The 115,343-nt window shown below is 31.6% G+C and carries 105 protein-coding genes (1 of these 105 running past the window's edge); 48 read left to right on the forward strand and 57 right to left on the reverse strand.

All coding sequences use genetic code 11. The features are described 5' to 3' along the window. Both J8H85_RS01115 and J8H85_RS01120 read left to right on the forward strand, forming a co-directional pair. Nucleotides 1-928: T9SS type A sorting domain-containing protein (locus tag J8H85_RS01115; RefSeq protein ID WP_209651806.1), on the forward strand; the 928-nt coding region annotated here is incomplete at its 5' end. A gap of 391 nt (nucleotides 929-1,319) precedes the next feature. Next, entirely contained in the window at nucleotides 1,320-4,442 is a 3,123-nt protein-coding gene (locus J8H85_RS01120) for a beta strand repeat-containing protein (protein WP_209651808.1), read from the forward strand. A 105-nt stretch (nucleotides 4,443-4,547) separates the two neighbouring features. Here the strand turns inward: J8H85_RS01120 and J8H85_RS01125 are convergent, their stop codons facing one another. Beyond that, nucleotides 4,548-4,961 carry an Hsp20/alpha crystallin family protein gene (locus tag J8H85_RS01125; protein WP_209651810.1) on the reverse strand — a complete coding sequence of 138 codons (414 nt, stop codon included), beginning with the start codon at nucleotides 4,959-4,961 and terminating at the stop codon, nucleotides 4,548-4,550. A gap of 518 nt (nucleotides 4,962-5,479) precedes the next feature. Between J8H85_RS01125 and J8H85_RS01130 the strand changes: the two genes are divergently transcribed. Further along, entirely contained in the window at nucleotides 5,480-7,777 is a 2,298-nt protein-coding gene (locus tag J8H85_RS01130) for a hypothetical protein (protein WP_209651811.1), read from the forward strand. Nucleotides 7,778-7,993: 216 nt separating this feature from the next. On the opposite strand, the gene leuB is transcribed toward J8H85_RS01130, so the two are convergent. From leuB to J8H85_RS01160, 6 genes are all read right to left on the reverse strand, one after another. Then, the gene (gene leuB / locus J8H85_RS01135; protein WP_209651813.1) at nucleotides 7,994-9,052 is read right to left on the reverse strand and encodes a 3-isopropylmalate dehydrogenase; all 1,059 of its coding nucleotides are present in this window, start codon (nucleotides 9,050-9,052) and stop codon (nucleotides 7,994-7,996) included. 285 nt (nucleotides 9,053-9,337) lie between these two features. Then, nucleotides 9,338-10,861, reverse strand: a complete 1,524-nt coding sequence (locus J8H85_RS01140) for an alpha-isopropylmalate synthase regulatory domain-containing protein (protein ID WP_209651815.1) — start codon at nucleotides 10,859-10,861, stop codon at nucleotides 9,338-9,340. Then, nucleotides 10,862-11,458: a 3-isopropylmalate dehydratase small subunit gene (gene leuD / locus J8H85_RS01145; protein ID WP_209651817.1), complete on the reverse strand. Its 597-nt coding sequence runs from the start codon at nucleotides 11,456-11,458 to the stop codon at nucleotides 10,862-10,864. It abuts the gene before it with no gap. A gap of 94 nt (nucleotides 11,459-11,552) precedes the next feature. Next, nucleotides 11,553-12,947, reverse strand: coding sequence for a 3-isopropylmalate dehydratase large subunit (leuC, locus tag J8H85_RS01150; RefSeq protein WP_209651819.1), 1,395 nt, complete (start codon nucleotides 12,945-12,947; stop codon nucleotides 11,553-11,555). A gap of 231 nt (nucleotides 12,948-13,178) precedes the next feature. After that, nucleotides 13,179-13,565, reverse strand: coding sequence for an acyl-CoA thioesterase (locus tag J8H85_RS01155; protein WP_209651820.1), 387 nt, complete (start codon nucleotides 13,563-13,565; stop codon nucleotides 13,179-13,181). An 81-nt stretch (nucleotides 13,566-13,646) separates the two neighbouring features. Beyond that, nucleotides 13,647-14,540, reverse strand: a complete 894-nt coding sequence (locus tag J8H85_RS01160; protein ID WP_209651822.1) for a DUF72 domain-containing protein — start codon at nucleotides 14,538-14,540, stop codon at nucleotides 13,647-13,649. 120 nt (nucleotides 14,541-14,660) lie between these two features. Here J8H85_RS01160 and J8H85_RS01165 point away from each other — a divergent pair, with 120 nt between their 5' ends. Together J8H85_RS01165 and J8H85_RS01170 are read left to right on the forward strand one after the other, a co-directional pair. Beyond that, nucleotides 14,661-15,077, forward strand: coding sequence for a glyoxalase (locus tag J8H85_RS01165; protein ID WP_209651824.1), 417 nt, complete (start codon nucleotides 14,661-14,663; stop codon nucleotides 15,075-15,077). An 8-nt stretch (nucleotides 15,078-15,085) separates the two neighbouring features. Continuing rightward, nucleotides 15,086-15,532: a hypothetical protein gene (locus J8H85_RS01170; protein ID WP_209651826.1), complete on the forward strand. Its 447-nt coding sequence runs from the start codon at nucleotides 15,086-15,088 to the stop codon at nucleotides 15,530-15,532. Here the strand turns inward: J8H85_RS01170 and J8H85_RS01175 are convergent. The 4 genes from J8H85_RS01175 to J8H85_RS01190 all read right to left on the reverse strand — a co-directional run bounded on the left by J8H85_RS01175 (nucleotide 15,525) and on the right by J8H85_RS01190 (nucleotide 17,957). Next, nucleotides 15,525-16,202, reverse strand: coding sequence for a DUF2461 domain-containing protein (locus J8H85_RS01175; RefSeq protein ID WP_209651827.1), 678 nt, complete (start codon nucleotides 16,200-16,202; stop codon nucleotides 15,525-15,527). The genes J8H85_RS01170 and J8H85_RS01175 overlap by 8 nt on opposite strands. A gap of 79 nt (nucleotides 16,203-16,281) precedes the next feature. Continuing rightward, nucleotides 16,282-16,794 (reverse strand): hypothetical protein, encoded by a 513-nt coding sequence (locus J8H85_RS01180; protein ID WP_209651829.1) that lies wholly within the window; start codon nucleotides 16,792-16,794, stop codon nucleotides 16,282-16,284. A gap of 43 nt (nucleotides 16,795-16,837) precedes the next feature. Further along, nucleotides 16,838-17,002 (reverse strand): DUF1328 domain-containing protein, encoded by a 165-nt coding sequence (locus tag J8H85_RS01185; protein WP_209651831.1) that lies wholly within the window; start codon nucleotides 17,000-17,002, stop codon nucleotides 16,838-16,840. A 178-nt stretch (nucleotides 17,003-17,180) separates the two neighbouring features. After that, nucleotides 17,181-17,957: a tRNA pseudouridine synthase A gene (locus tag J8H85_RS01190; RefSeq protein WP_209651833.1), complete on the reverse strand. Its 777-nt coding sequence runs from the start codon at nucleotides 17,955-17,957 to the stop codon at nucleotides 17,181-17,183. A 99-nt stretch (nucleotides 17,958-18,056) separates the two neighbouring features. On the opposite strand from J8H85_RS01190, the gene J8H85_RS01195 reads away from it, so the two are divergent. Then, nucleotides 18,057-18,473 (forward strand): hypothetical protein, encoded by a 417-nt coding sequence (locus J8H85_RS01195; protein ID WP_209651835.1) that lies wholly within the window; start codon nucleotides 18,057-18,059, stop codon nucleotides 18,471-18,473. Nucleotides 18,474-18,525: 52 nt separating this feature from the next. On the opposite strand, the gene hisIE is transcribed toward J8H85_RS01195, so the two are convergent. From hisIE to J8H85_RS01295, 20 genes are all read right to left on the reverse strand, one after another. Further along, nucleotides 18,526-19,119 carry a bifunctional phosphoribosyl-AMP cyclohydrolase/phosphoribosyl-ATP diphosphatase HisIE gene (hisIE, locus tag J8H85_RS01200; protein ID WP_209651836.1) on the reverse strand — a complete coding sequence of 198 codons (594 nt, stop codon included), beginning with the start codon at nucleotides 19,117-19,119 and terminating at the stop codon, nucleotides 18,526-18,528. 82 nt (nucleotides 19,120-19,201) lie between these two features. Further along, complete coding sequence (gene hisF, locus J8H85_RS01205) at nucleotides 19,202-19,957, reverse strand: imidazole glycerol phosphate synthase subunit HisF (RefSeq protein ID WP_209651838.1); 756 nt, start codon at nucleotides 19,955-19,957, stop codon at nucleotides 19,202-19,204. A gap of 83 nt (nucleotides 19,958-20,040) precedes the next feature. Continuing rightward, a complete protein-coding gene (gene hisA, locus J8H85_RS01210) occupies nucleotides 20,041-20,775 on the reverse strand; it encodes a 1-(5-phosphoribosyl)-5-[(5-phosphoribosylamino)methylideneamino]imidazole-4-carboxamide isomerase (RefSeq protein ID WP_209651840.1) in 735 nt (244 codons plus the stop codon). Nucleotides 20,776-20,930: 155 nt separating this feature from the next. Then, on the reverse strand, nucleotides 20,931-21,206 hold the full coding sequence (locus J8H85_RS01215; RefSeq protein WP_245243704.1) for a four helix bundle protein: 276 nt from the start codon (nucleotides 21,204-21,206) through the stop codon (nucleotides 20,931-20,933). A 17-nt stretch (nucleotides 21,207-21,223) separates the two neighbouring features. Then, nucleotides 21,224-21,817, reverse strand: a complete 594-nt coding sequence (gene hisH, locus J8H85_RS01220; protein ID WP_209651841.1) for an imidazole glycerol phosphate synthase subunit HisH — start codon at nucleotides 21,815-21,817, stop codon at nucleotides 21,224-21,226. 85 nt (nucleotides 21,818-21,902) lie between these two features. After that, the gene (hisB, locus tag J8H85_RS01225; RefSeq protein WP_209651843.1) at nucleotides 21,903-23,039 is read right to left on the reverse strand and encodes a bifunctional histidinol-phosphatase/imidazoleglycerol-phosphate dehydratase HisB; all 1,137 of its coding nucleotides are present in this window, start codon (nucleotides 23,037-23,039) and stop codon (nucleotides 21,903-21,905) included. 16 nt (nucleotides 23,040-23,055) lie between these two features. Further along, a complete protein-coding gene (gene hisC, locus J8H85_RS01230) occupies nucleotides 23,056-24,099 on the reverse strand; it encodes a histidinol-phosphate transaminase (protein ID WP_209651845.1) in 1,044 nt (347 codons plus the stop codon). A 57-nt stretch (nucleotides 24,100-24,156) separates the two neighbouring features. Further along, on the reverse strand, nucleotides 24,157-25,443 hold the full coding sequence (gene hisD / locus J8H85_RS01235; RefSeq protein WP_209651847.1) for a histidinol dehydrogenase: 1,287 nt from the start codon (nucleotides 25,441-25,443) through the stop codon (nucleotides 24,157-24,159). Nucleotides 25,444-25,528: 85 nt separating this feature from the next. Further along, nucleotides 25,529-26,386, reverse strand: coding sequence for an ATP phosphoribosyltransferase (gene hisG, locus J8H85_RS01240; RefSeq protein ID WP_209651849.1), 858 nt, complete (start codon nucleotides 26,384-26,386; stop codon nucleotides 25,529-25,531). A 327-nt stretch (nucleotides 26,387-26,713) separates the two neighbouring features. After that, nucleotides 26,714-27,529, reverse strand: coding sequence for a prohibitin family protein (locus J8H85_RS01245; protein ID WP_209651851.1), 816 nt, complete (start codon nucleotides 27,527-27,529; stop codon nucleotides 26,714-26,716). Between the two features lie 12 nt (nucleotides 27,530-27,541). Then, nucleotides 27,542-29,575, reverse strand: coding sequence for a VWA domain-containing protein (locus J8H85_RS01250; protein ID WP_209651853.1), 2,034 nt, complete (start codon nucleotides 29,573-29,575; stop codon nucleotides 27,542-27,544). A gap of 66 nt (nucleotides 29,576-29,641) precedes the next feature. Beyond that, a complete protein-coding gene (gene fabG / locus J8H85_RS01255; RefSeq protein ID WP_209651855.1) occupies nucleotides 29,642-30,388 on the reverse strand; it encodes a 3-oxoacyl-[acyl-carrier-protein] reductase in 747 nt (248 codons plus the stop codon). A 109-nt stretch (nucleotides 30,389-30,497) separates the two neighbouring features. Then, the gene (locus J8H85_RS01260) at nucleotides 30,498-31,076 is read right to left on the reverse strand and encodes a DUF4082 domain-containing protein (protein ID WP_209651857.1); all 579 of its coding nucleotides are present in this window, start codon (nucleotides 31,074-31,076) and stop codon (nucleotides 30,498-30,500) included. Between the two features lie 127 nt (nucleotides 31,077-31,203). After that, a complete protein-coding gene (gene sucD, locus J8H85_RS01265) occupies nucleotides 31,204-32,076 on the reverse strand; it encodes a succinate--CoA ligase subunit alpha (protein WP_209651859.1) in 873 nt (290 codons plus the stop codon). Nucleotides 32,077-32,147: 71 nt separating this feature from the next. After that, entirely contained in the window at nucleotides 32,148-33,086 is a 939-nt protein-coding gene (locus J8H85_RS01270) for a UDP-3-O-(3-hydroxymyristoyl)glucosamine N-acyltransferase (protein ID WP_209651861.1), read from the reverse strand. Between the two features lie 76 nt (nucleotides 33,087-33,162). Beyond that, nucleotides 33,163-33,729 (reverse strand): elongation factor P, encoded by a 567-nt coding sequence (efp, locus tag J8H85_RS01275; protein WP_209651863.1) that lies wholly within the window; start codon nucleotides 33,727-33,729, stop codon nucleotides 33,163-33,165. A gap of 118 nt (nucleotides 33,730-33,847) precedes the next feature. Next, nucleotides 33,848-34,633, reverse strand: a complete 786-nt coding sequence (lpxA, locus tag J8H85_RS01280; RefSeq protein ID WP_209651865.1) for an acyl-ACP--UDP-N-acetylglucosamine O-acyltransferase — start codon at nucleotides 34,631-34,633, stop codon at nucleotides 33,848-33,850. 102 nt (nucleotides 34,634-34,735) lie between these two features. After that, a complete protein-coding gene (locus tag J8H85_RS01285) occupies nucleotides 34,736-36,142 on the reverse strand; it encodes a bifunctional UDP-3-O-[3-hydroxymyristoyl] N-acetylglucosamine deacetylase/3-hydroxyacyl-ACP dehydratase (protein WP_209651866.1) in 1,407 nt (468 codons plus the stop codon). Then, nucleotides 36,133-37,155, reverse strand: coding sequence for a UDP-3-O-(3-hydroxymyristoyl)glucosamine N-acyltransferase (gene lpxD, locus J8H85_RS01290; RefSeq protein WP_209651868.1), 1,023 nt, complete (start codon nucleotides 37,153-37,155; stop codon nucleotides 36,133-36,135). The genes J8H85_RS01285 and lpxD overlap by 10 nt, the downstream gene beginning before the upstream one ends. Nucleotides 37,156-37,291: 136 nt before the next feature. Beyond that, nucleotides 37,292-38,518, reverse strand: coding sequence for an HD domain-containing protein (locus J8H85_RS01295; RefSeq protein ID WP_209651870.1), 1,227 nt, complete (start codon nucleotides 38,516-38,518; stop codon nucleotides 37,292-37,294). Between the two features lie 94 nt (nucleotides 38,519-38,612). On the opposite strand from J8H85_RS01295, the gene porX reads away from it, so the two are divergent. The 4 genes from porX to J8H85_RS01315 all read left to right on the forward strand — a co-directional run bounded on the left by porX (nucleotide 38,613) and on the right by J8H85_RS01315 (nucleotide 41,475). Beyond that, the gene (porX, locus tag J8H85_RS01300; protein ID WP_209651872.1) at nucleotides 38,613-40,166 is read left to right on the forward strand and encodes a T9SS response regulator signal transducer PorX; all 1,554 of its coding nucleotides are present in this window, start codon (nucleotides 38,613-38,615) and stop codon (nucleotides 40,164-40,166) included. Nucleotides 40,167-40,257: 91 nt separating this feature from the next. Then, complete coding sequence (gene tsaE, locus J8H85_RS01305) at nucleotides 40,258-40,671, forward strand: tRNA (adenosine(37)-N6)-threonylcarbamoyltransferase complex ATPase subunit type 1 TsaE (protein ID WP_209651873.1); 414 nt, start codon at nucleotides 40,258-40,260, stop codon at nucleotides 40,669-40,671. 176 nt (nucleotides 40,672-40,847) lie between these two features. After that, entirely contained in the window at nucleotides 40,848-40,991 is a 144-nt protein-coding gene (locus J8H85_RS01310; protein ID WP_209651875.1) for a hypothetical protein, read from the forward strand. Further along, nucleotides 40,954-41,475 (forward strand): hypothetical protein, encoded by a 522-nt coding sequence (locus J8H85_RS01315; RefSeq protein ID WP_245243705.1) that lies wholly within the window; start codon nucleotides 40,954-40,956, stop codon nucleotides 41,473-41,475. The genes J8H85_RS01310 and J8H85_RS01315 overlap by 38 nt, the downstream gene beginning before the upstream one ends. Here the strand turns inward: J8H85_RS01315 and J8H85_RS01320 are convergent, their stop codons facing one another. Continuing rightward, a complete protein-coding gene (locus J8H85_RS01320) occupies nucleotides 41,476-43,905 on the reverse strand; it encodes an outer membrane beta-barrel family protein (protein ID WP_209651879.1) in 2,430 nt (809 codons plus the stop codon). 186 nt (nucleotides 43,906-44,091) lie between these two features. On the opposite strand from J8H85_RS01320, the gene J8H85_RS01325 reads away from it, so the two are divergent. From J8H85_RS01325 to J8H85_RS01340, 4 genes are all read left to right on the forward strand, one after another. After that, the gene (locus J8H85_RS01325; protein WP_209651881.1) at nucleotides 44,092-45,291 is read left to right on the forward strand and encodes an alanine dehydrogenase; all 1,200 of its coding nucleotides are present in this window, start codon (nucleotides 44,092-44,094) and stop codon (nucleotides 45,289-45,291) included. Between the two features lie 37 nt (nucleotides 45,292-45,328). Further along, nucleotides 45,329-45,703: a hypothetical protein gene (locus tag J8H85_RS01330; protein ID WP_209651883.1), complete on the forward strand. Its 375-nt coding sequence runs from the start codon at nucleotides 45,329-45,331 to the stop codon at nucleotides 45,701-45,703. Next, nucleotides 45,703-46,299 carry a sugar transferase gene (locus J8H85_RS01335; RefSeq protein ID WP_245243706.1) on the forward strand — a complete coding sequence of 199 codons (597 nt, stop codon included), beginning with the start codon at nucleotides 45,703-45,705 and terminating at the stop codon, nucleotides 46,297-46,299. Before J8H85_RS01330 ends, J8H85_RS01335 begins: the two co-directional genes overlap by 1 nt. Before the next feature lie 98 nt (nucleotides 46,300-46,397). Then, the gene (locus J8H85_RS01340; protein WP_209651885.1) at nucleotides 46,398-47,465 is read left to right on the forward strand and encodes a polysaccharide biosynthesis protein; all 1,068 of its coding nucleotides are present in this window, start codon (nucleotides 46,398-46,400) and stop codon (nucleotides 47,463-47,465) included. Nucleotides 47,466-47,471: 6 nt separating this feature from the next. Here the strand turns inward: J8H85_RS01340 and J8H85_RS01345 are convergent, their stop codons facing one another. Further along, nucleotides 47,472-48,647 (reverse strand): proline dehydrogenase family protein, encoded by a 1,176-nt coding sequence (locus J8H85_RS01345; protein WP_209651887.1) that lies wholly within the window; start codon nucleotides 48,645-48,647, stop codon nucleotides 47,472-47,474. A gap of 95 nt (nucleotides 48,648-48,742) precedes the next feature. Between J8H85_RS01345 and aroB the strand changes: the two genes are divergently transcribed. Both aroB and J8H85_RS01355 read left to right on the forward strand, forming a co-directional pair. Further along, entirely contained in the window at nucleotides 48,743-49,810 is a 1,068-nt protein-coding gene (aroB, locus tag J8H85_RS01350) for a 3-dehydroquinate synthase (protein WP_209651888.1), read from the forward strand. Between the two features lie 34 nt (nucleotides 49,811-49,844). Continuing rightward, nucleotides 49,845-50,591 carry a tyrosine-protein phosphatase gene (locus J8H85_RS01355; protein ID WP_209651890.1) on the forward strand — a complete coding sequence of 249 codons (747 nt, stop codon included), beginning with the start codon at nucleotides 49,845-49,847 and terminating at the stop codon, nucleotides 50,589-50,591. On the opposite strand, the gene J8H85_RS01360 is transcribed toward J8H85_RS01355, so the two are convergent. From J8H85_RS01360 to J8H85_RS01375, 4 genes are read right to left on the reverse strand one after another with little or no spacing between them, the layout of a single operon-like run. Beyond that, a complete protein-coding gene (locus tag J8H85_RS01360; protein WP_209651892.1) occupies nucleotides 50,584-52,977 on the reverse strand; it encodes a GumC family protein in 2,394 nt (797 codons plus the stop codon). The genes J8H85_RS01355 and J8H85_RS01360 overlap by 8 nt on opposite strands. 6 nt (nucleotides 52,978-52,983) lie before the next feature. Then, nucleotides 52,984-53,751 (reverse strand): polysaccharide biosynthesis/export family protein, encoded by a 768-nt coding sequence (locus tag J8H85_RS01365; RefSeq protein ID WP_209651894.1) that lies wholly within the window; start codon nucleotides 53,749-53,751, stop codon nucleotides 52,984-52,986. 46 nt (nucleotides 53,752-53,797) lie between these two features. After that, nucleotides 53,798-55,738, reverse strand: a complete 1,941-nt coding sequence (locus J8H85_RS01370) for a polysaccharide biosynthesis protein (RefSeq protein ID WP_209651896.1) — start codon at nucleotides 55,736-55,738, stop codon at nucleotides 53,798-53,800. Beyond that, on the reverse strand, nucleotides 55,735-56,865 hold the full coding sequence (locus J8H85_RS01375; protein ID WP_209651898.1) for an aminotransferase class I/II-fold pyridoxal phosphate-dependent enzyme: 1,131 nt from the start codon (nucleotides 56,863-56,865) through the stop codon (nucleotides 55,735-55,737). The genes J8H85_RS01370 and J8H85_RS01375 overlap by 4 nt, the downstream gene beginning before the upstream one ends. A gap of 585 nt (nucleotides 56,866-57,450) precedes the next feature. On the opposite strand from J8H85_RS01375, the gene J8H85_RS01380 reads away from it, so the two are divergent. The 13 genes from J8H85_RS01380 to asnB all read left to right on the forward strand — a co-directional run bounded on the left by J8H85_RS01380 (nucleotide 57,451) and on the right by asnB (nucleotide 73,330). Further along, nucleotides 57,451-58,449 carry an SDR family oxidoreductase gene (locus J8H85_RS01380; protein WP_209651900.1) on the forward strand — a complete coding sequence of 333 codons (999 nt, stop codon included), beginning with the start codon at nucleotides 57,451-57,453 and terminating at the stop codon, nucleotides 58,447-58,449. 24 nt (nucleotides 58,450-58,473) lie between these two features. Beyond that, on the forward strand, nucleotides 58,474-59,754 hold the full coding sequence (locus J8H85_RS01385; RefSeq protein ID WP_209651902.1) for a nucleotide sugar dehydrogenase: 1,281 nt from the start codon (nucleotides 58,474-58,476) through the stop codon (nucleotides 59,752-59,754). Between the two features lie 186 nt (nucleotides 59,755-59,940). Further along, nucleotides 59,941-61,380, forward strand: coding sequence for a lipopolysaccharide biosynthesis protein (locus J8H85_RS01390; protein ID WP_209651904.1), 1,440 nt, complete (start codon nucleotides 59,941-59,943; stop codon nucleotides 61,378-61,380). Continuing rightward, complete coding sequence (locus tag J8H85_RS01395) at nucleotides 61,377-62,570, forward strand: glycosyltransferase (protein WP_209651906.1); 1,194 nt, start codon at nucleotides 61,377-61,379, stop codon at nucleotides 62,568-62,570. The genes J8H85_RS01390 and J8H85_RS01395 overlap by 4 nt, the downstream gene beginning before the upstream one ends. Then, nucleotides 62,560-63,207, forward strand: a complete 648-nt coding sequence (locus J8H85_RS01400) for a CatB-related O-acetyltransferase (protein WP_209651908.1) — start codon at nucleotides 62,560-62,562, stop codon at nucleotides 63,205-63,207. Before J8H85_RS01395 ends, J8H85_RS01400 begins: the two co-directional genes overlap by 11 nt. Further along, entirely contained in the window at nucleotides 63,201-64,364 is a 1,164-nt protein-coding gene (locus J8H85_RS01405) for a glycosyltransferase (RefSeq protein ID WP_209651910.1), read from the forward strand. Before J8H85_RS01400 ends, J8H85_RS01405 begins: the two co-directional genes overlap by 7 nt. Nucleotide 64,365: 1 nt before the next feature. Next, a complete protein-coding gene (locus J8H85_RS01410) occupies nucleotides 64,366-65,478 on the forward strand; it encodes a polysaccharide pyruvyl transferase family protein (protein WP_209651912.1) in 1,113 nt (370 codons plus the stop codon). Nucleotides 65,479-65,544: 66 nt separating this feature from the next. Beyond that, nucleotides 65,545-66,651, forward strand: coding sequence for a glycosyltransferase family 4 protein (locus tag J8H85_RS01415; protein ID WP_209651914.1), 1,107 nt, complete (start codon nucleotides 65,545-65,547; stop codon nucleotides 66,649-66,651). Continuing rightward, on the forward strand, nucleotides 66,648-67,793 hold the full coding sequence (locus J8H85_RS01420; protein ID WP_209651917.1) for a glycosyltransferase family 4 protein: 1,146 nt from the start codon (nucleotides 66,648-66,650) through the stop codon (nucleotides 67,791-67,793). Before J8H85_RS01415 ends, J8H85_RS01420 begins: the two co-directional genes overlap by 4 nt. Nucleotides 67,794-67,946: 153 nt before the next feature. Further along, nucleotides 67,947-69,272: a glucosamine inositolphosphorylceramide transferase family protein gene (locus tag J8H85_RS01425; protein WP_209651919.1), complete on the forward strand. Its 1,326-nt coding sequence runs from the start codon at nucleotides 67,947-67,949 to the stop codon at nucleotides 69,270-69,272. Nucleotides 69,273-69,296: 24 nt separating this feature from the next. After that, nucleotides 69,297-70,400 carry an EpsG family protein gene (locus J8H85_RS01430; protein WP_209651921.1) on the forward strand — a complete coding sequence of 368 codons (1,104 nt, stop codon included), beginning with the start codon at nucleotides 69,297-69,299 and terminating at the stop codon, nucleotides 70,398-70,400. Next, a complete protein-coding gene (locus J8H85_RS01435) occupies nucleotides 70,401-71,396 on the forward strand; it encodes a glycosyltransferase family 2 protein (protein ID WP_209651924.1) in 996 nt (331 codons plus the stop codon). Nucleotides 71,397-71,434: 38 nt separating this feature from the next. Then, on the forward strand, nucleotides 71,435-73,330 hold the full coding sequence (gene asnB, locus J8H85_RS01440; RefSeq protein ID WP_209651926.1) for an asparagine synthase (glutamine-hydrolyzing): 1,896 nt from the start codon (nucleotides 71,435-71,437) through the stop codon (nucleotides 73,328-73,330). A gap of 65 nt (nucleotides 73,331-73,395) precedes the next feature. Here asnB and J8H85_RS01445 read toward each other — a convergent pair whose 3' ends face one another. Then, nucleotides 73,396-75,438 (reverse strand): right-handed parallel beta-helix repeat-containing protein, encoded by a 2,043-nt coding sequence (locus J8H85_RS01445; protein WP_209651928.1) that lies wholly within the window; start codon nucleotides 75,436-75,438, stop codon nucleotides 73,396-73,398. A 580-nt stretch (nucleotides 75,439-76,018) separates the two neighbouring features. Between J8H85_RS01445 and J8H85_RS01450 the strand changes: the two genes are divergently transcribed. Further along, complete coding sequence (locus J8H85_RS01450; RefSeq protein WP_209651930.1) at nucleotides 76,019-77,170, forward strand: glycosyltransferase family 4 protein; 1,152 nt, start codon at nucleotides 76,019-76,021, stop codon at nucleotides 77,168-77,170. A gap of 32 nt (nucleotides 77,171-77,202) precedes the next feature. Here J8H85_RS01450 and J8H85_RS01455 read toward each other — a convergent pair whose 3' ends face one another. Further along, entirely contained in the window at nucleotides 77,203-77,913 is a 711-nt protein-coding gene (locus J8H85_RS01455) for a class I SAM-dependent methyltransferase (RefSeq protein WP_209651931.1), read from the reverse strand. Between the two features lie 208 nt (nucleotides 77,914-78,121). Here J8H85_RS01455 and J8H85_RS01460 point away from each other — a divergent pair, with 208 nt between their 5' ends. The 8 genes from J8H85_RS01460 (at nucleotide 78,122) to J8H85_RS01495 (ending at nucleotide 85,520) form a co-directional block, all read left to right on the forward strand. Then, a complete protein-coding gene (locus J8H85_RS01460; RefSeq protein ID WP_209651933.1) occupies nucleotides 78,122-78,748 on the forward strand; it encodes a sugar transferase in 627 nt (208 codons plus the stop codon). 70 nt (nucleotides 78,749-78,818) lie between these two features. Further along, complete coding sequence (locus tag J8H85_RS01465; protein WP_209651935.1) at nucleotides 78,819-79,988, forward strand: type III PLP-dependent enzyme domain-containing protein; 1,170 nt, start codon at nucleotides 78,819-78,821, stop codon at nucleotides 79,986-79,988. Between the two features lie 2 nt (nucleotides 79,989-79,990). Beyond that, nucleotides 79,991-80,617 (forward strand): sugar transferase, encoded by a 627-nt coding sequence (locus J8H85_RS01470; protein WP_209651937.1) that lies wholly within the window; start codon nucleotides 79,991-79,993, stop codon nucleotides 80,615-80,617. 10 nt (nucleotides 80,618-80,627) lie between these two features. Next, nucleotides 80,628-81,503 (forward strand): 1-aminocyclopropane-1-carboxylate deaminase/D-cysteine desulfhydrase, encoded by an 876-nt coding sequence (locus tag J8H85_RS01475; protein WP_209651939.1) that lies wholly within the window; start codon nucleotides 80,628-80,630, stop codon nucleotides 81,501-81,503. Further along, nucleotides 81,500-82,525, forward strand: coding sequence for a hypothetical protein (locus tag J8H85_RS01480; RefSeq protein WP_209651941.1), 1,026 nt, complete (start codon nucleotides 81,500-81,502; stop codon nucleotides 82,523-82,525). The genes J8H85_RS01475 and J8H85_RS01480 overlap by 4 nt, the downstream gene beginning before the upstream one ends. 11 nt (nucleotides 82,526-82,536) lie before the next feature. After that, nucleotides 82,537-83,553, forward strand: a complete 1,017-nt coding sequence (locus tag J8H85_RS01485; protein ID WP_209651943.1) for an ATP-grasp domain-containing protein — start codon at nucleotides 82,537-82,539, stop codon at nucleotides 83,551-83,553. Between the two features lie 24 nt (nucleotides 83,554-83,577). Continuing rightward, nucleotides 83,578-84,882 (forward strand): phenylacetate--CoA ligase family protein, encoded by a 1,305-nt coding sequence (locus tag J8H85_RS01490; RefSeq protein WP_209651945.1) that lies wholly within the window; start codon nucleotides 83,578-83,580, stop codon nucleotides 84,880-84,882. A 26-nt stretch (nucleotides 84,883-84,908) separates the two neighbouring features. After that, a complete protein-coding gene (locus J8H85_RS01495) occupies nucleotides 84,909-85,520 on the forward strand; it encodes a methyltransferase domain-containing protein (protein WP_209651947.1) in 612 nt (203 codons plus the stop codon). On the opposite strand, the gene J8H85_RS01500 is transcribed toward J8H85_RS01495, so the two are convergent. The 4 genes from J8H85_RS01500 to J8H85_RS01515 form a co-directional block, all read right to left on the reverse strand. Further along, the gene (locus J8H85_RS01500; RefSeq protein WP_209651949.1) at nucleotides 85,517-86,464 is read right to left on the reverse strand and encodes a hypothetical protein; all 948 of its coding nucleotides are present in this window, start codon (nucleotides 86,462-86,464) and stop codon (nucleotides 85,517-85,519) included. The genes J8H85_RS01495 and J8H85_RS01500 overlap by 4 nt on opposite strands. Nucleotides 86,465-86,469: 5 nt before the next feature. Then, nucleotides 86,470-87,921, reverse strand: coding sequence for an MBOAT family O-acyltransferase (locus tag J8H85_RS01505; RefSeq protein ID WP_209651951.1), 1,452 nt, complete (start codon nucleotides 87,919-87,921; stop codon nucleotides 86,470-86,472). Between the two features lie 180 nt (nucleotides 87,922-88,101). Further along, nucleotides 88,102-88,581, reverse strand: coding sequence for an Lrp/AsnC family transcriptional regulator (locus J8H85_RS01510; protein ID WP_209651953.1), 480 nt, complete (start codon nucleotides 88,579-88,581; stop codon nucleotides 88,102-88,104). A gap of 70 nt (nucleotides 88,582-88,651) precedes the next feature. Continuing rightward, nucleotides 88,652-89,797, reverse strand: coding sequence for a M14 family metallopeptidase (locus J8H85_RS01515; RefSeq protein ID WP_209651955.1), 1,146 nt, complete (start codon nucleotides 89,795-89,797; stop codon nucleotides 88,652-88,654). Between the two features lie 291 nt (nucleotides 89,798-90,088). Between J8H85_RS01515 and J8H85_RS01520 the strand changes: the two genes are divergently transcribed. Beyond that, the gene (locus tag J8H85_RS01520; protein WP_209651957.1) at nucleotides 90,089-90,475 is read left to right on the forward strand and encodes a helix-turn-helix domain-containing protein; all 387 of its coding nucleotides are present in this window, start codon (nucleotides 90,089-90,091) and stop codon (nucleotides 90,473-90,475) included. Nucleotides 90,476-90,516: 41 nt separating this feature from the next. Next, nucleotides 90,517-90,891, forward strand: a complete 375-nt coding sequence (locus J8H85_RS01525) for a DNA topoisomerase IV (RefSeq protein WP_209651959.1) — start codon at nucleotides 90,517-90,519, stop codon at nucleotides 90,889-90,891. On the opposite strand, the gene J8H85_RS01530 is transcribed toward J8H85_RS01525, so the two are convergent. Both J8H85_RS01530 and J8H85_RS01535 read right to left on the reverse strand, forming a co-directional pair. Then, nucleotides 90,884-91,384: a hydrolase gene (locus J8H85_RS01530; protein ID WP_209651961.1), complete on the reverse strand. Its 501-nt coding sequence runs from the start codon at nucleotides 91,382-91,384 to the stop codon at nucleotides 90,884-90,886. The genes J8H85_RS01525 and J8H85_RS01530 overlap by 8 nt on opposite strands. 91 nt (nucleotides 91,385-91,475) lie before the next feature. Continuing rightward, the gene (locus J8H85_RS01535) at nucleotides 91,476-92,237 is read right to left on the reverse strand and encodes an MBL fold metallo-hydrolase (RefSeq protein WP_209651963.1); all 762 of its coding nucleotides are present in this window, start codon (nucleotides 92,235-92,237) and stop codon (nucleotides 91,476-91,478) included. Nucleotides 92,238-92,491: 254 nt separating this feature from the next. On the opposite strand from J8H85_RS01535, the gene J8H85_RS01540 reads away from it, so the two are divergent. Further along, entirely contained in the window at nucleotides 92,492-93,964 is a 1,473-nt protein-coding gene (locus tag J8H85_RS01540; RefSeq protein WP_209651965.1) for a TonB-dependent receptor, read from the forward strand. 140 nt (nucleotides 93,965-94,104) lie between these two features. Here the strand turns inward: J8H85_RS01540 and bcp are convergent, their stop codons facing one another. After that, the gene (gene bcp / locus J8H85_RS01545; protein WP_209651967.1) at nucleotides 94,105-94,557 is read right to left on the reverse strand and encodes a thioredoxin-dependent thiol peroxidase; all 453 of its coding nucleotides are present in this window, start codon (nucleotides 94,555-94,557) and stop codon (nucleotides 94,105-94,107) included. 32 nt (nucleotides 94,558-94,589) lie between these two features. On the opposite strand from bcp, the gene J8H85_RS01550 reads away from it, so the two are divergent. Further along, complete coding sequence (locus tag J8H85_RS01550) at nucleotides 94,590-95,255, forward strand: endonuclease III domain-containing protein (RefSeq protein WP_209651969.1); 666 nt, start codon at nucleotides 94,590-94,592, stop codon at nucleotides 95,253-95,255. 229 nt (nucleotides 95,256-95,484) lie between these two features. Here the strand turns inward: J8H85_RS01550 and J8H85_RS01555 are convergent, their stop codons facing one another. After that, the gene (locus tag J8H85_RS01555) at nucleotides 95,485-96,069 is read right to left on the reverse strand and encodes an RNA polymerase sigma factor (protein ID WP_209651971.1); all 585 of its coding nucleotides are present in this window, start codon (nucleotides 96,067-96,069) and stop codon (nucleotides 95,485-95,487) included. Nucleotides 96,070-96,349: 280 nt separating this feature from the next. Here J8H85_RS01555 and uvrA point away from each other — a divergent pair, with 280 nt between their 5' ends. Together uvrA and J8H85_RS01565 are read left to right on the forward strand one after the other, a co-directional pair. Continuing rightward, nucleotides 96,350-99,133 (forward strand): excinuclease ABC subunit UvrA, encoded by a 2,784-nt coding sequence (gene uvrA, locus J8H85_RS01560; protein ID WP_209651973.1) that lies wholly within the window; start codon nucleotides 96,350-96,352, stop codon nucleotides 99,131-99,133. Between the two features lie 233 nt (nucleotides 99,134-99,366). Next, nucleotides 99,367-99,813: a hypothetical protein gene (locus J8H85_RS01565; protein WP_209651975.1), complete on the forward strand. Its 447-nt coding sequence runs from the start codon at nucleotides 99,367-99,369 to the stop codon at nucleotides 99,811-99,813. A gap of 73 nt (nucleotides 99,814-99,886) precedes the next feature. On the opposite strand, the gene J8H85_RS01570 is transcribed toward J8H85_RS01565, so the two are convergent. Genes J8H85_RS01570 through J8H85_RS01580 form a run of 3 tightly spaced genes read right to left on the reverse strand, consistent with a single transcriptional unit; the run spans nucleotide 99,887 to nucleotide 102,087 of the window. Beyond that, nucleotides 99,887-100,702 (reverse strand): DUF6503 family protein, encoded by an 816-nt coding sequence (locus tag J8H85_RS01570; RefSeq protein WP_209651977.1) that lies wholly within the window; start codon nucleotides 100,700-100,702, stop codon nucleotides 99,887-99,889. A gap of 23 nt (nucleotides 100,703-100,725) precedes the next feature. Next, on the reverse strand, nucleotides 100,726-101,460 hold the full coding sequence (locus tag J8H85_RS01575) for an SDR family oxidoreductase (RefSeq protein WP_209651979.1): 735 nt from the start codon (nucleotides 101,458-101,460) through the stop codon (nucleotides 100,726-100,728). Nucleotides 101,461-101,478: 18 nt separating this feature from the next. Continuing rightward, a complete protein-coding gene (locus J8H85_RS01580; protein ID WP_209651980.1) occupies nucleotides 101,479-102,087 on the reverse strand; it encodes a TetR/AcrR family transcriptional regulator in 609 nt (202 codons plus the stop codon). Between the two features lie 197 nt (nucleotides 102,088-102,284). On the opposite strand from J8H85_RS01580, the gene J8H85_RS01585 reads away from it, so the two are divergent. Together J8H85_RS01585 and J8H85_RS01590 are read left to right on the forward strand one after the other, a co-directional pair. Next, the gene (locus J8H85_RS01585) at nucleotides 102,285-102,914 is read left to right on the forward strand and encodes a hypothetical protein (RefSeq protein WP_209651999.1); all 630 of its coding nucleotides are present in this window, start codon (nucleotides 102,285-102,287) and stop codon (nucleotides 102,912-102,914) included. Nucleotides 102,915-103,177: 263 nt separating this feature from the next. Beyond that, nucleotides 103,178-104,362, forward strand: a complete 1,185-nt coding sequence (locus tag J8H85_RS01590) for a hypothetical protein (RefSeq protein WP_209652001.1) — start codon at nucleotides 103,178-103,180, stop codon at nucleotides 104,360-104,362. 101 nt (nucleotides 104,363-104,463) lie between these two features. Here the strand turns inward: J8H85_RS01590 and J8H85_RS01595 are convergent, their stop codons facing one another. From J8H85_RS01595 to J8H85_RS01610, 4 genes are all read right to left on the reverse strand, one after another. Continuing rightward, the gene (locus J8H85_RS01595; protein ID WP_209652003.1) at nucleotides 104,464-105,924 is read right to left on the reverse strand and encodes an oligosaccharide flippase family protein; all 1,461 of its coding nucleotides are present in this window, start codon (nucleotides 105,922-105,924) and stop codon (nucleotides 104,464-104,466) included. Further along, complete coding sequence (locus tag J8H85_RS01600) at nucleotides 105,925-107,205, reverse strand: glycosyltransferase family protein (RefSeq protein ID WP_209652005.1); 1,281 nt, start codon at nucleotides 107,203-107,205, stop codon at nucleotides 105,925-105,927. A gap of 81 nt (nucleotides 107,206-107,286) precedes the next feature. Then, nucleotides 107,287-109,728: a YfhO family protein gene (locus J8H85_RS01605; RefSeq protein ID WP_209652008.1), complete on the reverse strand. Its 2,442-nt coding sequence runs from the start codon at nucleotides 109,726-109,728 to the stop codon at nucleotides 107,287-107,289. 29 nt (nucleotides 109,729-109,757) lie between these two features. Further along, nucleotides 109,758-110,033, reverse strand: a complete 276-nt coding sequence (locus J8H85_RS01610) for a DUF4834 family protein (RefSeq protein WP_209652010.1) — start codon at nucleotides 110,031-110,033, stop codon at nucleotides 109,758-109,760. Between the two features lie 156 nt (nucleotides 110,034-110,189). Here J8H85_RS01610 and J8H85_RS01615 point away from each other — a divergent pair, with 156 nt between their 5' ends. After that, the gene (locus tag J8H85_RS01615; protein WP_209652012.1) at nucleotides 110,190-111,188 is read left to right on the forward strand and encodes a transporter; all 999 of its coding nucleotides are present in this window, start codon (nucleotides 110,190-110,192) and stop codon (nucleotides 111,186-111,188) included. Between the two features lie 20 nt (nucleotides 111,189-111,208). Next, nucleotides 111,209-112,327: a GNAT family N-acetyltransferase gene (locus J8H85_RS01620; protein WP_209652014.1), complete on the forward strand. Its 1,119-nt coding sequence runs from the start codon at nucleotides 111,209-111,211 to the stop codon at nucleotides 112,325-112,327. Nucleotides 112,328-112,385: 58 nt separating this feature from the next. Here J8H85_RS01620 and J8H85_RS01625 read toward each other — a convergent pair whose 3' ends face one another. The 3 genes from J8H85_RS01625 to J8H85_RS01635 all read right to left on the reverse strand — a co-directional run. Continuing rightward, on the reverse strand, nucleotides 112,386-113,645 hold the full coding sequence (locus J8H85_RS01625; RefSeq protein WP_209652016.1) for an aminotransferase class I/II-fold pyridoxal phosphate-dependent enzyme: 1,260 nt from the start codon (nucleotides 113,643-113,645) through the stop codon (nucleotides 112,386-112,388). A gap of 256 nt (nucleotides 113,646-113,901) precedes the next feature. Continuing rightward, on the reverse strand, nucleotides 113,902-114,942 hold the full coding sequence (locus tag J8H85_RS01630; RefSeq protein WP_209652018.1) for a PLP-dependent cysteine synthase family protein: 1,041 nt from the start codon (nucleotides 114,940-114,942) through the stop codon (nucleotides 113,902-113,904). A gap of 80 nt (nucleotides 114,943-115,022) precedes the next feature. Then, nucleotides 115,023-115,343 carry the 3' end of a S9 family peptidase gene (locus J8H85_RS01635; protein WP_209652020.1) on the reverse strand. It continues 1,746 nt past the right edge of the window, so only the last 321 of its 2,067 coding nucleotides appear in the window; the start codon falls outside the window, past its right edge; its stop codon occupies nucleotides 115,023-115,025.

The following is a 115,343-nucleotide window of genomic DNA, read 5'->3' on the forward strand; positions in this document are numbered from 1 at the left end:
TTCTTTTAGTTATAGCGCAGCAGCGTTTTGTGTGAATGCTACAGATCCAACACCAACTATTACTGGTTTAGCTGGTGGAACTTTCTCAAGTGTGCCTGCTGGGTTATCAATAAATGCTGTAACAGGAGTTATTGATGTTTCGGCTTCAACACCTAATACTTATACGGTTACATATACTACCGCAGGTTCTTGCCCGAATAGTTCAAATGTTTCTGTAACCATTAATGCTTTAGATGATGCTTCTTTTAGTTATAGCGCAGCAGCGTTTTGTGTGAATGCTACAGATCCAACACCAACTATTACTGGTTTAGCTGGTGGAACTTTCTCAAGTGTGCCTGCTGGGTTATCAATAAATGCTGTAACAGGAGTTATTGATGTTTCGGCTTCAACACCTAATACTTATACGGTTACATATACTACCGCAGGTTCTTGCCCGAATAGTTCAAATGTTTCTGTAACTTTAGAAGCATTCGATAATAGTGTAACGCAAAATGCCAATGTTTTAATAGCTAATCAAGTTGGAGCTAGTTATCAATGGTATACTTGTGCCGATGTATTATTAACAGATGAAACAAATCAAACTTTTACAGCAACTACACTTGGAGATTATAAAGTGGTAATTACTAATGGAGTTTGTTCAATAGAATCTGCATGTGTTACCGTGTCTTCATTAAGTACTGATGCATTTGAAAACAAATCAAAATTCGCTATGTACCCTAACCCTAGTAAAAGAAATGTAAATATTAAATCTAGTTTAGGTGGCGACTTTCAAATTATTAACCAATTAGGTCAAACAGTAAAAACATTTAAAGTAAATGGTAATATGGAAACGACAGTTTATGTTGGCGATTTAAGTGAAGGCGTGTATTTTGTAAAAGCTACCAACAACACAAAAGTGTTTTCTAAAAAATTAGTAATTAAAAAATAAGTATAAATACTTTATAAAATAGAGACTTTATACTCTATAAAAAGCGTGGATTCCATATTAGAATTCACGCTTTTGTTTTTTTATCAAGCATTGGGAAACTATGAATTTATTATATCCTATACTTCAATCATTTACTGGTATTACATACTTATTTTATTCAGAGGTGTTTAAGTTACTTAGTAGCGGGCATTTTATTCACTAAAATTAGTTTATATATTGCTTTCTTTCATTTTTAAATCTATATATAGTTAGTGTTGAAATTAGATTAAATGATTTATTTATTCGTTTAAAATCATAAATTATAAGAAAAAATTTCTTTTTATGTTTTTTATGTCAGAAAAATATATAATTTTGGAGATGAATAATTAAACCTATAAAAACCCAAATTTAAATGAAAAAACAATTACTTTTTTTAATGTTGATTCTCTTAGGAGGATTCACAGCTAAGGCACAACTTATCACTTTTGATGATCAAGGGCACGTTGACAATGGAGCCTATGGCAATCCTTACACCATTACTAATAATGGTGAAACATTCATCTTTACGGTAAGCGGTGTTACTGGCGGACCTACAACACACAGGTATCGAACGGTTGATGTATTCGGCTGTGGTAATACTGGATTCAACCATTTAAATGCGGGAACCTTTCAGGCAACAACTTGGACTATTGAAACCCAAAGTGGTAACGAGGTAGATCTGGGCACTATCCGTTTTGATAACTTTTTTGAATGTTTTTCTTTTGCATACAGTTTATCAATTGAAGGTTTTAAAAATGGGATTTCTACTGGAAGCCAAGCGCTCAGTGTACCTGGAATGAATACTACTTTTGCATCTAATGCTAGCTTTAACGATGTTGATAAGATTGTAATAACATGTGCAGATTTAGGAAACTTAGGTATTGATAATATCAATTGGGCTCCAGTTGTTCCTCCATGTACGAATCCTACAGTGCCTACTATTACCTCTACATCAGTTTGTTCAGGTAATACAGCAACTTTGAATATTTCAGGAACACTTAACGATGCAACACAATGGGCTATCTATACAGGTTCTTGTGGAGGCACCCTAGTTGGTACTACAACAACTTCAAGTTTTACAACAGCTGCACTTAACTCAAATACAACGTATTATGTTAGAGGTGAAGGTGGTTGTGTTACTCCAGGAAGTTGTGGTACTGTTACAGTAAATGTTAGTAATATTTCATTAACAGCAGCTTCACAAACTAATATAGCCTGTAATGGCGGAGCAACAGGTGCTGCATCTGTGAATGCTGCAACAGGAGGCACTGCTGGATATACCTATAACTGGACACCTGGCAACCCAACAGGTGATGGAACGACTTCTGTTTCAGGTTTAACAGCCGGAACTTGGACGTGTACAGTTACTGATGCTAATGGATGTACTAAATCAACAAGCTTTACTATAACACAACCCACTACACTTAACTTAACAGCTGCTTCTCAAACAAATGTTTCTTGTTTTGGTGGCTCTAATGGTGCTGCGTCTGTGAATGCTGCAACTGGAGGTGCTGGAGGATATACTTACAACTGGACACCTGGTAATCCTGTAGGCGATGGAACAACTTCTGTTTCAGGTTTAACAGCAGGAACTTGGTGGTGTACAGTTACTGATGCTAATGGATGTGTAGCTGTTAGTACTTTTACCGTTACTCAACCGGCATCTACAGTAAGCGGAACTACTGTTGTAACCAATGTTTCTTGTAATGGGGGTACTAACGGAACCATTAATCTAACTCCAACAGGTGGTACAGCACCATACACTTTTAATTGGGGAGGTGGTGTTACTACCGAAGACAGAACAGGGCTAGCAGCGGGAAGTTATTCCGTAACTATTACCGATGCTAATGGGTGTACTGGAACGGTATCTGGAATTACAGTGACACAACCGCCAGCATTAGTATCAACAGGTTCGCAAACCAATATTTCATGTAATGGTGGTTCTAACGGTTCTGCTACTGTAAATGCTACAGGCGGAACACCAGGGTACACTTATTCTTGGTCGCCTTCTGGAGGAACAGCCGCAACAGCTACTGGTCTAACAGCAGGAACTTATACAGTAGTAGTAACAGATGCAAATGGATGTACTGCAACTAGAAATTTTACTCTTACACAGCCTACAGCTTTATCAGCTTCAATTACTGCTCAAACCAATGTGGCTTGTAATGGTGGTTCTAATGGAGCTTCTACAGTAGCTGCAACCGGCGGGACTGCTCCTTATACTTATACATGGAGTAATGGTGCTACTACTGCTTCAGTTGTTGGTATTGCTGCAGGAACTTACAATGTAACAGTTACCGATGCGAATGGATGTACAAGTGCTGCTTCAGTTACAATTACTGAACCAACAACTTTATCAGCTTCAATTACTGCTCAAACCAATGTGGCTTGTAATGGTGGCTCTAATGGAGCTTCTACAGTAGCTGCAACCGGCGGGACTGCTCCTTATACTTATACATGGAGTAATGGTGCTACAACTGCTTCAGTTGTTGGCATTGCTGCAGGAACTTACAATGTAACAGTTACCGATGCGAATGGATGTACAAGTGCTGCTTCAGTTACAATTACTGAACCAACAACTTTATCAGCTTCAATTACTGCTCAAACCAATGTGTCTTGTAATGGTGGCTCTAATGGAGCTTCTACAGTAGCTGCAACCGGCGGAACTGCTCCTTATACTTATACATGGAGTAATGGTGCTACAACTGCTTCAGTTGTTGGCATTGCTGCAGGAACTTACAATGCAACAGTTACCGATGCGAATGGATGTACAAGTGCTGCTTCAGTTACAATTACTGAACCAACAACTTTATCAGCTTCAATTACTGCTCAAACCAATGTGTCTTGTAATGGTGGTTCTAATGGAGCTTCAACAGTGACTGCAACTGGCGGAACAGCTTCTTATACTTACCTGTGGAGTAATGGTGCCACTACTGCTTCAGTTGTTGGTATAGCTGCAGGAACTTATAATGTAACAGTTACCGATGCGAATGGATGTACAAGTGCTACTTCAGTTACAATTACTGAACCAACACCTATAATTAATACTGTAACTCAAAATGCAGCGGTATTAACAGCAGATCAGACAGGAGCATCTTACCAATGGTATGCATGTCCTAATACATTATTAGATGGAGAAACAAGTCAAAACTTTACTGCGACTACTAATGGTGACTATAAGGTTGTTATTACTAATGGAAGTTGTTCTGTTGAATCAGCATGTGTTACTGTCTCTTCATTAAGTTCAGATACTTTTGAAAACAAATCAAAGTTCACAATGTACCCTAACCCTACTAATAGAAATGTTAACATAAAATCTAGTTTAGGTGGAGATTTCCAAATTATTAATCAATTAGGTCAAACCGTTAAAACATTTAAAGCCAATGCTAATAATGAAATTGCTGTTTATGTGGGAGATTTAAGTGACGGCCTATACTTTGTTAAGTCAACACAAAATCCGAATGTATCTTCTAAAAAATTAGTAATAAAAAAATAAATTTAAAACTTTAATATAATCATAAAAAAGCGTGAATTCTAATATGGAACTCACGCTTTTATTTTTTGTAAAGAATTTAAAGGTTCAAACAACAGAAATACTTATCTAAAGTGTCTGTACATTTGGTTTAAATAAATCAATGCTTAAAATATGATCTTTATAATCAAAAGCTATTTTGTTTTTTACCACATCAAATGGCAAACGAAATACTTTTTTAAAGAACGCAGATGCATAACAATAATTGTGTTTGGTACTGCTGCTATCACTGCTTTTTAATTGATTGTTTTCTTTGATTTTACCTGTTGTCAAAACCAAATCATTATCATTGTTAAAATAAAAATTAAAGTCGTCTTTAATATAGCCTCTTATTTCCAATTCCAGATGATAACCTTCTTTAGATTCAGTTAAACGCACATCAGATAAATGGGTGTCTTTCCTTAAATTGGAATTATAAATGCCATATTTATTAGATTCTGAAGCTGATGTAAAATGCTGATTTTTATTAATGTGAGGGTACATAATATTATTAGTTTTAAAGTGATGTTAAATAACTGTTATGGCAAAATATAAACCTAAAGCAAAACTTTAGTTAGAGATCTTTTTTTTTCTGGAAGGTTAGCATTCAAAAACCTAATAGGCCATTAAGTAATTGATTATCTTAAAGATACGAATTTATAACAATATAAATGTTAAGCTAACTATAAATTATTATATTTTTTTAATATAAAAAAAACCCCTATAAATAGGGATTGATTGGTATGCTATATATTCAATATATTTATTTGCAAAATGGGCATATTGATTCATATTCTTTTCGAATCAATAAACCAATAGCCTTTTTACACTTACAGAACTGATTATTTAGCAAAAATAGAACGGAGTTCCTCAATATAATTTGGAATCTCATTGGCGTATTAGTTCAATCAAACCTCTCTCATATAAATAAAACATAGTTTTTCAAAGTTTGTAAATCTATCTGATTCCTCCTGAAATCCAGTTCTTAATAGCATAGAATGGAAAATCTAAATAAATAAGCCATGGAAGAAAGTGAGAAAAATCGAAATTTGATGCTCAAAATCCAATTGAGTTATGAGCAAGAACCACAGTCAGAATTAAACCTTATCGGGTTTCTTTTTAACTGTAAAGGAATTTTACTACAAAGACAGTTCGTTAAAAACAATGAATTAGAGTTTAACCTTAAGACATTACAAAACTCAAAATATATACGAAACAACTTAGAAATCGATCAGCTTAGGTTATTTGTGGCACCAACAACCGATAAGCGAATTTTGAGTGTAACCAATTTGCAGGAAATGGCAAATTATAAAGCCTATGAGCCTATTATGGCTATGAACAATGAGGGCATGGTATCTGTAATGCCTATACCCGATGTGCTTTCCAGATACTGGTTTACTTGTAAATGTCGTGTTACCGGAAAAGTATCCAAATGGTTTAACGGCGGCAATGTATGGGAAGACAAGGCTGTTTGTAGAGCACGGGTTCACATTTGCGAAATAGACCGGATAACATACTGGATTCACAAGATACCGGATTATATTATTGCAAAGATTCCTGATGCCATTTTAAGGCCTGAGAGAGTAAAAAGAATACCAATTCCTATACCCGATCCCCCACCGTTCGAACGGTTTAATCCATCTGTTTTAGCTTTGCAGCAACAACCTGTTAATATGTTTAAAACTAATTCGTTAGAAGAAAAACGTCAACAGATAAGTTCAAAGTTACCAGATTTGGGGAATGAAATTAAACAACAATTGGCAACCGGAAACCTTAATATTATTCGAGATGCCATTGTGAATAACTATGCGTTATTCCATCCATGGTTTTGTTTGTGGCCTTGGTGGTGGCCGTATTTTTATCGTTGTAAAGAATTAGCGGTAGTTAAAACAAATGCGCAGGGTAGGTTTGACACCACGATTACCTATCCATGTTTTGGTGATAAACCCGATATTTACATTTGGGTAGAATATTTTATTAACGGCGAATGGACCACGGTTTATAAACCACCTATTCCCTGCAATACGCATTGGAACTACACCTGTGGCACCGACATAAATATCCATATTACCGATCCGCGTGTACCTGGAGATTGCTGTTGCGACTGCCCAATTGGTGGTGAGTTGGTATTTATAAGAACCATTAGTGCCAGAACCAGCGTTCATCACATTAAGCAGACCAGTGAATTGCTGCCACCTACCGGTCAAACGGTGCCTTATGATCGCATTGGTTTAACCGATGCTAATGCCAGTGGGGATGTTGGTATTATGACGGCTACTGTAGGCGATTATAAACGCCCATTTGGAGGAAGCCCTTCATTCTATATGGGGTTTGGTAGCGATCTGCCCAATAGTAATATTTATTATTACAGATGGAGCTATCGCCAAGTAGCCAATGCCGATTTAACCTCTGTTGGAGATTCATTCAAGCCTGTTGAACCCATTGGAGGAGAAATGAGAAAAGGATATGATTTTGAGTATCAAGACACAAATAATGATACCCAAATTGGTGCGAATAGTGTAAAACTTGGTCCGTTTACCATAGGGCCTAATAATGATTTATACAGAATTCCCCCACAAAACCCCAGTCAGCCACCATTTAATGTACCTGAAACAAAACCACTTTGGCATGAGCAAACATATAATATGAATACCATGCGTTTTGACTCTACCAAATTTACAGGTGGTGATGGATTGTATGAATTCAAATTGGAATTGTTTGATCAAGCTGGAAATTTACTAAGCAATATCCCAAGATCCACATTTAAAGTACCTCAGTATGATAATGCAGCATTGAGTGAGAATGCACCAAATATTTTATTGGAAGATCCTACAGGAGGTCCAATTACAGGTGGTACTGCTGATGCCTTTAAAATTCTTATGAGGTTTGACAATGAAAGTTGCGACGCCGATATTTTTACCATAAACGTAAACGGTGCACCAGCATCTTTAGACTGCTGTGGATTTGTAAGCTACAAACCAGGAGGTGTAGAAGCTGATATCGAAATTACTTTCGAAGCAACCCATCCTAATAATTTTGCGGTATTCAGCTTTGGTGTTGTAAAAGGCACTTGTGGTAGTGTTCCAATTGCCAATGCACATGGAATGGTTATTGATGATGCCTTTGGAGGCTATACTTTGAGTGGAGGCATTTATAGCAAACACTTTACACCTTCAGAGCTACTTGGTGAATGCTATAACAATGGCGAAGGTAAAGCAGCATTTGGCCAAAGCTTAAGGATTTACACTATGGCAACTGACGGTTATTCGAGGGTAAATCGTGATGCTGGTAAAAATGCAGCATTTGCCTTGGAACCATAAACGCAAGTATTTTTGAGACAATGAGTTAAATAATCATTAACGACTTATAGTTAACAAAAAAAGAGGCTGTCTGAAAAGTGTATTAAGTTTTATTTGTCAGGTTGAGCTTGTCGAAACCGATATTTATTTTCGGTAAGTTGAAATATTTCGACAAGCTCAATATGACATAGAACTACACTTTTAAGAAAGCCTCTTTTAAAAATATAATTATGCTATTTAGATATTAGCTGCTAACCAATCCCCTACTTCTTTAGTACCATAAGCTTTTCCGCCATTGGCTAAATCTTCAGTTACAATACCTTCAGCCAAAGCTTTGTTTACAGCATCTCTAATCGATTTTCCTTCTTCAGGTAAATTAAAAGCAATTTCAAACATCATAGCTGCAGATAAAACCATAGCCATTGGGTTTGCAATATTCAACCCAGTTGCTTGAGGATAAGACCCATGAATAGGTTCGAACAACGCAATATCAGATCCCATAGATGCCGATGGCATTAACCCCATAGATCCTGAAATAACCGATGCTTCATCCGTTAAGATATCACCAAATAAGTTTTCAGTAATTAAAACATCATAGCTATTTGGCCATTGTACCAAACGCATCGCTACGGCGTCTACCAATTCATAAGAAACAGTCACTTCTGGATAGTCTTTTTCCATAGCCTGAACGGTTTCTCTCCATAAACGAGACGTTTCCATAACGTTAGCTTTGTCAACACAACACAATCTTTTAGAGCGTGTCATTGCTAATTCAAATCCTTTTTTAGCTAAACGTTGTACTTCAGCACGTGTGTAAACACAGTTATCAAAAGCGGTTTCACCACCATCTCTTCTACCTTTTTCACCAAAATAGATACCACCTGTTAACTCACGTAAAAATACTAAATCGGTTCCTTCAATACGTTCTTGTTTTAAAGGCGATTTATCTAACAAGGAAGGAAACGTAAAAGTTGGTCGTAAATTAGCAAATAAGCCAAGTTGTTTACGCATTTGAAGCAACCCATTTTCTGGACGTACTTTTGCAGATGGATCATTGTCAAAACGCGGTAGACCAATAGCACCAAATAAAACGGCATCAGAAGCTAAACAAACCTGATGTGTTGAATCTGGATAAGGTTCTCCAACAGCATCAATAGCTGCAGCTCCTGTTAATGCTGGTTTCCAAGTAATTTCATGTCCAAATTTTTTAGCAACCGCTTCACTAACTTTTTGTGCTTGCTCCATGACTTCAGGTCCAATACCGTCACCTGCTAAAACTGCTATATTAAATTTCATAGTAATTTATTTCTATTATTTATTGTTATTTTTTATTAATTCTAAATTCGTAATTCGTAATTCAAAATATGGGCGTTACCTAAAGGTCGGGCTTTCCGCTATATCTTTTTTACGTTATTACAAAGAAAATTTCTAATCTTCAGTGGCAATCTCTTAATTTCGAGAGATTACTTCGTCGTACCTCCTCGTAATGACGGCCATTTGCTTAGGTAAAAAAGGATGCCGCTACAATCCCTAACGCAATACAGAACTAAATTCTAATTCTGAACTCATAACTTATAACTCCTAACTAGTTATAATATTCAACATTTTCTCCGTGGCTTTAATAGCAGAAACCGTTTGATCGGAATCCAAACCACGAGTTTTAAATTCTTTTTCGGTGCTTTTCCAAGTAATTATGGTTTCACACAAGGCATCCGAATGGCTACCAGGTGGTATTCTAACCGCATAATCTATCAAATCTGGCAATACCTTTTTCTTGGTAATATAAATACTTCTAAGAGCATTCATAAAAGCATCAAATTGTCCATCACCTTGAGAAATCTCTTCATAAGTTTCACCGTTTATAGATATAGAAACCGTTGTTGAAGGTTTTAAGCCTTTAGCATGCGTTAATACATAAGAGTTCACTTTTACCTTTTCTTCATAGGAATAACTATCCAACACGTCGGAAATAATATATGGCAAATCCTCTTTGGTAACCACTTCTTTTTTATCGCCCAATTCAATAATCCGCTGGGTAACTTTCTTTAAATCTTCATCATTAAGCTGAAGCCCTAATTCTTGTAAATTCTTTTGGATGTTGGCCTTCCCCGAAGCTTTTCCTAAAGCATACTTTCGGGTTCTACCAAAACGCTCCGGCATTAAATCGCTAAAATACAGGTTCTTTTTGTTGTCTCCATCTGCATGAATTCCAGCCGTTTGCGTAAAGACATTGGCACCAATAATAGGCTTATTTGCAGGAATCATAATCCCCGAGAAGTTTTCAACCAATTTACTTACGGTATATAACACCTTTTCGTTCACAGCAATTTTGATGTTCGGCATAAAATCATTTATAACCGCAATAGTACTTGCCATAGGTGCATTACCTGCACGCTCGCCCATACCATTTATAGTTAAATGCAATCCATCGGCACCCGCATTTAGTGCAGCCATAACATTGGCAACACCTAAATCGTAATCGTTGTGTGCATGAAAATCAAAATGTAAATTAGGATAGGTGTCTTTAATTTCTTTTACAAACTCATAAGATTCATTAGGTGTAAGAACTCCTAAAGTATCTGGAAGCATGATACGCTTTACTGGTTGTGTTTCTAAAAACGCTAAAAACTCAAAAACATAGTCTTTGGAATTGCGCATCCCATTACTCCAATCTTCTAAATAGATATTAGTTTCTATACCTTTTTCTTTTGCAAGAGAAATGGTTTCTGAAATTTCTGTGAAATGCTGATTAGGAGTCTTTTTTAACTGGTAAGTTAAATGATTTAATGAGCCTTTGGTCAACAGGTTTTGAACCTTGGCTCCTGCTTCAAGCATCCAATTGATGGATACGCCTTTATCAACAAAAGTCAGCACTTCAACCTTGTCTAAATAGTTGTTTTCCTTAGCCCAATTGGTAACGCTAAGGACTGCTTGAAATTCGCCTTCAGACACTCGTGCAGAGGCAATTTCAATACGATCAACTTTTAATTCTTCAAGTAAAAGTTTCGCTATGGTTAATTTTTCAGAAGCAGAAAACGACACGCCCGAGGTTTGTTCACCATCGCGGAGTGTCGTATCCATTATTTCAATCTTTTTTGGAGTCATTTACAGTAGTAAGCCGTTTGCAAATGTTTCTATATCTCCTTTTATGTTTTGTAAGTAATCAATATCATCAAAACCATTCAGCATATTTTCTTTTTTGTAGCTATTGATTTCAAAAGATTCTTGCGCACCCGTTGAAAGAATGGTAATGGTTTGATTTGGAAGATTTACTTCAATTTCTGTATTCGGATCGTCGTAAATAGCATTGAATATTTGTTCTGAAAATTCAGCTGAAACCTGAACAGGTAATACCCCTACATTCAAACAGTTATTTCTGAAAATATCAGCAAAGAAACTAGATACTACACAACGGAAACCGTAATCGTAAACAGCCCAAGCAGCATGCTCTCTTGAAGAACCAGAACCAAAATTCTTTCCTCCTACCAAGATTTTTCCTGAATAGATAGGGTTGTTCAATACGAAGCTTTCTTTAGGTGTGTTATCGTTATTGTATCTCCAATCACGGAATAAATTATCGCCAAAACCTTCACGCTTTGTTGCTTTTAAGAAACGAGCTGGTATAATTTGATCGGTATCCACGTTTTCTAATGGTAATGGAACCGCTGTACTTGTTAATGTTGTGAATTTATCGTATGCCATTTTTTTAAATTGCTTTAGGCTTTAAGCATTATGCTTTAAGCCGGTAATTATAATATTTTTTTCGCCTATAGCATAAAGCCTACAGCGTATTGCTTTAAAGTAATTCTCTTGGGTCAGTAACAACACCTGTTACAGCAGCTGCAGCAGCTACTAACGGGCTCGCTAATAAAGTTCTAGAACCTGGACCTTGGCGCCCTTCAAAGTTTCTGTTTGAAGTACTTACCGCATATTTTCCAGCAGGCACTTTATCATCATTCATTGCTAAACACGCTGAACAACCTGGTTGTCTTAAAACAAAACCAGCTTCAGTAAGTATATCTAAAATACCTTCTTCTTTAATTTTATCTTCAACTTCATGCGATCCAGGAACTAACCAAGCCGTAACGTGGTCTGCCTTTTTCTTTCCTTTTACAATAGAAGCAAATGCTCTAAAATCTTCAATTCTACCATTGGTACAACTTCCTAAGAATACATAATCGATTTTTTTACCAATCATCGCATCATTTTCGTTGTAACCCATATATTCTAAAGACTTTTTGTAAGTAGCAACGCCACCTTCAACAGCTTCAGCATTTGGTATGTTTTTAGAAATACCCATACCCATACCCGGATTGGTTCCGTAGGTAATCATAGGTTCAATATCACTAGCAGAAAAAGTTAATTCTTTATCAAATTTAGCACCTGCATCGGTTTTCAACGTTTTCCAATGTGCAACAGCTTTATCCCAATCTGCCCCTTTTGGAGATAATGGTTTATCTTTTAAGTAAGCAAAAGTAGTTTCATCTGGAGCAATCATACCACCACGCGCACCCATCTCAATAGATAAGTTACAAACAGTCATACGCCCTTCCATGGTCATGTTTTCAAACACGTCACCTGCATATTCTACAAAATAACCTGTAGCGCCAGAAGTTGATAACTGTGAAATGATATATAAAGCCACATCTTTAGGCGTAACACCTTTTCCTAATTGCCCATTTACATTAATGCGCATTTTTTTAGGTTTTGGCTGCATGATACATTGTGTAGACAATACCATTTCTACTTCAGAAGTACCTATACCAAAGGCAATAGCACCAAAAGCACCATGTGTAGAGGTATGCGAATCGCCACAAACAATGGTTGCCCCTGGGAATGTAATACCATTTTCTGGTCCTACAACGTGTACAATACCATTTTTTTGGTGACCAAGACCCCAGTGGCTAATGCCGTACTCGTTAGAGTTATCTTCTAATGCTTTTAACTGATTAGCAGATAAAGGATCTTGAACTGGTAAATGTTGGTTGATTGTTGGTGTGTTATGGTCGGCAGTTGCAAATGTACGCTCTGGATATAACACTTTTAAACCGCGACTTTTTAATCCAAGAAACGCTACAGGACTTGTAACTTCGTGAATAAAATGACGGTCTATAAAGAACACATCGGGTCCTCCTTCAATCTTCCTTACAACATGTGAATCCCATACTTTGTCAAACAATGTTTTGCTCATATTCTATTTTCTTTAATTTTAATCTTTGTGAATGTATTTTAGCTAAAGAGTTCTGATTAGCCAAAGGCTGACAAAGTTATGAAAAACTCCCGTTTTTACTAAGGATATATCAAATTTTAAGACTGATGTTTGTTTACTTTTATAATATTATTAATGTAAACTAAAAAAATCGACAATATTTTAAAAGAATAGCAAAATTGATTGTAATTTTTAAAGTAAATAAACGTGAAATTATTTTAAACGGTCTACCACATATTCAATTTGGGTTTTTCCGTGCGGTTTTGCCTTCCCATCTGGTCCAACATTTACCATAACAATGTTTGAAATGGTGATGATGGTTTCGTGTGTCATTTTATTTCGAACTTCGCAGCTTAGGGTTAACGATGCTTTACCAAATTTCACAACATCGATTCCAATTTCAATGATGTCTCCCTGTCTTGCAGAAGCCTTAAAATCTATTTCACTAATGTATTTGGTTACTACTTTAGGGTTTTCAAGTTGAATGATGGTATATAATGCCGCTTCCTCGTCTATCCATTCTAGTAATTTGCCTCCAAACAGGGTTCCATTGGCGTTTAAATCTTCGGGTTTTACCCATTTTCTGGTGTGAAATCTCATAAGTTAATTAAGTTGTAAATTTATAATATGTCAGGTCTAGCCTTTCGGCTGCACTCGAGGGCATAAAAGCCATTTTCTTTCTTATAATAATGTTTGTTGTCCGTTTGAATTGTCATTGGGTATTTTTAAATTATAACCCAATTCCTTATTCAGTTTTCTAATAAAATAAGCTGAAAGCAAGGGTGATTCTTTTTCAATATTTTGATGAATGAAAAAATCTATTTCCTTAACGCCTTGGGCTTTCCATTCTTTTAAGCGGTCAATCCAATCGTCCAAACGGTTATAATCGCTTGCATGGTTAGCTCCCACATAACGTACAAATGCTGTAGCATTAGTTAAGCGCATGTGCATGATATCACGCCTTCCGGCAGAATCTACTATAATGTTTGAAATATTATTTGTTTCTAAAAGTTGATACAATTCGTTTGCTACGGAAGCATCGTTGTACCAGTTGGTATGCCTAAATTCCATAGCCAACGGTATTTCTTTAGGCCATTCTTCAACAAATTTAGTAACTCTATCAAAGTCTTTAGGTGCAAAGTTATCATTCATTTGTAAAAAAACCGTTCCTAATTTTTCTTTTAAGTTGGATGCATTGTATAAGTAATGCTCTACGACTTCTTTAGTTTCCTGTAAACGTTTCCAATGGCTTATTTCTTGGTTCAGCTTCGGGAAAAATTTGAAATTTTCGGGTGTTTTATCATACCATGAAGCAAATTGTTCCGCAGGAAAAATACGGTAAAACGTCGCATTTAATTCTATTGAGTTAAACTGACTGGAATAATACACCAATTCATCTTTGGTGCCTCTTGGGTAAAATCCTTTTAAATCGGCCTTGTTCCATTTGGCGCAACCAACATAAACCTCGGGGATATTGTCGTCCTTAAATTTATTTAAAACACGCTTGGTTTCTGGGTGATCTGGCGGCAAGGTGAAATCTATATTTAGAGGATTATCTACGCTTCCAAACTTCATTTATTTTTTTTGTTTAAAGATAAAAAAATATGCGATGTTAATAACCCCGTTAACAACTATAAATGCTTTGAAGGTTTTAAAACTTGAATATTCTATAACTTTAATAAAAACTCTTCAACTATGAATACTCGACAATTTAACTTAAAAAGCATTCGTCCTGAAATTTTAAGCTCAACAATTAATGACAATATGAGTAATGACGAGCGTTTTCAAAATTTAGTACTTCGCCCCATAATAAAATTGCAAAATGATTTGTTTATTGAAGTTTTTAAAAACTATATTGCTAAGCATAAAATGGTGTTTTATGGCTACTCTTTAGAAAAGCGTTTACTGTATATTGAAAATGCTATAAATAAAGATATTAAATTCCGTAACTCACTAAAAGGCATGGTTATAGCTATGTTTACTGTGGAAGAATATTTAATTTATATTCAAAATTCTTCGGCTTTAAATAAGCGTATGATGCAAATTGTAAAAGACCGATTGATTAGTAATGTGCAACTTTTTGAACAACCAGAAGTGCTAAAAGCAGTTTAAAACATTTAATGACAACAAAACAAAGACTATTGCAAATTTGTAATGAACGTGTAGACAAACGTATTAATGATTACAAGGAAGAAATTAATTTAATAAAGGAGTCTATTGAAAGTACCGATAAAGGAAACTCGGAAGGTGATGATTCTGGTAGTGGTAAATTGTTAAATGACTTGGAAAAAAACATGTCGTATTTAAACGACGCCAAAAAAACCAAAGAATACTTAAGCAACATAAAAACAAATGTGGAAAGTAAAGAAGCCATGCTTGGCAATATTGTGAAAACCAATGTGATGAATTTTTACATTGCTTCAAGCATAGGCAAAATAGAACTTGATAATGATGTTTTTTATGCCATATCGGTAAACTCGCCCATTGGTCAATTACTAATAAACAAACCTGTAAATACCAGTTTTGAGTTTAACCAAAACAAGCATGTTATTACAGAAATTATATAAGAGACACCCCGTTTAAATCGGTAGTAAGCACTTCGCTCATATAGTTAAAATATGGGCGAATGGCTTTAAACGACTTATTTACATCATCAATAAAACCATCGCTCAACACTTGCGAATCGGTATATTTTTTAATAAAAATATATTGTTTCTTTTTTATTAAATCGATGGCTTTATGGTCTTTACTAAAGCCTTTGGGGGCTGTTTTCACTTCATCGCCCACAAAATTGCCCCAAATACTGTTGAAAGTTTTGTCTTTTAAAATAGCACGTATTTCAGTATCATCCATTTCAAACTCTTTTCGAATTCGTAATAAATCGGTAGGTGCTGGTTCCCAAAAACCTGTAGCTATAAAACTTTCGTTATTGGGTTGTATGTGAAGATAATAACCGCCTCTTAATTTAGGTTTAGTTCTATGGAATGACCCTCCAAAATGTGTTTTATAAGGTGATTTGTCTTTTGAAAAACGTACATCTCGATAAATACGGAACATTTTAAGTTTATCAACTTCATCATGTTCGTTCAAGCTTTTCAAAACAGTATTATAAACAGCTTTTACGTTTTTCTCTATTTTTTTAAATTCGGTTTTATGTTCATTAAACCAATCTCTATCATTGTTTTTTTCTAATTTTTTAAAAAACTCTAGGGCTTCTTTTGGCACTTGTACACTCATAATTGGTTTAATTAAATGATTCTGTAAAATACAAAAAGTCCTAAATAAATTAGGACTTTTCCGTTTCAAATATTGAATTTTATTTAACCAATTTAAATTCTTGGGTTCTTACCTCTCCATTCATTTTATCGCTGTACTCAACAATAAAATTTCCTTGGGTATCAAAATACCCTATGCCCACATAATTTTCATTTTGAAATAAATAATGGTTTTCTTTTTTAAAACTTGTAATTTCAGCATTGGCTTCAAAAAAATCGTTTCCTACTTTGTTTGAGTAATATCTATTTCCATTAAATTCAAAATAACCCAATTCTGTCTTAGAATTTTTGTCATCGTTATCAACTTCTACAATTTTAGTTACCTTAACAGGAGTAGAAACAATGTCTTTATCGCGTTTGTTTTTATCTTTTTCATCAAACTCAATAGCCTGCTCTTCTCTTGTAGTTACTTTAACTTTGTTTTCAAAAACTTTGTCACCGTTATTTATTTTGGTTGTTTTAACCGTAGTTTCTTCCGAAACATTTTTTGGTTCTACTTGCGAATACGTATAGCCAAAGGCTAAAAACGCTATCATATATACTATTTTTTTCATGATTTATATTTTTAAGGATTAATAACTTTAAAAGATAAAAGTTCTAGCTTCTTTTAAACCCGCCTCTAATTAGTGATAATAAAACGAGCACGATAAATATGAAGAATAATATTTTAGCTATTCCAGCTGATGCACCTGCTATACCAGAAAAACCTAATACTCCGGCAATTAATGCTATAATAATGAATGTGATTGTCCAACGTAACATAATTTCAAATTTTAAAGATTTATATTAACTTTTTGAAGAACTAACTTCTTGTTGATACAAAGGTGCTACTAATTGACATGTTACGTGTTACATGTTTTTTTGTAAAATTTGTATAATTCACATGAAACAACACTTATTTGATTAATAATCAACAAAATAAGTATTGAAAAGGAGATTTTTAAGAAAATTCGATGTTGTTTAAAATTAAACCAGATGCTGGTGCTATGTATTCAAACTTAATAAAACAATCGGGTTCTAGGCTTTGTTTTATGGTTTCTAATGTTAGTTTGCCCTTGCCTAAATCTATAAGCGTCCCCATCATTAACCTTATTTGGTTGCGCATAAAACCCTTTCCGCGAACGCGAAGTATGTATGATTTTTTTGGAAAGTAATTGGCGGTGTATATGGTGTTTTCTACAAGTTCGCAGGTTATAATTTCCCGAGTGTACTGACCATTATCGGTGGGTTTAAAACAAAAAGATTTAAAATAATGCTCACCTTCAAATAGTTTAGCGCCTTGCTTCATTAAATCAATATCCAATTCATCTAAAATGGTGGTCATGATGGGTGCACAAAACGGATGGCATTTTTCACCAAAAGTAAATAAATACAGGTATTCTTTAATTTTTGAATGGTTGATGATGTTGAATTTAGCATCAACTTCCCGAATGGTTAAGGCACGAATATCTTGTGGTAAGTTATGATTGAAAAGTTTTAAAAAAGCATTTTGATCTTCTAGCGGTTCTTCTAAAAACAGTTCAAATGCAGCACATTCAGCCGATACCATGGCATCGGTTCTACCAGAACTCAAGCTTTTGAAATATTTACCTTCGAGTATAAAATTCAAGGTTCTATCTACCATTAAATGCAATGTTTTTACATCGGGTTGCTTTTGCCAACCATGAAAACGGTAGCCTAAATATTGAATGGTAATAACGTAAAAATATTTCTTCATCCTATTTTTTAATGCGTGGGTAAAGTAAGTTTTTTTATTAATTATGGCAAAAAATTAATAACTTGTATTATTGTTTTACTAACTAAAAACCAATTAAACATGACAAATTTTAAAGAAAAACCACCTGTTTGGTTTTGGATTGTGAGTGCTATTGCACTTTTATGGAACGCCATGGGCGTAAATCATTATTTAGGACAAGCCTACCAAACCGAAAGTTGGCGTGCCGCCTTAACAGACGAACAATTTGAGATAATTTCTAATTTCCCAACTTGGGTAACTGCTGCTTTTGCCATAGCTGTTTTTGCTGGTGCCTTAGGTTCCTTATGTCTTTTACTAAGAAAAAAATGGGCATATTCACTTTTGCTGGTTTCATTAATAGCTGTGATTGTACAAATGGGCTATATTTTAAGTCAAGGCCATGCGGATAATATTGGAATGACCATTAGTATTATTGTGTTTTCAGTCTTTTTGGTGTGGTTTTCTAAAAAATCAATTGCAAAAGGTTGGATTTCTTGAGTTTGATTATAATAGTTGAAAAAGGCTTTAGAAATTCTAAAGCCTTTTTAATTTATTTATGTCTGCTTTTTAATTCAGCTTCAATATCTTTTAACGTAAATCCTTTTGCCTGTAAAAGCATTAGGTAGTGGAACAGTAAATCTGCTGACTCGTAAAGGAATAACTCGTCATTGTTGTCCATAGCTTCAATAACCGTTTCAACAGCCTCCTCGCCTACTTTCTGAGCAATTTTATTAATGCCTTTTGAAAACAAACTTGCCACATATGATTTGTTGGTGTCTTTATGGGCAACACGTTCTGCAATAATGTTTTCTAAAGTTGATAAAAAACTATAATTAGGCGTATTAGCTTCTCCCCAGCAATTATCAGTTCCTTTATGGCAGGTTGGTCCGACAGGATTTACTTGTATTAAAAGCGTATCGTTATCGCAATCATTTTTAATATCTACTAGATTTAAAAAATTGCCACTTTCTTCGCCTTTTGTCCATAAACGTTGTTTGGTTCGGCTAAAAAAAGTAACCTGTTTGGTTTCTAGGGTTTTTTTATAAGCTTCTTCATTCATATACCCCAACATCAACACGTTTTTTGTTGTGGCATCTTGAATAATGGCGGGAACGAGTCCGTTAGTATCGTATTTAATATTCATAATTTTTGTCATTCCTGCAAAGGCAGGAATCTATTTATTAATAACTTTTATAGTGGATTCCTGCCTTTGCAGGAATGACAAACTACAATCGTACTTCTATATGCTGTTTTTTTAGTTCTTTTTTTAAGTCCGGAATAGGAATTTCACCAAAATGAAATACGCTTGCTGCCAAGGCCGCATCCGCTTTTCCTTCTTTAAAGGTATCCACAAAATGCTGTACATTTCCTGCGCCTCCCGAAGCTATAATTGGGATGTTCAATAATTCCGATAATTTAGCTAATGCTTCATTGGCAAATCCGTTTTTGGTACCATCATGATCCATAGAAGTGAACAGTATTTCGCCTGCACCACGTTCTTCAACTTCTTTTGCCCATTCAAATAAATCGATATCCGTTGGAATACTTCCGCCAGCTAAATGCACTTTCCAATGGCCATCTATTTGTTTCGCATCAATAGCAACTACTACACATTGGCTTCCAAATTTGTTGGCGAGTTCGTTCACTAAATCGGGACGTTTAACTGCCGATGAGTTGATAGAAACTTTATCCGCTCCACATTTCAAAAGCGCATCTACATGTTCAACAGACGAAATACCACCACCAACAGTAAACGGGATATTCACTTGTTCTGCTACATGCATTACCATATCCAAAGTAGTAGCACGTGCTTCTAAAGTAGCTGAAATATCTAAAAACACCAATTCATCTGCACCTACGTTAGCGTACTGTTTAGCTAATTCAACAGGATCGCCAGCATCTCGTAAATCCACGAAATTAACACCTTTTACCGTGCGTCCGTTTTTAATGTCTAAACAGGGAATAATTCTTTTTGTTAACATCTTTCAAAGTTAAAAGTTAAAAGTTAAAAGTTGATTTTATTCTCTACTTTTTACTTCTAATATTTGATATTGTACTTATTATTTTATACAAATTTTTCTAATTGCTTTAGTGTTATTCTATTTTCATAAATAGCCTTTCCAATAATAACACCTTCACAACCAATTTCTTTTAGTACTGGTAATTCTTCAATAGTTGAAATACCTCCAGAAGCAATAAGTTTTATGGATTGACCGTTGCTACTATTGGTGCATTCTGAAATGATTTCTTTGTACAATTCTACTGAAGGACCTTCAAGCATACCATCTTTAGAAATATCGGTACAAATAACGTACTGGATACTTTTCTTTTGATAGCCTTTTATAAACGGGATTACATCTTCTTTACTTTGTTCCATCCAACCACTAATGGATACTTTTCCAGCATCACTATCGGCACCCAAAATAATTTTAGCGGCTCCGTATTTTGATATCCAACCTTCAAAAGTTTGAGGATCTTTAACCGCAATACTGCCTCCTGTGATTTGTTTTGCGCCAGAATTGAACGCGATATGCAAATCTTCATTGGTTTTTAAGCCACCTCCAAAATCAATTTTAAGATTGGTTTTGGATGAAATTTGCTCCAACACTTTATAGTTTACAATATGTTGTGCTTTGGCTCCATCTAAATCTACTAAATGTAAATACTCAATGCCCGCACCTTCAAAAGCTTTTGCTATTTCAAGCGGACTTTCGCTGTATATTTTTTTAGTTCCGTAATCGCCCTTGGTTAAACGAACACATTTCCCTTCTATAATATCTATGGCTGGTATTATTCTCATTATTAATATTTAATATTAAAAGTTAAATATTAGAAGTTACAATCTGTAATAAGATTTGAATTTTCAAACACTAACTTATTTTAAATTATTTCTTTTTGCTGTATTAATTGAAGCAACAGTAATTGCCAATAGTTCTTTTCCTTCTTTTTGAAGTTTTATAATTTCATCTGAATGTTCAGAAAGTATTCTTCAAAAACTTCTAACCAATGTACACTTTCATCTACTTCTTCTTCAACTATTTTTAGTTTATATATGAAATCACTTGTCGATTTTGCTCTCTGAGAAGCTCGATAATTAGCACCAACAGAACTAGAACTTCTAATTAATTGATTGACAAACGCATTATATTCACGAGATTTAGGAACTTTAAAACAAAACTTCCAACAATCTATTCCAAATCGTTTAGTTCTTTCTATCAGTTCATTTCTCATTTTAAAACTTTTAATATCTAACTTTTAACTTCTAAGTTTAAAAAGTTCTTCAAAATTTTCTCTCCCGCTAAACTACTCTTTTCTGGGTGAAATTGTACACCGTAAAAGTTATTATGTTGTAATGCCGAAGCGTAATTTATGCCATAATCGGTAGTAGCGATGGTTTCATTGCAATGCTCTGCATAATAACTGTGCACTAAATACATGTACTCGTTTTCTTTGATGCCCTTAAACAGTTCCGATTTTAGATCTTTGATAACGTTCCAACCCATTTGTGGCACTTTTACATGATTATCAAAACGTTTTACTTTGGTTTTAAAAACACCCAATCCGGTTGTATGGCCTTCTTCGGTGTATTTACACAGTAATTGCATGCCCAAACAAATGCCTAAAACAGGTTGTTTTAATTGTGGAATCAATACATCTAACCCCGTTTCTTTAAGCATGCTCATTGCAGAACTTGCTTCACCTACTCCTGGGAAAATGATTTTATCGGCAGCTAAAATTTCTTCTGGATTATCGGATAAAACAGCATCAATTCCCAAACGTTTGAATGCGAATTGTATACTTTTTATGTTTCCTGCGCCGTAATCAATTATTATTAGTTTCAATTTTTTAATATTAAAAGTTAGATATTGGAAGTTGAAAGTTGATTATCATTTCAAAACTTTAACTTCTAATATTTAATATTGTACTTTACAATACTCCTTTCGTACTTGGTAAAAACATTTTGTTCGAATCTCTTTTTACCGCCATTTTCATAGCTTTTGCAAAGGCTTTAAAAATACCTTCTATTTTGTGATGCTCATTGGTGCCTTCTGCTTTGATATTTAAATTGCATTTAGCACCATCGGTAAATGATTTAAATAAGTGATAGAACATTTCTGTTGGCATATCCCCTATTTTTTCGCGTTTGAACTCGGCATCCCATTCCAACCAATTCCTTCCGCCAAAATCTACAGCTACTTGTGCTAAACAATCGTCCATTGGCAAGCAAAAACCGTAGCGTTCAATACCCAACTTGTTGCCTAATGCTTTATTGAACAGTTCACCAAAAGCAATCATGGTGTCTTCTATGGTGTGATGTTCATCAACTTCTAAATCGCCATCCACTTTTATGGTTAAATCCATGGCACCGTGGCGACCAATTTGATCTAACATATGGTCGAAAAACGATAAACCTGTACTAATGTCATTCTTCCCAGAACCATCCAGATTCAACTTTATATAGATTTTTGTTTCGTTGGTATTGCGTGTAATTTCCGCTACACGATCTTTCAACTTCAAAAATTCATATATTTCTTTCCAATCGGTAGTTGTTAAAGCTATAGCACTTAAAATATCTTGTTTAGAAGTTTCGATTTCATCAGCACCTAATTCTGGGTTTTCAGATAAATAAATACCTTTCGCACCTAAATTTTTTGCCAACTCCATATCGGTAATTCTATCACCTAACACAAAGGAGTTTGCTAAATCATAATCTTCTGAAAAGTATTTAGTCAACAAACCTGTGCGTGGTTTTCGTGTAGGTGCATTTTCATGCGGAAATGTTTTATCTATATGAATATCAGCAAACACGACTCCTTCTTTCTCAAAGGCATTGATGATTTTGTTCTGCGCTGGCCAAAAAGTATCTTCAGGAAATGAAGAGGTTCCTAAACCATCTTGATTGGTAACCATAACCAATTCGTAATCTAATTCAGCAGCTATTTTAGCCATATATTGGAACACTTTGGGGTAGAATTCCAGTTTTTCCAAACTATCCAATTGGTAATCAACAGGTGGCTCTAAAACCAAGGTGCCATCGCGGTCTATAAATAATACTTTTTTCATAACAATACAATAATACCTACAAGGTTTTTAAACCTTGCAGGATATTAATTAAAATTTTATTTTCTTTTGGTGTTCCAACCGTTAAACGCAAGGTATTTTCACATCCTGGTTGGGTCGTTCTATTACGAATAACAATACCTTTTTCAATAAGTTGATTATAGCGTTTGTTGGCATCATCCACTTTTACCAATACAAAATTAGCATCGGTTGGGTATATTTTTGAAATATAACTGATAGATTTCAATTCTGAAATTAAAGCACTGCGTTCCTTTAAAATATCGGCTATTTGATTGGTTGCCAAATCTTTGATATTCAACAATTCAATAGCTTTATTCTGTGTTAATTCGTTGATGTTGTAAGGCGGTTTGATGGTATTTAAAACCGTAATAATCTCTGTGGAAGCATAACAAATTCCTAATCTAATACCTGCCATAGCGTAGGCTTTTGATAAGGTTTGGGATACAATTAAATTAGGATATTGGTCTAATTTGGAAACCCAACTTTCCGCGTTTGAAAAATCGATATACGCTTCATCAATAACGACGATGCCTTTAAAATTACTCACCAAGGTTTTAATAGCTTCTGTTGTAAAACTGTTTCCTGATGGATTATTTGGCGAACAAATAAAAAGCACTTTACTATTTGCGTCTGCAGTGTTTAAAATTTCTTCAACTTTTGGTTGAAAATCTGCATCCAAATTTACTTTTTTGATACCGATAGCATTCAAATTTGCCAACACTTCATACATACCATATGTTGGTGGTAAAATAACAATGTTATCTTGGTTTGGTTCACAAAAGGCCCTGAAAATAAGGTCCAACACTTCATCGCTGCCATTTCCTAAAAGGATATTTTTTGCTGAAATGCCTTTAATTTCCGAAAGCATGGCTTTCAATTTTCCTTGTTGTGGATCGGGATACCGGTTTACGCCATTTTCAAACGGATTTTCATTAGCATCTAAAAACACCATGTTATCGGTCACTCCTTGAAATTCATCACGAGCAGATGAATAAGGTTTTAAGGCCTTTATAGTTGGACGTATTAAATTTTGTATGTTCATGTTAATTAGTCTGAGACCTGCCAGGTTTTGAAAACCTAGCAGGTCTTTCAAATTATATTAATTTTTTAAATCCTTTAATCGAATGGAAACCGCATTTTTATGAGCCTGTAATCCTTCGGCTTCTGCCATCAACTCAATGGTTTCACCAATATTCAAAATACCTTCTTTTGATATTTTTTGAAACGTCATACTTTTTGAAAAACTATCTAAATTCACTCCAGAATAGGCTTTACTAAATCCATTTGTTGGCAAGGTATGATTAGTTCCAGAAGCATAATCGCCTGCACTTTCAGGCGTAAAGTCACCTATAAAAACAGAACCAGCATTCGCTATATTATCAATATAAAAATCTTCATTTTTAGAACAAATAATAAAATGCTCTGGGCCATATTCATTTATCAATTCCAAAGCTATTGCATCATTTTCAACGTAAATAAGTTTAGAATTTGCTATAGCTTTTTCAGCAATTGCTTTACGCGGAAGCACGTTTAGTTGACTTTCCACTTCCTTTGAAACTTTTACAATCAAATCTTTTGATGTTGCTACCAAAATAACCTGACTATCTGTACCGTGTTCAGCTTGACTTAACAAATCGGATGCAATGTATGAAGCATTCGCGGTTTCATCAGCAACTACCAATAATTCACTAGGGCCTGCAGGCATATCGATAGCTACGCCGTATTTGGTAGCTAATTGTTTTGCAACGGTTACATATTGGTTTCCAGGGCCGAAAATTTTATAAACTTGTGGAATGGTTTCTGTTCCAAAGGTTAATGCAGCAATCGCTTGGATGCCACCCACTTTTATAATTTTTGTTACCCCACATAACTGTGCCGCAAAAAGAATTTCAGGGGCTAATTTGCCCTGTTTGTTTGGTGGCGAACATAATACAATTTCTTTACAACCCGCTATTTGTGCCGGAACAGCTAACATTAAAACGGTTGAAAATAAAGGTGCTGTACCTCCTGGAATGTACAAGCCTACTTTTTGTATCGGGCGTTTTTCTTGCCAACATTGTACTCCTGTTGTGGTTTCAACGGCTATCCTATTTGTTTTTTGTGCCTTGTGAAATACTTCTATATTTTGTTTTGCCTGTTTTATGGCATTTTGAAGTTTTTCAGGAACTTTTTTAATAGTTTTTTGAATTTCTTCAATAGAAACAATATTTGATTCCAAATCAACACCATCAAATTGTAAAGTGTATTTTTTTATGGCTTCATCACCTTTCTGACGAATGTCATCAAAAATTTGAATAACCGTCGCTTCAATATCACCAACTGTTTGTGTAGGGCGTTTTAGAATGTCCGGCCAATCTTTTTTATTTGGTCTATTAATTATTTGCATCTTCTTTATTGTTGAACCGTTGAATCGTTTCATTGCTTTAATCGTTAATAAATAAACACATCAACGATTAAACAAATAAACTTTTTTAAAGCACCATTTTTTCGATAGGACATACCAAAATACCTTGGGCACCTCGCGCTTTTAAGTCGTCTATAACATCCCAAAACTGATTTTTACTAATAACCGAGTGGATGGAACTCCAACCCTCTTCAGCTAATGGTAAAACAGTTGGGCTCTTCATCCCTGGTAAAACACTTATAATGTCTTTTACTTTATCGTTTGGTGCATTAAGCAATACGTATTTAGAATTTCTTCCTTTTAAAACCGATTTAATTCTGAATTGAATTTTATCTAAAATGGCTTGTTTTTCAGCATCTAAAATGGGTGAAACGGCTAAAACTGCTTCAGATTTTAAAATCATTTCAACCTCCTTTAAATTGTTTTTAAACAAGGTACTTCCGCTTGAAACGATATCTACAATAGCATCTGCCAAACCAATATTTGGTGCAATTTCAACAGAACCATTAATAATATGAAGGTTTGCTTTTATGCCCTTTTCATCCAAATAATTTTGAACGGTGTTTGGGTACGATGTAGCAATGCGTTTGCCATCTAAATCTTTAATGCTTTTATAATCCATTGTTTTAGGCACGGCGATACAAACACGGCATGAAGAAAATCCTAGTTTCTCAGCAATGTTAATACCGCTACCTTTTTCAATCAATACGTTTTCGCCAATAATGGCAGCATCAACAACCCCATCTTTTAAATATTGGGGAATATCGCCATTTCTTAAATAGAAAACTTCAACAGGAAAATCCCGTGCCGAGGCTTTTAATTGATCGATACCATTATCGATAGAAATACCAATATCTTTTAGTAATTCCATGGATTCGTCGTGTAAACGACCTGATTTTTGTACTGCAATTCTTAATACACTCATTGTCTTGTTTTTATGAGTTTGAAACAATCTAGTTGGACTTAAAAATTAAAAACCCGCTTGATTGTCTCAAACGGGTTTATAAAAATATGTTGATTTTATTCAATACATCTTCACTTCGCTTGAGAGCAAATTTGAAAATGATGATGATGAGATTGAATAAAGTTCATTTTTTTGTTTTTACTTTCGCAAATATCATAAATTATAGTGGATTATTCCAAATAAAAACAACAAATCTTATAAGTATTAGATATTATATATTTTTAAGTAAAAATAATTAGCTAAAATTCAAAATATCTTTAAAATTTCTGAATTATTTAGTCAGCTTTCTTATTGGTTTCCTAAAATTATAGGTAAACCACTATCGCCAGAACCGATAACAATTACTTTGCTATTTGGAGATTCGGCTAATTTCATAGTAGCATCAATACCTTTATCTTGCAATATCTTGTCAGTTAATGAAGCACTTAATATTCTGTTTGATTCTGCTTTACCTTCAGCTTCAATAATTACTTTTTCAGCTTCTTTAGATGCTGTAACCAATCTGAACTCATATTCTAATGATTCTTGTTCTTGTTTCAACTTACGCTCTATCGCATCTTTAATTGTTGATGGTAATGTTACATCGCGCACCAAAACTTCATTCAATTGGATGTATTGAGGCTCAACTATTTTTTTTGTCTCTTCAAAAATTTCTTGCTGAATAGCATCTCTTTTACTTGAATATAATTGTTCGGGAGTATAACGTCCCACAACACTACGTGCAGCCGAACGTATAGCAGGTAACAACACACGCTCTACATACATTTCACTTTTTTCTTGATGTAACTTTCCTAAATCTACAAAATTAGGTTGAAACCAAATAGATGCTTCTAATTTGATATCTAATCCGTTTGAAGATAAAACATTCATTTTTTCTAGCATTTCTTGCTGACGTACTTCATAAATAAAAACCTTGTTCCAAGGTGCTACTATATGAAAACCCTCTCCCAAAGCAGGTTCATCAATAACAACTCCTTCTCCAAAGGTTCTAAACAATACACCTGCTTGACCTGAGCCAATAGTTACTGCTGATTTTGTAAGTAAAACAATTAGTATGATTGCACCAATAATTATTGGGAATGCCACTTTTGGTAATTTTTCCATTTCTATTTTTATTTATATTAATCCGTTATATTTTCTTAAAAACCACTCTAAAGACAAGCATAAAGCGATGATGATGAGTAGATATTTCCAATCTATCAAAGGTAAGCTATTTTTATGTCTTTTTTGTATGGTTGCGAATCTACTATCGTTTAATAGACTTTCCACTAAAGTCTCTGTATTGTTTATGAAAAAACTTTTTCCTTGGCTATTGCTAGCTAATTGTTCCAATTTTGTAACATCAGCATTTAAAAATTGTTGTTCTACGTTATATTCTAAAATTTTAAAATTGCCAGATTTTGATATGTTTTCTTTTGAAGCACTAACTGTAAATTCGTAATCGGAAGCTGGCAAGCTACTTAAATCTACTTGATAATTTGTGTTATTTAAAATTAAAGGAAACTTTTTCGTTTCGTTTGAATCCTTATTTTTTACTGTGATATTAAGGGTTTCACGAGTATCAAAAACATAATTTTTATCAAAAAATTCAGCTTTAATAATAACATTGGTATTGCCATTGTAAAATGATACGTATTCTAAATTCAGTCTACTTTTTTGTTTGTTTGAAGCTGTGTATTGAATAAGCTTACCTATAAAATTATCAAAAGCATGAAACGATTTATTGTTTAAATAACTTTGTGCGCGCCATTGCCAAATATTTTCACCAAACAAAACCGCTTCTCGCCTACCAACAGTTTCAAAAGTTGCCAATAAGGGCTCTTTTTTTGAAATGCCATGAATCGTTTTATCCAAAATAGTTTCAACAGGAACGGTAAATGATGTGGTTCCGTAATTGGAATTTAACGGTGGGAACGATTCAAAATCAATATCATCAACAATAAACGGCGCATAATTTTTGTTTAATTCAGCTTGATAATTTTCTGTTTGACCTGTTATTTCGTGGGTAAATGTTTTGTTGATTTTATTTAGAAAATTCAAATCGGTTTTTGTTCCAATAATAGTAAATTTATTCTTATTTTCTGAATTTAAAACTTCATACAGTTTATTAAATTTATTATTTGGTTGATACAAAATAACTAATTGAAAATCTTTTATTTGATTTAAAATTTCATTTGAATTTAAAATGAATACGGAGCGTTGTTCGTTACTTTCAATACTCTTTTTTATAGCACCTAAATCTGGGTGAATAACATCGCTTACTAATGCTATTTTGGTTTTTTGGTCAATAACTTCAATAGCAAAATTTTTAAAGTTGTTGATGGTGTTTTTTTCATTACCCAAGGGTTCCAACAAAGCCTTATAAGCGTGTACCCCAACCGTATTTGCAGGCAAATTAAAGTTTAAAACTTTGGAATTATTCTGCTTTGTAAAGTTTATAGTTTCAGAATACACAACCGTATTACCATTTATAACCACAAACCTAGAGTTTACACTTGTGCTGCCATTGTAAACCAATATAGTTTCAACCGGAAACTGGTTTTTTAAATAGGCATACTTGTTTACGTTTAGCTGCTGAATTTTTAAATCGGTATGTTTTATGGTATCTCCTAAAATTACAGGATATATTGGTTGTTTGTAGCTCGTATAATCAAACTCATAATTATTACCGTAAGTTTGATTGCCATCGGAAATCAAAATAGTTGGTGAAATAGATTGCTTATAAATTTGACTTAACTGACTGAAAGCATCTTCTATATTGGTTTGATTTTCGGCGAATGTTGTACTATCAGAAGCTTTTAACCTATCGCCAAAAGTATAGGTTTCAATATTGAATTTCGTATTTAAGTCTTTATTGTTTTTTAATTTTTCAACTAAAGATTTAGAGTTGGCATCTTGATTTAGGTATTTTATAGAACTAGAATTATCAACCGCAAGCACCAAATTAGGCTTTATGGTGGAAAGCGTGATTTGTTCCAGCTTAGGATTGATGAGCAATAATAAAACAGAAAAAACAGTTAAAAACCTTAAAAACAAAAAAAGCATGTTCAGTTTTGACATGCTTTTTTTGTTGAATTTATACTGAAATCCTGCTATGAATAAAGCTGTAATTCCTGCTAAAATTATATATACTAAAGTTTCTGTTTGCATTTACGATTGACGATTTTTTTGATTGACGATTTTATAAATTCTAAAATCGTAATTCGTAAATCTTAACTAGGTTAACATTCCTCCATCAACATTTAGCGTTTGTCCTGTAACATAGGCACTCATATCGCTTGCTAAAAACACACATACATTCGCTACATCTTCTGGAGTGCCGCCGCGTTTTAACGGGATTCCTGCTCTCCATCCTTTTACTACTTCTTCATCTAATTTAGCGGTCATTTCGGTTTCAATAAAACCTGGAGCAACTACGTTGCTACGGATATTTCTAGAACCTAATTCTAAGGCCACCGATTTTGAAAAACCTATAATTCCAGCTTTAGAAGCAGCGTAATTGGTTTGTCCTGCATTTCCTTTTACACCTACTACCGAACTCATATTGATAATAGAGCCTTTGCGTTGTTTTAGCATGGTTTTTTGAACTGCTTTCGTCATGTTGAAAACCGATTTCAAGTTCACTTCTATAACAGTATCAAAATCTTCTTCAGTAATACGCATTAATAAATTATCTTTAGTAATACCAGCATTGTTTACCAATACATCGATGCTACCAAATTCTGCAACCACATCATCTGCTAATTTTTGGGCTTCATCAAAGCTAGCTGCATTACTTTTATATCCTTTAGCTTTTACGCCTTGGGCAATTAATTCTTTTTCAAGTTCGTTAGCAGCCTCAACAGAACTACTATATGTAAACGCAACATTAGCGCCTTGTGCAGCAAAAATTTGGGCGATACCTCTACCTATACCTCTACTGGCACCTGTAATGATGGCTGTTTTTCCTTCTAATAATTTCATTATTTTATTGTATAAATTAATTGACTTTCAAATATAGTAATTACAAATTGTATGAAATAAAAAAAACATCACAAATTCTTGTGATGTTTTTTGGAAGAAATTTAATACTTTAATTAGATGCTTTAAATTTAACATCCACCATACCAATAAAGTAGGTATTTGAGCCTAATGACGGCATGAGTTGGTTTATGTTATTCCCAGTACTCGATCCAGAATTTGTAATTAAAACATCTCCGATTTCTACAGGGAAAATCGTATTTCCCGAATCATTAAACGTATAAAAATTATTAGTATTGACTGATACAAAGTATGCCACACCAGACTGAATGTTGATAGGGTCTATTTCTTCATAAGATAACAATCCTGATGTAGATGTTATATATTTTGTAACTAAAACCTCTTCGGTATCTGCATTAAATAGAGTAACTCGGTATTCACCGTTGTTAGGTATTCTAATCCCTAGCGAAGTAATACTGCCACTTTTAAAAGTTTTGAACCTATAACCAACTTCCTTTATAAATTCCCAATCCACCATTGTGTTTTGTAATCCTATATAACCACTCTCTATTAACGATTTCATTGGATATTGCGAAGGGATTTCAGTAATAATATCATCATCTTTTTTAGAACAACTGCTAAGAACAATAGCCAAAAGCAATAAGGCTTTAATAAGTTTTTGAGCTTTCATGATTTCTTGTTTTAATGATTTATACTATTATATCCATTAAGTCAAAATTTTGTTACCCTTATTATATAAAAAAAACCGTTAACTAATAATTAGCTAACGGTTTATATTTTGTGGCATTTATGTATTATTATCCTAATACTTCAGCTACTTTTTTACCTATTTCAGCAGGAGAATCCACAACGTGAATGCCACATGCTCTCATAATCTTCTTTTTTGCTTGTGCGGTATCATCACTTCCGCCAACAATAGCACCAGCGTGTCCCATGGTACGTCCAGCAGGAGCAGTTTCTCCAGCAATAAATCCTATAATTGGTTTTTTGCTACCACTTGCTTTATACCAGTGTGCAGCATCAGCTTCCAATTGCCCTCCAATTTCACCAATCATAACAACGGCTTCCGTTTCTGGGTCGTTAATCAATAATTCAACAGCTTCTCTGGTTGTAGTTCCAATAATTGGATCGCCACCAATACCAATAGCTGTTGTGATACCTAAACCTTGTTTTACAACTTGGTCTGCCGCTTCATAAGTTAAAGTTCCTGATTTAGAAACGATACCTACTTTTCCTTTTTTGAAAACGAAACCTGGCATGATACCAACTTTAGCTTCACCTGGGGTGATAACACCTGGACAGTTAGGACCTATTAAACGACAATCTTTATTTTTTATATAATTTGAAGCCGTAATCATATCGGCAACAGGAATACCTTCAGTAATAGTGATAATCACTTTAATACCAGCATCAGCAGCTTCCATAATAGCATCGGCAGCAAATGCAGGTGGTACAAATATAATGGTTGTGTCTGCTCCAACTTGTTCTACAGCATCCTTTACCGTATCGAATACAGGCTTATCTAAATGTGTTTGACCACCTTTTCCTGGGGTAACACCACCTACAACGTTCGTTCCGTATTCAATCATTTGGCTTGCATGAAACGTTCCTTCGCTACCTGTAAAACCTTGAACTATTATTTTTGAATCTTTGTTTACTAAAACACTCATTTTATATTATTTTTTAAATAAAGCTGCACAAAAATACTTTTTTTGCTCATACTTTTAGCAGCATTTAAGATTTATTTTTTAGATTTTATAAACTGTAATATTTCGGGGATTTGCTTGATATTTGCCATTTCTTTCATTTCAGCTCTAGCTTCTTGTGCCGGTGTTCCCCAATAGGTTTTTCCACCTTCTAAAGATTTACTAATACCCGACTGTGCATGCAACACCGCTTTTGCACCAATTGTTACGCCGCTTGTGCAACCTACTTGTCCCCAAAAAGTGACTTCATCTTCAACCACAACACAACCTGCAATACCAACTTGCGATGCAATTAAGCATTTTCTACCAATAATGGTATCATGCCCAATTTGAATTTGATTGTCTAATTTAGAACCTTCTTTTATGGTGGTGTCTCCCGTAACACCTCTGTCTATGGTACAATTTGCACCTATATCTACATGGTCTTCAATAACTACACGACCACAAGACTTTAACCTATCAAAACCTTCAGGTCGTTTCTTGTAATAAAATGCATTTGCTCCTAAAACAGTTCCAGAATGAATGGTTACGTTGTTGCCAATAACGGCATCATCATAAATACTTACGTTTGCATGAATGATGCAGTTTTCGCCAATTACCACATTGTGCCCTATAAAACAATTGGGTTGGATTACTGAATTAGCGCCAATTACAGCAGAATCGGAAATACTGCTAGTAGCAACATTAAAAGGTTTGAAATAGTCGGTTAACTTATTGAAATCCCTAAAAGGATCATCACTAATCAATAACGCTTTTCCTTCAGGGCAATCAACTTCCTTATTTATTAAAATAATAGTAGCAGCTGAATTTAATGCCTTGTCATAATACTTGGGGTGGTCTACAAAAACAATATCCCCCGGTTCTACAACATGTATCTCGTTCATTCCTAGCACAGGGAAATCGGTGGTACCAACAAATTCACAATCAATTAATCCTGCAATTTGTTTTAAAGTATGTGGGTTTGGAAACTTCATTTATTTGTTTAGCTGTTAATTCGTTAAGTTGTCAAGTTGTTTTAAAAACAAATAAACACATCAACAAATAAACATATTACTCTTTTACACGTTCTTTGTAAGTCCCTTTTTCGGTTTCTACCTTAATTTTATCACCTTCGTTTATAAACAGTGGCACGTTTACTATAGCTCCTGTTTCAACCGTTGCTGGTTTTGTAGCATTTGTTGCTGTATTACCTTTTACTCCTGGCTCGGTTGCAGTAACTTCTAAAATAACACTTGCAGGCATTTCAACAGAAAGTGGCATATTGTCTTCAGCGTTAATAATTACCGTAACTACCTCACCTTCTTTCATTAAACCGGGATTATCTAAAGCCGATTCCCTAAGTTGAATTTGGGTGTAATCTTCGGTGTTCATGAAGTGATAATATTCACCATCATTGTATAAAAATTGGAATTTATGGGTTTCAACACGTACATCTTCCAATTTATGACCTGCAGAAAAGGTGTTATCCAACACTTTCCCGTTAGTTACACTCTTCATTTTCGTTCTAACAAACGCAGGTCCTTTACCTGGTTTTACGTGTAAAAATTCTATGATTTTATAGATGTCGTTATTATACCTAATACATAATCCGTTTCTAATATCACTTGTAGTTGCCATTTATTTTTTATTGTTTATTTGTATTTTACTAAGTCGTTTGTTGATTGTGTATATAATAAAGTTGATTATTGTTAAGTTGAAAACGACTAAACAACACCACAACAAACAACTTGTTTTTTTAATTTGATTTAAAATACCCCTTCATGATACCACGTTGTGAATCTTTTATAAACTGAAGAATTTCATCACGCTCTGGAGTTGCTTCCATTTCAGCTTCAATAATTTCTGCTGCTTGGGTATTATTGTAGTTTTTCTGATAAAGAATTCTGTATATATTTTGAATTTCCCTGATTTTCTCTGTTGTATAACCACGTCTTCTTAAACCCACCGAATTTATTCCAACATAGGATAAAGGTTCTCTTGCTGCTTTCACAAAAGGAGGAACATCTTTACGAACTAAAGACCCTCCGGTAACAAAAGCATGACTCCCTACAGAAACAAATTGGTGTACCGCTGTCATACCTGCTAAAACCACATAATCGCCAATGGTTATATGCCCAGCCAAAGTACTATTGTTTGAGAAAATACAGTTATTGCCAACAACACAATCGTGCGCAACGTGGCAATATGCCATAATTAAGCAATTGTTGCCAATAACGGTTTTCATTCTATCGGTAGTACCTCGGTTTATGGTAACACATTCTCTAATGGTTACATTATCTCCTATTTCAACGGTGGTTTCTTCGTCGTTATATTTCAAGTCTTGTGGAACAGCTGAAATAACCGAACCAGGGAAAATATTACAATTTTTACCAATACGAGCACCTTCCATAATGGTAACATTACTTCCTATCCAAGTACCTTCACCTATAGTTACATTATTATAAATAGTTGTGAATGGTTCTATTACAACATTTTTTGCAATTTTAGCACCTGGATGCACGTAAGCTAGTGGTTGGTTCATTTTTATGATTTTAATTTTGATAAAGTGGTAAAAATTTATGAGCAATATAAACTTTTCATTTCATAGAAAATTTTAATTATTGCTCGGGTCATTTATTGCCTATTATTTAACTTTAGATATTTGAGCCATAAGTTCTGCTTCTGCACAAAGTTTCCCGTTTGCATACGCGTAACCTTGCATGTGACAAATACCACGACGAATAGGTGTAATTAACGAACATTTAAAAATTAAAGTATCGCCAGGAACTACTTTTTGTTTAAACTTAACATTATCCATTTTCATGAAAAACGTTAAATAATTTTCTGGATCAGGAACCGTATTTAGAACTAATATACCGCCAGTTTGCGCCATAGCTTCAACAATCAATACACCAGGCATTACAGGTGCTCCTGGAAAATGGCCAGCAAAAAACGATTCATTCATGGTCACATTTTTCATAGCAGTTACATGACTTTCTGAAAGTTCAAAAACCTTATCAATCATTAAAAAAGGCTGACGGTGAGGTAACATGGCCATAATTTGATTGACATCCATTAAAGGTGTTTGATTCAAATCTATTTCCGGAACATTGTTACGACGGTCGTTTTTTATAAGTTTTGAAAGTTTTTTAGCAAACTGGGTATTTACAAAATGCCCTGGTTTGTTGGCGATTACTTTACCACGAATTCGGGTTCCCACAAGCGCCAAATCTCCTAAAACATCCAATAGTTTATGTCTTGCCGCTTCATTTGGATAATGTAGTGTAAGATTATCCAAGATACCATTTGGCTTTACTGCAATAGTATCTTTTTTGAAGGCTACTTTAAGTTTTTCCATGGTTTCTGTAGATAATGGTTTATCAACATAAACAATGGCATTGTTTAAATCACCCCCTTTTATCAATCCATTTTGAAGAAGCATTTCTATTTCGTGCAAAAAACTAAAGGTTCTTGCATTAGAAATTTCATCTTTAAAATCTGAAATTTGATTTAAAGTGGCGTTTTGTGTACCTAAAACTTTGGTGCCAAAATCTACCATAGTGGTAATTTGATACTCTTTTGCCGGCATCAACAATATTTCACTTCCTGATTCTTCATCGATATATGAAACAATATCTGTTACAACATATTCTTCTCTAAAATCATCAAGCTCAATAACTCCAGCTTTTTCTATAGCTTCAACAAAAAATTTAGAAGACCCATCCATTATAGGGGGTTCTGAAGCATTCAATTCCACAAGTACATTATCAACATCTAAACCTACCAAAGCCGCCAAGACATGCTCTGAAGTTTGTATAATGACACCGTTTTTTTCTAAACATGTACCACGTTGTGTGTTTGTAACATAGTTGGCATCGGCTTCAATAACGGGCATTCCTTCTAAATCAACACGTTTAAAAGTTAATCCTGAGTTAGCTTCAGCTGGTTTAAAAGTTAATGTTACGTTTTTTCCTGTGTGCAAACCAACGCCTGTTAAAGAAACTTCTTGCTTTATGGTTTTTTGCTTAATTTCAGTAGTTACTATTCCCATTTATTTTTCTCTAAATCATTAATATTTCTAACAATCTTGGGTAAGTTCTTAAAATGAACGTACGATTTATTATAGTCGGTTAAACTAAGTGCTGGTGAACCTTGAAGCACTTCGTTGTCTTTTACATTTCGAGCAATGCCAGATTGCGCTTGAATTTTTACATTATTACCAATAGTAATATGACCCGCAATACCTACTTGCCCCCCAATTTGACAATTACTACCAATTTTGGTTGAACCAGCAACACCAGATTGTGCAGCTATAACAGTGTTCCTACCAATTTCAACATTATGGGCTATTTGGATATGATTATCCAATTTGGCTCCTTCACGAATAATGGTTGATCCCATGGTAGCTCTATCAATAGTAGTGGCTGCACCAATATCTACATAATCTTCAATGATAACATTTCCTGTTTGCGGAATTTTATTATATCCTCCATTTTCATTCGGTGCAAAACCAAATCCATCTGCACCAATAATAACACCGGAATTGATAACACAGGTTGCTCCAATAATGGTTTCAGAATATATTTTTGCTCCAGAAAAAATAATGGTATTATCACCAATAACTACGTTTTCACCAATATATGTATTTGGAAATATTTTCACGTTATTTCCTATTTTAACATGGTCACTAATGTATGAAAAAGCACCAATATAAACAGCATCGCCATAACTGGCAGATTCTGAAATGAAGGAAGGTTGTTCTATACCAACTTTATTAAGTTTAATGGCACTGTAATATTCAAGGATTTTGGAAAATGCCAAATAAGCATCATCAACTTTAATCAAGGTTGTTTTTACAGAATTTTCAGGAACAAAAGTTTTATTTACAATAGTAATTGAAGCTTGGGTACTATATATATGTGGTGTGTATTTAGGATTTGCTAAAAACGTTAAAGAGCCTTCAAAACCTTCTTCAATTTTAGAAAGTTTAGACACTTCTGCATCTGGATTTCCAACCACGTCTCCTTCTAAAATCCCTGCTATTTGTTGTGCCGTAAATTTCACACTTTAGAGTTTATTGTTTTTTTAGTTTGTTTGGCAAAAATAGGAAAAATGTACTTAACTTTTTCAAATGATGTTTCTTATTGTTAACCACTCAATTACAATTACTTAAAGAATAAATTAAATAATTGTTAATAAATTATTCAACAGTTACCTCTTTAGGGTAACATATATAATACTTAGTTACTGGTTTGGATAATGCCTTTAAATTAAGCTGATCGGATGCTTTAACAATGTCTTCAACTTTACCAGATTTATGCAAAATATTGATGCCTTTATGATTGTTTTGGTATGCTTGATTTGAAATACTGCCCGTAAAAACAAAATATTTTGCTTCAGCTTCTGTAATGCCATGTTTTGCAATTAATCCAACGATATGTTTTTGTAAATCCTTTTCTTGAATGGGTTTCTTTTTTAATTTGATGGTTAATAAATTTCTGTTAATTATCATTTCACACAAATTACTTAGCACAAAATCAGCATGGAATTGCCAATGTTTCATGGCCGAAATAATATCATAATCATCCAATTGAGAAAACACATCCAACGCTTTTTTATTAAAATCATCTATAGAAATTTTATTCTCTAAAAAATACAAAAGCGGTTTACTGGCTTCTAATGCATGGTTACTGTTGTGCAGTTCTTTAGCACGTTTCAATACTCTAATTAATAATTGCTCAGCGGCCAACCCTGTTTTATGCAAATACACTTGCCAATACATAAAACGCCTAGCGATTAGGAATTTTTCAACACTATAAATTCCTTTTTCTTCTACAACCAATTCATCGTTTACAACGCTTAACATAGTAATTAAACGTTCACTATTTACATTGCCTTCAGCAACACCCGTATAAAAACTATCGCGTTTTAAATAATCGGCTCTATCCATGTCGAACTGGCCCGAAATAAGTTGGCACATAAACTTTTTGGGGTATTCGCCTTTAAAAATTTGGATGGCAAGCGTTAAACTTCCGTTAAATTCTTCATTCAAACGCTCCATAAAAAGCAGTGAAATTTGCTCGTGAGACACGTTTTCAACAATACTGTGCTCCATGGCATGCGAGAAAGGACCATGACCTATATCATGCAATAAAATGGCTGCATACAGGCCTATTTCTTCTTCATTGGAAATTGTAACACCCTTAAAACGAAGCACATTAACCGCTTTTTGCATTAAGTACACGCAACCAATGGCATGATGAAATCGCGTATGATGGGCTCCTGGATATACTAAATATGACATACCCATTTGTGTAATCCTTCTTAATCGTTGAAAATACTTATGCTGTATTAAATCGAAAATAAGAGAATTTGGAATCGTAATAAATCCGTAAATTGGGTCGTTTAATATTTTAAGTTTGTTCAAACTTTAAAAGTTAAGGTTTAATGGACACAAATATAATTATATACCTTATATATATAAGGCTACACTAATAACAAATTCTAATTAAAACATATAAATGAATACAATAAAAATACTTTGGGTAGATGATGAAATTGATTTATTGAAACCACATATATTATTTTTACAACAGCGAAACTACACTGTAACTACCTGTAAAAGTGGTACCGAAGCCATTGAAACTCTTGATAGTGAAAATTTTGACATTGTTTTTTTAGATGAAAATATGCCTGGGCTAACCGGACTTGAAACTTTAAATGAAATAAAGGAGAAGCAAGACAATCTTCCCGTAGTGATGATAACTAAGAGTGAGGAAGAATATATAATGGAAGAAGCCATTGGCAATAAAATTGCGGATTATCTTATAAAACCCGTAAACCCAAATCAAATTCTTTTAAGTTTAAAGAAGAATTTAGACCATTCTAGGCTTGTTTCAGAAAAAACAACGTCCAATTATCAACAAGAATTTAGAAAAATAGCTTTGGATTTGTCTATGGTAAATTCGTATGATGAATGGGTAAGCCTTTACCAAAAGCTAATATATTGGGAAATTCAGCTAGAAAATATTGAGGATGCTGGCATGTTTGAAATATTGGAATCTCAAAAAATTGAAGCAAACATACAGTTTGGCAAGTACATTGAAAAAAATTATGCGAAATGGTTTCAGCAAAATACCGAAGCCCCCATCATGTCGCACACACTTTTTAAAGAAAAAGTTGTTCCCGAATTAAGTAAAGAGCAACCCACTCTATTAGTTGTTGTTGATAATTTAAGGTACGACCAATGGAAGGTTTTTGAGCCAATAATAAACAATCACTACAAAAAAGAAAAAGAAAATGCCTTTTTCAGCATTTTACCAACGGCAACACAGTATGCTAGAAATGCCATTTTTTCTGGTTTGATGCCCAGTGAAATGGAAAAGCTTTTTCCTCAATTTTGGAAAAACGATACCGATGAAGGTGGAAAAAATCTACATGAAGAAGATTTTTTAAATACACAATTAAAACGCCTTGGGTTAAACCATTTAACAACTGAATTTCATAAAATAACGAACCTTAAAGCAGGAAAAAAACTTGCAGAAAACTTCAGATCTTTAAAAAACAACGACTTAACAATTATTGTTTATAATTTTGTAGATATGCTTTCGCATTCAAAAACAGAAATGGAAGTTGTTAAAGAATTGGCTTCAAATGATAAAGCATATCGATCGTTAACCTTAAGCTGGTTTAAAAATTCACCGCTTTTAGAAATGATTCAGCAAGCGCAACAACTAGGATTTAAACTCATATTAACTACCGATCATGGCACAATAAATGTTAAAAATCCCTCAAAAGTTATTGGGGATAGAGATACCAGTTTAAATTTGCGTTACAAAACAGGCAGAAGCCTAACTTATGAAAGTAAAGAGGTTTTGGTTTTTAAAGATCCTAAAGAGGTGCATTTACCGTCCATTAATATGAGTAGTTCGTATATATTTGCAAAAAGCGACTTATTTTTTGCATACCCAAACAATTACAATCATTACGTGAGTTATTTTAGAAACACATATCAACATGGTGGTGTTTCATTAGAAGAAATGATTATTCCTTTTGTGGTTTTTAATCCTAAATAATCTATATAATACAAAAAACACCGATAAAATGCATAGATTATTAGTTTATTTTATTTTTAATTTGTAACATTGCTAACAAAATGACACAAAGTTGGAAACAAACTATCAACTGATTGATTTAGATGCTGTTGTTGAGCAGCTAATAAAAAATTTAAAAACAAAAACCATATTGTTTAATGGGGATATGGGTATTGGTAAAACTACATTAATAAAAACTTTAGTAAAGAAATTAGGTAGTAATGACGAAGTTAGCAGCCCTACATTCTCTATAGTCAATGAGTATGAATTACAAGATGATAAAATATTTCATTTTGATTTATATAGAATAAAAAATTTAGATGAAGCTTATAATTTAGGTATTGAAGATTATTTAGATTCTGGTCACTGGATTTTAATTGAATGGCCAAATATTATTAAACCAATATTAAATAATAATTTTGACATTATAAATTTGAAGCTTGAAAACGAAAACAGTAGAAAATTAACCATACAAAACGAATATTAACCAACAAAATATAGTAAACAAACAAAAAATGTTATGAATTTTAAACTTTTACGGAAAACCCGTAATGATGAATTCAAAAAAACCATGTTTTTAACATATTTTTAACATTTAGACACATTTCTCAATATATGCTTTAGTTAAATTTGGGGTATTAATTAATTAAATCCCTTATAAAAATGAAAACTAAAAACTATTTAATTGCAATCGCATTATTCGGAGGAATGTTGTTTACAGTTTGTGCAGCTAACACATTAAACTTAGATGGAACAACAACAGCAAAAGTTGACAAAACAAAAATCAAAGTTCCTCAAAACGGATAAAAAAAGCTTAATAGTAGGCAGTATTGTTGCTACTTTAATAGCTATAACGCCCTATTTATTTTATTTGTATGAAAGTGTTCCAGATACTCCTGTATGGAACACTTTTTTATTTACTTACACTAGTTATAATTATCAAAGTGCCAATGTAGCTATGTGGATTCTAACAAGTAAAGCCATTCCTCTGTTATTGTTATTAATATGGTTCTTCACCTGTAGACACTGGTGGTATCATGTTTTGCTCGTACCAATATCAATGTATATTTTTCAAGTGTTTGGATTGATAAATGGAGACTCCAGATATCTAGACGAATTCCAATTAATTTACATGATTCCTGTTATGGCCGTTATAATTCCATCAATATATCTTGTTAAAGCTCGGATTTTTAACCAAATAAACGAGGCTTCAAAATCCATGGAAGAATTAGAAGAAGAATTTAAAATGTCTCCAAAAAACTTTTGGCAAAGAATAAAACAATACTTTTAATTATTTTTTGGTATTCAACCTTTCTCGTTCTTCTAAATCTATTTCTTTTTGATTGTTTTTTATATTTGAGTTTCCAAACTTATAATTAAAACCAAAAGTTAATAACCTATTTTCCATTCTAGAGTTTTGGTACACATCTTGGTTTAAATATTTAGTTGAACTAGTGAAATTTTTAGTATTAAAAACATCTGCTAAACCAATATTGATGCTTGCCCGGTTCTTAAAAAGTGTTTTCCTAAAATTAATATCCAACCCGTGTCTATTACTAATTTGTTCTGGACCAACTAATAACGGTGAAATATATAAATAAGCAATATCGGCAGTTAAGCTTTCATCATTTAAAAAGGAAAAATAATTAATAATATTTCCATATAAGGACCATTTATCAACTTTGGTTAACTCATTATTACTTTCTAAAGCATAAAAGTTGTTTTCATAATAAAATAGTGATGATAATACATATAAACTCCATCGGTTAGCAATTTTGGTATAAGTAGTAAAATCCAAACCGTAAGAAATACTATTATCAATATTAGTATTAATGTGCTTTAATTTTCTTTCATCATTGTCTTGAAAAGTAATTTCTAATGTTGGGTTGTTTTCATTTCTATAATAAACCTCAAAAGTGTAATCTTTATTAAATGTATAGCCTAGGGTAAACACATCATCTATTTGGGGTTTCAATTCTGGGTCACCGGTTATGTATGCATTATCATTTAAAAAATATTTAAAAGGGTTCAATTCACTATACCTAGGGCGGTATATACGCCTGTTGTAATTAAAATACAAGTCATTATTTTCATTTAGCTTGTTCAATACAAACAAAGACGGAAAAAGTTTTATGTAAGCTTTATTGTTTATGTTATTGGTAGATAGTGAATTACCTTTCACATCAGTATATTCTGCACGCACACCAGATTTCAAACTCCAATGTTCCCAATCTTTTGAATAACTGGCATAAAAAGCATAATTAAATTCATCGTAAAAAAAGATATCCGAATTTTCTATGTCTATTGTTTTTTCTTCATTTTCAAAAACATATTGATCTAAAACACTTTTAGAATTAATATTAGATACTTTAGCTCCTGTTTCAAATTTTGAAGTGTCATTTATGGGTAGTTCATAATCTACTTGCCCTGTATATAATTGAATTAGTTGTCTTGAATATGTTTGAAAATTGTTATTTCTAAAAGCTAAAGATTCAGAAGGCAAAAAATAACCTGTTTTAACATCTTGAAAACTCGAAAAATCGTAATTGGTATGATGGGCACTTACTATTAGTTTCTCGCCCTCTTTTTTGAATTTATGAATATAATCAAGCGTAAAAGCCATATTGAATTTCTCGTCTACTAATTTATTTGTAGTGTTAAAAGTAGAGTCTAAAACATGGTTTACATTATAAACCTCTGTTAAAGAATTTACAGAAGTTTTAGTATTATCTCTTGGTGCAGCTAATATACTTGTTGAAAATCCTAATGTGTTTTTTTCATTGAGCTCGTAATCAATATTCGCATTTAAATTATGGTTAGAAGTTTCTCGAGTTCTTTTGTAGTCTGTTTCCCAGGTTGAAGTGATTTCATCATTTTCAATAAAATTGATAAATTCGTTATTATGTCTATAATCTTTTCTAGGGCTGACACTATAATTTATATAGGTATTTAATTTTTCTGTTTTAAAAAAATGACTCGTGCCAAATGAATATTTTGGATATTCACTACCCTGCATGTAATTACCAAAAACACTACCATTGTATCCTGCTATAATATTTTTACTAGTAACAATATTAATAACCGCACCTCCCTCCGCTTCATATTTTGCAGGCGGATTTGTAATAACTTCAATAGACTTTATACTGTTAGCCGATGTTCCTTCTAAAAGTTGTTGTACTTCGGTTGCTGATAAATGCACTTTTCTGTCATTAATATATATTGTTGGAGTACTGTGCTTTACCGTAATTTCTCCATCTTGCACTAAAACACCAGGTGTATGTTTTAATACATCGAGTACATTGCTATTGGATAGTGTAGAGTTTTCAACATTAAAAACCAATCGATCTACCATTCGTTTAACCGTTGGCCGTTTAGCAACCACAGTTATGCCTTCTATGTTTTCAAATTTTTCTTTAAGAACAATAATACCTAGGTCTGTTGTTTTATCAAAATTAATTGTGATTTTATTTTCTTCAAAACCTAAATAACTTACGGTTAGAACGTAATTATTTGGTTTTAAGTTTTTAAACTGAAAAACACCATCTTCATTGGTTGTTGTTCCATCAACAACAACGAGGTTATCAGCACTATATAAAACAATATTTGAAAAAGTTACTGGAACATTATTCTCATCTACAACATTTCCAGTTAAAACAAAATTTTGCGCAAAACTTAATAAAGTTGATGCGTAAATAAGATAGGTTAATAATCTTTTAAACATAAATTAACTTTGGTCTATAAAAATATACTAATTACTATTCATCTACTTTCTTTTTTTAGGTTTTTTCGTTCAAAGTCAATTATATCCTATAAATTATCATTTATGGAATAGAAAATAGTTATTTTTGATATATGGCAATACAATAAAAATTATTTGTAATTTGACTTTTTTGTAAACATAAAAACCATGGCAAAACAATTATCCCCTTTTACTAAACAGCAACTTTTACCTCAAGAAGAAACCCTGGAAATATTTAAACGTAAGGGAGAATTATTTATTGGGATCCCAAAAGAAACGGCTTTTCAAGAAAAACGGGTTTGTTTAACCCCAGATGCTGTTTTTGCAATTGTTAGTAATGGGCATAGGGTGTTATTGGAATCTGGCGCAGGTGATGGCGCTAATTTTAGCGATAAAGATTATAGTGAAGCTGGTGCCGAAATAACAAATGATACTTCTAAGGTTTTTGCTTGTCCTATGATACTTAAGGTAGAACCGCCAAGTTTAGAACAAATAAAACTCATCAATCCGCAAACAATTTTAATTTCTGCATTGCAAATTAAAACCCAAACTAAAAAATATTTTGAAGCACTTGCCTCAAAACGTATTACAGCTATGGCTTTTGAATTTATTAGAGATTCAGATGGTACCTATCCCGCTGTAAAATCTTTAAGTGAAATAGCAGGTACCGCATCGGTACTTATCGCAGCCGAATTATTATCAGACACCAGAGGTGGCAACGGTTTAATGTTTGGGAACATTAGTGGCGTACCTCCATTAGAAGTTGTTATTTTAGGAGCAGGTACCGTTGGCGAATTTGCAGCAAGAAGTTCCATAGGTCTTGGAGCTAACGTAAAAATATTTGATAATTCCATTACTAAATTAAGACGTATCCAAACACATTTGGGAAGGCCTCTTTTCACATCTACATTGCAACCAAAAAATTTAACTAAAGCTTTAAAACGTTGTGATGTGGTTATTGGAGCCGTAAGGGGCAATAATAGATCGCCCATTATTGTGTCCGAAACTATGGTACAATGCATGAAAAAAGGAGCAATTATTATAGATGTAAGCATAGATATGGGCGGTTGTTTTGAAACCAGCGAGGTTACATCACACAAACAGCCTACATTTGTAAAACATAATGTAGTGCATTATTGCGTTCCTAATATTCCTGCTAGATATTCGCGTACTGCATCGGTATCCATTAGCAATATTTGTACACCTTACCTTTTAAAAATTGCCGAAGATGGTGGTTTAGAAAATTCCCTTCGATTTGATAGAGGTTTAAAAAATGGGTTGTACTTTTACCACGGAATTTTAACTAGTAAATCTGTTGGTGAATGGTTTGATTTGAATTATAGCGATATTAATCTAATTATATTTTAAACAAAAACTTCAAAAGACTAGTTTCTAAAAAACACAAATGACATTATTACAACGTATAGGCTATTATTTAGGAGGTTTTTCTATTGGATTAGTCATATTAGCATTCTTTTTTAACGGCAAAAAAACATCGTGTAGTTATGGCCCTGATTCACGTGTGTTAAAGAACATACGAATGAAAAAAATTGAATATGCCAATGATATTCAAGCGCAGTTACTTAGTAACAATTTAGATTCTGTGGCGGTAAATTATGTGTTAAAAAAAGGAAATATAAATTTTTCTGAAAGTAATGCAAGAGAAAAACCTTGCGGTATTTATTTGATTGAAGGCGATTATAACGATAAAGAAATTGCTTTAACCATTCAAAACTGCGATAGCATTGCTACCATAACCAATTTTAGAACAACAGATTAATGATTGCAAAACGTTGTTTTGATATTATTTTTTCCATCGTTGGATTAATTCTACTTGCTCCATTTTTAATACTCATTGCAATACTTATAAAAATAGATTCCAAAGGGCCTGTTTTATTTATACAAGGACGCGTTGGAAAAAACAATATTGACTTCAATATTTATAAGTTTAGAACCATGCGCATACAATCTGAAACGGGAGGGTTGCTTACTTTAGGGAACCATGATTCTAGAATCACTAAAATAGGTTATTTTTTGCGCCGTTACAAAATTGATGAATTTCCTCAGCTCATTAACATTTTAAAGGGCGATATGAGTTTTGTAGGCCCTAGACCAGAACTTCGTTATTATGTGAATTTTTACAATAAAGAAGATATGGAAATTTTTGTGGTGCGTCCAGGAATTACAGGCCTTGCTTCATTAAAGTACAGAAATGAGGTAGAACTTCTAAAAGCAGCCGAAAATCCTGAAGAATTTTTTATAAAAACCATCATCCCGGATAAGTTGAAATACAACAAAGAATACATAAAAAAGAGAAGTTTTATGTTCGATTTAAAGCTTATCTTCATCACAATTATTAAAGTTGTAACTAAATAGCACTTCCACGGCATTCCACTTGTTTAAATGCAATATTATTACTACTTTGGAAGTGTGTTTTATCCGTAAAAAAGTGCTTCAAAACGAATTTAAATTAAATGACCCAAACAACCCAAATCCACATAAAACAACTTATTGAAAATTCTGGGGTCATGCATTCTAATGGAAACTCTAAACAACCATTTGAGCAGTTTGATTTTTCCAATGAAACGATATTAATTACAGGAGCTGCGGGCTCTATTGGTAGTGAACTTGCAAGGCATATTTTGGTTTGTGATTATAAAAAAATGATCCTTATTGACATTGCCGAATCTCCTCTCTATAACTTAATTAAAGAATTTGAAAATGAAGATTCTAATAAAATTGAATATTTACTATTAAATATTAACGAAATTGAATCTGCTGAATTTCTTTTTGAAACCTATAAGCCAACACTTGTTTTTCATGCCGCCGCTTATAAGCACGTGCCTTTAATGGAATCACATCCTTATGAAGCTGTAAAAACGAATATTTTGGCTACTAAACTATTAGCAGATTTAGCTATAAAATACGATGTTAGAAAATTCATTTTTATTTCTACTGATAAAGCTGTGAACCCCATTAGTGTTATGGGAATGTCAAAACATATTGCAGAAAATTATATCAAAAAATTAGCAATAAAAAGTAATACCCAATTTGCAATAACGCGTTTTGGAAATATTATAGGATCTAGTGGTTCTGTATTGCCTCTTTTTAAAAAACAAATAGATGCGGGCTTACCTTTAACAATTACCAGTAAAACTGTAGCTCGTTATTTTATAGACAAACATAAAGCCTGTAATTTAATATTAAAAATTGCAACTTTTGATGAATTGGAAGGAAGCCTATTCACTTTTAATATGGGAGAACCTGTAAAGTTGATGGATTTAGCAAAGTGTCTTATAAATAATTACGCAAATAATAATTCGGTAAAAATAAAAATTACGGGGTTACGCCCTGGCGAAAAACATGATGAGGATATTATTTCAGAAGATGAATTGTTAGTAGCAACTCCGGATAAAGATATTTTATTGGTAATACAAAAGAACAATAAAAAACCAAAGGAAGTAGATTTAAGTAGTTTACTAAATATTACTCCTTATCAATCGCCTCTAGAAATAAAAAACATCTTAATTAATCATATCTAATCCATTTTAAATTTTTCGGCGCTTTTTCTCTTTGGCTAAAAGTGCCAATTCTCTGCCCGTTTGTCCAGCTACAGAAGTGTTTTCTTCTGCTCGACGTATCAAATAGGGCATCACATCTTTTACAGGGCCAAAAGGCACATACTTGGCTACATTATAACCTTTGTCGGCTAGATTAAAACTAATGTGGTCACTCATTCCATATAATTGCCCAAACCATACTCTAGAATCATTATTTTTTAATTCTTTTTCTGCCATTAAATCCATTAGCAAATAGGAGCTTGCTTCGTTATGGGTTCCAGCAAAAACAGACATACAATCTAAATGATCTATCATATATTTTAGTGCTGCATTGAAATTTTCATCGGTATCTGCTTTCGTTTTACAAATAGGAGATTCATAACCTTTATCTTCTGCCCTATCATTTTCTTTTTCCATATACGCACCTCTCACCAATTTGTAACCAAGAAAATATCCGCCCTCCTTCGCTTTTCTGTGTTCGCTTTTCAAAAAAGTCATCCTATCGTGCCGGTACATTTGAAGCGTGTTAAAAACAATAGGTTTTTCTGTATTGTATTTTTTCATTAATTCAGTAATTAATGCATCAGCAGCATTTTGTATCCAACTTTCTTCTGCATCAATCAAAACAGCTACATTATTATTCTTGGCCTTTTCACAAACGGTCTCAAATCGATCGATAACCTTTTGCCATTCATCCTTTTCTTTATTTGTTAAAGAGTCTCCTTTACTTATTTTTTCGTATAAATAAAAACGCCCAAAGCCCGATGGTTTAAAAACTGCTATAGGAATTGCTTTAATTTCTTTACAGAATTCAATAATATTGAGAACAACATCGCGAGCATAATCAAACTCTTTTTCACTTTCCTTAGCTTCAACTGAAAAGTCTAATACGGAACTCACACCTTTCTTGTACATATTGTTAATAACCGGTAAACAATCTTTTTCATTGACGCCTCCACAAAAATGATCAAATACCGTAGAACGAATTAATCCTTCAATGGGTAAATGTGCTTTCAATGCCAAATTTGTTGCTATTGTACCAATTTTAACCAAAGGCTCTATGGAAATCATTTTAAACAAAAAATAGGCACGCTCTAATTCTGAATCGCTTTTTAAAGCGAAAGCAATTTCAGTATTATCAAAAATCGGAGTGTTTTTTTGCATTATCTTCAATATTTGATGCAAATATAATTAACCACAAGTTATCATTTTATATAAAATCTCCTTAATTTCGTGTTTTAAAAAAAAATAATTATTTCATGGATTCTATAATAACAAACAAGTGTACTATTCATTTTAATAACATTTGCTACTCGTCTCTAAATGAACATCTAAATGATAAAAAATTTTCTAAAATTTTTATTTTAGTTGATGAGAACACACATCAGTTTTGTCTGCCTTATTTTTTGGAAAGGATAGAAACCAATATTGATATTGAAATTATTGAAATAGAATCTGGTGAAATAAACAAAAATATAGAAACCTGTGTAGGTGTTTGGAATACACTTTCTGAATTAAATGCAGACCGCAAAAGCTTGCTAATAAATATTGGCGGGGGTGTTATCACCGATTTGGGAGGTTTTGTAGCTTGTACCTTTAAACGTGGCATTGCATACGTTAATGTACCTACTACCCTATTATCTATGGTAGATGCTTCTGTAGGCGGCAAAACTGGCATTGATTTAGGGCATTTAAAAAATCAAATTGGCGTTATAAGCAACCCTGATTTGGTACTTATTGACACCTATTTTTTAAACACATTACCACAAAACCAAATGCGTTCTGGGTTAGCAGAAATGCTAAAGCATGGGTTAATTAGTGATGAAAATTATTGGAATAAATTTCAAGATTTATCGAAGCTTTCTTTTGATGATTTAGATGAATTAATTTACGAATCTGTGATTATAAAAAAGAATGTTGTTGAAATAGATCCGCTTGAAAACAATCTTCGTAAAACTTTAAATTTTGGGCATACACTTGGCCACGCCATAGAATCTTATTTTTTAAGTAATCCTAAAAAAACCACATTGCTACATGGAGAAGCCATTATTATAGGCATGATTTTAGCTGCATACATTTCAACAGAATTAGCTGGTTTCCCAAAACAGGTTGCTCATAGCATTAAAACGCTATTTGTTGATTATTACGGAAAAGTAACCATTGAAAAATCGGAATACGCCACAATTATTGAATTACTTAAGTACGACAAAAAGAACAACCATGGTAATATCAATTTTGTTTTGTTAGAAAATATTGGAAAACCAAGAATAGATTGTTTAGTTGATGATACTGTTATTATTGATGCGTTCGAATTCTACGCATCTTAAAATTAAAAATGCCCTCCCATAACCTACTTATAAAATGTTACAAATATTCTCTAAAAAGCAATTTTTAAAAGATTTACTAGAAAACTTTGTAGATATACACAATCATATACTACCAGGTATTGATGATGGGGAAAAAAATGTATATAAATCAATAGATTTAATTAAAAAACTTGAAGAATTAGGTGTAAAACACTTTATAGCAACACCGCATATTATGCAAGATTTTTATCCAAATACGAATGAAACTATTGATAATGCATATAAATTGTTGTTGAAGAACTTAAATAAAAAACCTCAAACAGGCATTACTATAAATACTGCTGCCGAATACATGCTGGACAATGAATTTGAGAAAATTTTGGAAGATGGAAATATTTTAACTTTAAAAAGTAATTATGTTCTCATTGAAATGTCATACTTTCAACCACCATTAAATTTAGAACCACTAATTCTTAAAATTAAAACTGAAGGCTATTTACCAGTTTTAGCACATCCCGAACGTTATGGATTTTACCACAACAGTCTTGATTATTACGATAGGTTAAAACAATTAGGATGTTTATTTCAACTTAACTTATTGTCTTTAAGTGAATATTATGGTAATAGTGTTGAAAAAACTGCTAATTACCTAATAAATAAAAATCTTATAGATTTTGTTGCTACAGACGCTCATAATTCATTACAAATTGAAAAGCTCTCCAATTTAGTTTTGAACAAAAAAACTTCAGAAAAAATATTGTCTTTAATTAATAATACGAATACAACATTTTCCATTATTTAAAAATTTTCTTAAATAAGCTTTTCTTTTCATGGTCACCGTAATAGCCATATTTGGCACCATAACCAAAGTTAGCTTGATCCACATCATTTACAACTAACATCATACCATTAAGTTTTTTATTAGCGTGAAGTTCTTTTGCAAAGTTTAGAATTCTTTTTTCAGTATAACCTGCTCTGGTTAAATATATAGTGTGTCCTGCATATTGGCTAATCAACAAAGTATCAGTAACCAGCATTGCAGGTGCAGTGTCTACTACTACAAAATCATATTGACCAGATACATAATCAAATAATTCTTTAATTCTGTCACTCATTAATAATTCAGCTGGATTTGGTGGTATTTTCCCAGAAACTATTATATCTAAGTCAATATCGTTAATAGTATAGGTATATATAGTTTCTTTTACTGATACTGATTTATCGACTATAAACTCTGTTAATCCAACAACATCATTCTGTTCTTTACTATGAGTTTTAATAAAACTCTGGATTTTTGGATTTCTGATGTCTCCTCCAATTAGTAAAACTTTTTTATTTGTATTAGACATAGTCAAAGCAGTATTAAGACTAAAAAATGACTTCCCTTCACCATTAATTGTAGATGTTACAAATATTACATTGTCATAGTTTTCTATATTTCTACCTCGTCTAACATATTCAAAATTAGTCCTCAAAATTCTAAAAGATTCAGATAAAATAGATCGATCATTTCTTTCTACTAAAAGTTTTTCAGAAGCTTTTAAAGTATTTTTAATTCTAGGTATTTCACCTAAAATGGTTATATTCTTAAATTCTCTATCTAAATCTTCCTTATTATGAATTTTGTTATCTAACAAATCCTTAACATAAATTATCCCAAAAGGAATTATCAATCCTAAAAATAAGGCAGCTGTATATATTATTTTTTTGTTTGGAGATACAGGGCTCCCTGAACTAAAGGCTTGATCAATAACTTTAGAACTTGGGGACGTAGCGGTTAACGAGATGGCAGCTTCTTCTCTTTTCTCTAACAAATATAAGTAAAGTTGTTCTTTGATACCTTGTTTACGTTCTATACCCCGTAATTTACTTTCCTGGCCAGGAACTGAAAATAATTTAGAGTTAAACTTGTTCGATTGATTTTCTAAACTACTGATTTGAATTCCTAATGATTTTTTCGAATTTGTGATACTTCGGTTTAGGTTCTCTTTAATACTTCTTAAATTTTGATCTAATTGTATAACAACAGAGTTTTTTTCTCCAGCACTTTTTAATAACCGGTCGCGTTCACTTATCAATTCATTATATTTTGTTGATAGTGCTGCAATAGCTGGATCTCCCAAACCTAAATTTGCAGGAATTGGAGCGTAAGAATTAACATCGCCTAAAGCCGAATCCATATAATTTAGTTGACGTAATTGCATTTTAGATTGTTCAAGCAATTGTTCATTCTCCATACTGCTTGATGACAACTGTGTAGCTTCAGATACTACATCAGTGACTTTATTTCCTGTCTTAAAACGAACAATACTGTCATCAACGCCCAATAAATCTTTAGCAATCAAACTAATACGCTCATCTATGAACTTTGCGGTATTTATAGACTTTATGTTTTTTTGATTTAAAGTAGCTTCATTATACTTTGTTATTAAAGTGTTTATAATATCCTTAGCTTTATCGACAATAGGATCTTGAATTTGAATATTTATTATTTTTGAAGATGCTTTTTCTTGAAAAACAACAACTCTATTTTTTAAAGATTCCGCAATTGCCCTAACAGGAGTTATTTGAGTTCGCATTTCAATATCAAAATTCCCACTTAAATCCAAATGACTTGGAGTAATAATCATTCCTCCAAAAAATGTGGGTATTTTTTCACCAAACTCAACTTTTTTTGGAGCATCGTCTTCATTTAACTTATATTCAAAATATGTATCGGATATAATCTTAGTATAAAAACTAAAACTAGTTTGGTCTATAATTGAATCTGATGCAATAAAATTGATGTGTATAGGCGTATTTTTATAAATTTCAGAAGTATAAATACGTCCTTCGGCATAATGTGTAATGTTTAAGTGTAAATCTTTAACTATATTTCTAAAAAAATCGATAGACATTATAACGCCTATTTCATCTTCAACCTTTGCATCTTCCTTTTCAGAAAAAAAAGGTAAATCTTTAAATGCAGCGTTGGCACCTGTTGCTTCCCCATCACTCAAAAGCATTATTTTAGCAGTAGCTAAATACTCTGGTGTTGTATAGCGCAATTTAAAGTATGCAATACTCAAGCAAATTAAAACACTCAGTACAAACCAAAACCAACGTTTGATATAAGGAGCAACTGTTTTTCTTAAATTAAATTGATTTGTGGAAATAATGGTATCCGATAAATTATTGAAGTCAGTCATAAAAACCTAATTTCTTGTAACAAAAATAAGTGCTGTAGTTAAAATGAATGATGTAATTGTAATTATAGTACTTACTCTAGAATCACCAGAGGCATTACTAATAGAGGAATTATTTGGCTCTACATACACATAATCATTTTGTGTTAAATAATAAACAGGTGAATTAAACACTTCTTTACTAGTTAAATCTATACGTGTATAAGTTTTAGCACCATTAAAATCTCTAACAACCAGCACATTATCTCTTCTACCTTTAATTGTTAAGTCCCCTGCCATTCCTAATGCCTCAAGTATTGAGATACGTTCTCCTGAAACAGGATAGACTCCAGGTGAAGCTACTTCTCCTGCAACTGTGATTCTAAAATTTACAAAACGTATCATAACAACAGGATCCTTAAGTAATTGACCTTCTGAAAATTTTTTCTTAAAAAGTTCTTTCGCATCCTCTATTGTTAATCCTGCCAATTTAATTTTACCTAAAACAGGATAATCAATATTACCCTCAGAATCAATAAGATAATCTATTAATTGACCGCCATTTCCGCTTTGAATCACTATGTTATAGGGTTGTGTAACTGTTTGGTCTAAAGTAGATACATAAATACTAATAACATCGCCAGTTTTAAGTTTAGCTTTAAAGGTATCAGTATCCACAATTGTTTCAAAACTTTTTGCGTTTTGAAAATATACAACATCTTTCTTAGTTGTGCAAGATGTTAAAAACAAAGCAATAAAAAATACAACAAGCTGGTTGGTTTTAAAAAGTCTAATCATTGGGTATATATTAATTTGGGGGGAAAATACTAATTTTTTTGCTTACTTAAGCATTACCGTATGTTTTGTCTGTTTTGTCACTCAAAATTTCCTTAACTTTTTTATAGATTTGAACTTTTTTATCAAAACGTTCGTAATCCGAATTATTAGATTTATACTCAGGAATTAAACGCTTCATTTTCATGACAATATTGTTATTTTGAAAACGATTAGTTATACATAATTCTTCAATTTCAGATTTCACAGAGGCATAATCAAGTTCTCTTGTTTTACTTATCATTATTTTTTTATGATAAGTAGATAATGTGTTTTCACCATTAGCCAATAATTCTTCATAAAGTTTTTCTCCTGGACGTAATCCTGTAATTATAATATCAATATCTTCTGGAAAATTAAGACCAGATAATTTTATCATATTCTTCGCAAGGTCATAAATTTTAACAGATTCACCCATGTCAAAAATAAATATTTCTCCACCTTTACCCATCGTACCAGCTTCCAATACTAATTGGGCAGCTTCAGGGATGGTCATGAAATATCTTGTTATATCTTTATGCGTCAAAGTTAAAGGACCACCATTCTCAATTTGTTTTTTAAACAAAGGAATAACAGATCCATTAGAACCCAATACATTACCAAAACGAGTAGTAATAAACTTCGTTTTACTTTCTTTTTGCAAACAGCTAATATACATTTCAGCCATTCGCTTGGTAGCTCCCATAACGCTAGTTGGGTTTACTGCTTTATCTGTAGAAACAAAAACAAATTTCTTAACATTGTAGCGAGAAGATGTATCTGCTAAAAGCTTAGTTCCATTAACATTAATTTTAATAGCTTCATATGGAGAATGTTCCATTAAGGGTACATGCTTATATGCAGCTGCATGAAATACCATCGTTGGCTTATATTCTTGAAAAATGGCATCAATCCTCAAACCATCACGTATATCGGCTACTATGGTAACAAAGTTATGTTTTCCATCGCGAATTAAATCTTGTTGCACATCGTATAAAGGTGATTCTGCTTGGTCTACAAGTATCAATTTCTTTACATCAAAATTAGCTAATTGCTTAACTAGCTCACTACCAATAGAACCAGCTGCACCAGTGATTAGCACAGTTTCTCCTTTAAATTCATTTAAAAGATTAGGGTTATCAATTTGTATAGGAGCGCGCCCCAATAAATCTTCTATTTGTACCTGTTTAATTTGACGAACATTTAATTCTCCATTTATCCAATTTTCAATTGGTGGAACTTTTGTTACTTTCACATCTAAACCAACTAAACTAATCAGTCTATCCTTATTAATATTTTCAGATGTTACAATAATTTCATCAATATTATTTAACTCAACATACTCTTGGGTAATTCTATTCTTATTTAAAATTGAAATTCCATTAATTGATTTTCCATTTTTACTTGAGTTATCATCAATAAAGCCTATAACCTCAAATTTTTCCTTAACATTACTTATTAAAGCATTATAGGTTACAATACCTGAATCTCCCACACCATAAATAAGAACTCGTTTAGATGCAACATATTTACATTTTAAATAATTGTATCCCATTTTAAAAAGGAGGCGGCTAGAACTTAATAACACAAAACTTAGTAGTGCATGCATTACTAATATTGACAATGGTATTGTAAAACCTTTAATTAAGTCAATCTCTCTATTTATTAGGACAAATAAAACGGTTAGTATTGACATAAAAGATACCGACTTAAATAGATTAACTACATCGGTAAACCCCGTATGTCTTATAACACTTTTAAAGGATCCAAATACTAAAAAGCTTGTGGATGCAACTATTAAAATAAAAGGTAATTGAAATAAAAATTGGTTTAAATCAAAATTTAAAGTGAAATTAAATCTCACAAAATAAGAAGCGCAAAATGTAATTAAAACTATTGTTAAATCAATAGCAAAAACTAACCATTTTGAGGCGTATTTTTGAGAAAGATAGGTAAAATAATTATTTATCATAGGTTTGGGGTTTTTGAAATTGTATCTAAAATCCTGTCTAGATCTTCTCGATCTAAATTGGATCCACTTGGTAAGCAAAGTCCTTTATCAAAAAGTTCTTCAGCTGTTCCGTCTGTAAAATGTAAGCAATCTTTAAAAATTGGTTGCATATGCATCGGTTTCCATAAAGGTCTTGACTCAATATCTTCTTCCAAAAGATTTAGTCTTATTTGTTCTCTCAGTTCGAATGAACTTGTTTTAATACAAGTAAGCCATCTGTTAGAAAATAAACCTTTTGGTTCATCTAAAAATGAGATGGAATTATATTTTGATAAATTTTCTTTGTAAAAGTTATAATTATTTCTTCTAGCATTAACCCTTTCATCAAGCACTTCCATCTGTCCTCTGCCTATACCTGCTAAAACATTGCTCATTCTATAATTAAATCCTATTGATGAATGCTCATAATGAGGTTTATTATCTCTTGCTTGAGTAGCCAAAAAGACTGCTTTGTTTTTTAATTCTAAATTATGGGTTATAAGCGCACCTCCGCCAGATGTTGTAATTATTTTATTGCCATTAAATGATAAAATGCCAATATCAGAAAGTGACCCACAAGCTTTGTTATTATAAGTACTACCTAAAGCTTCTGCACTATCTTCTATAACAGGTATTTCGTATTTTTTAGCTATTGCATTGATTTCATTAGCCTTGTAAGGCATACCATACAAATGAACAGCTATAATGGCTTTAGGTTTTTTATATTTTTCAATTCTGTCTCTTATAGCAATTTCGAGTAATTCAGGAGACATATTCCATGTTTCAGATTCGCTATCAATAAAAACAGGCGTTGCTCCTTGGTAAACTATTGGGTTTGCTGAAGCTGAAAATGTAAAACTTTGGCATAATACTTCATCTCCTTTTGAAACATTTAGTATTTGTAGCGCCAAATGTATAGATGCTGTTCCTGAGCTTAGTACAGCAACTTGAGAATTATTTCCTAAATAATGTTGTATATCTTTTTCAAAACCATCAACGTTAGGTCCTAATGGAGCAATCCAATTAGTATCAAACGCTTCGTTAACAAACTTTTGTTCAGAACCACCCATGTGAGGTGATGATAAGTATATTTTAGTTTTAGTCAACATTTTAATTTATTTCGATTAAAAATAGCGCATAAAACTCTGCCTTAGCGTAAACTAAGGTGTTTGAAATATCCATCTGTTTTTTTTGATTATTCCCTCTTTTGCACATAAAACAAAATTCTTTTAATTATTAGCTTAATTATAATTGATACTAAATGTTTTTAATATTTTATCTATTTAATAGAATAAAATTGAGAGTCAAAAATATTTCATTATCATTTATACAATTAAATTTTAATATGCTACTAATCAATTCAATTTTGTATATAACGTTGTAAATTTAGTAATTGTTTTTAATGAAAAAGACAAGTATTAAGTTAATTCGCTAAAAGAGTAATTAAAATCGGTTAAATACCATATGTTGAATAATTCGCAGTAAAAATTTACACATTATCGATTTACATAGCATTAATTACAACAAAATAATCAAATTCACAATAAATTCACATTTTTATTATTAATGAATTACAATATTTTATGCGATTTTGAATTTCATCGGCAAAATCATAACATTAGTATGATAGTTAATATATCTTAACATTTTTTTTACAATATTTGTAAAGCTATTATTGATTCCAAATCTAAAAAATGACCAATCAACAACTAAAAACATTAAGCAATAAGACTGTTCTGGTTACTGGAGGAGCTGGTTTTATAGGTTCTAATTTATGTGAAAGCTTATTAAACCATAAAATTCAAGTAGTCTGTTTAGATAATTTTTCTACGGGTAAACTACAAAATATTGAACCTTTTTTAAAAAACAACTTGTTTACATTAATAGAAGGAGACATTCGAAATCTAGAAGATTGCAAAAAGGCCTGTAACAACATAGATTATGTGTTACATGAAGCTGCATTAGGTTCTGTACCACGTTCAATAAAAGATCCTATTACAACAAATGATGTGAATGTATCAGGGTTTTTAAATATGCTAGTAGCCGCAAGAGATGCTGGAGTGAAGCGATTTGTATATGCGGCAAGTTCTTCAACCTATGGCGATCATGAAGCCCTACCTAAAGTGGAAGAAACTATTGGTAAACCTTTATCTCCTTATGCCATTACAAAATACGTGAATGAGTTATATGCCGATATTTTCCATACTACTTATAATTTTGATACCATTGGTTTAAGGTATTTCAACGTTTTTGGCAAACGTCAAGATCCCAATGGGGCTTACGCCGCTGTAATACCAAAATTTGTTCAACAATTTATCAGTCATGAATCGCCTGTTATCAATGGAGATGGGAGTTATTCTAGAGACTTCACATTTATTGACAATGTTGTACAAATGAATATCAATGCCTTAACTACTGAAAATAAAGAGGCTTTAAATACAGTTTATAATGTAGCCTATGGAGAAAGAACAACACTCTTAGAATTGACCAATTTGTTAAAAACCTATTTATCTGAATTTGATGAGGCTATTAAAAGTGTTGAAATTAAACATCGTGATAACAGACAGGGCGACATCCCTCATTCTCTAGCATCTATAAATAAAGCTAAAGACTTACTAGATTACAACCCTAAATACAATATTAAGAACGGACTAAAAGAAGCGGTTTCCTGGTATTGGGAGAATTTAAAATAACTATTATTTGCATTAAAATAGAATATGGAAGACATTAAAATTGCAGTCATAGGCTTAGGATATGTAGGATTGCCTTTAGCAAGACTTTTCGCAACAAAATACGCCGTGGTAGGTTTTGATATTAACCAAAAAAGGATAAACGAATTACAATCAGGTAAAGATGTTACTCTAGAGGTAGAAGAAACTGTTTTACAATCGGTTTTAAAGAAAAACCCAAATAATGATTTGGGATTATACTGCTCTTCAAATCTAGAAGACATTAAAGATTGCAATTATTATATCGTTACTGTCCCTACTCCTATTGATAAAAATAATAGACCAGACTTGACACCTCTTTATAAATCGAGCGAAACGGTCGCTAAAGTTTTAAAGAAAAATGATATTGTTATTTATGAATCCACAGTTTACCCAGGAGTAACTGAAGATGAATGCGTTCCTGTTCTTGAAAAATTAAGTGGATTAAAGTTTAATCAAGATTTTTATGCGGGTTATTCACCTGAGCGCATCAACCCGGGTGACAAACTACATACCGTTGATAAAATCTTAAAAGTCACAGCTGGTTCAACGCCGGAAATAGGTAAAAAAGTAAATGCCTTATATGCCAGTGTTATTACGGCAGGAACACACCTTGCGCCTACCATTAAAGTAGCTGAAGCGGCGAAAGTGATTGAAAATTCGCAACGCGATATTAACATTGCTTTTGTAAACGAATTAGCTAAAATTTTTAATTTAATGAATATAGATACCCACGCTGTACTTGAAGCTGCAGGTACCAAATGGAACTTTTTACCGTTTAGACCAGGTTTAGTTGGTGGACATTGTATTGGGGTTGATCCTTATTATTTAGCACAAAAAGCACAAGAAGTTGGTTATCATCCCGAGATCATTCTTGCAGGTCGTCGTGTTAACGATAGCATGGGCCAATATGTAGCTTCGGAGGTAATCAAATTAATGGTACATAACGACATTCATATCAAAGGGGCCAAAATTCTAAATCTCGGAATAACTTTTAAAGAAAACTGTCCAGATGTACGTAACACCAAAGCGGTTGATGTGATAAATCAATTAAAAAGTTATGGGACTGAAGTTACCATACATGACCCATGGGCTAATCCTGATGAGGTTATGCTCGAATATGGCTTACAAACAACAAAAAAAATACCAAATGAGAAGTTTGATGCGATTGTTTTAACTGTAGCCCATAATGAGTTTCTTGAAGAAATTTTATCTTCTTTTTTAAAAAAGGATGGTGTTTTATATGATGTTAAAGGAATTTTAAAATGCAAAGTAACTGGTAAACTATAAAATAGTAAATCTGAAAATTTTCATATATTAGATTTTGTAAAATTTATTTGGCTCATATTCTAGGTGCTGACAAAAATTTTATGCTGAGACTTCTTTAATTTTAATACTCAATATAACAAAATTTTTAAAGCATAGGAGTGAACAAAATTTATGAGGTAATAATTATAAATATTCTAAAAAAATAACATGACGTTAAAAAAGCAAGCTCTATCAGGGGTATACTGGACTTTTATACAAGAGTCCAGTTCTCAAGTTATCTCTTTTATAGTTTCAATAATATTAGCACGTTTATTATTGCCTTCAGAGTTTGGCTTAATTGCAATGATTGGAATTTTTATGGGTATTGGACATACTTTAATTGGTAGTGGGTTAAGTCAATCATTAATCCGAACTGAAAATCCTGATGACGAAGATTATTCCACTGTATTTATTTTTAATTTAGTTGGCAGTATAGTTATATATATTTTTTTTTATTTTTTAGCTCCATTTATTGCTTCCTTTTATAATCAAGACATTTTAACTTCAATTATTAGAGTCTATTGTATAACGTTTATTATAAACGCATTTTCTGCTATACAAATAGCTAGACTGTTAAAACAATTGGATTTTAAAACACAATTGATAGTAGCAATACCGTCATTAATAGTTAGCAGTATTACTGGTATTTCTATGGCTTATTATGGGTTTGGGGTTTGGAGTTTAGTTTGGAATACTATTGCAGGAACTTTAGTTGCAAATATTCAATTATGGTATTCTACAAAATGGAGGCCTTCATTGTCTTTTAGTAAGAAGAAATTCAAGTATCATTTTAATTATGGATATAAATTAACAGTTTCAAGCTTATTAGACATTACCTTTTTAAATGTTTACACCATTATAATCGGACGTTTTTTTCCTTTAGCTCAGGTGGGTTATTATAATAGAGCAGAATCACTTAAACAAATACCTGTGAGCAATATTACTAATATAATAAATAAAGTTACTTTCCCGATGTTTTCAAGTATTCAGAATGATAACATCAGATTAAAAAATGTTTATAAACAAATTATGCAAATGGTAATATATATTATATCACCCGTTTTAATTTTTATGGGTGTTTTGGCAGAACCTTTGTTTAGATTACTTTTAACAGAAAAATGGCTTCCTGCCGTTCCTTATTTCCAAATATTATGTTTTAATGGTATACTATATCCAATACATTCTTACAATTTAAATATCTTAAAAATAAAAGGGAGAAGTGATCTTTATTTAAAATTAGAGATCATAAAAAAAATATTAATAGTTTTAGTGGTAGGCATTACATTTCAATTTGGGATATATGGACTTCTATATGGCAGTGTTTTTTTATCTATCTTGGCTTTTTTCATTAACACTTATTACTCTGGTAAGTTAATTAATTATAATATATGGGAACAAACTAAAGATATAACACCTACAATTTTTATAGCCTTAATTTGTGGAGGCATAATTTTTTTATTTGACTTTTATATTAAAAATCTTATTTCATATGATATATTAAGATTAATATTAGGGAGTTTGTTAGGAAGTCTCTCTTTTTTAGGAATTACCTATATGTTAAAATTTGATTCATTAAAAGAAATACTTTTATTAATTAAAAAGAAATGAAATCAAACAAATTAAAAATTTTAATAGCCTCTAATGGCATTTTTTCATCAATACATGGCGGTTTAGAGCGCACTACTGTCAATTTGGTCAGGTATCTTTCTCAACAAAATAATATTGAATGTTTTACTCTTTTTAATAAGTATGTAGATAATATTGATAATGTTGTGAATTTCTGTTTCATCATCGAAAATCATATCAAATTAAAAGAGATCATTTTAACCAATGATATTGATGTTATTTTATTTCCAGGTGGGCCTTGGTATAGCATTATTGCTGAAGAAGCTGTTAAAGACACCAAATGCAAAATTATTTGTGCCTATCATTCCAAACCAGGGCATGAAATTTTAGTTTTAAAAAGTGGACTAAAAAAACAAATAGAAATAGAAAAAAACGTCATTAAAAAACTTTATAAATTTTCAAAACTCTTATTTTTTCCCTTATATCGTTATTATAAGATATTAAATTTCCGTAAACAGTTTCAGTTGGGATATGATTGTTCAGACGCATTTGTTTTGCTTTCAGATAATTTTAAAAATGATTTCAAAAAATATTATAATCTTTCTGACTCAAAAAAAATCACTGCAATTGGTAACGCCCTATCATTCGATTATTTCGCTTCTAAAACTGATATAGATAAAAAAAGCAAAACCATTTTAGTTGCAGCCAGATTAGATGAATCTCATAAAAGGATTAGCCTTATAATTAAAGTTTGGAAAAGATTATTTGAGAAAAACCAAGATTGGAACCTGATAGTTATTGGAGATGGACCAGATAGAGATTATTATAATAATCTTATAAAAAAATGGAATTTAACAAGAATTCAACTATTAGGAATTCAAGACCCTTTAGTTTTCTATAAAGATGCTTCAATATTTTTAATGACTTCCGCTATGGAAGGATGGGGAATGACATTAACAGAATCACTTCAAACTGGCTGTGTTGCTATTGCTATGGATACTTTTGTTACGTTACACGAAATTATAAGAAATGGAGAAACTGGATTTATTATAAAAGATATGGATTTAAGAACTTATTCAGAAAAAGTCCAATACTTAATTGATAATGCAGAAATACGACAAAAGATGGCTCTCAATGCTGTGAAAAGTAGTTATCAATTTAAAATTGACACTGTTGGAAAAAAATGGGTGGATCTTTTTTTCTATGTAAATAAAGATTCAGATGAAAAATAAAGTAAGAATATTGTTATGGCGAATTTTAGGGTTTGACTATCAAACTTTACTTAGAAAAACTGATTATGTATTGTTAAAGGATGACAGTTACACTTCTAAGGGAAACCGTACCTATGATAATGGAGCTCGAGTTTGGAGATGGACTAACTCTTTATTAACTATCGGAAATTATTGCAGTATAGCACACAATGTTAATTTTATAATGGATGAAGGTTTTCATAATGCTTCTAAAATAACTAATTTCCCGTTAATTGACAATTTATTTAAAAACGAATTAACATTGCCGAATGGACGTTTAAAAAAGGATGTTTTAAATGAAGTTAAACAAAAACAAGGTATTACCATTGGAAATGATGTTTGGATTGGTATGGGCGCATACATTATGCCAGGGGTAATAATAGGCAATGGTGCAACAATTGGATCAAATTCTGTTGTAACAAAAAATGTTCCAGACTATGCCATAGTTGCTGGAAGCCCTGCCAAAATAATTAAATTGAAACATGACGAAGAAATCATTAAAAAGCTTAACGAAATTGCTTGGTGGGATTGGAATGTAGATACTATAAAAGAGCGTATTGAAGATTTTAATTTATCTATTGAACACTTTGTAAATAAATACTATAATAAAAAATGCTAAATATCGTATTTGTAATAGAATCTCTTCAATGTGGTGGAGCTGAAAAAAGCTTAACTACCCTTTTACAAAATTTCGATTTCACTAAGTATAAAGTTGATTTAATTCTATTTAATAAAGGTGGTGAGTTTGAAAAATTTATTCCAAAAGAAGTAAATGTAATTTACAAACCCCATTTTGGAAATACTAATTTTTTAACTAAATTACTAAAGCGTATTCAATTTTGGAATGTAAAAAAACACCAAAAGAACAAGAATTATCATGGTGCACAACTTTATTGGAAAGTTTTTGGATCAATTATAACTGTTCACACAAAAAAATACGACGTTGCCTTAGCATATAATCAAGGTTTTTCTACTTATTATGTTGCTGAAAAAGTAACAGCCCTAAGAAAATTTTCTTGGTTAAATACCGATTACAATAAAGCGGGGTACAATATTAATTTTGATTATAAGTATTATAGTAATTTCAATAGAATTGTCTGTGTTTCTAAAGAATGTGAATTGTCGCTTCAAAATGAAGCTGCCATTGTTAAGAAAACTTTACCAACCACCATTATAAAAGATATTTCAGATGAATTATTAATAAGCAAAATGAGTCTTGAAAATAACGGCTTAAACAAAGAGAATAATACAATTAAATTATTAACAGTTGGCCGATTGGCTAAAGCCAAAGGATATACTTTGGCTATAGGGGCTTGTAAAATTTTAATTGATAAAGGAAAAAATATAAAATGGTATGTAATAGGTTCTGGACCAGAACTAGAAAATATCGAAAAATTAATTGTGAAGAGTGGTGTAAGAGATCATTTTATTCTTTTAGGATACAGAGAAAACCCTTATCCATATATTAAAACCTGCGATATATATGTGCAAACCTCTTTGTTTGAAGGATTGGGTTTAACTGTAATAGAAGCAGCGATTTTAAAAAAACCAATAGTTACTACCAACTTTCCCACAGCATCAGGAATAATCACCCATAATGAAACTGGGCTTATTTGTGATATGACAACTAAGGCTATTGCTAATAATATTGAACTTTTAATAAATGATGAATGTCTTATAAATAAATTTATCAAAAATTTATCAAAAATCAAAAATCAAGATAAAACCCAATCTCTAATAAAAATCAAAGAATTACTCTCCCTTAACTATAATTAATATGAAAATAAAAACAATAACATGTCATGAAGTTTATAATCATGGTGCCAGTTTACAAGAACATGCTCTCTTAAAATACCTTGAGAATTTGGGACATGATGCAGAAACAATAAGATACAAACCTTCTTATTTTGATAGTGATAAATTTAGTTTATGGGAAGTATCCAGCCCCAAATTTGAATCAAATATCATATTTAAAGTTTTTTATATTTTAGCAAAACTACCTTCTAGGTTGATTGCATTGAAACGAAAAAAAAGTTTTGATGATTTTTCTTCTAAATACATAAACGCAACAAAACAATCATATAAATCAAACGAACAATTATCTAAAAATTTACCATATGCGGATGCTTATATTTGTGGTAGTGATCAAATATGGAATTCTTTTTTTGAAAATGGAAAAGACCCTGCGTTTTATTTAGATTTTGTGCCTGATAATAAGTTAAAAATTTCATATGCAGCTAGTTTTGCTATTGATACACTTGAAGATTCTATTAAAAAATTTGTTTCAGAACAAGTTAATAAAATCAATTATATCTCAGTAAGAGAAACCTCAGGTTTAAAAATTCTAGCAGAACTTAATATCACAGATACAACTCAAGTTTTAGATCCTGTTTTTTTACTTCCTGCAAAATATTGGCATGATACTTTTGTAAATGAAATTTCTGAAAAGTACATTTTGATATATGATTTTGATAGTAACCCATCATTAAAAAAAATGGCTTTAACTTTGGCTAAAACAAACAAACTCAAAATTTATACTGTTAACAGGAATATAAATTATGCTGATACAAATTTTTGGTTAAAAGGTCCTGAATATTTCTTATCCTTATTGGCCAATGCACAGTTTGTAATTTCTAATTCTTTTCATGCCGTTGCATTTTCTTTGATTTTTGAAAAACAATTCTTAGTTGTTAATAGACTAGAAAACATTAATACCCGTATGAGAGATTTACTTGCCCTATTAAACATTTCAGATTTGTTAATAAGCGACCCTAATGATCCAAATATTTCGATTCAACCAATAAGCTCCTATGAACCAATAAATAAAGAGTTAGAAGCTTCAATAGCTAGATCTAAGTTGTTTTTACAGAAAGCCTTAAATTCAAATTAACAAGTCACAGTGATTTTTTACAATCAAATGTTTAAAAATCAATAATAACTTCTAAAACCAGTAATAATGAAACTGCTTTATATAACTAATCAAATTTGTGGTGCTGGAGGTTTAGAGCGAGTTTTATCCATAAAAACTAATTATTTTATAGATGTGCTTGGTTATGAGATACATATAATTACTTTAAATCAAGAAAACACTCCACTTTTTTATGAATTTAGCAAAAAAATAGTTTTCCATGATTTAAAAGTGAAAGGAAATCCTATTATATACCTTAAAAAATATATAAAGGGGTTAAAATCCAAAGTAGCACAAATTCAACCAGAAATTATTTCTGTTTGTGATGATGGCTTAAAAGGCTTTTTTGTTCCTCTAATTTTAAAAAGAAAATACCCAACCGTGTACGAACGGCATGCTTCAAAAGATATTTTTAAAAAAAATGACAAATTGGGCATTTTTGAAAAGATAAAACTGAACACTATTTATAAGTTTATGGAGGTTGGAGGCCGTTTTTTCGATGCCTTTGTTGTTTTAACAAATGATAATCTGACAGAATGGAAATATAAAAACTTACATGTAATACCCAATCCATTATCTTTTTTAGAAGAAAACCATGCTTTATTAGTCAATAAAAAGGTGATTTCGGTAGGAAACCATAGTTTTCAAAAAGGACACGACAGATTATTAAAAATTTGGAGTTTAATACATGAAAAACATAAAGATTGGCAATTGGAAATTTATGGAAAAATAGATGATGACAAGAAAAACATTAAACTTGCCGAACAATTAGGGATAACAGATTCGGTTTCTTTTTTTAACCCAGTCAAAAATATTCAAGAAAAATATTTAAGCGCCTCAATTTATGTAATGACTTCTAGGTCTGAAGGTTTTGGAATGGTTTTAATTGAAGCTTTTGCCAATGGCTTACCCTGTATAGCGTTTGATTGCCCTTGTGGCCCCAAAGATATTATTTCCAATGATAAGGATGGTTTTTTAATACCAGATAATGATTTTGAAAATTACACCAATAAACTTAAAGAATTAATGGTAAATGAAAAGTTAAGACTAAGTATGGGAAAAAAAGCAAAAGAAAAATCCAAAATGTACTTACCTAACCAAATCATGCCACTTTGGGATACTTTGTTTAAGAATATAATATTTAATAAAAAATGACACTAGTTTATATTACAGATCAAATATATTTACATGGGGGCATAGAAAGGGTATTAGCAAATAAAGTTAATTATTTTGTTAATGAACTTAACTATGAAGTCCACATAATTACGACTGAGCAAAAAAACAATATACCTTGTTATGAAATAGATTCTAAGGTGATTTTACATGATCTGGCAATAAATTATAATCGAAATAAAAGTTATTTTAATCCCCTAAATCTTATTAAGGTTCCAAAACACTATTTATCTTTAAAAAGAAAAATAAAAGCTATAAAACCAAATGTTATTGTTGTTTGTAATTTTGCTTTTGATTTTTATTTCATACCATTTGTTTATCCTGAAATAGCAAAAATTAAAGAATTCCATTCCTCTCGCCATTTTTTTCATCAAAAGCGACTAGAGAACAAATCATTATTCACTAATTTTTTTAATAAGATAAATGACTACATTGAATCAAAATACCATTGTTTGGTATTATTAACTACTGATGAAAAAAAATATTACAAATCTAATAACCTATTGGTAATACCTAATTCAATAGATAAACATTTAGGGAAAATTGCTAATACAGGGAATTCGAAAAAAGTTATTAGTGCTGGTAGAATTGCTCCTGTTAAAGGTTTTGAAAAATTAATTAATGCTTGGAGTTTAGTTGCTCAAAAACATCCAGACTGGGTTTTAGATATTTATGGTTTTGGGGAAAAAGAATATATAAAATCTTTAGAAAACCTTATAAGTAGTTTAAATATAAATGATAAAATTGTTTTATGTGGATCAACTAACAACATAAACGAAAAAATGCTCGATTCAGCTATATATGTAATGACATCTGAAACCGAGTGTTTCCCAATGGTTTTATTAGAAGCAATGTCTAACGGTTTACCAATTGTTTCATTTGATTGTCCGAATGGGCCTCGTAATATTTTTACAAATAACGTTGATGGTATTTTAGTTGAACAAAATAATATTAAGGCATTCGCAAATGCCATAATAAATTTAATTGAAGCTCCTGAAAAAAGAATATTTTTTGGAAAAAACGGGCATAACAGTATTGAGAAATTTAATACAAATAAAATTATGAATTGTTGGAGAAATTTGTTTATTGATGTATCTTCCTTCAAATTTAAAGACTATAGCTAGCGTATGAAGAGAATACTATTTATATCAAACTCAAAAAAAGTACCTTTATTTTATTTGAATTGCATTAAAACACTCTGCAGTGAATTTAATCACTTTTCTGTTGATGTCTTTGTTTTTGAAGATGCCAAGAATCAATCCTTTGAATACTCATCAATGTTACGGTTTATAGGTAGGAGGTTTACTAATTTTAAAACCTCTCCTTTCAACAAAATAGATTTAAATAAGGCTTCTAAAGAATTAAAAAATCTAAGAATTTTAAATTCTAAAAAAGATTTAGAACTATACGATTGGATTATTCTTGAAAAAAAAGCTAACATTCAAAATAATTTTAGTAAACACACAAAAAAGGGTTTTTTAACTATAAATGTTTCTTTTGACGAAGTATTATTTAGTGTTATGAATTATTCTCATATAAATCTTGATCTGTTAATTTATAATTCAGAAATATCTAAAGATTGGATTAAAATTTCAAAGACAGAATTGAGTATAGAAAATGGTATGTTTAATAACATTTTCAAACTTTTATTTAGTTACTCTATATATTTAAGGAAATTTATTAAAAACTATGAAGACGATATTATAGCCAGAAAAAATTTAAAAATTTTAAATAATAGAGAAGTAAAATTTAAAAAAATAAAATTATATTTTAACTACATTAATTTATGCTTTATTCTTTTGAGAAGAAAACTTGATGTTAAGCAAAAAAACTGGAAATTAGCTGTATCAAATAAAAATAAACCCGAAATACTTTTAAATCAACCTAAAGATTCCTTTTGGGCAGATCCATTTATAATAAAACATGATAATTATTCTGTAATTTATTTTGAAGAACTCAAAGAAGATGGACTTGGAAAAATATCTTGTGTCACATTAGATGAAAATTTCGATATTTTAGAAAAGAAAACAATTATAGACGAAAATTACCACCTTTCCTTTCCAAACGTTTTTTTTATAAATGATAATTATTATATGATTCCCGAGAGTAGCCAAAAAAAAACCTTGGAAATTTATAAGTGCAAAAACTTCCCTTTTGAATGGATGCCGTACATGGAATTAATGAATAATATTAAACTTCTTGATGCTATTTGGTTATTTCATGATGGCTTATATTGGATTTTCGCCAACAAAGTTGAAGATTTTGAACACGACAATAATGAACGCTTATATCTATATTACTCAAAAAACTTGTTTTCTAAAGATTGGGAACCTCATGTAAAAAACCCTATTGTAACAAATTTGGAAACTTCTAGAAATGCTGGTGACTTTCTACAAAAAAATGGTAAAATTTTTAGAATTTCCCAAAATTGCAAAAATGGATATGGTAACAATTTAGTAGTTAATAAAATTACAGAACTAACAACTTTAAATTATTCGGAAGAAAAGGTTGAAGAAATATTTCCACCAAATGGGTATGAAGGGATGCATACAATGAATACGGATAAAGGCGTTAGCGTTTTTGATTATTTAAAAGCTGAGTGATTTACAGACAAATAGTATTTTATTATGATTGAATTTATTCCACTAGAATATTATTATGAAGTTTATATATATACTGCATTCGGTATCGCATTAATTACATTATTTCATGCATATGTTCTTGATTTAAATAATCAAAAAAATATTAATTATATTACTTTTATTGGGTATTTAATGTTGCTATTGTTGATTGTTTATCTAGGGCTTAGACCTGTAAGTGGACGCTATTTTACTGATATGGCGACCTATGCTAGGATATATGAAAGCTATGCAAATGGAGGCAAAATTATATTAAAAACGGATGTTGTATTCCAACAGTTCATGAAGTTTTGTTCTTCATTTTTATCTACAAATAATTTTTTCCTTTTATGTGCCACTATATATATATACCCAATGTTTGTGGTTTCAAAAAAACTATTTAGGCAATACTGGTTTTATGCTTTTTTTATGTTTGTAGTTTCATTCTCCTTTTGGTCCTTCGGGGTTAATGGAATGAGAAATGGTATGGCTACTTCAATATTTCTATTGGCCTTATCATTTGCTAACAATAAAAAGTTAATGATTTTTCTTTTCTTTATATCTAGTTTATTTCATGAAACAATGTATTTACCAATATTGGCGTATACTTTAACTCTTTTTGTAAAAAACCCAAGTTGGTATTTTAAAGGGTGGTTAATAGCAATTCCATTATCAATAGCAATGGGTAGTTTTTGGGAAAATCTATTTGCAAGTTTAGGATTTGGGGATGAACGCTTAAGTGGTTATTTAGTGGGTGAAAAAGATGAAGCTTTTGTTAACAGTGGATTTAGATATGATTTTCTATTTTACAGCTCTTTTGCAGTAGTTACTGGTGCTTATTTTATTTTTAAAAAGAAATTTAATGATACTTTTTATACACAAATATTTAATATTTATTTAACAGCAAATGCTTTTTGGGTTTTAATAATTAGAGCGAATTTTTCCAATCGGTTTGCATATTTATCTTGGTTTTTAATGCCATTAATAATAATATATCCTTTTATAAAAAGTAACCTAATAAAAAAACAGCATAAGATTATTGGAATAGTCCTTTTCTTGTATTTCATGTTTACTTACCTTATGTATTGGTATGAAGAATTTAAAAAATATTAAATGAAACAAATTTCTATAATAATACCCGTTTATAATGTTGCAAAGTATTTAGAAAAATGTATCAATTCAACATATAACCAAGAACTTACTGAAAATGAATTTGAAATCATAGCTGTAGATGATGAATCTCCTGATGATAGTTTGCAAGTATTGAATGAAATAAAAAAAAATCATTTTAACATTCGTGTTATTTCACAAAAAAACAAAGGCCTAGGGGGGGCACGAAATACTGGTTTATTAAATGCATCTGGTGAATACATTTTATTTTTAGATGCCGATGATTATTATATAGAAAACTCTTTAAAAGAAATATATACTATAGCAAAAGACAGCAGTTTAGATATTTTAGAATTTGGAGCTCAAGGTGTTGATATTTCTGAAAAAATTGTTTATGAAACGGCTATAAGTAATAATTATACCATTCAATCAGGAATACATCATTATAATAATCTTAAATATATGAACTCTGCTTGTAATAAGTTGTACAAAAGGAGTTTTCTGGAGGAAAACAAATTGTTTTTTGTTGAAAAGATTTATGGAGAAGACTTTGAGTTTAACACAAGAGCTTTGTATCTAGCCAAAAGGACTATGGCTATTAGCAATATTGTTGCAAAATTTTTACAGTCGGAAGAATCCATTACTAGATCAAATGATATTGAAAAAAAAAGAAAATATGCAAATGATTTCATAGATATTTTACAAAGAATAGATTCATTCAGGTTAAATTTTGAAAATGATAAATCAGAGGGACATGATCAATTTTTTAATGAAAGAATGTCTATTTTAAATGTTGATTTATTTTATATAACATTTAAAAATAATTTTCCGATTTCTGAAATATTGACTTTAAAAGATATTTTAAAATCCAAAGGTGTTTTTAGAACAAACTATTCTATATCTGATAAAAAAAAGAATTTGTTCAGAATGGTATTTCTTAATTTCAATTTTTTATTTTTTAGAACAGCGCTAATGTTGAAAAAAACATTTAAAATATAATCTTATACCGATTATAAATACAATTTAATATATAAATTATGTGCGGAATTAACGGTTTTATATCTTTTAAGCAAGAATCCGAAGATCAATTAAGAAAAAAAATAACTTTAATGAATGATCTAATTATTCATAGGGGGCCTGATGATGATGGTGTTTTCACACATGTTACAGAAAATACTTCTATAGCTTTAGGAATGAGAAGACTTTCTATTATAGATTTAAATTCAGGCAAACAACCAATCTATTCTGACGATAAAAAAATTGTTATTGTTTTTAATGGAGAAATTTATAATTACCAAATATTACGAAACGAATTAATAAGTACTGGTGTTATATTTAAAACACATAGTGATACCGAAGTAATTTTAAAACTTTATGAAAATCAAGGTACAGATTCATTTAAGAAATTAGATGGGATGTTTGCATTCAGTATTTTTGATAAAAATTTAAATAAAGTTTTTATTGCTAGAGATTTTTTTGGAGAAAAGCCTCTGTATTATACTAAAACAAATGATAAATTTATTTGGGCTTCAGAGCTTAAGTCTATTTTAAAACTTAACAATAATATTCCAGAAATTGACAAAATTGGTTTAAACCTGTTTTTTAAACTAACTTATATTCCTTCCCCATATACGATATATAAAAACATATGCAAATTAGAAGCAAACCATTTTATAATTTATGATGTTCAAACACAAGATTATAAAATTTGTACAATTGAAGTACCAAAACCTTTAAAGTCAAAAATAAACACATTTAAGAAAGCAAGTGTAGAAGTAAGACAATTAGTTCAGGAAAGCGTAGAGAGTCGCTCTATATCGGATGTTCCCATTGGAACTTTCTTATCAGGAGGTGTGGACTCTTCAATTGTTTCCTTATGCTTAGCTCAGATGAGTAATAAACAAATAAATACCTTTTCAGTAGGTTTTGAAAAAAAAACATTTGATGAATCTGATAAGGCTAGAACGGTTTCTAAATTAATAAACAGTAAACACCATGAGTTTATTATAAATGAAAAAGATTTAGAAAATAACATCCATGATATTTTAAATAATTTTGATGAACCTTTTGCTGATTCCTCTTCCCTACCTACCTATATAGTTGCCAGTAAAACGAGCCAACATGTAAAAGTAGCCCTAACCGGTGATGGAGGTGATGAAGTATTTGGCGGTTATAATAAATATTATATTGGTAGTATCAACCATAAATACACAAAAATGGTTCCTGAAACTATTCATAAAATAGTTTCAAATCCTTTAAATTATTTATTAAAAACAAAAGACGATAATAGAGGGTTGCGATTTAAATCTAGACGGGTTTTAAATGCCATTGACTATTCTGATAATTATTACTGGGACATTATTTCTTTAGGGTTTACCTCAAAAACTTTATCTCATTATTTATTGGCAGACTTCCATATTAATAATCCCTTTAAATATTACAAAAAGGAAACAGGAATTAATTCTCCCAAAAACTTATTGGAATACAGAGCTATTGACAAGGTAATGAGTTTAGAGGGCGATATGCTTGTTAAGGTAGATAGAACCAGTATGCTATCATCGTTAGAATGTAGATCCCCTTTTTTAAATAAAAAAATATGGGAATATACCAATCAATTACCCCAAGAATACTTGATTAAAGGGTGGAATAAAAAATACATCTTAAAAGATGCTTTTAAAGAAGAATTCCCAAAAGATTTTTTAGATAAATCCAAAGCAGGTTTTGGAGTGCCTGTTGGAGATTGGTTAAGATCTATTTTGAGAAGAGAATTAGAAAGTTATATTGAACCTAATTTTATTAAATCTCAAGAAATATTTAATGCTAACGCTATAACTAAATTAGTAACAGAACACTTAAACGGAAAAGACAATACCTTTATGGTATGGACCTATTTTTGTTTTCAAAAATGGTTTACTAAAAATTATAGTATATAAAAAAGACTAAGAAAGCAGGCTATTGTGCTTTCTTAGTCTTTTTTTTATTATCAGAATATGTGTTTTTACTTAATTATTGTGTTATTGGATCCTTGTATATTATGGTTCAAAAGTTCTCCGCTAAACCCTCTATTGTTTTCAAAATAAGAATTGTTTCCAATAAAATAAATTGATCCTTTTGTGGAAATGTTATTCTTAAAAGTTACTCCATTAAAATTATTAAAACGAACTCCTGTGTTATTAAATTGGTTATCACTAACAGTAATGTTAGCATTTCCCCAAGCTGAATTGCCTTCTGCAAAAATATCATAACCTTGAGTATCTGTATTTTCGAAATAGTTACCCAAAATTTGAAGATTTTTGGTTCCTTGTTCTCTAATATTTATTGCAGTAGTTGAATTTATTATTTTAAAGTTGTTTGCTTGAATAACTCCATTTGAAGAAGAAGAAAGTCTTAAGCCATTATTAAAACTATTATTATTTATCTTAAATTCACTACAAGATTCAAAAGCTCCAAAATTCAAAGCGTTAACAGTGTTATTCGAAATAGTGAAATCATTCGCTCCTTGAAAGAAAAATGGTCTATCAACATCAATTATATTATTGTCAATTTTCACGTTACCACCACCTCTAAGATTAATTCCATCTGCTTTACTTTTAATAGTGTTGTTGTAAATATTGGCATCTTTAAGTTCTACAGCTAAAATACCTATGGAACAATCTGTTATAGTGTTATTAAAAATCTTAACCCCTGGATTAGAAGCAAATATACCATAACCTTCAGATTTGATAACATTTCCAGAAACTTCATAATTTCTTGGATCAGTTATTTCAGATATACCTGCATCAATTCCTCCCAGTTGATTGTTAACCACTTTAACATTAAACGCTCTACTTATACCCATGTGCTTTTCAAAATCATTCCCGGTAACCAAAATATCATCACCTGTAAAAATCTCTAAAGATTCTCTAGCACTTCCTCTTTCAGTGTTATTTCTAATTATTACTCTTTTTACTTGCTGCCAAGGAGCATTATAATCATGTATGTCTGGTTCAATGTCAATAGCACATTTTGGTGCAGTTCCATTTGATTTTGCAGTATTAATTCCTGCATTTAAGAAAGTATTGTTTTCTACAATAATATCCTCACCATCAGTTATGGACATATTGTTTCTTCTATTTGAATCAAAAGTGCAACCAGTAATCAAAATGTTTTTACTCGGCACATACAATGGATCATATGCAAACCTGTAACTTTCAATATCAAGTCCGTCACCAACTGAATTGCTCATATGTACATTTTCAATCTTTACATTTATCCCTGTTTTTATTACAATTAAATGTCCTTGTTCGTGTGTACCATTAATTGAATAATCATGCTCATCTCGCTCTCCATACAAATACCCACCTGTAACAGTTACATTTGTAGAATTTTGTATCATTACTAATGGAGCTGGTCTAATTGTATTAGTTGGAAAAACCCTCAATTTAGTGTTAGGTGTCATTATTAAATTAAAATCAGAGGGTAAATCCATAGCATAACTCCATTCTGTTTCCCCGTAAAAATATGCATCTAATTTATCTATTTTTAAAGTATTTATACCTAATTCTTTTATTTGCTTAATAATAGAATTAATAATGTTTTTATTATTTTTTGCGACAGTTTGAGAAACATTTCCTTCAACAATTCCCCATCGTTTAGGATCAAAATTAAATACAGGATCTTTTATTTGAGGTTTATATCCACTAATGGTTAAAGTAGAATTTAAAAGTTCTCCTGAAATTACATTTTGACTAGAGAAATTTATAGTACCATTAATAATATCACCTCCCTCATAAACAATTGTTACATTTGAAGGTAGGTTAATTGTAGCCCCTCCTAAATCCATAACACAATTAATTACAACAGTTTGGTTAGCTTGTATAGTACTTAAATCAAAATTACATGGTGTATTATTTTTTACAATATCTGTATTGTCTTCTGGTTGGTCAGTTCCTTCAACAACCTCGGTTATTGACTCATCAATAAATAGTTCTTCATTATTACATGCCATTACAGACAACAGTACAAAGAATAGATATAGCATAGGCTTATTAATCATTTTCATAAGTTCTTAAATTTGGAAAAAAGTTATTACTAGGTTCAATATTAAAAATTAAATTATAATTATCGATTAAGGGTTTTGTTTTTTAGACAAAACACTATTTTTTTATTAAAAAAATCGTTGAAATGTAATTTTGTTTCGATAAAACGTTTTTAGATGATTATATTAAACCTATATACGTTCAAAAATTTAGTTTAGATTTTTTAACGCAATATTTTTTCGAATCGCAAATGTAATACAGGTTAAAGAAATCCCTAACTAGTTGTTAATAAGTACTTGTAACTTCTTTTTATAATTAATAATTGAACTACAAAACATTTTTTTTATAAGAAAAAAGTGACTATATTTTTATTTAATAGAGGTGAAAATATTTAGAAATTTACAATTTTCAAGAACCAATTATGTATTTATTCTTTTTATCATGCGTGTATAGTTTTAATTTAAAATAAAAAACTAATCGAATTCTGATAAAAACTTGCTGTATCAACCATAAAATGGTACAATAAACAGACATTATATATATGTAGCTAATTACTTTTATATATTTGCCTTGTAAATATTATTATTTACATAATAAATTACTATGAAAAAAAAAATTATTAGAATAACTACAGTGCCAGGATCTTTAAAGGTTTTATTAAATGGTCAACTGAAACATGTATCAAGCCATTTTGAAGTAATTGGAGTATCATCAAAAGGGAGTAACAACCAGCTAAATGAGTTGTCTAAAAGTGAAAATATACGTGTGATTCCTGTAGAAATGACACGGAAAATCACACCTATCAAAGATACCATTGCTTTATACAATTTATATAAATTATTCAAACAAGAAAAACCTTTTATAGTTCATTCTCATACTCCCAAAGCAGGAACCTTAGCTATGGTTGCTGCAAAATTAGCTAAAGTGCCCAATAGGTTGCACACCATAGCTGGATTACCATTAGTTGAAACTAAAGGACTTAAACGGTTAGTTTTAAATATAGTAGAAAAAATAACTTATCGATGCGCTAGTAAAATTTACCCCAACTCTTTTGGATTGGCGGATATTGTTTTAGAAAACCATTTTACTTCTAAATGCAAGCTAAAAGTTTTGGCAAATGGAAGTTCTAATGGAATAAACACTGATCATTTCAATATTTGTCATTTTGATGAAATGTTTAAAAAATCAATTAAAGAAAAATTAAGAATAAAAGAAGATGACTTCGTGTTCATTTTTGTAGGAAGATTGGTGAAAGACAAAGGTATTAATGAATTGATTGAGGCATTTAATATACTAAATAAAGCCCATAGGCATGTTAAGTTACTACTTGTTGGGACATACGAAAATGATTTAGACCCACTGCTTCCTGAAACAATGAAAATTATAAATACAAACTCCAATATAATTGTTACGGGTTGGGTTGATGATGTTAGACCTTATTTTGCTATTTCCAATGTATTAACTTTCCCTAGTTACCGTGAAGGTTTTCCTAATGTAGTAATGCAAGCTGGTGCCATGGAGCTTTCTAGTATAGTTACAGATATAAATGGATGTAATGAAATCATTAAAAACAATGATAGTGGCATTATTATTCCAACTAAGGATTCCCAAGCATTATTTAATGCTATGGAATATATATTAACGCACCCTGTAGAAGCGAAACAAATGGGGGAGAAATCAAGGCAACATATTGTTTCTAATTATGAACAAACAATCGTTTGGAATGCCATTTTAAATGAGTACAATCAGCTTTAAACCTTTATAAAAAAATGCGTTATAAAAAATAACTATATTTTTTTACATACTAAATTTAACTCACCATAAACTTCAATTACGGAAAAACCTATATTTTCTAAAAGTGAAATTAAATAATCCTTCTTTACCCAGTATACCAACGGTTGATTTTTATTTAAAAATTTCCAGTTAAATTTTCCATTTAATTTTAGCCAAGGTAAATGATGTTTTTGATATTTCTCTCCTCTAATAATCCTCAAAAAATTTACAACTATACTTATCAGCGGGTTGATTTTTCTAGAATTCCATTCAGAAAAGGAAAACATTACAATAGCATTTTTTTGTGCAATCCTATAGGCTTCTTTTAACGAATTTTTAAACAAGGATTCATCAGATATAAATCCTAAAACTTGTTGAAAATAGATTAAATAGTGAAAAGAATCATTTTCATATTGGTACAAATCCGTAGCATCTGCAACTATAAACTCAATGTTTGATTTGACAATCCTTTTTCTATTATTTGCATAATCTACCATTTCTGGAACAAAATCAAACGCTGAAATATTTTTAAAACCCAATTCCTCAATATAAAACACCAACCTCCCACCTCCAGTTCCGGCTTCCAATACATTTTTAGTTTTATCAATTAAATATTTTTTTATTAAAAATGACTCATGATGATAAATTATTTCAATTTTGCTCCATTTATCCAATAGTGTCGTAGCATAGAGTTTTTTACTTAAATCAACACTAAATTTATTCATGAATTAAATATTTATGGTTTGTAGTAAATATATGTAATGTTATGGAATATTAAAATAAAAAACATTAATAGTCAGAATCTTTAGTAAGAATGCTAATAATCGATAAAATCTCAAACAAGGTCGAATATCAACTTTCAGATTACACAATAGGAAAGAAAATCATATCTTTGAATGTATATATAATGTTATACTGCTATTAATAAGAAGAATGTACAAAGCAATTTTTAAAAGAGTTATTGATTTTTTTTCTGCATTAATTGGGTTAATAATCTTATCTCCAGTTATAGTTTTAATATCTATTATTTCATTAATTGTACATAAAAATACACCTTTTTTTCACCAATTAAGACCAGGGAAAAATGAAATTATTTTTAAAATAATTAAATTTAAAACCATGAATGATTTGAAAGATGAAAATGGGGTGCTTTTACCTGATGAAAATAGGCTGACTAAATGGGGAAAATTCCTTCGAATAACATCTTTAGATGAAATACCACAGCTTATTAATGTCCTTAAAGGAGAAATGAGTTTAATAGGGCCTAGACCCTTAATAGTTAAGTATCTCCCCTATTATACCCAAAACGAAAAGTTAAGACATTCAGTACGACCTGGGATTACAGGATTAGCACAAGTGCATGGTAGAAATAATTTGGATTGGGATTCAAAATTAAAGTTGGATGTAGAATATGCTCAAAATATAAATTTTCAATCTGATATAAAAATACTTCTAACAACCATCTTGAATGTCATTATTTCCAAAGATGTGGCAGTAAATTCATATTCCATGGAACCGGATTTAGATAAAATTAGAACTATACCAAACAAAAATGTATAATTATAGCCAACTTGAAATAATTTCTAAAGAATTAGGAGATTCCTATTATATTCTTCATGAAGATAATTATTTGAAGAATATAAAAGACCTAAAATTTGCTTTCAATAAGTATCATGACAAAATTATAATCGGATATTCTTATAAAACTAATTACATCCCTAAACTTTGTTCAATAGCAAAGAACAATGGTGTATTTGCTGAAGTAGTATCGGAAATGGAGTTAGATTTGGCAATAAAATTAGGTTATAATTTTGATAAAATAATTTTTAATGGTCCACTAAAAAAAGAAAATGATTTAGAAAGAACTTTACTTGGAAACAGTATTGTTAATCTAGACTCTTATTATGAAATTAAGATTTTAGAAAAATTAGTTTACAAATACCCAGATAAAACATTTAAAGTTGGATTAAGAATAAATATGTCTTTAATTGATGAAAACGGGTATTCATCAATACAAGACGGATTAGATGTTGGTAGGTTTGGTTTTGATTTTTCCAGTAAAGAGTTTACAAAAGCAATTAAATTATTAAATAAACTAGGTGTTGTTATCAATGCTTTACATGGTCATACATCAACTTCAGATAGAAGTTTGAAAAACTTTAACACAATAGCAAAAACATTATGCAATGTTAGAAATGAATTTAATTTAAATGAAATAGAATATTTTAATGTTGGAGGTGGATTTTTTGGACCCATGCCCAAAAATCTTTTGAATATTTCTACTCCTACATTTGAAGAGTATGCTAAAACCATTGTAGAATCATTTCAAGATGATGAATGGTTTAATAAACATAGCCCTTATATTATTTTAGAACCCGGAGTTTCAGTAGTGTCAAACGCCCTATCTTTTGTGGCCAAAGTAATTGATATAAAAAAAATTAGAGGTAAAAAGTTTTTACTAATTGAAGGTGGAATTTACAATGTAAAACCCACAGGACATAAATTAAACTTACCTTATGAAATAATCTCAAAAAAAGAAAATCACCCATCGTCAAAACTATATGATGTTGTAGGTTCAACTTGTATGGAAAAGGATGTTGTTATGAATAATATTACTATAAAAAAAGTAAAGCGTAATGACTATATTCTAATTGATAACGTTGGGGCTTATACCATAGTTAAAACTCCTAATTTTATAAATTATATACCAGCTATAATATCATTAGATAAAAATGGTAAAGTTTCTGTTGAAAGACATAGGCAAAAAATTGATGATTTATTAATTAATTATGAATTTTAGTTATGTATAAAGCATTTTTTAAAAGATTGATTGATTTAGCAGCTTCTATAATAGGTTTTATTATTTTAATACCTGTTATATTACTTGTTATTGTTGTTTCATATATTATCCATAAAGGAAACCCGTTTTTTTTTCAATGGAGACCTGGTAAAAACGAAAAAGTTTTTAAAATTATTAAGTTTAAAACAATGAATGATTTAAGAGATACTACCGGGGTTCTTTTACCAGATGCGGCTAGAACAACAAAATGGGGGGCATTTTTAAGAAAAAGTTCTTTAGATGAGATTCCACAGCTAATTAATATTATAAAAGGAGATATGAGCCTTATAGGACCAAGACCTTTAAGGGTTTCGTATTTACAGTATTATACTGAAAAAGAAAAGTTAAGACATAATGTAAAACCAGGTGTTACAGGGTTAGCACAAGTATCTGGTAGAAATAAATTAAGTTGGGATGAAAAATTGGCATTTGATGTTGAATATGTAGAAAAAATGTCTTTTTTGTTTGATCTCAAAATCCTGTTTAAAACCATAAAAAAAGTATTGTTTCCCTCAGACATTAATATAGATTTACAGACCAATAGCGCATTAGATGTATATCGGACTCAAACAAAAATCAACCAAAACTAATTTTTTTTAAATGTTACATCCTATCACAGACACTTTTGCCATTTATAGAGATGATGTATACCCTTATTTGGGTGGGGGAAACAAAGCAAGGAAAATGATGGCTTTAGATCATTTCATAAAAAGCAATGGATATAATGCGATTGTTACTACTGGGGCTATTCAATCAAACCATTGTAGAGCTGTAGCAATTTATTGTAAAAAAAATAATATTGCCTGCGCTCTTGTTTTGCATGGAGGAGAGGATAATTTTTATAGTCAAGGGGGGAATGCCAAAATAATAAGAAGTTCCGACTCAAAATTGATTTTTTCTCAGCCAATTGATATTTCAAAAAAAATGGATAAGGCAATGAGCGACTATAACATTAAGGGATTAAAGCCTTATTACTTAGTTGGAAGTGGGCATACACTTGAAGGAGGAAAAGCTTATATTGATGTAGTAAAAGATATTGCCAGTAGTGATTTTATACCAGATTATATTTTCTTAGCATCAGGATCGGGAAGTACACAGGCAGGTATTTTAGCTGGGTTGTCCAAATATAATGTACAGAGCAAAGTAATTGGTATTTCGGTAGGTAGAAAGAAAAGTATTATTGAAAATGATATTAAGAGATTTTATGGTAAGCTTTGTGATGAATATCAAATTCCTAAAACGTATAATGAATTTGTAGTTACAGATGATTTTTTATGCCAAGGCTATGATAAATACAATCCAGAGATTAAAACCATTTCTGAAAATTCGTTAACTAAATACGGCGTTATATTAGATACCACCTATACAGCTAAGGCGTTTTATGGTATGGAACAAATAATATTGAAAAATAATCTAAGTTCGAAAAAAATTCTTTTTTGGTACACTGGAGGTATTTATAACTATTTTGCTAAATGATTAAAGTCATTGAAAATAAAAATGAATGGAATAATTATTTATTGAAAATGGATAGTTATGATTTTTATCATACCTACGAATACCACAACGCTCTTAAAAGCGAAAATGACTCCCCTATTTTAATTACCTATAATGAAGAGGATGTTGAAATAGCTATTCCTTTTTTAAAGAGAAAAATAAATAATTCTGAACATTTTGATTTAACATCAGTACATGGTTATGTAGGTCCTGTTTCATTGAAAGTTGATAATAAATTCAATACATCGAGATTCTCCAACAAACTTCTTGAGTTTTTAAAGAAAGAACAAATAGTTTCAGTTTTTTCAAAAATGAATCCTTATATAAAAACTCAAGAAAAGATATTATCCGGTTTATTTGATATCCAAACAATCGGTGAACTCATTTTTTTTGATCAGGAAATGGACAATGAGAACCAAATACTCTCATACAAGCGAAACACAAAACAAAGAATAGCACAATTAAAGAACAAATGTACTATTCAGGAGGTAATAATAGAAAAAGATTTACAACACTTCATTGATTTGTACCATGATAGTATGAAGCGACTTAATGCTGATAAGAAATTCTTTTTTGATGAAAACTATTTTAAAACACTTTCTGAATCTAAATTATTTAATACTAAGTTACTTATTGCCATCAACAATAGCAACAAAGATATTATGGCAGGTGTTTTTTGCACAAATACTAAAGAAATTGCCCATATAGAATTGGCATTTACAAATGAACTATACTTTAAACCAAGTCCTGTTAGGATTCTGTTTGATAAATGTAGAGAGCTTTATAAAAATAATACAATAAAATACTTAAACTTAGGTGGAGGCTCTGGTGGTAGAACAGGATCTTTAATGTCTTTCAAAGCATCATTTACCCAAAATTATGTTGATTGGAAAGTATGCAAATTAATTGTACTTCCAGAAATATATAATAGTTTAATTACAAACGAACAAAAAAAGGATGATTCGGGGTACTTCCCCAAATACAGATTGGAATTGTCTAACTAAAAAATAAAAAATTGAATATATTATTTACCTGCGCAGGAAGAAGAAATTACTTAATAAATTATTTTAAGGAATCCCTAAATGGAAAAGGAAAAGTTGTCGCTGCAGACAATCAATTAACAGCACCATCATTAGTAGATGCTGACATAGCAGTAATAGTTCCAAGAATTACAGATCCAAAATATATTGAAGCACTAGAAACTATTGTTAAGGATTACCAAATAGATGCCATCATCTCCCTAAACGATTTAGAGCTTCCAATATTAGCAAAAAACAAACTAAAACTTGAAACTTTAGGGACCAAAGTTATCATCTCAAACGATAATATTGTAGATATAGCTTTTGATAAATGGAAAACATTTCTCTTTTTTAAAGCCTTAGCCATAAAAACACCCAAAACATACTTAACCATAGGAGATGTACTTGAAGCTATAAATAACAAAGAACTACAATATCCTTTAATTATAAAACCTAGATGGGGAAGCGCTTCCATTGGTATTGATATTGCCGAAAACGAAGAAGAACTCCTACTCTGTTATAAATTACAACATATTAAAATATTGAAATCTATTTTAAATGAAGCAAGTGCAGCAGACAGGGAACGTAGTATTATTATACAAGAAAAAATTAATGGTGATGAATACGGAGTTGATATTTTAAATGATTTAAAAGGAAATTATTATGGGACATTTGTTAGAAAAAAACTAGCAATGCGTTCTGGCGAAACAGATAAAGCCATATCTGTTATTGATGAGGAATTCACAGCACTTGGTGCTCTAATTGGGAGAAATTCAGGACATGTAGGAAATATGGATTGCGATTTCTTTGTTGCTGATGGAGAAGTTTACTTCCTGGAAATGAACCCTAGGTTTGGAGGTGGTTACCCCTTCTCTCATGAAGCAGGCATCAATACCACCTCAATATACGTTTCTTGGCTTAGTGATGATTTTGATGTTGATAAATACAATAATTTTAAAGCAGATATGATGTTCTCGAAGTGTGATCGGATTATTAAAATCGATATTAAATAAAAACTTACAAAACCAATAAACAATATGAGCTTTTTATCAAGTATAAGACAAACTCTTTTTTGGTCAACTGACACCATAAGAGGTGGAGCTATAAAAAAACATTACAACGAAATTAAACTTATTAACGAAAACAAGCAATCCACTGAAGCTAAAATATTAAAAGGCAAATATTTAGTAAGGCTACTTAATCATGCCATAAAAAACACAAATTTCTATAGTGAAGCTGCTAAAAAGGCTGATCTTAGTTCTTTTCCTGTAATAAATAAAGACATAATTAGATCAAATTATGAAAGTTTTCAATCGAAAGAATTTTTAAACAAAAAAAACATCCAAGTATCTACTGGGGGGTCTACTGGTACTCCTTTTAAATTATTCCATAATAAAAACAAGCGCAATAGACACTTGGCTGATAATATTTATTTTGCTGAGAATGGTGGATATCAATTAGGAGATAAATTGTATTTAATTAGGGCATGGCATAAAACAGGAACGAAGTATCTTATTCAATCTTTTAAGAGAAACATAAGATTATATGGTGTAATTAATTATACCGATAAAGATATGGCTAAACTATTACTTGATATGCAAACAGATAAAAATAACAAATCAATTGTTTGTTTTGCCTCTATGTGTGATATATTAGTTAATTATCTTGACAATTCTGCAACAGAAGAACAGCTAAATGGTTTAAATATAAAGTCTATAATTACAGATGGAGATGCGCTTAACGTAGTTACAAAAGATAAAATGCAGTATTATTTTAAGACGCCAACAGTGGCCAGATATGGCAATATGGAGTGTGGTATTATGGCACAGCAATCTTATTCTGGAGGGCATGAATATCAATTAAACGAAGCTAGTTATTATTTTGAAGTACTCGATTTAAAAGAAGACAAACCTGTTAAACCTGGTGAAGTTGGTAGAATTGTTGTAACCGATTTATTTAATTATTGTGTTCCTCTTATTAGATATGATACAGGAGATTTGGCTAGTTATAATGTAGTTAATAATGTTACTGTTTTTGAAAGAATAGAAGGAAGAAAAGTAGATTTAATTTACAACACTAGTGGTGACATTTTATCACCTTATATGGTTGTGCAAAAAATGTCTGAATACTCTGAATTAAAACAATTTCAGTTTGCTCAAAAGGATAAAAAAGAATACATCTTTAGGCTTAACCCTTGGACATCCTTTAACCAAGAGCAAGAACTAATAGCAGACAGTAAAACATATTTAGGAAATGACGCAAATGTAACCATTGAATATGTAGAAGAAGTGCCTTTATTATCTTCAGGAAAAAGAAAACAAGTTATTAATGAAATGAATTAATTTATATTTTTTAAAACACAGTATCTATGATTGGCCTTGTAAAAAAAGTATATTCCATATTATTAAAAATTAGAAATAATATATATATAATAAAAGAAAAAAGACAAGGTCTTGATTTTACTGAGGTACTAAGTTTAGAACAATTAGGCTTATCAGATGAAAACTCCTATTATTACCAAACGGCAGGCAGCAATAGAGTTAAAAAAATATTATCATCTATGTCTATCACTGAAAATGATAATTTTATAGATTTTGGGTGTGGAAAAGGCAAGATTTTATACATTATATCTAAAAATTTTCCTTTTAGAAAGGTAGATGGGGTTGAAATATCAAAAAAACTATGTGACATTGCTATTGATAACATGAAAAAACTAAATGTTTCAAACGTAAATATATACAATGAAGATGCAGTGCATTTTACTGATATAGATATTTATAACTATATCTATTTCTATAACCCATTTCCTGCTACAGTTATGAAAAGCGTTATGGATAATATTGGAAAAAGTTTAGAGCGTGTTCCAAGAAAAGTTACTATCATTTATTTTAACCCCACGTGTCATGACCAAATAATTAGTTCAGGAACTTTTAAAGGGTCAGCAAACAAATGGAGAGTTTTCGTTTATAAAAACTTTTAATTTTTATAAATTTTATTTTTCAAAATATAGTTTACAATGTCATTGGCAATCAAAGACCTTCCATAATCGTTCCAATGTTGGTCAAAAATAAGGGTAGTTGGTTTTTTTCCGGCTTTTTCAAAAGAAGCTGCATGGTCAATATAATTAAAATTTTCTTGTATTAAATAGTTCAAAAACTCCTTGCTAGTCTTTCTACTATCAATTAGAAATGTGATTTTATCCTTATTAATGTCATACTTTGTAGTAAGCCATTTAAAGTTATCTAAAAATAGCGCATCTTCATTTATTTGGGTATCCTTTTGGGTTTCTTTTTTGTCATTGCTACCATTTTTTAATGACAAAATATTTCGGTGTAATTCTTTAACAGATTCCATGGCTCCTATGTTCAAAAGATATACAACTAATTTTGATTTTCTAAAAGCCATAAAGAAAGGCTGTCTTACAACAAATGAGTAATTTTTTCTTCGTAAATCTTTTTCATATTTTATTCTTATAATAATATGATCAATCAAATCAAAGGTTTTTTTGTTATTGGCTATTATATGCATTTGGTCAGCGAAATCGTTTGATGAATGTCCGTATTCATAAACTTCAATGTCTTTTATTTTTTTTTCAATTTTATTACCTACTGATTTATTGAAATTTTGATGAAAACCTTCTATATAGGAATCACCCAAAAGTGCGAGTTCAAATTTATCTTTACTTGGCTTAAATTCTCTATATGAATTATAGCCAGAACTATTTATTTTATATTCAGTATAGACCTGACGTCTATTTCCGTAAACGGAATAACCAACCTGTTGAGGGTACCATTTATAAATACCGTTTTCATCGGCATATTCTTCCGGTAATTCATTGTATAGATGAAATACACGTACAATAACCTCCAACATTAGTAATATTAAGATTAAGTAAAATGTACTTTTTACAACTAATTTTTTCATCTTCTTTAAAATTGAAAATAAATGAATGATCTATCAACATTGCTATCATAAAATAGTAGCATCAATAAAATTACTAAAGTATATATAACAAACCTAACCACTTTTGATTTAAATTTAAATGGTGAACGTTCATCTTTACGTATAATATATTCATAAATTACGAACAAAACAATCAATATATAATAGTCAATCATCCTGTATCCCATCGGATGATTATAAGTTCCATACGAGAAATCAGTAAAAATTCTATTTATAAAACCAAAGGCTGCTGTTATTGATTCCGACCTAAAGAATATTCTAGAAAAAGTAACAATGCTAAAGGTTAAAAGCACCTGCCCTATTTCTGTTAATGTTGGAAAAAAGGTATTTTCCCCCACTACTGAATCTTTATAAATTGCATTTCTGCCCATTAAAAAAACAGGAATAAAGGCTAATGCGTGAAAACCACCCCAAAATATAAACGTCCAGTTAGCACCATGCCAAAATCCACTAACTAAAAATACAATACAAATATTTCTAACAGATTTCAACTTACTTACTTTTGAACCTCCTAGTGGGATATAAACATAATGTCTAAACCAGGTGGAAAGAGAAATATGCCACCTTTGCCAATACTCAGCAACATTTCTTGAAAAGTTAGGGAATTTGAAGTTAGACATGAGTTCAACACCAAAAAGTTTTGCTGTACCTATAGCGATATCAGAATATCCACTAAAATCTCCATAAACTTGAAAACTAAACATCACAACCCCTAAAATAAGCGTTGATGCCGGATAAGTAGCGTAATTTGTAAATATATCATCCACCATTGGAGCTAAAGCATCGGCAATTACCACTTTTTTAAATAAACCCCATAAAATCAACTTCAAGCCACTTACTGTTTGGTCGTAACTAAAAGTACGCTTGTTTAATATCTGTGATAATAAATTAGAAGCCCTTTCAATAGGGCCTGCTACTAATTGTGGGAAGAAACTAACAAAGGCTGCAAATGATAAAAAATCATTAGTTGGTTTTAATTTTTTATAATATACATCAAATGAATATGACATGGTTTGAAATGTATAAAAAGAAATACCTACAGGCAGAATAACACGCAAGGTCCAAGTGCTTTTTATTTCATACCCTAATAGAGAGACCATATCTACCCATGAATCAACAAAAAAGTTGTAGTATTTAAAAAAACCTAGAAGACCAACATTGAAAATAACACTAACCCAAAGCCAAGATTTTCGTTTATGCTTATCCTCTAAAGAATCTATTTTTAAAGCTACATAATAATCAACTATAGTACTTAATAAAATCAAAGACAAAAACCTCCAGTCCCAAAGACCGTAAAAAATATAACTAGCTATTAAAATTAGGATGTTTTGAGCTTTTAAATGTTTTTTAAAAACAAACCAATAAAGAACAAAAACAATAGGAAGGAATATAAAGAACTCTAAAGAATTAAATACCATACAAAACTATTATAAACGTAAGTTAAATTAGTGAAAAAGCTAAAGTACAAACTTCATGTATTAGTTAACGAACAACAAAAAAAATCTTTAAATAACTTAATAAAACTATAATCAGTAAATAGAGCAAAAAAAAAAGCTATTTCTTAATTGAAATAGCTTTTTTAAACTTATTCGAGTGGATTACAACTCATTAAAAATGGAATGCATTAATCGTTTTTTGTCGTTGATGCTTTCTTCTAAAGAAATCATGGTTTCTGTTCTGTAAACACCTTCAATATCATCTAACTTGAATATGATTTCTTTGGCATGCTCTGTACTACGTGCTCTAATTTTGCAGAAAATATTAAACTTCCCAGTGGTAATATGCGCTACAGTAACAAATGCAATTTCATTAATACGCTCAAGTACAAATTTAGTTTGCGAAGTATTATTTAAATAAACACCTACATATGCTATAAATGAATATCCAAGTTTTTTATAATCTAACATCAATGATGAGCCTTTAATAATTCCTTGCTCCTCCATTTTTTTTACACGTACGTGAACTGTACCTGCTGATATTAATAATTTTTTTGCAATGTCTGTAAACGGAATTCTTGTGTTATCAATTAACATGTCAAGAATCTGATGATCAATTTCGTCTAATTTAATTTTCCCCATAATTAACTATTCTTAAATATAAATCAAAATTAATACATTTTTACTAATAATTACGCATAATACATACACTTTATTTCGGTAATAATGAGATTTTTTCATTATTCATTATTACGAAAACGTTTTCGTAATCAACTTTCAATAATTCCCTTTCAAAACTAAGTACCTCTAAACTATTAGCTTGAATCGTTTTATGCGCAAAATAGGCTTCTAAATTTTCTATTTTATCAACTTTAGGAATGAAATGGATTTTATTTTCAATTAATTTTTCTTGATATAAGATTCCAACATCTGTTATAACATCTCCTATTTTAGCATTCTTAATAATGGTGTCAAAAAATAATTTTTCATTTTCTGGAATTTCCAAATACGATTCATAATGAACGCCTGTAACTTCATTTTTTGATATATAATCCAACGAAGCCATATAAGCCATATAAATAAAACTTCTCGTCTCATCCCTAGCGTAATCATCAGCATAGTGCCCTGCTTCAAACAAAATTGTAGGCACATTTTCACTTTGAAAGGTATCGCCAACACAATTTATATTAAACGCATCATCATAAACCCCAACTTGATTGGGAATAACTTCTTGTAAAGCCGCATTCATCACCGCTATAACCTCCATAGCTATTTTTCTGTTTGGTGTTATAGTACATGCCTCATCTTGAGCTGGTGCCAAAAACGATACAGTTGCTGGCTTATTTACGTTTCCAGCACTAAAAATAGTGCGTTGTCCATGTAAATTATAACAAAAATGAGGTTTAAAAGCCTTAAAAACATTTCTAAGCACTTTGCTTTCCGGCTGTGTTAAATCTTGAGCATCTCTATTTAAATCAATTTGATTGGCGTTAATCCTTGTATATGCATTGGCTCCATCAGGGCTTAATATAGGTATGATATACAAAGTACAAGAACTTAATATATGTGTAACATCTGGCTCGTCGCTTAAAAGGGTGTTTAAAAGATCGAACAATGCTTTAGTGGTGGTAGATTCATTTCCATGCATTTGAGACCACATAAGTATACGCTTGTCTCCATTACCAATTTTAACACCATAAATGGGGTTGTTTAAAACAGAGTGCCCAATAGTTTCAATTTGCAATTTATTAACCATGTTATCCAACAAAGGTTCAATGTGCTTATTGGTAATATAACGGTGGCTTAAACCTTGTTCTTTATACTTAAAAAAAAGTGCTTTAATATGTTCTGTTTGCATCCTTGTTATTTATGACACAAATGTAAACAATTACAAATTTACATTTGTAAACATTTAATTTAGTTGTTTTGTTTACAATGTTATACATTAAATCAGTCTATTTTGTTAGATATGTAAACAATATAAGTTTTGTTTTATTTAAAATGCAATAATTTGTTGCTTTTCAGTTATTTATATATTATTATATGAAGTTTTAGTTTATTATTAATGAATTTTTTATCCACCAATGTGATTTATTCTAACGATAATTGATTACATTTGTAACACAAAGATACATTTGTAATAGTTACAATGATAAACACAGAGGATTTTACTAAAAGACTACAGCAAGTGATAGATTATTACGGAGAATCCGCTTCTTCTTTTGCTGAAAAGATTGGCGTACAACGCTCAAGTATTTCGCATATTTTATCCGGCAGAAATAAACCAAGTTTAGAATTTGTTTTAAAAATACTTTCGGCATTTCCAGAAGTTGAATTGTATTGGTTACTAAATGGCAAAGGTGAATTTCCTTCAACAAAAAAAGCAGCAGCACAAAATCTTAGCTCAATAACATCAGTACCGTCTCCCTCCCCAAAAATTGAAAAAGAAATAGAATCCAAAATTAATCACGACAAAACAATTGAACGGATTGTTATTTTTTATTCTGATGGAAGTTTTAAAAATTTTCAGAATTAAAACTATTTAAGTTTAGTAATTTTGTGCGGAAATACAAATACATGAAATTCCTTTATCTCTTAATTTTATTTAGCCTGTTTAGCTGTTATGAAACAACACGCAATTGCACTGATTTTAAAACAGGTGAATTCTATAGCGAAGTAACTATTGACGGCGAATTATTTAAATCGAAATTTAAACGCACAGAAACGCTCCAAATTGAAACTTACAATAAGAAAACTGACTCCTCTCAATTACGCTGGATTAATGATTGCGAGGTTGTTTTCAAAACCATAAACCCTAAGAATATGGCAGAACAAAAGGATATTCATTTGAAAATTCTAACAACAACAGACTCTTCATACACTTACGAATACTCCTATGTTGGTGAAACAAAAAAACAAAAAGGAGTTGCTTACAAAGTAGCGGCTAATTGAAAGGGTATAAAAACGACTCCACTAAGTTAAATGTTAACTGCTTATCTTCATTTATTTGGTAGGTTATGAATAATTCTCCCCAATAATGGCCATCTGAGAAATCGGCAATAATCCATTTATGATTTAATAATTTGATGGTGTTGATCATCATTCGTTTTCCTTCTTCAGAAGCGTACGGAATAATAGGGTGTTCCCCTTTCTCTTCATTTAATTTATAGAGCTCATCTTTTATCAAAGGCACCAATTCTGCCACATTATAACCTTGGTTTTCAAAATAACTGATGGCGTCTTCATTTCTTTCAAAATTAAAATGCGATAAATCTAAATTATCATCCTGCAAAACAGCAACGGAATCTTTATAACGTTTCGCTTGTTCTTTATAATTTTCTAATTTATGGTCCATATCTTCAAAAACCCGTTTGGCATTCACATACTGAAACAATATCAGTAATATGCAAAAAACGAATAGGTACATAAAAATTTTCTGTTTCATGGGTGTGTTTTATTTTAAAGGGCGCATGCTGTTCATTAATAACCTCTCTTTGTCAAGGCTGTTTTTTAACATGCTCCTTACTTTATTAAATTTAAATTGTTATTTCTAAACCATCATAGGCCAAAAATACGTTTTCTGGTAATGTTTTTTCAACAGCATCATGAAATCCCAACATGTGGCTAATGTGCGTTAAGTATGCTTTTTCCGGTTTTACTTTACTAATAAATTGAAGTGCTTCTTCTAAATTAAAATGAGATTGATGTGGCTCAATCCTTAAGGCGTTAACCACTAATACTTTTATATGTTTTATTTTTTCAATTTCTTTCTCACTTACCGTTTTCATATCGGTTAAATATGCAAAATCATTGAATTTGAAACCAAAAACCTGTAGCCTATCATGCTTCCCTTTTACAGGTACCACCTCTAAGTTATTTAAAACAAAAGGTTTGTTTTTTATACGGTTTGTAATAACGGTAGGCGCTCCAGGGTATCTGTTTTTTGTGGCGAAAATATAATCAAAACGTATTTTAAGAGATTTTAAAACGCGCCTATGTGCATAAATAGGAATATTACCTTGTTTGAAATAAAAAGGCCTGATATCATCCAACCCTGAAGTATGATCGGAATGTTCGTGTGTAAACAAAACGCCATCAATTTTAGTACATTGGGCGCGTAACATTTGATATCTAAAATCCGGACCGCAATCTATTACATAAGTAAATCCGTCCCATTCTACCAAAACAGAAACACGTAACCGTTTGTCTTTTTTATTATCACTCAAGCATACAGGATGTGTGCTTCCTATAATGGGAATGCCTTGCGAAGTTCCAGTACCTAAAAATGTTATTTTCAAAAAATTTAACTTTACTTTTTTTAATTTATTTCACTTAACTGCCTATTTTTAAAAATATTCATCACTTAAAACAGCTATATTAACAAAAATCAATAATTTAACATCAACTATTTTATAAAAAAAAGAAAATAATTGAGTCATTTTACGTGTTCGCTAAAAGCGTTTCAAATCTACTAACAAAATTAGAGTTATTTTTTTATTTGTTCTATTATTTGATACCTTTGTTAACATAATTATGTAACCCAAATAGTAACATGGAAATTACCTTAAAGGGAGATAGGGAATTTGAAGAAATTCCTTCATTAAAAACCAAAGCACTTCGCATTAACCTAAATGAAAATATTTATGGCACTTTTGCGGAAATAGGAGCTGGTCAAGAAACTAGTAGGCATTTTTTTAGAGCTGGTGGTGCCTCAGGAACCATAGCAAAAGCCATGTCTGCTTACGATAAGGCTTTTAGTGATGCTATTTATGGAGCTGAAGATGACGGACGCTATGTTACAGAAACCCGATTAAGGAAAATGCTTAATCATGAAATTGACCTTATAGAAAAACGTCTTTCTAGAAAAGATTACCCTAATAAAATGTTTTTTTCATTTGCAAATACGGTAACTACCATCGATTTTGCAAAGCAGTTTAAAGGCCATGGTTGGATTGGAATTAAATACCAAATTGAACAAAACCAAGAGTATAATGATATTATTTTGCATATTCGTTTTAAAGAAACTGATGCGAGACTACAACAAGAAACACTTGGCGTTATTGGCACAAATTTAATTTATGGTGCTTTTTACAAATACAACGAACCAAAAAAACTACTCCGTTATTTATACGACCATTTAGACAAAGATCAACTAGAAATTGATACTGTTAATTTTTCCGGACCTTTATTTAAAAATGTGGATAACCGATTAATGAGTTTACAACTTGTTAAAAATGGCATGACGGATGCCGTAATGTTTGGGCCAGATGGAAAAAACGTACTCCCAGCGCGTGTATTTTACAAAAAAAATATTTTAGCCTTTAGAGGAAGTTTTAGACCTGTAACTCAAGTAAATATAGATATGTATGAAAATGCGTATAAAATGTTTATTGCCGAGAAAAAAGTTGACCCTGAAAATACCGAAGTTGTTTTTGAAATCACACTTTCCAACTTGCGTGCAGAAGGCGAGATTGATGAACAAGATTTTATGGATAGAGCTGACTTGTTGTGTTCTCTAGGACAATCAGTTATGATATCTAACTTCCAGGAATACTACAAGGTGGTTGAGTATTTTTCCAATTACACAAAAGCGAGAATGGGTCTAGCCATGGGTGTTAGTAATTTGGTCGATATTTTTGATGAAAAATATTATCGCCATATGAGTGGCGGTATTTTAGAAGCATTTGGTAAATTATTCTTTAAAGATTTGAAAGTTTACTTGTACCCAATGATTGATGTTGCCACAGGAGAACTTATTACCAGTGAAAATTTGAAAGTGTATCCGCGTATGAAAGAACTTTATAAATTCTTTAAATACAACGGAAAAGTTATTGATATAGAAGATTATGATAAAAAATGTTTAACCATATTCTCACGAGAGATTATGCAACAAATTGCTAATGGAGAAAGTGGCTGGGAGGATAAGCTACCAGAAGGAATTGCCGATTTAATTAAAGATTACCGAATGTTTGGTTACACACGAAAACCTTTAGTTTTACATAAGCGGAGAAAAATAAATAAATAATAAAGAGGCTGTCTGAAAAGTATCAACAAGTGTCATTCTGAATTCATTTCAGAATTTTAACTCGTTGATAATCAATATTTATTAGAAACTGAAACAAGTTCAGTTTGACAATATATAGACTTTTCAAACAGCCTCTTCTTTTACTCCAATATTTGGGCAGCATGCATTTTTGCCTTAACAGCATCAATAACACGTGCTACTTTGCCTTCTTCATCTATTACAAATGTTTTTCTATGAATGCCATCAAACGTTCTGCCCATAAACTTTTTCGGTCCCCAAACACCAAATGCATTAATCATAACTTTATCAACATCAGCAATTAAAGGATATTGGAAATCGTGCTTCTTTTTAAAATTAGATTGCTTTCTTTGGGTATCGGCGCTAACTCCCAATATTTCATACCCCGCATCCAATAATTCTTTGTAATGGTCTCGTATGTTGCAGGCTTCAACCGTACAAGTAGGCGTACTTGCAGCCGGATAAAAAAAGACTACAAGTTTTTTTCCTTTATAATCTGATAGTTTTATAATGTTTCCTTGTTCATCAAATACCTCGAAATTTGGTACGGTATCGCCTTGTTTTAATGTGTTCATAATAGTAACTTTGATTTTTACAAACATACAACATGACAAAGGATAAAAAGGTAGAATTCATAATAAAAACTCTCCAGGAATTATACCCTACCATACCCATTCCATTAGACCACAAAGACCCATACACCCTATTGATAGCGGTTTTAATGTCTGCACAGAGCACCGATGTTCGCGTCAATCAAATAACCCCTTTATTATTTAAAAAAGCTGATAATCCGTATGATATGGCAAAACTTTCGGTTGAAGAAATTAGGGGAATTATAAAACCCGTTGGCTTGTCTCCTATGAAAAGTAAAGGTATTCATGGACTTTCTAAAATTCTAATTGAAAAACATGATGGAAAAGTACCTCAAAGTTTTGAAGCCTTGGAAGCATTACCTGCTGTTGGACATAAAACGGCAAGTGTGGTGATGTCTCAAGCATTTGGTGTGCCGGCATTTCCTGTTGATACACATATACATAGATTGATGTACCGATGGAATTTGACGAATGGAAAAAACGTGGTGCAAACAGAAAAAGATGCCAAAAGATTATTCCCCAAAGAACTTTGGAACGATTTACACCTTCAAATTATATGGTACGGTCGTGAATACTCGCCTGCACGAGGTTGGGATTTAGAAAAGGATATCATTACAAAAACCATTGGAAGACAATCGGTAATTGATGATTATTATAAATTAAAAAGCCCTAATAAATAAAATAAATATTAGGGCTTTTCACCACTCAGTTTAGAAGCGCTTCAAACTTCATCTTATTACAATTTATAACACTTAAAGCTTTTGAGTAGTTTAGAATAAAGTTAACCGTTTCTTTTCGCGGTTCTAATTCGTTCAAATTTTTAATAGAATTTCCAGAGTAAAGTTTTGCCATTTTAATAATTTAAGGTTCAATTTAATTTATTAACGCAGCTAATTTTACTTTATTGTACTAATTCGTTAAAATTACATTGTGTTTATCTATTATTTTTCTCAAATTGATTAACGCATAACGCATGCGCCCCAGGGCTGTATTGATACTTACACCTGTTTTATCTGAAATTTCTTTAAAGCTTAAATCTTCATAAATACGCATCAATAATACTTCTTTTTGGTCTTCAGGCAGCTCATCAACCAAACGTCTTACGTCTGTTTCTACCTGTTCTTTAATAATATTATTTTCCGCATTTAAGCTAGTATCGCTTAACACAGAAAAAATATTAAACTCATCGGTATTTGAAAATTTTGGCATTCTATTGTTCTTTCTAAAAAAGTCTATTACCAAATTATGGGAAATTCGCATGACCCAAGGTAAAAATTTACCTTCTTCGTTATAAGCACCACGTTTTAGGGTACGAATCACTTTGATAAAAGTGTCCTGAAAAATATCATCAGCAACATCTCTATCATAAACTTTCGAATAAATAAAACTGTAAATTTTTTGTTTGTGCCTGTTAATAAGAATTTCTAAAGCACTTTCATCACCTTTAATATAGTTACTAACTAAGGTAGAATCTTGTATAAGTTCGTATTGCATAATCATTACTTTTAGGGCATAGAAATAGCTTCTTTGCTTGGAGTTTTAGTTTAAAAGTAATGTTCTGCTATAGGCGAGCGTTGTTTAAAGTATTGATTAATAGATTCAAATATACCAATAATCATTCCGAAAAAACAAAATTTATTTAAATTATTTTATAATTTATCTTGTTTTTGATCGTTGTCGAGTCCGTTTTATAATATTATTTACATTTAATAATTCATAATTCGTAATTCATAATTCTTATAGTATCTTTGCGAAATTATTCCCGTTAAAGCTTATGATTACTAATATTTCTGAAGTAAACCCAAAAGAAAACATCATTATTAAAGGTGCTAAATTGCATAATTTAAAAAACATCGATGTTGTTATACCCAGAAATCAGTTAGTAGTTATTACCGGATTATCCGGTTCAGGAAAATCCAGTTTGGCCTTTGACACGCTTTACGCTGAAGGACAAAGACGTTATGTTGAAAGTTTATCGAGTTATGCACGCCAGTTTTTAGGCCGATTGAACAAACCAAAAGTAGATTACATAAAAGGTATTGCTCCTGCCATTGCCATAGAGCAAAAGGTGAATTCTACCAATCCGCGTTCCACTGTAGGTACCACCACCGAGATTTACGACTATCTAAAACTTCTTTTTGCTAGAATTGGCAAAACCTATTCGCCTGTTTCTGGTATTGAAGTAAAAAAAGACACGGTTACCGATGTTTTAAACTATTTAAAAACATTTCCAGAAGGTGAAAAACTCCTTCTCCTCGCTCCTATTTATTTGGAAGAAGGCCGCACTATGGAAGATAAACTTAAAGCTTTACAACAACAGGGTTATGCTAGAATAAAAGTAAACGATGATGTTGTTAGGATTGATGAAGTGAATGAAATTAAAAAGAATGACGCGATTCAATTAGTAGTTGATAGAATCATAATTAAAGATGAAGAAGATTTTTTAAACAGACTTGCCGATGCTGTACAAACAGCGTTTTTTGAAGGTAAAGGTGAATGTGCCATTGAAACGTTGTCCGACAACAAACAACGTCCGTTCAGTAATAAATTTGAAATGGATGGTATTAATTTTTTAGAACCCAATGTACATCTATTCAGTTTTAACAATCCTTATGGCGCTTGCCCTAAATGTGAAGGTTATGGCGACATTATTGGTATTGACGAAGATTTAGTGATACCCAACACCGGACTTTCAGTTTACGAAAATGCTATTTTTCCATGGCGTGGTGAAAGTATGAGTTGGTATAGAGACCAATTGGTCAACAATTCACACAAATTCGATTTCCCTATACACAAACCTTATTTTCAATTAACCGATGCCCAAAAACAACTCATTTGGGACGGAAACAAATTTTTTGAAGGATTGAATTCCTTTTTTGCTGAATTAGAAGCTAAAGCCTATAAAATCCAAAACCGTGTGATGCTATCGCGTTACCGCGGAAAAACCAAATGTAAAACCTGTAATGGCAAACGCTTACGTGTTGAAGCTAATTATGTTAAAATTGGCGGCGCTACCATTACCGATTTGGTAGAAATACCCTTGGATAAATTAGCAGTTTTTTTCAAACAATTGGAATTAAACGATTTCGATACCCAAATTGCAGACAGGTTATTGAAGGAAATCAACAATCGTTTATCATTTCTAGCCAATGTAGGTTTGGATTATTTAACACTGAACAGAAAATCGAACACGCTTTCTGGTGGTGAAAGTCAACGTATCAATCTTGCAACCTCTTTAGGCAGTAGTTTAGTAGGCTCTATGTATATTTTAGACGAGCCAAGTATTGGTTTACACCCTAAAGATACCGAACGCTTGATTTTGGTTTTAAAACAGCTTCAAAGCTTAGGAAATACGGTTATTGTGGTGGAGCATGATGAAGATATTATGAAAGCTGCCGATACCATTATAGATATTGGTCCTGAAGCTGGTACTTTTGGCGGACATGTAGTTGCTTGCGGTACATATGAAGATATTTTGGTTTCCAACTCCTTAACAGCGCAATACCTAAATGAAACTTTGAAAATTGAAGTCCCAAAAACCAGAAGAACTTCAAAATACTATGTAGATGTTATTGGTGCGCGCGAAAACAACTTAAAAAATATCGATGTTCGTTTTCCTTTAGGTATGCTAACGGTAGTTACAGGTGTTTCCGGAAGCGGAAAAAGTACTTTGGTAAAAAAGATTTTATATCCTGCGCTTCAAAAAAAATTAACGGATTTTAGTGATAAACCAGGGCAGTTTACGTCACTTGAAGGTAATTTCAGCAATATAAAACATATTGAATTTGTAGATCAGAATCCTATTGGAAGGTCGTCGCGCTCCAATCCTGTTACCTACATCAAGGCCTATGATGATATTCGTTCATTATTTGCAAACCAAAAATTAAGCAACATTAGAAACTATCAAGCAAAACACTTTTCATTTAATGTAGATGGCGGACGCTGTGAGACTTGCAAAGGTGAAGGTGAAGTAACCATTGAAATGCAATTTATGGCCGATGTGCATTTGGAATGCGAAACCTGTAAAGGCAAACGCTTTAAAAAAGATGTACTTGAAGTTACTTATGCAAATAAAAACATTGATGATATTTTAAACCTAACCATTGATGATGCCATCACATTTTTTGGAGCTAACGAACAAACCAAAATAAAAACCAAATTACAACCGCTTCAAGATGTTGGTTTGGGCTATGTAACTTTAGGGCAAAGTTCTTCTACCCTTTCTGGTGGCGAAGCGCAACGTATTAAACTCGCTTCTTTTTTAGGAAAAGGAAACAACAAGGATAAAGCCTTGTTTATTTTTGACGAACCTACTACGGGGTTGCATTTTCACGACATTCAAAAACTACTAAAATCGTTTAATGCACTTATTCAAAACGGACATTCCATTATTGTTGTTGAACACAATATAGACCTTATAAAAGGTGCCGATTATATTATTGATTTAGGCCCCACGGGTGGTGAAAATGGCGGGAATTTGGTAGCTTCAGGAACTCCTGAAGAAATTGTAAAAGTAAAAGCTTCAGAAACAGGTAAATATTTAAAAGACAAACTCTAACCAACAGAATACAACATAAAATATTGTATTTATTTCATAATGAGGCTCGATTGAGGCATCACTACAAATGAATTTTAATCATTTATACCTTTAAACTATTTAATTCCTCCAAACGTCGAAATTAACATGATTTCAAATACTTAAAAATGTTTTTGGCACGCAAATTGAAAACTACTTTACAATAGCGTACGCTGAAAAGCTAAAAGAGTAGGCAAACATCAAACACCCAAATCATGAAAATAAAAATTACTCTAATCACTTTTTGCTTTATTATAGTTACAGGTTTTAGCTATGCTCAAAAAAAAGATAGCCAACAAAGCATTATAAACTCAAAAGTTCAGATTAAAAAATACCATCAAATTTCCGAGTTAGAAAACATATCAAAAGGAGAATTACTGAATTTATACACAGAAAGAATTCAAGCACTAACTAATGTCATACCTTATATAGCACTTGCAACGAAGCCAGGAGCTACCATGTCTACTCTTGGCATCCCTAATACCAGTGAAAACGTAAAAGTGCTTGAAAAGCAAATAGAGAATACAGATGATTATATAAAAAACACTTTGGAATTCCAAAAAGTAATTCTACCATATTCGGACACAAAAAACTTAATGCGCGCCATTATTTTTTATGAAGAAATAATGAAATCGCTTAATACCTATGATGATCTTTATTAAAGAGAGCAATCGATTTGATAGATAAATTAAAAACCCAAAATAAACGTATTATTTTGGGTTTTTATATTTACAATTACTTCTCAAAGTCACTTATAATCAATCCATTATTGAATTTAATATCAGACCATGTTACATGTATCCATGGTTCTTCACTTACATCGGCATTCCAAGTAGATTTTTTGTATTGGCGTTTTGTTGGTATTAACATGCCATCAATTTCTTCGTATTCAAGCTTCATTAAATTTGGTATTTCCATCACTCCAAAATCTGCCACAGTAAAAAGAAATTGATCTACCAACAAGGTTTCTTTATTAATGTAAACCTGATAAATATCAGTAGGTTTATCATCTATGGATTGAAAAGTGATTTTAACAACATCATAGGATGTATTATCTATTGTTTTTTCACCAATATATTCATAATTTACTCCCGGATCCATTAATTTTTGAAACATGGCAAACCAATAAAAATTAGTGGGTCGGTTGAAGGCAACACGCTTCAATCGAATGCTATCCGTTATAATTTCACCATTATTTTTCAACCAATATTCACTTCCATCATATCCTTGTTCAATAAGCCCTTTTAAATCGGGAAACGTACGTTCATGTTTATGGTATGCACCATAAGAAAGCTCTCCTTTAAATAAATACTTCTCTGTTGAAACATCGGTTTTTCCATCTGGTGTTTGATATGTATAGGTATAAACAACGTCCTTTTTCTTAAGTAGGGTTTTGTAATCACCTACTTTTTCCACCATATTATAAATCAATTCCTGCCCTTTATTATTAAAGGTTTGTAACGGTTCTTGTACTGTTATAGGTTCCTTTTTATCTTTACAAGACATAAAGAATACACTTAAAAAAATAGCTGATAATAAATTAAATTTCATTTTATATTATTTTAAATTTTGAATTAAACCAAAGCACCATTGGCACCTATTACTTGACCAGATATCCACTTTGAATCATCACTTGACAAAAACAATACAACTCGCGCAATATCAATAGGTTTTGCTAACCTATCAAAGGCATTCATAGCACTTAGTTTATTGATGGTTTCTTGCGATTTTCCTTTTAAAAACAATTCAGTTTCTGTAGCTCCTGGTGCGAGTGCATTAACTGAAATCCCTCTGCCAATTTCTTTTGAAAACACCCGCGTCATTTGTTCAACCGCCGCTTTTGATGCTGAATATAGCGCATACGTTGGAAACATTAATTTTACAGTACTGGATGAAAAATTAATTATGTTCCCATTATCAGCTAATTTACTTTCAGCTTCTTGCAGCGTATTAAAAACCCCTCTAACATTCACATTAAATTGTTTGGTAAAATCTTCCTGTGTATTATCCTTTATTTTTTTAGAAATCATCACACCCGCATTGTTTACCAAAACATCTATTCTACCATAAGTTTCAATAGCCTTATCAAATAAATATGTAACCTCTTCCCTTATACTTACATCCGCTTTAACCACTATGGCATTACCGCCATTCTTGATTATATTGTTTACGGTATTATTCGCTTCTTTATCACTATTGGAATGATTTACAATTACTTTAGCACCATTTTTAGCTAAAAGTAGTGCTATTTCTTTTCCTATTCCTTTGGAAGCTCCCGTAACGAGAATTACTTTGTTTTCTAATATCATGATCTTATTTTTAGAAAATTACTTAACTGTTTTTAATTGTTTTAAATAGAATGCCAAACCTAATATGTATTCATCAAGAATCAAATCGTTATCATATAGCTTTCTAATACCTCGAATACCTTCAAATGCACTAATTAAGTACACTGCTACAGCATTACTTGAAACATTATTTTGAATGACGCCTTCCTTCTTCCCTCTTTCAATCAATTTTATTAAAGCTAATTTCCATGCTTCAATTATGTTTTTTAAAGCAGCTTGATAAACAATTTCAAAATCTCCAATTTCATTAATAAAATTATTCATAGGGCAACCATGTTCCTTATCATACAATGAAAAAGTTTTAATGCGGTTTAAAAAGGTGTTCTCCAATATATGAAACACATCACCGGGTGCGCCCAAAGGCTCTATCATGGCTTGACACACTCGGTTTTGCAATTTTGAACCAATAACTTCTAATCCTAATTCCTTTTTGCTTTTGTAATGGTGATAAAATGCGCCTTTGGTAAGTTTAGTGGCTAACATTATTTTATCAATACTCGTGGTTTTAAAACCATTTTCATGAAACAGACGAAAAGCTTCATCAATAATGACCTGCTTTGTAAGTTCCGACTTTAAATTTTGTTGCATGCCACAAAGATAAACCAAAAACATACTAATTGGTATGTTTTATGTTTTATTTAACCTACCGCTATAAAAAATAAATTAGACTGACCATCAAATACTTATTAATCGTCTGATATTTTTGGCACGCAAATTGAAAACGACTTAACAAGAGCGAACGCCGAAAAGCTAAAAGAGTAGGCTAAAAATTAAATCGTATGATTATGAAAAGAACAGTATTATTATTTGCAGGTTTATCAATGGTATTTTTAACTGCATCAGCAACAGATTTAAATTTCAACAAAGAAAATAACAAAATTGATATAACAAAACATTACCGTTATGCACAACCCATAGTATTTGTAGAACGTGGTGTGGAATTTTTAATTTTCCCTGATGGAAGTTTCGATTTTAATTCCAACTACAACAACTCAAATTCCAGAAGGAACTCTATAAACGCTTCATACAATGGGCCTCGAGTTAGTATTAATTATTCGTCTGCTCACACAAGAAGCCCATACATTTCGCATGATAGAAATGGTATTATTAGAAGTATTGGTGATGTGCATTTAAACTATGATAGATATGGAAAAATAACACGGGTTGGATCTGTATCCATAGATTATGGCAAAGGCAAAAATGCTACACTAACTAAGGTTGGTGGTTTGAAGGTAAATTATAACCATTGGGGAGAAATTGTATCGATTCGTGGCGCTGTAAACAAATACAACCGTTTTAACGACTACCATATTGACAACCATAATACTTATGTTAATAATAATTATCATAATGATGCTGATTATTACTATTACAAGCAAAATGGTAAAATCAAAAAACAGAAAAAAATTAAGTAGATTTTATTAGTTAGTTAATAAATCCCAAAACACAACCAAGTGCTTTGGGATTTTTTTTGTTATAAGCATGCATCATTTGGAATGATACTCTAGATTTAAATCAAAAAATTAAGTAATATTCTTCAAGTCTTTTAAAATTTATCTTTTCAAATCTCTAATAAAAACATTTTTTTTATTCTGATTTTCAAATACTTAAGTTCTATTCCGTTTTTTTGGCACGCTGTTTGTAAATACCTAATCGTATAACAATTAATACTCACAAAATGAAAAAGTTTATATTCTTATTAGCAAGTTTAATCCTTACAGGGTTTACTGTTAATGCAGCCACAATCAATTCAGAAAACACAACAACTATTGACAACAGAGGTTACGGTAACTCTTTCATTTTTGTTGAAGATGGTATTGAGTTTTCGGTGTTCCCAGATGGACAATTCGATTTTAACATCTTAAGAGGTAACTCCAATTTAAATGTATCTATTGGCTCACCTCATGTAAACATCAGTTTCAACTCGGGATACGATTATAATGCTTATGTTCAGTACGATGAGTTCGGAGCCATCATTCAAATAGAAAACACACCTATTTATTATGATTATTACGGACGTGTTTCACAAGTAGGCAACGTAAATATAAACTATAACAACCGTGGGTATGTTACTCGTGTAGGTGGTTTGTATGTGCACTACAACAATTATAATGTATTTTCACACTGCACAGGATATATAAATGTTTATAACAGACATTATGTTTACAGACCTTGGCACCGTTATTACAGTGTTCCTTCATACGATTACTGTGTAGTTTACAACAGACCTTATAGACAATATTATACGCCTGTTCGTTATGTTTACAACAGACCGTTTTATAACAATTACAGACCAAGAACAGCTATTTATAGCAGACGCGGAGAAACCATTTCCAGAAACAGAAGTTATGCTACTGCATATAGAAGCGATAAAAACAGAGCACAAATAAACAGACATGCAACTTCGAGATATGAAGTTTCAAAAAATAATGATAACGGAAGACATTACGACACGAATAGAGGTAACGATAGAAATTATCAATCTTCTAACAGAACAGATAGTAGAAGAGATTATTCAAATAACAACATATCAAGAAGTAATTCTCAAGGAAATAATAATAAAGTAACTAGAGAAAACGTTAATAGAACTGTTATTCAAAATAACAATACAAGAACAAATGATGTAAGACGTACGAGAGAAAACACCGTTAACCAAAAACCAAATAACAATAATACTCGTACATATAATAAAAGCAACAATACAACCAGAAGTACGCCACAAGTAACACAACGTACTACGAATACAAATGCACAACGCACTGTTACGAGATCTACACAAAGCAAGCCAATGGCAGCACAAAGTAGAAGTAATTCTGGAAATAATAATTCAAGATCGGAATCTACATCCAGAAGACGATCATAACAAGTTTGGTTGGTTAGTTTGGAAATCCCTGCAATAAGTTTGCCTCAAAGCAACATTGTGGGGGTTTCTGTTTTAAATTACTGCGTAACCAAGAATCCCCTCTAATTAAGAAATCTCAAATACTTTTTTATAACCACCGAAATATCTTCGGAAACATTCATCCTCAAAATAATTAGAACATAAAGTATTGTTGCTAATATCGATTTTAAAGCAATATTCATAATAGGATGAAAAGGAAATTCCCAAAAGTAAAAAAGTAAAACACTCAACACTATCAAGCCTAAAACCTTAGCTGTATCTTTGTTGAAAGGCATCATGTTAAACTTCACTTTAACAAAATAAATTTTAATGGTATTATAAACACACACAGCTAAAAAAGTAGCAAAAGCCGACCCGTTAATTCCAAACATGGGAATAAATAAAATGTTTAGAAATATGGTCAACACCGTTAAAATAACACCAAATAACAGCACCATTCTGTAATAATCACTATTAAACAATACCACATTGTTACAACCCATCAAACAATCGTAAAGTTTTGCTATGCCTACTAAAAAAACCACCAATAAGCCACCACTAAACTCCTTGGGAATTAAAAGGTACAACGTATTGATATTAATGATAATAATAAGAAAAATGAACCCTCCTATAATAAACAGGGTTTGCGAGCTTCTTACATATAAATCGTTAAGTGCTACTTTATTTTTATCGTTTAAATATTGCGCCGTTAATGGCTGAAGAATTTGTTGCATAGAGCGTGATGGCACTACAATAACCGTAGCAATATAAATAGCAACCCCATAATAAGCCACTTCTTGAATTGGGATATACATACCCAACATAAACGAATCGATATCCAAAATAATAGTGGCAATAGAACCGGCTATAATAATGAGCGATGCATATTTTAAAATAGCACTCAACCCTTCAATTCTGTAAAACTTCAACACCGGAAATTTGATGGTGAAGGCGTACAATTTCATGATAATCATTCTAATAATGTAAACCCAAACCACACCAACAACAAATTGTTCTACATCAAGCCATTCGAAATACACTGCAAATAATAAAAGCATCACGCCTACTCTATGAAACACTTCTTTCATAAAATTACCAAACACCGTTTGCAATTGCGTTTTAGACCAAGCAAAAAACACTTCAAAATACGCCATGGCTACTGCCGAAACAAAAATGTACCACACATACCCCTTAACGATCTCGTTTTTTTGCGATAACAATTCACCAATAGCTTCATAAGTAAAAACACCAATTAAACTTACTGGAATAATCATGGCTAAAGGCAAAAACAGCATCAATGTTAAAAAGCTGTTTAGGGAATTTTTAGTTTTAAAAGAGGAGTAGAATTTTATAATGGTATTATGTGCGCCAAAAGCCATTAAAGGCATTACAATATTGGCCGTAGATAATATAAATGCTACCAAACCATAATAAACATCGGAAATAAAATAAGTATATAAAAACAAGGTGTTAAGTGCACCAATTCCAAAACCTAGATAGGTTGAAACGGTGTTTTTAAACGATTGTGATGTTACAATACCCATTTATATTAATTTCGATAATGCTTCAGTAAGTGACTTCCGGCTGTATTTTTGCAATCCAATTGGATATACTTGTAAAGCATTTTCTTGATATAATTTATAATGCTCTAAGATAACAGTTTTTAAAGAATCATAATTCTGATAATTAAAGTAGTGTCCCGTATTGGTTTCTTTTATTATTTTTTCAACATCTGAATCGTTTGGACCTATAGCAATAATGGGTCTGTTTGAAACCATATATTCAAATAATTTCCCAGGAATAATGCACTTGGTTTCTTCTGAATCTATTTCAATCAACAATAAAATTTGTGATTTTTTTTGAAACACAATTGCTTCTTTGTGTGATACATAACCTATGTTATTTACATAGTCACTTAAATTGTGTTTTTTAATAGAATGAAGCACATCATCACTCACAAATCCAATAAAATTAAGTTGAAAATCTTTAGAAAAAGATTCGTTTTCAGCTATTAAATCACCTAATACGCGCCATAAAATTTCTGGATTTCTTTTTGATAATAATGAACCTATGTGCGACAAAGTAAACTTTGTGTCCATTTCAAACGGTGCAACAGCTTCGTAATCATAGCCATTTGTAATAACTTCAATAGGCATATTTGTTAATTGCTGAAACTCTTTTTTAGTAACAAAACTGGTAACAATAAGTTGGTCGGCGGTATTTAAAACCTGCTTTTCTAAAGCCTTATGTTTTGCTTTTGAAGCCTCGGTAAGCATGAGTTCTTTATGGTACCCTATGGTAGTCCACGGGTCTCTAAAATCGGCAAGCCACTTCACTCCTAGTTGTTCTTTTAATTGTGAACCAATTAAATGCAAACTATGTGGTGGCCCTGTAGTAACAATGGTTTCTATGTTTTCTTTTGAAATATATTCTGAAAGAAATGCTACCGATGGTTTTACCCAAGCCTTACGGGCATCGGGAATAAAATAATTCCCTCGAATATAAAGCATGACTTTTTCAATAAAACTTTGAGTTTTCTTTTCAGAAATAATGCCTTTACTAATGGTTTTTGATGTTTTTTTTGAAAATAACCCCGCTAACTTATAAGGTTCGTTTATGGGTTGCTTTAAAATGGTAAGATTGCTTGAAACCTCTGTATTTAAATTAGCATCAACAATAGGATAATTAGGATTCTCAGGAATATAAACAATAGGTTCTATATTGAAATCTGGTAAATATTTTACAAATTTTAACCAACGCTGTACTCCTGGACCTCCTGCAGGTGGCCAATAATAGGTAATGATGAGTACTTTTTTCTTGTTCATTTTTGTCATTCCTGCGAAATCAGGAATCTAATAATAAATAATAACATTCTAATGGATTCCTGCCTTCGCAGGAATGACAATCTATTTCTTCTTGAATTCGTAGAACAAACCACCTAGCAACAACAGTCCAAACAAAACAGAACTGGCTAAAGCAATCCTACTGCCTGTTTTAACAACATCGGGATCAAATTTAAACTCAATAGTATGCTTACCTGCTGGAATTTCCATACCTCTTAAAGCGTAATTGACGCGCATATGTGTTGCATCCTTTCCATCTATAAACGTTTTCCAACCATTACCATAATAAATTTCAGAAAATACAGCAAAACCATCGTTTGTATTATTGGTTTCGTATTTTAAATAATTTGGTTTATAGGAAACAAGTTTTATAGTCGCTAAAGAATCAACTTTATAATTGTTTTTCAAATTTTTGTAAACCGTTGCATTGTAAACGGCCTTGTTCTTATTATCTAAACTATCTAGGGCTTTAATTTCTTCATTTGAAGAACTTACTTGTTTTAGCTCCTTAACAAACCACGCATGCCCATTGGCTTGATCGTTTTCATATGGAAACAAATTCCCCTCGTTATCTTGTGCGATAAGATACTTTGTGTTAAGCATACTAAGCACATTTATGTTATTCTTAGCAACATAAAAATCGAACAGTTCACTATAGCGTTTTAATTCTGCAGCGTTATAGCCGTTCAATGAATTATGGAAATAAGAAGGTTTTGCAGCCCCTCCAACCAAATCGAACACGCGGTAATAGCCTTTATCTTGTAATATGTAATTATCAACCTCGGCAGCTTCAAAAGGTTTGTTTACCTCGATAGCCGAAACAAAATCATCATTATTCACATAGCGTCTATCTACACCTACCAAATCGAATAAAATAAGGATTCCGAAAACGACAATAACCCATTTTTCTTTCAGTTTGTTCTGCAAATACATATAAATAGCACCTGCTGAAAGCAACACTAAAATCAGGGTTCTTAAAGTATCTGTTGTGAAAATGGATTTTCGATCTTCCTTTAAAGCATCAACAAAAGCATCACCGTAATTTTGACGATAAAAACCATCATTCACGCCAACAAAATCAAATAAAGATGATTTAAACAATAAAAATATTAGTGCCAGCCCTCCTGTTATAATAGCCGAATATTTTAAAGCCTTTAGTTTTTCTTCTTTCTTTTCAAAATCATTAAACAATTTTACTAATCCGAAAACAGCTAATACCGGAATACATAATTCCAATATAACTTGAATGGATGTTACAGCTCTAAATTTGTTATAAAATGGCACAAAATCAATAAAAAAATTAGTAATCGGATTACTATCTGGCTGGGGATTGGTAACAAAAAACCAATTTTTACCTAATGATAATATCCAAGATAAAATTGTTCCACTAACTAACCACCATTTTAGACGTCCTTTCACCAAAAACAAAGCAAATACAAACAAATACAGAACCACTGCCCCAATATATGCTGGAGCTTCTACAATAGGCTGGTCGCCCCAATACATAGGTGCGCGTTTCGCTTCTTGAGCCGCTTGGGTTGTGGTAGCTCCTAAGTCCCTAAAAGCTTCATAAGTTGCTGAATCTTTACCAACATCTTCACCATTGCCACCGCCCATAAAGCGAGGAATAAACAAATTAAATGTTTCTGCAAATCCATAGCTAAATTGGGTAATATAATCTCTATCTAACCCCGAAGTAGCTTCTTTTGGCGAACCGTCTGGGTTAATGGTTAATTCACTTTTTCCTCGTGTACTTTCTTTAACGTATTCTTGGGTTGCCAATACATTGGTAGCGTTTAACGCTATTGCCAAAACCACAGCCCCTATTAAAATACTAACGGTTTTGAAAAAATGAGGCAGTTCTTTCTTTTTATAAGCATCAATTAAATATGCAATGCCTAAAACAAGAACCAATAACATTAAATAGTAAGTCATTTGAAAATGGTTTGCCACCATTTCGAGCCCCATGGTTACAGTGGTGAGTAAAAACCCTGCAACATAACGCTTTTGAAAAGTTAGCAAAATACCGCTTAAAACCAATGGCATATAAGCAATAGCATGCGCTTTACTATTGTGCCCTACGCCCAAAATTATTATTAAATAGGTTGAAAAACCAAAAGCCAATGCGCCAAGGGTTGCCAATTTAAAATCGACTTTAAGTACCAAAAGAAGCACATAAAAACTTAGTAGATACAAAAACAAATAATCGGCTGGACGTGGCAAAAACCGTAATACAGAATCTAATTTTTTAATATAGTTATGCGGATATTTTGCCCCTAATTGATAGGTTGGCATACCCGCAAAGGCACTATTGGTCCAATAGGTTTCTTCGCCAGTGGCTTCCCTAAAATCATTTTGTTGCTTGCTCATGCCTATATATTGCATGATGTCGCTTTGAAAAATTTGTTTTCCTTGTAAAACAGGATTAAAATATGCTAATGAAATAAAAACAAATCCCAGAATAACTAGAAAATGAGGAAGTAGCTTTTTTATTGAAAACTGCATGAAATTATATTAAAAAGAATGTTGTGAAATTAGTCAATTTCTTCATAATCCACATATTCACCAACATCTTTATTTGAAGTTTTAGTATTTGGCATTTTATCAATGGTTACTTCACCTTCTTTTTTGGGCTGTTGCTGCGGGGGTCTTTGCTGAAATTGACCTCCAAATTTTTCTTCGGCTTTTTTAGCTATGTATTTTAAAAGTAAAGGTGCAAAAAGTCTTGAAAGAATCTTCAATCCATAATAAATAAGAAGTATAATCAATATGGTTCTCACAAAACCAGTTACAGATGCTTGTTGTAACATAAAAAATAAATTTTAACAAAAATACAATTCTATCTGCTTAAAAAACGTTCAAAAATGATAAAAAAAATATAAAATATCTATATTTGAACAGCCTTAAGTCAGTATTTTTTTAATCATCAGTAAATAAAACAATTTACGATAACTAAAAACACCGTTATGAACCCATTCAAATCTACCCTATTTTTTCTGTTAAGTTTAATTACCACACAAACCTTTGCTCAATATACCGATGTTATTAATTCCAACAGACCCGGAGTATCAAGAAGTGCCTATTCTGTTGGCACTAATGTAGTTCAATTGGAAGTTGGGCCTTATATGGTTAAAGAGAAACGCACACCTGCTACAAGTTATGAAGTTGATGGCTTGGGTGTTGATTTTGCGGCACGATATGGTTTATTATGGGAAGAATTAGAACTTAATGTTGAAGGTACTTTTCAAAGTGACACTAAAACTTACTTGTCCAATATTTCTTCCGAAGACAAACGTGCTAATTTTAAGTTCTTAACAGTAGGCGCTAAATATTTAGTTTACGACCCCTATAAAAATTCTGAAAATGAAAAACCCAACTTATACAGTTGGAAAGCAAACAATCGCTTTAAATGGAAGTCATTAATACCCGCAGTATCAATATATGCTGGCGCAAATTATGATACAGAAAACAACCCGTACACTGCAGAAGGTATTGAAGGTTTTAGTCCAAAAGTAATGATTGCAACACAACATAATTTTAATAGCGGTTGGGTGTTTGTAATGAACTTTATTAAAGATAGAATTGGAACGGACCAATCGGACTTTCAATATATTTTAACTTTAACCCATTCCTTCAGTCCTAAATGGGCCATATTTGGAGAAACCCAAGGCATTCACAGCGATTTTTATGCCGATAATTTATTTAGACTAGGTGGCGGTTATTTATGGAGCAAAAACTTTCAGTTAGACACAGCCGTAACCTTCAACACCAAAGATACGCCTTCGGTTTTTGGGGTGAATTTTAGTATGTCTTACCGTTTAGATTTTCACAAAGACAAAGAGATAGACAATAGTACCTCTGCAAGCGATGAAGGAAAAAGAAAATCCAATAAATCAAAAAAAACAAAAGATGTTATAGAGGAACCTACCGGAAAGCAAAAAAGAAGAGACCAAGATTTTAATTAAAACATTCACCACCACAGCTAATGATTTCAATAAAAGAAGTAAAAACAAAAAGTGACTTAAAGACTTTTGTTAAATTTCCATTCAAACTTTATAAAGACTCCAAATATTGGGTACCTCCTATTATTAGTGAAGAATTAAAAACTTTCAACACAAAGGAAAACCCTGTATTTAATGATGCAGAAGCACGATTGTTTTTGGCATACAAGTATAATGTTGTTGTAGGACGTGTAGCAGCTATTATCAATTCATTGGAAGTTGAAAAACAAGGTGTAAAAAAGATGCGTTTTGGTTGGTGCGATTTTATTGATGATTTTGAAGTTTCCCAAGCACTATTCAATCAAGTTGAAACCATAGGTAAAGAAAATGGTTTAGAATATGCCGAAGGCCCTGTTGGGTTTTCAAACTTGGATAAGGTTGGCGTGATGACTGAAGGTTTTGAACATATAGCTACTATGGTTACCTGGTACAATCATTCGTATTACATAAAACATTATGAACAAGCAGGTTATATAGTTGAAAAGTCATATATTGAAAGTGAATTTCCCTTTGCAAACGTAAAGCCTGAGTTCTTTTTAAAAGCGCAAGAACTCATAAAAAAACGCTATCAGGTAGAAGCTTTAAGTTTCACTAAAACGGCCGATGTAATGCCTTATGCCGATAAAATGTTTGATTTGTTTAACGAGAGTTATGCATCGTTATCTTCTTTTGTAGCTATAACAGATATTCAAAAAGAATATTTTAAGAAGAAATTCATCAGTTTTATAAACCCAGAATACATTAAGTTTGTTGTAGATAAAAATGACAAACTCATTGGTTTCGCTATTGTAATGCCAGCATTTGCCAAAGCATTACAAAAAATGAAAGGCAAGCTTTTCCCTTTTGGGTTCCGCCATATTTTACATGCTAAAAAACACTGTAAAGACGTTATTTTTTATTTAATAGGAATTCATCCAGAATACCAGAACAAAGGCGTACATGCGGTTATTTTTAACGAATATTATAATACATTTAAAGAAAAGGGCATTAAAAATTGTATTAGAACTCCCGAGCTTGAAGATAATCATGCAATACACCAAATATGGAAGCATTTTGATCCTGTAATTTATGCACGCAGGAAAACATTAAGGAAAAATTTATAACAAAAAAAGAGCTTCAAAATTGAAGCTCTTTTTTTGTCGTATATATATTATATTAAAACTACTCGCCCATTGCCGCCATAACAGCAGCAGATAAACGCTGGTAAGTACCATTTTCTAAACGTGTTCTAATGGCATCAAAAGCATCTAATGTAACATTAACATCTTCTAATGTGTGTGTAGCTGTCGGTATTAATCTTAGTAAAATTAATCCTTTAGGTATTACCGGGTAAACTACTATAGAACAGAATATTCCAAAATTTTCACGCAAATCTTTAACCAAAGCCATTGCTTCTGGAATGCTTCCTTTTAAATACACAGGAGTTACACAACTTTGAGTCGTTCCAATATCAAAACCTCTTTCTTTTAATCCAGATTGTAAAGCATTGGTGTTTTCCCAAAGTTTGTTTTTTAGCTCTGGCATGGTTTTAAGCATTTCCAAACGCTTTCTTGCACCAACAACCAATTGCATTTGCAATGATTTTGCAAATATTTGAGAACGTAGATTATATTTTAAATAATCCATAATTTCTTTATCTCCAGCTATAAACGCTCCAGTTCCTGCCATAGATTTGGCGAACGTAGCAAAATATACATCGATATCATCTTGAACACCTTGCTCTTCTCCTGCTCCAGCACCTGTTTTTCCTAAAGTTCCAAAACCATGGGCATCATCAACTAAAAACCTAAAATTGTATTTCTTTTTAAGAGCTGCAATTTCTTTAAGTCTACCTTGTTCACCACGCATACCAAAAACACCTTCGGAAATAACTAAAATACCACCTCCTGTTTGTTCAGCCATTTTAGTGGCTCTGTCCAGATTCTTCTCTAAACTTACAATATCGTTGTGTTTGTAAGTAAAACGTTTTCCCATATGCAAACGCACACCATCAATAATACATGCATGCGAATCAACATCATACACAATAATATCATCTTTAGATACTAAAGCATCAATGGTAGATACCATTCCTTGGTACCCAAAATTCAATAAATATGCAGCTTCTTTACCAACAAACTCAGCTAATTCATTTTGAAGTGTTTCATGCAAATCGGTATGACCAGACATCATACGTGCTCCCATAGGATACGCAGAACCATAGGCTACACCAGCTTCACCATCTACTTTTCTAACTTCAGGGTGATTAGCCAACCCTAAATAATCGTTAATACTCCAAGTAATAACGTCTTTTCCTTGAAACTTCATTCTGTTTGATATGTGCCCTTCCAATTTTGGAAACACAAAATATCCTTCAGCCTGAGACGCCCATTTTCCTAATGGACCTTTGTCTTTATAAATTTTCTCGAATAAATCTTTCATTTATTATAAATCTTATTGCTATTAAAAATTAAGACATAACTATCAACTTGAAGTAGAAAATTAAAACATTTAAACACGATACTAAGTATTAAAATATTTTTTTTAAGCTTTTTAGTTCTTAGTTAGTTCGTGCAAAATTAAATATTTATATTCTTTGTACATAATTTTTAGGGTTCAATTATTTATGAAATAAAAAAAAGAGTTAACTTTTTGCTACTGATACAAATGCCAACTCCTTATTTATGTACTTTTTGTATTATTTTATATACTCAATGTTCTGTGCTGCGGCTTCATTTATACTATCAAAGAAACCTTGCTCATGCATCCATTTGTCGCTATAAACTTTGCTCATGTAACGCGATCCGTGGTCTGGAAAAATCACTACAACATAATCGTCTTTCTTAAACACGCCTTCCTCTCCTAATTGTTTTAGGGCTTGAGTTGCAGCTCCTGATGTGTAACCTACAAAAAGCCCTTCAGACCTTGCTAGTTCTCTTGCTGTATGTGCACTTTCTTCATCGGTTACTTTCACAAATTCATCAATAACATCAAAATCTGTTGCCGTTGGAATTAAATTTTTCCCTAAGCCTTCAATTCTATAAGGATAAATTTCTTTTTCATCAAATTCTTTAGTTTCGTGGTACTTTTTAATTACCGAACCAAAAGCATCAACACCTATTACTTTTATATTAGGATTTTGTTCTTTTAGATATTTTGCAGTTCCAGAAATGGTTCCACCCGTGCCGCTACAAGCTATAAGGTGCGTGATTTTACCCTCTGTTTGTTTCCAAATTTCCGGTCCTGTTGATGCGTAATGGGCATCTATATTAAGCTGATTAAAGTATTGATTAATGTAAACCGAACCTTTCATCTCATTATGTAACCTTTTCGCTACTTCATAATAAGATCGTGGGTCATCTGCACTTACATGTGCTGGACACACATACACCTTAGCTCCCATGGTTTTAAGCATGTCTATTTTATCGGCAGAAGATTTAGAACTTACTGCAAGAACACAGTTATAGCCTTTAATAATGCTTACCATAGCAATACTAAACCCTGTATTACCAGAGGTGGTTTCTATGATAGTAGCGCCCGGAGTTAAAATCCCCTTTCGCTCTGCTTCTTCTATAATGTATGTTGCTATTCTGTCTTTTGAAGATTGCCCTGGATTGAAAGATTCTACTTTTGCGTAAAAGCTACCTTTGAATTTTGAAGCGACTTTATTAAGTTTAATAAGTGGTGTGTTACCTACTAAATCTAATACATTATCAAAAACTTGATTTCTGTGTTTCATAAATGCCTTTTAGGGAGTTATCATAATATTAATAAAAATATTTGTAACTTAAAACCTGACAAAAGTAAAACTTTTTTTTATTAACCACAAATCCCTTCTAAATCCAACAAAAAAGCGTACTCTAGGGCTACTTCTTTTAAACTTTCAAAACGTCCAGAAGCCCCACCATGACCAGCATCCATGTCCGTATGCAACAAAAGTATATTATTGTCAATTTTTAACTCCCTTAGTTTAGCAACCCATTTTGCAGGCTCCCAATACTGTACTTGAGAGTCGTGTAGCCCTGTTGTAACCAACATATTTGGATATTTTTTTGCTTCCACATTATCATAAGGTGAATAGGATTTCATATAGTTATAATATTCTAACTTGTTTGGATTTCCCCATTCATCATACTCACC

The sequence above is a fragment of the Mariniflexile gromovii genome (assembly GCF_017814435.1).
Lineage (GTDB): Bacteria > Bacteroidota > Bacteroidia > Flavobacteriales > Flavobacteriaceae > Mariniflexile > Mariniflexile gromovii.

Excerpts from the sequence above, each read along its gene's own strand:
- J8H85_RS01330 (WP_209651883.1), top strand. The coding sequence starts at position 45,329 with ATGACATTATTACAACGTATAGGCTATTATTTAGGAGGTTTTTCTATT.
- J8H85_RS01120 (WP_209651808.1), top strand. The coding sequence starts at position 1,320 with ATGAAAAAACAATTACTTTTTTTAATGTTGATTCTCTTAGGAGGATTC.
- J8H85_RS01410 (WP_209651912.1), top strand. The coding sequence starts at position 64,366 with ATGAAAATAAAAACAATAACATGTCATGAAGTTTATAATCATGGTGCC.
- J8H85_RS01495 (WP_209651947.1), top strand. The coding sequence starts at position 84,909 with ATGATTGGCCTTGTAAAAAAAGTATATTCCATATTATTAAAAATTAGA.
- J8H85_RS01170 (WP_209651826.1), top strand. The coding sequence starts at position 15,086 with ATGACAACAAAACAAAGACTATTGCAAATTTGTAATGAACGTGTAGAC.
- J8H85_RS01365 (WP_209651894.1), bottom strand. The coding sequence starts at position 53,751 with ATGATTAGACTTTTTAAAACCAACCAGCTTGTTGTATTTTTTATTGCT.
- efp (WP_209651863.1), bottom strand. The coding sequence starts at position 33,729 with ATGGCAACTACAAGTGATATTAGAAACGGATTATGTATTAGGTATAAT.
- J8H85_RS01405 (WP_209651910.1), top strand. The coding sequence starts at position 63,201 with ATGCTAAATATCGTATTTGTAATAGAATCTCTTCAATGTGGTGGAGCT.
- leuB (WP_209651813.1), bottom strand. The coding sequence starts at position 9,052 with ATGAAATTTAATATAGCAGTTTTAGCAGGTGACGGTATTGGACCTGAA.
- porX (WP_209651872.1), top strand. The coding sequence starts at position 38,613 with ATGAATACAATAAAAATACTTTGGGTAGATGATGAAATTGATTTATTG.
- lpxA (WP_209651865.1), bottom strand. The coding sequence starts at position 34,633 with ATGAACCAACCACTAGCTTACGTGCATCCAGGTGCTAAAATTGCAAAA.
- J8H85_RS01490 (WP_209651945.1), top strand. The coding sequence starts at position 83,578 with ATGAGCTTTTTATCAAGTATAAGACAAACTCTTTTTTGGTCAACTGAC.
- J8H85_RS01610 (WP_209652010.1), bottom strand. The coding sequence starts at position 110,033 with ATGTTACAACAAGCATCTGTAACTGGTTTTGTGAGAACCATATTGATT.
- J8H85_RS01245 (WP_209651851.1), bottom strand. The coding sequence starts at position 27,529 with ATGGAAAAATTACCAAAAGTGGCATTCCCAATAATTATTGGTGCAATC.
- hisD (WP_209651847.1), bottom strand. The coding sequence starts at position 25,443 with ATGCAAATAATTAATAGACCAAATAAAAAAGATTGGCCGGACATTCTA.
- J8H85_RS01380 (WP_209651900.1), top strand. The coding sequence starts at position 57,451 with ATGACCAATCAACAACTAAAAACATTAAGCAATAAGACTGTTCTGGTT.
- aroB (WP_209651888.1), top strand. The coding sequence starts at position 48,743 with ATGGATTCTATAATAACAAACAAGTGTACTATTCATTTTAATAACATT.
- J8H85_RS01425 (WP_209651919.1), top strand. The coding sequence starts at position 67,947 with ATGTTACGGTTTATAGGTAGGAGGTTTACTAATTTTAAAACCTCTCCT.
- J8H85_RS01480 (WP_209651941.1), top strand. The coding sequence starts at position 81,500 with ATGATTAAAGTCATTGAAAATAAAAATGAATGGAATAATTATTTATTG.
- J8H85_RS01130 (WP_209651811.1), top strand. The coding sequence starts at position 5,480 with ATGGAAGAAAGTGAGAAAAATCGAAATTTGATGCTCAAAATCCAATTG.
- J8H85_RS01335 (WP_245243706.1), top strand. The coding sequence starts at position 45,703 with ATGATTGCAAAACGTTGTTTTGATATTATTTTTTCCATCGTTGGATTA.
- J8H85_RS01595 (WP_209652003.1), bottom strand. The coding sequence starts at position 105,924 with ATGGGTATTGTAACATCACAATCGTTTAAAAACACCGTTTCAACCTAT.
- J8H85_RS01500 (WP_209651949.1), bottom strand. The coding sequence starts at position 86,464 with ATGAAAAAATTAGTTGTAAAAAGTACATTTTACTTAATCTTAATATTA.
- J8H85_RS01520 (WP_209651957.1), top strand. The coding sequence starts at position 90,089 with ATGATAAACACAGAGGATTTTACTAAAAGACTACAGCAAGTGATAGAT.
- J8H85_RS01375 (WP_209651898.1), bottom strand. The coding sequence starts at position 56,865 with ATGTTGACTAAAACTAAAATATACTTATCATCACCTCACATGGGTGGT.
- J8H85_RS01455 (WP_209651931.1), bottom strand. The coding sequence starts at position 77,913 with ATGAATAAATTTAGTGTTGATTTAAGTAAAAAACTCTATGCTACGACA.
- J8H85_RS01555 (WP_209651971.1), bottom strand. The coding sequence starts at position 96,069 with ATGCAATACGAACTTATACAAGATTCTACCTTAGTTAGTAACTATATT.
- J8H85_RS01180 (WP_209651829.1), bottom strand. The coding sequence starts at position 16,794 with ATGAAAAAAATAGTATATATGATAGCGTTTTTAGCCTTTGGCTATACG.
- J8H85_RS01155 (WP_209651820.1), bottom strand. The coding sequence starts at position 13,565 with ATGAGATTTCACACCAGAAAATGGGTAAAACCCGAAGATTTAAACGCC.
- leuC (WP_209651819.1), bottom strand. The coding sequence starts at position 12,947 with ATGAGCAAAACATTGTTTGACAAAGTATGGGATTCACATGTTGTAAGG.
- J8H85_RS01585 (WP_209651999.1), top strand. The coding sequence starts at position 102,285 with ATGAAAAGAACAGTATTATTATTTGCAGGTTTATCAATGGTATTTTTA.
- J8H85_RS01400 (WP_209651908.1), top strand. The coding sequence starts at position 62,560 with ATGAAAAATAAAGTAAGAATATTGTTATGGCGAATTTTAGGGTTTGAC.
- J8H85_RS01355 (WP_209651890.1), top strand. The coding sequence starts at position 49,845 with ATGTTACAAATATTCTCTAAAAAGCAATTTTTAAAAGATTTACTAGAA.
- J8H85_RS01570 (WP_209651977.1), bottom strand. The coding sequence starts at position 100,702 with ATGAAATTTAATTTATTATCAGCTATTTTTTTAAGTGTATTCTTTATG.
- J8H85_RS01310 (WP_209651875.1), top strand. The coding sequence starts at position 40,848 with ATGAAAACTAAAAACTATTTAATTGCAATCGCATTATTCGGAGGAATG.
- J8H85_RS01460 (WP_209651933.1), top strand. The coding sequence starts at position 78,122 with ATGTACAAAGCAATTTTTAAAAGAGTTATTGATTTTTTTTCTGCATTA.
- J8H85_RS01525 (WP_209651959.1), top strand. The coding sequence starts at position 90,517 with ATGAAATTCCTTTATCTCTTAATTTTATTTAGCCTGTTTAGCTGTTAT.
- J8H85_RS01515 (WP_209651955.1), bottom strand. The coding sequence starts at position 89,797 with ATGCAAACAGAACATATTAAAGCACTTTTTTTTAAGTATAAAGAACAA.
- fabG (WP_209651855.1), bottom strand. The coding sequence starts at position 30,388 with ATGAAATTATTAGAAGGAAAAACAGCCATCATTACAGGTGCCAGTAGA.
- J8H85_RS01325 (WP_209651881.1), top strand. The coding sequence starts at position 44,092 with ATGGCAAAACAATTATCCCCTTTTACTAAACAGCAACTTTTACCTCAA.
- J8H85_RS01215 (WP_245243704.1), bottom strand. The coding sequence starts at position 21,206 with ATGAGAAATGAACTGATAGAAAGAACTAAACGATTTGGAATAGATTGT.
- J8H85_RS01565 (WP_209651975.1), top strand. The coding sequence starts at position 99,367 with ATGAAAATAAAAATTACTCTAATCACTTTTTGCTTTATTATAGTTACA.
- J8H85_RS01340 (WP_209651885.1), top strand. The coding sequence starts at position 46,398 with ATGACCCAAACAACCCAAATCCACATAAAACAACTTATTGAAAATTCT.
- J8H85_RS01445 (WP_209651928.1), bottom strand. The coding sequence starts at position 75,438 with ATGAAAATGATTAATAAGCCTATGCTATATCTATTCTTTGTACTGTTG.
- asnB (WP_209651926.1), top strand. The coding sequence starts at position 71,435 with ATGTGCGGAATTAACGGTTTTATATCTTTTAAGCAAGAATCCGAAGAT.
- J8H85_RS01530 (WP_209651961.1), bottom strand. The coding sequence starts at position 91,384 with ATGAAACAGAAAATTTTTATGTACCTATTCGTTTTTTGCATATTACTG.
- hisF (WP_209651838.1), bottom strand. The coding sequence starts at position 19,957 with ATGTTAACAAAAAGAATTATTCCCTGTTTAGACATTAAAAACGGACGC.
- J8H85_RS01510 (WP_209651953.1), bottom strand. The coding sequence starts at position 88,581 with ATGGGGAAAATTAAATTAGACGAAATTGATCATCAGATTCTTGACATG.
- J8H85_RS01505 (WP_209651951.1), bottom strand. The coding sequence starts at position 87,921 with ATGGTATTTAATTCTTTAGAGTTCTTTATATTCCTTCCTATTGTTTTT.
- J8H85_RS01160 (WP_209651822.1), bottom strand. The coding sequence starts at position 14,540 with ATGAAGTTTGGAAGCGTAGATAATCCTCTAAATATAGATTTCACCTTG.
- hisC (WP_209651845.1), bottom strand. The coding sequence starts at position 24,099 with ATGAACATACAAAATTTAATACGTCCAACTATAAAGGCCTTAAAACCT.
- J8H85_RS01250 (WP_209651853.1), bottom strand. The coding sequence starts at position 29,575 with ATGCAAACAGAAACTTTAGTATATATAATTTTAGCAGGAATTACAGCT.
- J8H85_RS01165 (WP_209651824.1), top strand. The coding sequence starts at position 14,661 with ATGAATACTCGACAATTTAACTTAAAAAGCATTCGTCCTGAAATTTTA.
- J8H85_RS01285 (WP_209651866.1), bottom strand. The coding sequence starts at position 36,142 with ATGGGAATAGTAACTACTGAAATTAAGCAAAAAACCATAAAGCAAGAA.
- leuD (WP_209651817.1), bottom strand. The coding sequence starts at position 11,458 with ATGGCATACGATAAATTCACAACATTAACAAGTACAGCGGTTCCATTA.
- J8H85_RS01390 (WP_209651904.1), top strand. The coding sequence starts at position 59,941 with ATGACGTTAAAAAAGCAAGCTCTATCAGGGGTATACTGGACTTTTATA.
- bcp (WP_209651967.1), bottom strand. The coding sequence starts at position 94,557 with ATGAACACATTAAAACAAGGCGATACCGTACCAAATTTCGAGGTATTT.
- hisA (WP_209651840.1), bottom strand. The coding sequence starts at position 20,775 with ATGAGAATAATACCAGCCATAGATATTATAGAAGGGAAATGTGTTCGT.
- J8H85_RS01550 (WP_209651969.1), top strand. The coding sequence starts at position 94,590 with ATGACAAAGGATAAAAAGGTAGAATTCATAATAAAAACTCTCCAGGAA.
- hisG (WP_209651849.1), bottom strand. The coding sequence starts at position 26,386 with ATGAGTGTATTAAGAATTGCAGTACAAAAATCAGGTCGTTTACACGAC.
- J8H85_RS01470 (WP_209651937.1), top strand. The coding sequence starts at position 79,991 with ATGTATAAAGCATTTTTTAAAAGATTGATTGATTTAGCAGCTTCTATA.
- J8H85_RS01620 (WP_209652014.1), top strand. The coding sequence starts at position 111,209 with ATGATTTCAATAAAAGAAGTAAAAACAAAAAGTGACTTAAAGACTTTT.
- J8H85_RS01185 (WP_209651831.1), bottom strand. The coding sequence starts at position 17,002 with ATGTTACGTTGGACAATCACATTCATTATTATAGCATTAATTGCCGGA.
- J8H85_RS01320 (WP_209651879.1), bottom strand. The coding sequence starts at position 43,905 with ATGTTTAAAAGATTATTAACCTATCTTATTTACGCATCAACTTTATTA.
- J8H85_RS01630 (WP_209652018.1), bottom strand. The coding sequence starts at position 114,942 with ATGAAACACAGAAATCAAGTTTTTGATAATGTATTAGATTTAGTAGGT.
- J8H85_RS01580 (WP_209651980.1), bottom strand. The coding sequence starts at position 102,087 with ATGCAACAAAATTTAAAGTCGGAACTTACAAAGCAGGTCATTATTGAT.
- J8H85_RS01385 (WP_209651902.1), top strand. The coding sequence starts at position 58,474 with ATGGAAGACATTAAAATTGCAGTCATAGGCTTAGGATATGTAGGATTG.
- J8H85_RS01190 (WP_209651833.1), bottom strand. The coding sequence starts at position 17,957 with ATGAAGAAATATTTTTACGTTATTACCATTCAATATTTAGGCTACCGT.
- J8H85_RS01625 (WP_209652016.1), bottom strand. The coding sequence starts at position 113,645 with ATGAAAGATTTATTCGAGAAAATTTATAAAGACAAAGGTCCATTAGGA.
- J8H85_RS01395 (WP_209651906.1), top strand. The coding sequence starts at position 61,377 with ATGAAATCAAACAAATTAAAAATTTTAATAGCCTCTAATGGCATTTTT.
- J8H85_RS01360 (WP_209651892.1), bottom strand. The coding sequence starts at position 52,977 with ATGACTGACTTCAATAATTTATCGGATACCATTATTTCCACAAATCAA.
- J8H85_RS01475 (WP_209651939.1), top strand. The coding sequence starts at position 80,628 with ATGTTACATCCTATCACAGACACTTTTGCCATTTATAGAGATGATGTA.
- J8H85_RS01450 (WP_209651930.1), top strand. The coding sequence starts at position 76,019 with ATGAAAAAAAAAATTATTAGAATAACTACAGTGCCAGGATCTTTAAAG.
- J8H85_RS01140 (WP_209651815.1), bottom strand. The coding sequence starts at position 10,861 with ATGACTCCAAAAAAGATTGAAATAATGGATACGACACTCCGCGATGGT.
- sucD (WP_209651859.1), bottom strand. The coding sequence starts at position 32,076 with ATGAGTGTTTTAGTAAACAAAGATTCAAAAATAATAGTTCAAGGTTTT.
- J8H85_RS01540 (WP_209651965.1), top strand. The coding sequence starts at position 92,492 with ATGGAAATTACCTTAAAGGGAGATAGGGAATTTGAAGAAATTCCTTCA.
- J8H85_RS01370 (WP_209651896.1), bottom strand. The coding sequence starts at position 55,738 with ATGATAAATAATTATTTTACCTATCTTTCTCAAAAATACGCCTCAAAA.
- J8H85_RS01125 (WP_209651810.1), bottom strand. The coding sequence starts at position 4,961 with ATGTACCCTCACATTAATAAAAATCAGCATTTTACATCAGCTTCAGAA.
- J8H85_RS01345 (WP_209651887.1), bottom strand. The coding sequence starts at position 48,647 with ATGCAAAAAAACACTCCGATTTTTGATAATACTGAAATTGCTTTCGCT.
- J8H85_RS01175 (WP_209651827.1), bottom strand. The coding sequence starts at position 16,202 with ATGAGTGTACAAGTGCCAAAAGAAGCCCTAGAGTTTTTTAAAAAATTA.
- J8H85_RS01195 (WP_209651835.1), top strand. The coding sequence starts at position 18,057 with ATGACAAATTTTAAAGAAAAACCACCTGTTTGGTTTTGGATTGTGAGT.
- J8H85_RS01420 (WP_209651917.1), top strand. The coding sequence starts at position 66,648 with ATGACACTAGTTTATATTACAGATCAAATATATTTACATGGGGGCATA.
- J8H85_RS01600 (WP_209652005.1), bottom strand. The coding sequence starts at position 107,205 with ATGAACAAGAAAAAAGTACTCATCATTACCTATTATTGGCCACCTGCA.
- J8H85_RS01260 (WP_209651857.1), bottom strand. The coding sequence starts at position 31,076 with ATGAAAGCTCAAAAACTTATTAAAGCCTTATTGCTTTTGGCTATTGTT.
- J8H85_RS01415 (WP_209651914.1), top strand. The coding sequence starts at position 65,545 with ATGAAACTGCTTTATATAACTAATCAAATTTGTGGTGCTGGAGGTTTA.
- J8H85_RS01435 (WP_209651924.1), top strand. The coding sequence starts at position 70,401 with ATGAAACAAATTTCTATAATAATACCCGTTTATAATGTTGCAAAGTAT.
- J8H85_RS01605 (WP_209652008.1), bottom strand. The coding sequence starts at position 109,728 with ATGCAGTTTTCAATAAAAAAGCTACTTCCTCATTTTCTAGTTATTCTG.
- J8H85_RS01430 (WP_209651921.1), top strand. The coding sequence starts at position 69,297 with ATGATTGAATTTATTCCACTAGAATATTATTATGAAGTTTATATATAT.
- hisB (WP_209651843.1), bottom strand. The coding sequence starts at position 23,039 with ATGAAAAAAGTATTATTTATAGACCGCGATGGCACCTTGGTTTTAGAG.
- hisIE (WP_209651836.1), bottom strand. The coding sequence starts at position 19,119 with ATGAATATTAAATACGATACTAACGGACTCGTTCCCGCCATTATTCAA.
- J8H85_RS01270 (WP_209651861.1), bottom strand. The coding sequence starts at position 33,086 with ATGAAGTTTCCAAACCCACATACTTTAAAACAAATTGCAGGATTAATT.
- J8H85_RS01575 (WP_209651979.1), bottom strand. The coding sequence starts at position 101,460 with ATGATATTAGAAAACAAAGTAATTCTCGTTACGGGAGCTTCCAAAGGA.
- J8H85_RS01590 (WP_209652001.1), top strand. The coding sequence starts at position 103,178 with ATGAAAAAGTTTATATTCTTATTAGCAAGTTTAATCCTTACAGGGTTT.
- uvrA (WP_209651973.1), top strand. The coding sequence starts at position 96,350 with ATGATTACTAATATTTCTGAAGTAAACCCAAAAGAAAACATCATTATT.
- J8H85_RS01615 (WP_209652012.1), top strand. The coding sequence starts at position 110,190 with ATGAACCCATTCAAATCTACCCTATTTTTTCTGTTAAGTTTAATTACC.